Genomic DNA, 112709 nt, shown 5'->3' on the forward strand with positions numbered 1-112709 from the left:
AACTTAGAAACACCAGTAATACAAGAAACACCAGGAAAGCCATCCCTCACGGGGTGGCTTTCCTGCGTTAACGGCCACCCGAGGGTGGCCTTTTCGCGTTAACCCGCTGTCACGATGCCTGCCACGCGCGGAGCCCACCACAACACCCCGACACGGTCACACCCCCACACACAACCCACCACCCACTACGTGACGGAAGTCACGGGCTGGCGTGTGTGAAGCCGAGGGTCGGCGTACGTGGCGGAGCCAGGATCCCGCCCACGCGTCTGTCGCGGCGGGCGCAGCATCCGCTTGCGTACGTGTGGTCGCCTGTATCCGGGCATCTGTTCGCACTGCACCGCTTGGGGTATCCGGTCTGCGCGCCGGCAAGCTGTTAGGCCACGCACTCACTGCAGGGCCTTGCTGTTTGATCAGCGGTCGGGGAAACCGTGGGGAAGCCCGGTCAGGACCGGAGCGAGGCGAGCAAGGCGCTCACGCTCGAGCAGGAGAGCGGTGCACTCACGTTCGCGGCGCACGGCCGCGACTCCGACCAGAAAGAACTCGGCCGGAACGTCGGGCAGCGGGGAGACGAAGGGGGAGACCTCTGCGGCCAGGGTCTGAGCCAGCCGTTCGCGGGTGAACGGCGTCAGGTGCGCGGACTGCCGCAGGAACTGGGCGACGCGACGCGCCAGCCGGTCGGGCAGCCGAGCGATATCAACGGTCTGCGACCACGGCAGTAATGCCTCGGGCAGTGGCCGCGCAACTTCGCGGTTGCGCTGCACGCGTTCGTGCTGGCTGTAGGTGCCGGCAAGCAGATCGCCCAGACGTTTGGAGCGGTTGTTGAGCAGGGCCGTGGTTGCGGCCAAGCCGCCGAGGGTCATGATGACCTCGAGCACGCCGGTCAGGGCGCGAATGAAGGCGTGGCGCAGCGAAATTGCTCCACCGTCGTCACGCACAATGCGCGCGCCGATGGCCAACTTGCCGAGAGACCGGCCGTGCGTGAGCGTCTCGACCAGCACCGGCACGATCAGCAGGGAGAAGACGAAACCGGTAATCGACACCGCCTGGGTGAGCGCCGAATCGATGTCGCCCGCCAGGGTCGAAAAGAACGCCAGAAGAATGAGCAGATACAAGATGAAATAGGAGACCGTGTCGATGATCGAACCGGCAGCGCGCAGAATGATGCTGGTCGGCCGCACGTCGAGCGCGACCGCCTCGCCGGTGATGAGCTCGTCGCCCGGGCGCAGTTCGTCGTCGTTCGTGGCGGCGCGATCGGTGGGACGCGCGGTCTCCTTCATGTCTACTATTGAACCAGATGGATCTAGACGCATATACGGCCGCGCATCGCGCCGACTGGGACCGCCTGACCGAGCTCGGCGCCCGGCGGCGTCTGAGTGGTGCCCAGTCCGATGAACTCATCGAGCGCTATCAGGCCGGAGCCACCCAGCTCTCGGCGATCAAATCCACTGCCGGATCGACGCTGGAGGGTGACCGCCTGTCGGTCGGCCTGTCCCGCGCCCGGCTTCGGTTCACCGGGGTGAGCGCGAATGTGTTCGTGCAGATTCCGAGGTTTTTCGTCGCCCAGCTGCCGGCCGCCCTCTACCGGCTGCGCTGGCTCACCCTCGCGGTAGCCGTGGTCACCTTCGTCGTCGCCGGGCTCTACGCTGTGTGGGCATACAACGATCCGCGCGTGCTGGCCAATCTTGGAACGGATGCCCAACTCGCCCAGTTGGCCAACGAGGACTTCGTCGGCTACTACTCTGCGAACCCGGCGGCCTCCTTCACTGGTTTCGTCTGGACCAACAACGCCTGGATCGCGGCGCAGTGCATCGCCTTCGGCATCGTCGGCGTCTATGTGCCCTTCATCATTCTGCAAAATGCCATGAGTCTCGGTACCACCGCTGCGATCATGTTCGCCTACGACAAGGGCGACGTGTTCTTTCTCTACATCGCTCCGCACGGGTTGCTGGAGCTCACCGCGATCTTCGTCGCTGCGGCCGGCGGGCTGCTCATCTTCTGGGCCTGGATCGCCCCCGGCGCACGCACGCGCGGGCAGGCACTGGCTGAAGACGGCCGGGCGCTGTTCACGGTGGCCATCGGCCTCGTCTTCGTGCTGCTGGTATCGGGCATCATCGAAGGCTTTGTCACGTCGCAACCCTGGCCGTGGCCAATCAAGATCGGCATTGGAGCCATCGCGCTCGGCGCATTCCTGACCTACATGATCGGGCTCGGCGGCCGCGCGAGCCGGGCCGGTGAAACCGGCGACCTCGGCGAGTTCGAGGCCGGCAGCACGCGCATCTACGCCGCCTGACACGCCGCCTCGTTCAGAGCCGGCCGGCGGCCTTCAACGCGATGTACCGGTCGGCCAGGCCCGGCGGAAGCAGCGCGGGGGAGGCGGTGACCACATCCGCTCCCAGCTGACGGATGGCGGCCGACACTCGGGCCACGTCCAGCAGGGCCCGTTCCGCGGCGGCGGCCCGGTAGATCTCGTCACGTCCGCCGCGGGTAGCGGCCGCCTCGACGGTGGCCGGGTCGAGCACGGACGCCACGACGACCGTGTGCCGTTTCGTGAGCTGGGGCAGAACCGACAGCAGCCCCGTCGATGCCCCGGCAGCGTCGATCGAGGTGAGCAGCACGATCAGGGCGTGCTGGCTCGTGACAGAACGCACCTGGCCGGGAACTGCCGCCCAGTCCATCTCGATGAGTTCCGGGTCGATCATGGCCATGGAATCGACGAGCTGCGCAAGCAACGCCGCGCCAGTGGCGCCCTGCACGCGGCCGCGCACGCGGCGGTCAAAGGCGAGAAAGTCCACCCGGTCGCCGGCGACCGAGGTGAGGGCCGCGAGCAACAGGGCGGCCTCGAATGCTGTGTCCAGCCGAGGCTCGTTGTTCACCCGTGCCGCCGACGTGCGCCCGGTGTCGAGCACGATGACGACGCGGCGATCGCGCTCCGGCCGCCAGGTGCGCACCGTCACGTCGTTGCGCTTGGCCGTGGCCCGCCAATCGATCGAGCGCACATCGTCACCGCGCACATACTCGCGCAGCGAGTCGAACTCGGTGCCCTGGCCGCGCACCATCACGCTCGTGCGCCCGTCCAATTCCTTGAGCCGAGCAATTCTCGACGGCAAGTGCTTCCGAGCGTGAAACGGCGGCAAGACCCGAATGCGCCCCGGCGCATTGAGCGTGGCCTGACGGTTCCACAGACCCAGCGGTCCACGCGTGCGCACCGTCACGTGTTCGACCCGGCGTTCCCCACGACGAAACGGCGTGAGGGTGAGGGAGACGAGCCGTCGTTCCCCGCGCGGGATCACGACCCGGCTGCGACCCAGGCCGGCACCCGCAGACGGCTGCCAGGCATCCCGGACCACGGCAACCAGACGCCGGTGCCCGGTGTTGGTCAGGAATAACTCGCTCGTGACCGATTCGCCGAGTCGAACGCGGGTCGGCAGCATCCGCTCCACCGTGACGGCGCGTGGCGATGCCGCGAGCGCAAGGTCGATGCCGCCGAGCAGAAGCACGAACAGCAGCCAGAGCGCGAGCACGCCGGCGGCCGCTGTGAGGTCGGGTCCGAACAGCACGATGGGCACGACGCCGAGAGCGACGAGAAGAACGAACCGTCCGCTGAGCGTCATCGTTAGATCGGAACCTGAACCTGCTGCAAAACGCCGCGCAGAATGGCATCGACCGAGACACCCTCGAGTTCGGCTTCGGGGCGCAGCTGCACGCGGTGTCGCCAGACCGGCAGTGCCATCGCTTGCACGTGATCGGGCGTGATCGAGTTGTAGCCGTTCAGCCAGGCCCATGCCTTCGTGGCGGCGAGCAGCGCGGTCGTTCCGCGGGGGCTGACGCCGAGCTTGACCGAGGGGCTCGTGCGCGTGGCGCGCGCCAGGTCGACGATGTAGGCGAGCACATCCGCGCTGGACCCGACCCGCGAGACGGCCGTCTGGGCCGCGGCGAGTTCGGCAGCGCCGAGCACCGCGTTCACGCCGGCTCCGGCCAGGTCGCGTGGGTTGAATCCCGCCGCGTGGCGACGCAGCACCTCGATCTCATCGGTACGGGCGGGCACATCGAGTACGAGCTTGAGCAGGAACCGGTCGAGCTGCGCCTCCGGCAGGGTGTACGTGCCTTCGTATTCGATCGGGTTCATGGTCGCGGCCACGATGAACGGCTCCGGCAGTTTCAACGACTCGCCGTCGACGCTGACCTGCCGCTCCTCCATGGCCTCGAGCAACGCCGACTGCGTCTTTGGCGGTGTGCGGTTGATCTCGTCGGCGAGCATGATGTTGGTGAACACCGGACCCTGCCGAAACTCAAACTCACCCGCTCGAGCGTCGTAGATGAGCGAGCCGGTCACATCGCCCGGCATCAGGTCGGGCGTGAACTGAATACGCTTGGTGTCGAGGCTCAGCGCGTGGCTGAGAGTGCGCACGAGCAGCGTCTTGGCGACGCCCGGCACGCCCTCGAGCAGCACGTGACCGCGGGCGAGCAGTGCGATGATCAATCCGGTCACCGCGCCGTCCTGACCGACGACGGCCTTGCCGACCTCGGTGCGCACCCGGTTGAGCGCCGCGCGCAGCTCGGCGGCATCCTCTGCGCTAAAGAATTCGGCGTCCCCAAGAACGGCATCGATGGGAGTGCTGGGAGTGGTGGGAGTCGTCATGGGTCCATTCTTTCGGCCGGTGGAGATACAAATTCATGAGTAGCGGATGCCGGCACAGCCCCGGCCCGCACGGCCTGACTGGTCGCCTGTTCGAGGGCTTGTAGGTCCTCAGAGAACGCCATCAGCTGCGCGTCGGAGCGGGGGAACGCATCGACCAGCACCCGCCGTACCTCATCCGGCGCACGGCCGGTGATCAGGGCGACCGAACCGATGACGTCTTCCAAATGCGCGAGACGCCCCAGACCGACGGTACGGGCGAGGCGTTGCACGGCACCGACGCGCAGGGCATCGAGTGCCCGCAGCCGGGCGTTGCTCCGCGCATAGAGTCGGGCGCGACCCTCCATGGTCTCGCTCGCCTTCACCGTGACCGGCAGGTTCTCGGCTACGAGCGGCCCAAATCGCCGTCCGCGCCAGAAGGCGGCGGCGGCGGCGGCGAATACGAGCAACACGAGTGCGGGGCTGACCCAGCCCGGTGTCAGCTCGGCGAGCGAGGGAGGTCCTGTGCGGGGAAGATCGGCCAGGGTTGGCAAATACCAGACCAGCGAGTCGCTCGGCCCGAGCAGCCCGAGGGCGAGCGCCGCATTGCCGTAGCCGGCCACGTTCTCGTTGTTGAATACGCGGGCGTCGGGCACGAGGGTGACGATGCCGCCGGTCGTGTCGTTCGATACCTGAACCAGCGAGTAGGTGTCGGCGCCGCTGGCAAAACACCCAGTGATCAGCGGATGCCCATCCCGGTTCGGAAGTGACAGGGTATCCCCGCCCGGCAGTAGCTCTTCGGCTCGGATCGCGGCTGGCACCGAGCAGCCGGCTGTCAGTGACTCCATTTTTGACACGCCGCCGAAGCCCACGGTCGCCGCCACCGCCTGAAGGGTCAGAAAATCGGGTGCGACGACGACGGTGCGCGCGGCGAGCGCGGTCAGCTCGGTCAGCTGATCACCGTCGAGGTAGCCGTTCTCGTCATAGAGCAGCACGGTCGAATCGCTCCCGATCGCGTCGCGCACCTCGGCAAGAGAGTCGGCCAACGTCACCGCGACGCCCTGCTGACGCAGCACCTCCACGAGTGCCATCGAGCCGGCCGGAGCCGCGTTGTCCCCGGCCAGCGCCCGACCAGCCGCGTTATTGGCGCCGGACAGGAACACGGCGACACTCGCGACCGCCACGATGCTGATAGCGGCAACCACCCAGAACGAAAAGCGGCGCAGCAGGGCGCGCAGGGTCGGCGTCGCCACGGTCGTCACGATCGGATCGCGCGCTGCGGCAACGCCGCCTACCTCGCCGCTAGTGCGGCCGTTGCGGGCAGCGATGACCGTCTGCGACTCGAGTCGTGGCCTGCTCATGACCGGCCCGCCTCGGCCAACGGGGTGAGCGCGACCGGCGCCGCCGCACGCATCTCAGCTTCAAGCGTGGCGAGGGCGCGGTACTCGAGCTCGGTTCCGTCTTGTTCGAGGTAGCGCACCCGGTCGAAGATGTCTGCCGCCAGGGCCAGGGCCGGGCCATTCGACGGAAACGCGAGCCGGGCCCGCGCGGCGAAATCGTGTGCGGTTGTGCCCGGAGTGACCGAGAGCACCGTGCGCTCGGCGAGCCCGCGGGCCAGGGCGCGAAAAATTTCCTGGCAGGCCAGACTCCAGTCGCCGCCGTTGGCCGCTGCGTTGGCCGCTGAGCGCATCGCCGCGCTGCTGCGCTGGTCGATCGTGCCGAACAGGCCGTCGGTAAACCGGCGTCGCCTGGCCAGTTTGGGAGCGCCGAACAGCAGCCAGCCCGTCACGAGCCCTGCAATCACCAGAATGATCGCGACAACCGGCAGCCAGCCCTGCAAACCGCCGTCGCCGCCGATGGTCAGCGCGTTCAACCAATCGAGAAAGCCCTGTGACGCCCGGTCGAACCAGGTCGGCCTGGCCGCTTCGTAGGGAGCCTTGGCGAGTTCTTCGCGCAGCCACTGCCGAGCGTCAGGAGCGTCGGGAATCACCGGCACATCGCCCGGCGCGCCGGCGGCGATCCGGTCAACCACAGACCCAACCGACGATCCAAGCTGCGCTAGGCCCATTGTTGTCATGCCGCTTGGCGCCCGGTACCGGAAACGGCCGGCAGCAGATACGGGTCGGGCACGTCGCCGCCCTGCGCGGCCGATTCGACGAAGCGGGCCAGTTCAAGATCAAGGCCCTCCTTGCGCATGCGCAGGTCGAGGTAGACGAGCGCGACGGCTGCCGACTGCACGACGGCTGCGACCGCCGCCACCGGAATGGCGATGATGAGGCTGAGGATCACGCTGAGAATCGACGATTGCTCGGCCAATGCGCCGGTCGGGTCGACCAGCATCGTACCCACTCCGAACAGCAACGAGACGGGTAGGGTGACGATCTGGCTGATCACCTGCACGATCAGGCCGACCAGCAGCAGCACTCCCAGGGTGCGCCAGAAATAGCCGCGGGTCAGCGACCACGACCGAATAACGGATGCCCGCACGCCCAGTTTCTCCAGCACGATCAGGCTCGGCACCGCGCTGGTTTTGGTATACAGGAATGCGCTCGCTGCCGCGAGCAGCAGACCGCCGAAGACGCCGACCAGCACACCGGCGACGATACCGGCGACATCGCCGACGCTCACCAGCAGTACGACGACACCGGCGATCACGGCCACGCCGAGCAGCAGGGCGACGGTCAGCAGCAGGGTCCACAGGGTCAGTGGCCAGAGGCGGGTCGCCGCCCGGCGCCACAGGGTGCCGAGGCGCAGTTTCTCGCCCAGGGTGGCGCGGGCCACCTCGACCACAATGACGGCCTGCAGCAGCGCGGACGCGATGACGGACAGCGCGATCGGAACGATCGCCGACAGAGCGCCCGCCAGCACTGATCCGGCGGTGACGGCATCGCGCTGGTCGAACGGGGCGCTATCGATGCGGTCGAGAGCCCAGAGAGTCACGAGTCCCATAATGACGACGGTGACGAGCATGATCACCGCCTGCACGATGAGGCCGCTGCCGAAGGTGGCCTTCGGATTGCGGCGCAACACCTGGAACGACGCACCGAGCAGCGTGCCGAACCCGATCGGTCGCAGTGGAATCAGCCCCGGTTTGGGCGGAGGTGCCCACCCCCGGCCGGCGTCACCGCTGTGGTGCGGTGCATTCTGGTACGGCGAGACGGGCGCCGAAAACTCCCCGCCGGGTAGTGGAACGGAAGCATCGGGGGCTTGCCAGGGGTCGGTCACCATTCCATGCTGGCACAGGTCGATCAAGAAATGCGCTCGCAGGCACTCTGTCAGCGCGCTCGGCTACGCTTATGCCAGACTTTGCCCTACTCATCGGGCAATCTGTCCCGCGCACAATCGGAACACACGACGACTGTGTTTTGGAAAGAGAACTATGACCGCACGCATTTTGGTTATCGATGACGATACCGCCCTGTCCGAGATGATCGGCATCGTTTTGCAAGGGGAGGGCTTCAACCCGGGGTTCTGCGCCGACGGATCGCTCGCCCTCGAGACGTTTCGCGACGAGAAGCCCGACCTGGTCCTGCTCGACCTCATGTTGCCCGGCCTCGACGGCATCGAGGTATGCCGACTGATCCGCGCCGAATCCGGCGTACCGATCATCATGCTGACTGCGCGGTCTGACACCACCGACGTGGTCAAGGGCCTCGAGTCTGGTGCCGACGACTACATGGTGAAGCCGTTCAATCCCAAGGAACTCGTCGCTCGCATTCGCACCCGTCTGCGCCCGCCTGCCGCGGACGGCGCGCTCACCCTCCACGTCGGTGACCTCGTGGTGAACGCGGTCGGCCACGAAGTCACCCGCGGAACGGCCGCGATCAACCTCACCCCGCTCGAGTTCGACCTGCTGTTGGCCCTCGCCTCGAAACCCCAGCAGGTCTTCACCCGTGAAATGTTGCTGGAACAGGTCTGGGGTTACCACTACAAGGCCGACACCCGACTCGTGAATGTACACGTGCAGCGGCTGCGCGCCAAGGTTGAGCACGATCCCGACAATCCCAAGATCGTCATGACGGTGCGCGGCGTCGGCTACCGTGCCGGCACGGTCAGCTAGAGACCCAGGACCAGCATGAGGGCATGGCGAGACCCGCAGGAACGGTTCAGGGCACCGTGCCGCAGCTGACATATTGGAGCAGGCCGCGCACTTGGCCGAGGCTGGTGCGCGCCTCCTGGCGTTCTTCCCTGCAATTTCGCACGATAACCGTTTCGGTCGCCCTCTCCGGACTGGCGATTCTCGTCGTCGGCGTGTACATGTCGGTCAGCATCGGCAACGACTTGTTTCAATCTCGGCTGAGCCAGGTGCTGTTCGAATCGGACCGTGCGACCAGTGCCGCGCAGAGCCTGCTTGACTCCTCCGATGCCACCGACCGGGTGCAGGTGCAAAACCTACTCAGCTCGGCGCGCACCTCGATCTCCGCAACCTCATCGAGCCGGCTGGTCGCCGTGCTGCGGGTGCCAGGCCAGGATCCGTCGACCGTCGCGCCGCTCGATTCGTCGACGTTCGGGCAATCCACCGGGGTGATCGGCGCCGACCTGCGCACCGAGGTGCAGGCCAACGACGGCGACCAGTTTTGGCAGTCGGTTACCCTGACCGGCAACGAGGCCGAGAGCATGCCGGGAATAGTTGTCGGGTCGCAGATCGCGGTTCCGGTGGCCGGCCGTTACGAGCTGTACATCGCCTACAGCCTGCAGGATGCCGAAGCGACACTGCTCTTCGTGCAGCAGACACTCGGGGTGGCCGGTGTCACCCTCGTTCTGCTGATCGGGGTTGTGTCGTGGATTGTCGTGCGTTTCGTCGTCACACCGCTGCGGGTAGCCGCCGAAACGAGCCAGAAACTCGCCTCCGGTGACCTCGCTGTGCGCATCCCCGAGAAGGGCGAAGACGTCATCGCCACCCTCGCCCGCTCCTTCAACGGTATGGCCGACAGCCTGCAGAGCCAGATTCGTGAACTCGCCGACCTCTCTGAGGTGCAGCAACGCTTCGTGTCGGATGTCTCGCACGAACTGCGCACGCCGCTGACGACCATCCGCCTGGCCGGGGATGTGCTCTACGACCAGCGGGCGAGTTTCCCCCCGGCTACCGGCCGCACCGCCGAGCTGCTGCACACCCAGGTCGAGCGGTTTGAGCTGCTGCTGAGCGACCTGCTCGAAATCAGCCGCTACGACGCCGGGTCGGTGGAACTGGAAAGCGAGCCGACCAACCTGGTCCATCTCGCCGAAGATGCCATCGACAGTCTGCGCTCCCTCGCCGAATCCAAGGGCAGCGACCTGCGACTGGTGGCGCCGGGAGGGTATCTGAACGCCGACGTCGATCCGCGGCGTATCCGCCGGGTGCTGCACAACCTCATCGGCAACGCGATCGAGCACGGTGAGGGCAAACCCGTCGTGGTGTCGGTCGACAGCGACGCGAGTGCGGTTGCGCTCGCCGTGCGCGACTACGGGCTGGGCATGAGCCAGGGCGAGGTCGCGCATGTCTTCGACCGGTTCTGGCGGGCGGATCCGTCTCGTCAGCGCACGATTGGCGGCACCGGGCTCGGGCTGGCCATCGCCCGCGAAGACGCGAGCGCGCACAACGGCTGGCTGCAGGTCTGGTCGAGTCCGGGCGCGGGTTCCTGTTTTCGGTTGACCCTGCCGCGCACGACGCGGGGCCGGCTCGAATCGTCGCCGATCCCGCTGCCGCCCGACGACGCCGCGGCCATCGGCGAGGCCGGGCATGTGCCGGGAATGAGCGGAGGACCGCATGACTAGTCCAGCACGTTTCCACACGTTACGAGGCCACGGCTCGGCGCGCGTCCTTCCGGCGCTGCTGGTGGCCATCAGTCTCGCCGTCGGTCTGGGCGCCTGCACCGGAATTCCGCGCGACGGTGTGGTGCACGCCGGCAACGATATTGCGCCCGACGACAATCCAGCCCCGGTTTTTCTGCCGGCGCTGCCGCAAAAGGACGCGTCGACGGAATCCATCCTGCGCGGTTTCATCGATGCTTCCTCGAGTCCCGAGAACAATTACGACATCGCCCGCCAATTCCTGACCCCGGCCTTTCGCAGCAGTTGGGATCCCACCGTGGGGGTCACCGTCGACAACGGCTCCGGGCGCACCCTGACCGTCATCGAGGACAGCGCCACGCTCGTGGCCGTCACACCGCTCGCCGAGGTGGACCAGTCCGGGGAATATCGTGAGGTCGACGCTAGCCCGGTGCCGCTGCGCTACGAATTTCAGCAGATCGGCGGCCAGTGGCGCATCAGCGCGGCCCCGAACGGCACTGTCATCGACGAGAACACGTTCAATGACGTGTTCAGCGCCCAGCCGGTCTACTTCTACGACCCAGGCTTTCGGTTTCTGGTTCCAGACCTGCGTTGGTTTCCGCGCGGTGCATCCGCTCCCACCAAACTCGTCAACGCCGTTTTGAACGGACCGAGTGCCTGGTTGGACGGCGCGGTGGCCACCGCATTCCCGGAAGGCTCCGCACTCACGGCCGATGCCGTGCAGGTGGTTCGGCGTCGGGCCATGGTCGACCTGAACAGCGAAGCGCTCAACGCCGACCGGCAGGCCCTCCAACGCATGAAAGCGCAGCTGGCAGCGAGCCTGCCGGCCGGCCTGTCGGTGGAGATCACCATCGACCAAAACTCTCAGGCCATCGATGATCTGGAGGCTGGGGCCCCGCTCGTCCATCCGCGCGTCGACGCCCGGGCGCTCGTGCTGCGCGGTGCGGAGTTCGGTTTCCTTGCCGCGACCGGGCAGAATATCACCGTGCTCGACGGTTTGTCCGACACGATTGCCCAGCTCGACCCGAGCGCAGTGACGCTCGCGTCGGGTCAGGGTGTGGCTGCCGTGCTCGCGAACGACGGCGTCTACGTCGTACGAGCCGGTGACGAACCGAAACTGCTTGATTCGCGCGCGGGCTTGCTCGCGCCGTCCATCGACAACGACCGCTTCGTGTGGTCGGTGCCGGCAAACGATCCGAGCGCACTGGTCGTCTATAGCCCAGCAGGGGAGGCTACCGTGCTGACGACGCCGTGGCCAGAAGCCACCTCGATCACGGCCCTGAAAATCTCCCGCGACGGGGCTCGAATAATCGCACTGCTTGGCACCGGCACCGAAACTCGATTCGTCGTCGCCTCAATTACTCGCATGGGCGCAGCGCCGACCGGAATCGGCGCGCCGGTGCTGTTGGCGTCCGGCGGCGGCGGAACCGGCCTCGACGCGACCTGGATCGATGAATTGACCGTCGCGTCGCTGAGCGCCCTGCCCAGTGGCGAGACACGCATCGTCGCGCAACAGATCGGCGGCGTCAGCTCCGTTCTGGAATCACCCGCGAGCAGCCGATTCATCGTCGGCAGTAACTCGGTGCGCGACCTGCGCGCCCTCACCGACACCGGCAACCTCGAGGTGCAACGCGGAGCGGGCTGGCAGGCCCGCATCGACGGCGTGACCCTGCTTGCCACCCAGCAGGGCATCGGCGGCTAAACCGGCTCGCACGAGCACCGGCCGGTGCCCGCCCAGCGGTCGGCAGCGCGCCGGCCAACCCGACATCTTCTCCCCAGAAGTAGTCGCGTCCCGGTTCTCCACCGCCAGCCAAGCCGGGCAGCACCGACCGGCAGTCGGCGGCACACTGACGCCATGAGCCGACGGCTGCGTGACTGTTTGACCCGCGCGGCCCGGGATGCCTGGGATGCCTGGGCTACCGTACTGCCCACCGAGTGCAGCGGCTGCGGAGTCGTCGACCGCGCGCTGTGCGCGAGCTGCCGACGGGCGCTGCTGCCCGCCGTGCACCCGGTCACCCGCGACGACGCGCGTATTTGGGCTGCGCTCACCTACGAGGGGGTAGCCCGCCACGTGATCGCCGCCTACAAGGACGGTGGGCGAACAGATGCCGCCGCCACGCTCGCCGCACCGCTGCGAGCGGCCATCGTGGCCGCGCTCGCTGCCGTTCCCGGCGCTACCCGATGGAGTGAGGCCGCGCCCCGCCGCGCCAGCAGCACCGGAATTCAGCTGGTAACCATCCCCTCGTCCACCCGGGCCTGGCGGGTGCGCGGCTACCACCCGGTCGATGCCCTGCTGCACCGTGCCGGCCTGCATCCGTTCCCGGTATTGGCACAGCGCCAGGAGACCCTCGACCAGGTCGGCCTGGGCCGGGCGGCGCGGGCCGCGAACAAAGATCACAGCCTCGTAGCGACACGGTCGCTCGATGGAAGGCGGCTGATCCTCGTCGACGACATTGTGACCACCGGAGCGACCCTGCTCGAGGCGCGGCGCGCCGTGTTCGCAGCGGGCGGCACCGTCGTCGGCCTGGCGGTACTGGCGGAAACGCGGCGGCGGCAGCCCCAGCCGTGGCCCCCTGGGCAAACTGATCGACAAATACTGTGACATATCTGACTCCCACGGCTACGGTGGAGACAAAGGCGCGAAATGACCGCCCGGTTTTGGGGCGGTCCGCCAAATTGGAGGTCGTCATGGAAACTAACATCGTCGGACGCAACCTTGGGATCACGGATCGCTTCCGGGATTACGCGACGGAGAAGGCTGAGAAAATCGCCCTCCTCGCCGAGAAGGCCCTTGCGCTCGAGATCAAGGTCAGCCGCCACCACGAGAAAAACGGTGCTGCCGCTGGCAACGATCGGGTCGAACTCACCCTGATCGGCAAGGGCCCGCTGGTGAGGGCCGAAGCAGACGGTTCCGACAAATACGCCGCCTTCGATGTGGCCCTCGGTCGTCTGCTCGAGCGGGTTCGCCGTGCCAAAGACCGCAAGAAGGTGCATCGCGGCGGCGCCCACCGTCCTACCTCGCTGCACGAGGCGTCCGCTGTCGGCTTCAGCGTCATCGACATCACACCGGCCGACGCCGAAACTCTCGAACGGGTGCGCACCGGCGCGATCCCCATTGTGCAAGCGGATGCCCCCGAAGCCTCCGCCGAGGAAGACTACTGCCCCGTCGTCATCCGTCGCAAAGTATTCGCGGCGGCCCCCATGTCCGTTGACGATGCCCTCTATTTCATGGAGCTCGTCGGTCACGACTTCTACCTATTCCAGGACATCGAAACCAAGCGTCCAAGTGTGGTCTACCGCCGCAAGGGGTGGGATTACGGAGTCATCGAACTCGATGGTTCGGTCTCTGAGCTGCAGGAGGCTGTGCCCGTTGCCAGCGGGCGTGCCAACTGACCAACTAGCATTGCCTTAGCCGCCGACCAGGTCGGTGCTCTGGCATCTGCCAGACGAGAGGCGCAAGCGTGCGCTGCGGTGGTCCGATTGGATAGCCGCAGCGCAGGCATGCACCGTTTGACTAGTGGAGTACATTCGTGGCGTCAATTCTTGAAAAGGTTCTTCGTGTTGGTGAAGGCCGCGTCCTGCGCCGCCTGGAAAACTACGCGAAAGCCATCAACGCGCTGGAAGAAGACTTCCGCGAGCTCACCGACGACGAGTTGAAGAACGAGACGGTCACCCTGCGGGAACGGTACTCCAACGGCGAATCGCTCGATGATCTGCTGCCCGAGGCCTTCGCGGCCGTGCGCGAGGCCAGCACCCGCACCCTCGGCCTGCGTCACTTCGACGTGCAGCTCATGGGTGGCGCAGCCCTGCACCTCGGCAACATCGCCGAGATGAAGACCGGCGAGGGCAAGACTCTCGTCGCCACCACTGCCGCTTACCTCAACGCGATCAGCAGCCGAGGCGTGCACGTCATCACCGTCAACGACTACCTCGCGAGCTACCAGAGTGAGCTCATGGGTCGTGTCTTCCGCGCCCTCGGAATGACGACCGGATGCATCGTCTCCGGTCAGACTCCGGCGCAGCGTCGCGAAATGTATGCGGCCGACATTACCTACGGCACCAACAACGAGTTCGGTTTCGACTACCTGCGTGACAACATGGCCTGGCAGTCCAGCGACATGGTGCAGCGCGGCCACTACTTCGCTATCGTCGACGAGGTCGACTCGATCCTCATCGACGAGGCCCGCACGCCGCTGATCATCTCCGGACCGGCCTCGGGGGAAGCGAACCGCTGGTTCAACGAGTTCGCGAGTTTGGCCAAGCGCCTCGTCGCCGACGAAGACTTCGAAGTCGACGAGAAGAAGCGCACCATCGGTGTCCTCGAACCCGGCATCGAAAAGGTCGAGGACTATCTCGGCATCGACAACCTCTACGAATCGGCCAACACGCCGCTCATCTCCTTTCTGAACAACGCCATCAAGGCCAACGCCCTGTTCAAGAAGGACAAGGACTACGTCGTCATGAACGGCGAGGTGCTCATCGTCGACGAGCACACCGGCCGTATCCTGATGGGACGCCGCTACAACGAGGGTATCCACCAGGCGATCGAGGCCAAGGAAGGTGTCGCCGTCAAAGCCGAAAACCAGACCCTGGCCACCGTCACCCTGCAGAACTACTTCCGCCTGTACTCGAAGATCTCCGGTATGACCGGAACGGCCGAGACCGAGGCTGCCGAGTTCATGAGCACCTACAAGCTCGGTGTGGTGCCGATTCCCACCAACAAGCCGATGCAGCGCATCGACCAGTCCGACCTGATCTACAAGAACGAAGAGTCCAAGTTCCGCCAGGTCGTCGAAGACATTGCCCTGCGACACGAGGCCGGCCAGCCCGTTCTGGTGGGCACGACGAGCGTCGAGAAAAGCGAATACCTGTCACGTCTGCTCGCCAAGAAGGGCGTGCGTCACGAGGTGCTCAACGCCAAGAACCACGCCAGAGAGGCCGCAATCGTCGCGCAGGCCGGCCGACTCGGTTCGGTGACCGTCGCCACCAACATGGCCGGTCGTGGTACCGACGTGATGCTCGGCGGCAACGCCGAATTCCTCGCCGTTGCGCAGATGAACGCGAAGGGCCTCAGCCCGATCGAAACCCCCGACGAATACGAAATCGCCTGGGACGACGTGTTCACGGCGGTGAAGGCCGACGTCTCCGAAGAGGCCGAGAAGGTCATCGCCGCTGGAGGACTCTACGTGCTCGGCACCGAACGGCACGAGTCACGCCGCATCGACAACCAGCTGCGCGGACGCAGCGGACGACAGGGCGACCCGGGCGAGAGCCGGTTCTACCTCTCACTCACCGACGACCTCATGCGCCTGTTCAACGCCGGCGCCGCGGAGGCCCTCATGGGCCGCCAGGGCGTGCCCGACGATATGGCGATCGAATCCAAGGTCGTCAGCCGCGCCATTCGCAGCGCCCAGTCGCAGGTCGAGGGCCGAAACGCCGAGATCCGCAAGAACGTGCTCAAGTACGATGACGTTCTCAACCGTCAGCGCGAAGCCATCTACGGCGACCGCCGCCACATCCTCGAGGGCGACGACCTGCACGAGCGCACCCAAACCTTCCTCACCAACGTCATCGACGAGGTGCTCGGCGTGCACGCCGGCGATGGCAACGGCGACGACTGGGACTTCGACGCGATGTGGACCGAGCTCAAGACCCTCTATCCGGTGGGACTGACCATCGACGAGGTCGTGTCGGAGGCCGGCGACAAGGGCAGGATCAACCGCGACTTTATGCGCCGAGAGATCCTCTCCGACGCCAAGCTCGCCTACTCCCGTCGGGAAGAGTCTCTCGGGGCGCCGGCAATGCGCGAACTGGAACGCCGCGTGGTGCTTTCGGTGATCGACCGCCGCTGGCGCGACCACCTCTATGAGATGGACTATCTGAAAGACGGCATCGGGCTGCGCGCCATGGCCCAGCGTGACCCGTTGGTGGAGTACCAGCGCGAGGGTTTCGCGATGTTCCAGCAAATGATGGGTCAGATTCGCGAGGAGACCGTTGGATTCCTGTTCAACCTCGACGTCGAGGTGACGGCCGGTACCGGTGCCGTCGCCGGACCGGTCGTCGCGGCCAAGGGGCTCACCCCGGCCGACGCCGCCGAGGAGAAGCGGAGCTACACTGCCCCGAGCGATTCCGGCGGAGTCGAGGTGCGCAACCAGCGCGGCCAGATTCAGCAGGCTGCCACCGACCGGGCACGACGCTCGACCACGGTCACAGCGAGCGACGACGAGTCAGCCGACGCAGGCGGCCCGGCCGGGCGCGGAGCGTTCGGGCAGAAAACCGCAGGTGACGCTCCGGTGAACCGGGCCGAGCGTCGTTCCCAGGGTAAGAAGACCACCTAGCGTCGGGCATCCGTTGGCTGGTCGGGCTCTGCGGCGCTTCGCGAGGCGTCCCGGCGTTTCAGGGCCTGAACCTCACATGACGACGATGACGGTGGCCTGCCAGCGCTGATCCAAACCCTCCAGCTGCAACGAGACGACGTGCGCCCGTCGTTTGTCGTAGACCAGGATGACGGCGTTGAATCCACCGGTATCGGTCGGCCAGGTCGTCACGTGGTCGATCCAGAGTCTCGGACGTTCGGCGGCCACGCCCGTGATGGCTCGCGCCCGGGCCGCGATGGATGCGCGAAAACGCAGGTGGGCATAGACGTCGTCGGTGACCCAGCGCGCGAGCTGCTCCAGGTCTCGTGCCCCGGCGATGACCTCGACGGCCCGGATGGCGAGGGCCCGCAGCACCGGCTCCGCCTCGGGCCGGTGCGAGATGCGCGTCGGTTGCGAACTTATCTGCTGCCCGTCGTGGCGACCCTGGTGGGCGGGGGATTGGCCGGTACCGGATGGCGTCATCGTTCCTCCATAGCTCGAACGTGCATCTTCTGTGGCGCAATACCTAAGCAGCTTTGTCTCTAAGCTGTCGAGCGCTTATAGAGCCTGTGCACAATGCGAGCGGGAATGCTCTGCGTCGGCTACTTTCGACGTGTGCGCTGGGACGATCTGTTTGATGACCTCGAAGGGCAACTCGAACGCGAGCTGCATTCGGAGGCCGCTGACCTGCGCCTGCACGAGGAGCGCCAGCGCCTGGAAAAGCTCTCCCTGCGCACGCGCTTGAGCAACGTGGCGCGCTCGGCCGCGCTCGGCGACTCGCTGCGACTGCGCGTTGTGCTGGTGTCCGGAGAGACCCTCGCGTTACGCCCGACGACGCTCGGCCGCGACTGGCTCGCGGCCGATCTGCTCGATACGCAGAACGGTCGGGTGCAGTGCGTGATTCCGCTGTCGGCCATCGCCGGCGTGTTGCTCACCGAGGAGCAGAGTCTGATTTCCCTCGCCGTCGAGTCCGACGCCACCGGGAAGCTGATCGAACGCGTCGGCTTTCCCTTTGTACTGCGCGACCTATGCCGCCGACGGCGCACCGTGGATCTCGACACCCGTGGCGGTGTCCTGGTCGGCACCATCGACCGGGTAGCGCGTGACCACCTGGATCTGGCGGTGCATCCCCTTGGAACGCTGCGCCGCGCATCGGAAGTTCTGCACTACCGTCTCGTACCGCTCTGGCAGATCCATGCCATTCGGCTCAGATAACTGTGGATAACTTTTCCGCGATGAGCCGCAGTCGGCCACGATAGAGGCCACCAATTCAGACAAGCGAGGTAAGGCATGAAAAAAGCCGGTCCCACCCGCACAACACGCCGCCGATTCTGGGTTGACCCCCGCTTCGTCATCGGCTTGGTGCTTGTCGTCGCGTCGATAGCGGGAGTCGGGGCGATTGTCGTCGGGAGCGATCAAACCACGGCGGTCTACACTGCGCGGCACACGCTCACCGTCGGCGACCAACTGCGCTCAACCGACCTCATCGAGACCCGCGTGCAACTCGGCGTTACCGCTGAGCTGTACCTCGTGCCGGCTTCCAACCTGAAGCGTGGCCTGCTGGTCACCCAGACGATTCTGGCCGGCGAACTCGTCGCTCGGTCGGCGGTCGCGGCGTCCTCGGGAAGCGATGCGACGAGTGTCGTCGTCGACGTTCCCGGTCGACTGGCTGCGTCCATCGTGGCCGGGTCCGTCGTCGACATCTGGTCGGCGCGGGCGACCGGGCCGAGCGAATACGCGCCGCCGACGGTCCTGGTGGGGCAGGCATCCGTCGTACGCATCGTCGAACCGACCGGCATCATCGCCGCCGACAACGGTCAATCCGTCGAGGTGCTCGTGCCGAAGACCAAAGTGGGTGCGGTTCTCGAAGCGATCATGAACGGTGATGCCCTCGCGATCGTGCCCGTGAACACTCCGGTGGGGCCGTAATGGCCAAACTCGCCCTCGTGCTGGACCGGGCGACCGAGCAACGCATGCTGGCGGACATCATCGATTGTGGGCACAGTCTGGTCACGCGCGTCGATACCGCGCGGGAATTTCTCGAGACGCTGTCGCACGGGCAGCCCCACGTCGTCGTGGTCAGTGGCCGGAGGGAATCCCTGACCGGTCAGCTGATCGCAGCGTGCGACGAACGCGGCATCCGGGTGGTCGCCCTCACCGCGACGGAACAGGAACGCCGGCACGCCGGCACGCTCGGCCTCTACGAAACAGTCGCTATCCCCTGCGACTGGTCGGAGATCGAAGACCTGCTCGTGTCGGGCGTCGTCGTTCCCTTGCGCGTAGGGGAGCGGCACTTCACTGGCGGCGCGCTCAACACCGGTTCGGTGATCGCGGTATGGGGGCCGTCCGGCGCTCCGGGGCGCACCACGCTGGCCATCAACATCGCGGCGGAAATCGCCGCCGCTGGCCACACCGTGGTGTTGGCCGACGTCGACACCTACAGCGCGTCGATCGCCCCGAGTCTCGGCATGCTCGATGAGGCTCCCGGGTTTGCCGCGGCGTGCCGGCTGGCCGGCAGCGACAGTTTGAACCAGTCGGAGCTCGAGCGCATCGCGCAACGCTACAACTCGCCCAAGGGTGCCTTCTGGGTGCTCACCGGCCTTGGCCGGCCGTCGCGCTGGCCGGAATTATCGACCGAGCGCGTCACCCGCACCATCGATGCGTTGCGGCACTGGGTGGATTATGTGGTGATTGACACCGGGTTCAGTCTGGAAAGCGACGAAGAACTGACCAGTGACATACTGGCGCCGCGCCGCAATGCTGCCACCATCACGGCCTTGCGGGCGGCCGACCATGTCGTCGCCTGCGGGCTCGCCGACCCGGTCGGCATGGCCCGGTTTTTGCGCGCGTGGAGCGACCTCGCCGACGTTATCGCGGGTAGTGCGGTCAGCGTCGTCATGAATCAGGTGCGGGCGAGCGCTGTCGGTTTGAATCCACGCGGGCAGGTAGCGGCCATGCTGTTACGCTTCGGCGGCATCGAGTCGCCTATTCTGGTGCCGTGCGACCAGGGCGCACTCGATGCGGCGGTGTTGACCGGTCGCACGCTGCGGGACGCGAGCCCGAAGTCTCCGGCTCGTCTGAGTATCCGTCGTTTTGTGCTCGACGACCTTATCGTCGCTGCAGCCGAAGAATCCAAGCGGATGCCGCGGCGCGGCCGCAAGGCAGCTCCGGCGGCATAAGGCCGGAGATACACCTAGGCTATGGAGAGTGTCGACGCTCAGTGATCTCGTACTTGCCCAGGGCCGCAGCAGCGCGGAAGACGTGGACTGGCTGCACATGCTTGTCGCGGATGGTCAGCTGCTCGCCGACCTCGCCTTCGCCGACATTGTGGTGTGGGTTCCGACGAACTCTGGTAGCTTCGTCGCCGTCGCGCACTCGCGCCCGTCCAGTGCCGCCACCCTGTTCTACCGCGACTTCGTCGGCCAGCACATCAAAGTGGAGTGGCGCAACCAGGTCACCGAAGCCTTCGAGACCGCCAAGATCGTCGACACCACCGCGCCCGACTGGTACGAGGAGACTCCCACCCGGGTGCGCGCGATCCCGGTGCTGCGGAGACTGAGTACAACCGGTTCCGCGGTGACGGATGCCCCGGTGGCGGTGCTCACCCGCCACACCAACCTGAGTGAGACGCGCACACCCAGCCGCCAGGAACTGACCTTCGGCGACTGCGCCAATGACCTGTTCGCCATGATCGCGTCTGGCGATTTTCCCGACCTCGGAGCCCCGACCGGGCCGCGTCGCGGCGCACCGCGCGCGTCGGACGGGCTGTTGAGACTCGACGTCGACGGTCTGACCACCTTCGCCAGCCCGAACGCGCTCTCCGCGTTCAATCGCATGGGCTTCGCCGAGGAGCTCGAGGGGGAGTCCCTCGCCGAGGTCACCACGGGCCTGCTCACCGGAGCTGCCGTCGTCGACGAGTCGCTGCCGCTCGTGGTCACCGGGCGGGCGCCGTGGCGTACCGACATCGAGGCGCGCGGCGTGACGGTGTCGTTGCGCGCGATTCCCATTCGCAATCGCGGCGAACGGGTTGGTGCGATCATCCTGTCGCGGGACGTCACCGAACTGCGCCACCAAGAACGTGAGCTGATCACCAAGGATGCCACCATCCGGGAAATTCACCACCGGGTGAAAAATAATCTACAGACCGTCGCGTCGCTGCTGCGCATCCAGGCGCGGCGGACCCAGTCCGACCGAGCGCGGGAGGCACTGACCCAGGCGATGCGTCGGGTCGCGGCCATCGCCGTCGTGCACGACACCCTGTCGGAGGGGCTCAGCCAGATCGTCGACTTCGACGCCGTGTTCGAACGCGTGCTCCTGCTCACGGTGGAGGTCGCATCCTCGCACAACACGATTGTGCACCCCAAATCACGCGGAAGTTTTGGAACCCTGCCGAGCGCCTACGCCACGCCGCTCGCGCTCGTGCTGACCGAGCTCGTCACCAACGCGGTGGAACACGGCCTCGCCGGACGAGAGGGTGAGGTATCGATCGATGCCCAGCGCAGCGACGAGACCCTCACCGTCGTGGTGCGCGACACCGGGGCCGGACTGCCGGAGGGCAAGGTCGGGTCGGGCCTCGGAACGCAGATTGTGCGCACGCTCATTCAGGGTGAGCTCGGTGGCACGATCGACTGGCACACCATGATGGGCAGCGGCACCGAGGTGACGATCGAGATTCCCCTGCGCTTCGTGGAGGAAGGCTGAACTCGCCGCTCGTACGTTTTGAGCCCGCACGGTAGGTAGCTGCCGGGGTCAGTGCGTCACACCCGGACCGGGAGCGGATGGTGCGCTGTGCGCCCGCGCACTGCGGCTGGCGGGCATAAAAAAACAAGCCCACGGCCTCCCGGATTACCGGATGGCCATAGGCTCGCGTTTTATGTTGTGCGGCTCGCTAGGAGGCGCGTCGGGCGCGTGCGGCGCGACGTTTGAGCGCGCGGCGCTCGTCTTCGCTCAGACCGCCCCAGACTCCCGAGTCCTGACCGGTCTCGAGTGCGTATTGCAGGCACACCTCGGTGACGTTGCATCGGGCGCACACCGACTTTGCCTTTTCGATCTGGTCCACGGCGGGTCCAGTGTTGCCGACCGGAAAGAAAAGTTCCGGGTCGGCGGTGAGGCAGGCAGCTTTATCGCGCCAGTCCATAGGGATGCTCCTTTTGTTACATGGGTGCACGGCCGATTGGCCAGAGTTGCAGGGGTGACGGCCGGTTGCAGGAAGGTGGAATCTGCGCGATAACCGCGTTGAAACAGCTCACGTCCCTGTGAGCGTCAACCGGGCCTCAAATATCGTCCCATAATAGAGGTATCAAATCAATAGTTTTGTATGGCTTTTCGCTGTGAACAGCGGCTCTGGAGCGGGGCGCCCAGCCTGGATTGATCTCCGGGCGCTTCGCCGCGCCCCCCTGTTGGGGGTGTTGATTGCTTTCCTCGGCCTGGAAGCGCTCGCCCTGTGGGCCTTCAGTGCCTGGTGGGTGCTCGAACTGCTCATCGCCACCCCGAACTCGGTCGGTGCATCGCTGGCCCTGTTAGCCCTCCTCGTGGTCGCTGCCGTCTGGGTCAGCGCGATCACTGTCGGTGCGTTACGCAGGCGTCCGTGGATCCGCGGCGCCGCGGTCACCTGGCAGCTCGTGCAGGTCATGATCGCCATCGGCAGTTTTCAGGGCATTGACGCCCGGCCTGATGTCGGTTGGGCCCTGCTGCTGCCGTCGATCATCGTGCTCGTGCTGGTCTTCAACCCACGCGTGATCGCCGCGACCAGCCACGAACCCGAACCCGAACCCGACGGCGACTGACCGGTCCCGTACGGGCGCGGGTCACCGCAGCAGGGACAGGCGGAGCTCAGGAATCGAGGCCGAGCTTCTTGCGCAGACTCGCGACGTGACCGGTGGCCTTGACGTTGTACAGGGCGTGGGTGATGATTCCCGCTTCGTCGAGGACAAACGTCGACCGGAGCACGCCGGTCACGATCTTTCCATACAGGTTCTTCTCGCCGTAGGCACCGTAGGCGCGGTGCACGTCAAGGTCGGTGTCGCTGAGCAGCGGAAAGTTGACAGCGTCGTTCTCCTGGAACTTCTTGAGCTTGGCCGGAGTATCTTTCGACAAGCCAAGCACCTGGTAACCGGCCGATTTGAGCGAGCCGAGGTTGTCCCGGAAGTCACAGGCCTGGGTCGTGCAACCGGGGCTCATCGCGGCCGGGTAGAAATACACGACGACCTTGCTGCCGGCAAAATCGGCCAACGAAACGGATGCCCCATCCTGGTCGGTCAGGGTGAACTGGGGGGCCGTGTCGCCGACTGCAAGGCGCGCTGAAGCTGTCATGCTTCCATCGTATCCGCGCCGCGCGATCAGGGTTCCTTCTCAGCGGGCAGGCGCGAAGGTCGCGAGCAGGCGTTGCAGGGAGTCCAGACGGACCCGGCCGGTGTCGCCGAGTTCACCGGCCCCGACCGCCTCGACGATCGCGCAGTCCGGCGAACCGGGCAGGTGCGTGCAGCCGCGTGGGCAACGTTCCGCGATCGTGGCGAGATCGGTGAAAGCCTTGAGAATGTTATCGGTGTTGATGTGACCCAGGCCGAAGGATCGCACGCCGGGAGTGTCGATGACCCAGCCGCGGCCGGCCTCCGTTTCGAGGCGCAGCGACACCGTCGACGACGAGGTGTGGCGCCCGCGGCCGGTGACCGTGTTGACGACACCGATGGCCCGGTTCGTGCCCGGCACCAGCGCGTTCACGAGGGTGGACTTGCCGACGCCGGAATGTCCGACAAAGACCGTATCGTGACCGATGAGCGCCGCCGAGATAGCCTCGATCGGCATGCCGCCCTCGCCGCTTTGAAACACGGGCAGGTCGAGGCCGGCAAAGTTGGCCAGAAACGCTGCCGGGTCGGCGAGGTCGGTCTTGGTGATGCACAGTATGGGCTTCACGCCGGCGTCATAGGCCGCCACCAGGTAGCGATCTACCAGACGGATGCGCGGCTCAGGGTTGGCCGCAGCGACCACGATCAGCATCTGGTCGGCATTGGCGACGATGACGCGCTCGACGGCGTCGGTGTCGTCGGCGCTGCGTCGCAGCAGGGTGTCGCGCGGAACGAGGCGTACGATGCGCGCCAGGCTGCCCTCGGCGCCGGTTGTATCGCCGACGATGTCGACGCGGTCGCCGTTGACGACGGCTTTCTTGCGCAGTTCGCTCGCTCGGGCGGTCGTGATGCGGCGTTCGGTGGGCAGGTTCTCGTCGAGCATGACCGTATACCGTCCGCGGTCAACCGAGAGGATACGTCCGGTCAGGGCGTTCTCATGGCCTGGCCTGGTCTTCGTGCGGGGTTTACTGCCCTTGCGTCCGGCACGCACACGCACGCTCGACTCGTCGAACTCCGGTTCGTCGTCGTCGGGGGAGGCCCACCAGATATCGCCGGGATCGCCGACCAGGTCGTCAGTATGGTCAGGACCGGCGGAATGGTCAGGACCGGCGGAATGGTCAGGACCATTCGCGGCCGGCGCGACGGGCATCTACAGCGCCGTTCCGGTGATCAGAGTGTGCCACAGCTCGGGAAACTGGGGGAGGGTCTTGGCGGTCGTGCCGATGTTTTCGACCTCGACACCGGCCACTCGCAGGCCGATGAGCGCACCGGCCGTTGCCATGCGGTGGTCGGCGTAGCTGAGCCACTTGCCGCCGTGCAGGGGGGCCGGCTCGACGTGCAGGCCATCGGGCAGCTCGGTGACCTGGCCACCGAGTCGGTTGATCTCGGTGGCCAGTGCGGCGAGACGGTCGGTCTCGTGATTGCGAATGTGCCCGATGCCGGTGATGGTGCTCGGCGTCTCGGCGAGGGCGGCCAGGGCTACGAGGGTGCAGGCGAGTTCGCCGCCGGTGGAGAGATCAAGGTCGACGCCGAGAATGTGCTCGCCGCCCGTGACGGTGAGCCGGTCGCCAGCCCGGGTGACCGTAGCGCCGAACAGCGGGAGCAGCTGCTCCAGGTCGGCGCCGACCTGTGTGGTCGTCTCCGGCCAGCCGGTGATCGTGACACTGCCGCCGGATACGAGCGCGGCGCAGAGGAACGGCGCGGCGTTCGAGAGATCGGGTTCGATGTCGACGGTGCGACCGGCGATCTCACCCGGCTCGACAATCCATTCGCCGACCTTCGGCGTCGCCACGACGACTCCGCGCGAGCGCAGCACCTCGATGGTCATCTCGATGTGCGGCAGGCTCGGCAGCCGCTCGCCGGAGTGGGTGAGGTGCAACCCCTGCTCGAAGCGTGCGCCGGCCAGCAGTAGCCCCGAGACAAACTGACTGGACGTGCCGGCGTCGATCGTCACGGCGCCGCCAGCGACCGCTCCGCGGCCATGTACGGTGAAGGGCAGCGCGCGCTTGCCATCGTCGTTGATATCGCCGCCGAGGTCCCGCAGCGCACCGATGATGGGTCCCATGGGGCGGCGGCGCGCACCGGCATCACCGTCGAAGGTCGTCGGGCCGAGGGCGAGGGCGGCCAACGCTGGCAGAAAGCGCATGACGGTGCCAGCCAGGCCGCAGTCGATCGTGGTGGAGCCGAGCAATTCGACTGGCGGAGTCACGCGCAGGTCGGTGCCGAACGCGCCGGCGCCGGCAACGGCCTCGATCGTGGCGCCGAGCTGGCGCAGTGCGTCGACCATGAGATCGCTGTCGCGCGAGTGCAGTGGCGCCCGCAACAGGGATGGCTCGCTGGCAAGAGCGGATGCCACCAGCTCCCGGTTGGTCAGCGATTTCGAGCCCGGTAGGGCCAGCACAGCCTGCAACGGAACGTCCGTGGTCGGCGCGGGCCACCAGACATCCTCTTCGGTCGGTGAATTGTCGCCGTACGGATCAAACTCCGGCTTGGAATATCTCGAGATCAACATCGGTTATCAGAATAGTCGGTCATAACAATCTGAGGGAGATCTAGAACGGTGTCAATGCTGCTGGAACGACCCTTCGCTGTGGGTAAGAGCCTAGAATTGCCCGTGATGACTTCAGACACGCCCGTGAACTCGGAAGACCTTTCGAGCAGCGACATAGAACTCACACCACTCGCACCGACAAAAGCTGAACTGCGCGAGCAGACCCGCGGATTGTTCGAGGAGCAGGCGCTGCCGTTCCTCGACCAGCTGTATGCGGCAGCCATGCGCATGACGCGCAACCCGTCGGACGCGCAAGATCTCGTGCAGGAAACCTTCGTGAAGGCCTTTGCCGCGTTCGCGCAGTACGAGCAGGGCACCAATCTCAAGGCGTGGTTGTACCGAATTCTCACCAACACCTTCATCAATGCGTATCGCAAGAAGCAGCGCGAGCCCTATCAGGGCACCATTGATGAACTGGAAGACTGGCAGCTTGGCGGCGCCGAGTCGACCACCGCCATGTCGGGACGTTCGGCCGAGGCCGAGGCAATCGACCACCTGCCCGACAGTGCCGTCAAAGACGCACTGCAGTCCATTCCCGAAGACTTCCGACTCGCCGTGTACTTCGCCGACGTCGAAGGGTTCTCCTACCAGGAGATCGCCGAAATTATGAAAACCCCCATTGGCACAGTGATGAGCCGCCTGCACCGTGGCCGGCGGCTCCTGCGCGAGCTGTTGGCCGGCTACGCGGCTGAGCGCGGGCTGGGCACGGGCGAAGGCCAGAAAACATCCAGGAGCACACAAAAATGACCGACTGTGGTTGCGAGAAGGCCAAGGCTGAACTCGAAGAATACCTGCACAACGAACTGCGCAAGAACGATGCGGCCGACATCCAGGAGCACCTCGCCCATTGTTCTGACTGCAGCAGCGAACATCTCGTCGGGCGCACCCTGACCGAGGTCATGCAGCGTGCCTGCAAGGAGACCGCGCCCGAAGACCTGCGCGACCAAGTCTTGCTCAGGCTGCGCGCTCTGCAGGCGTCGCACTAAGCGCCGCCCCTGCGCCTGCAAGGCCCGAGATGGGTCGTCCCGAAATCTTTGTTTCCGCGACGGGTCCTGCGCGGACGGGCGATGGCGGCGTCGCCGCGGAAGAACATCGGGTAGCGACCAGATCCTGACCCGGTAGCGACGGCTCGTACGCGAGCTCCTCGGTGTTGAACGCGATCGACCGGTTGTTCGATGGACGGGCCGCGCCGGTTGTCATCGGGTTGATCCAACAGTGCTCTGCGAGTCGGTTGTCCGTGCGAACGGGCCCCTGTTCCGATGGCCCGGGCCGAGAACCCTCGGCGGACTCGGGAAACGCCCGTCCCGGCCGGGCGCATTCACGCCGGGCGGGCTGCGTCGCTGCGCCAGCGTCGAGTCCGCCGGGGATACAGCAAGGGAGGGTGACGGTGTCGCCCTCCCTTGCATCACGTTGCCGCTACCGGGCTAGAGCGTCAGAGCCTCGCGTTGCAGCTTGGCCTGCTCGATCGCGTGGCGCTTGGCCGAACCCGCGGCCGGCGAGGCCGAAGCCGGACGGGAGAACAGACGCATGGCGCGCGGGCCGAGCTTGCTGGTCTCCAGGTAGAAGAAGGGCCAGGCACCCTGGTTCTCCGGTTCGTCCTGCACCCAGGCCAGTTCGGCGTTCGGGTACTGGGCGGCCACGTTCTTCAAATCGACGGCGGGCAGCGGGTAGAACTGCTCGACGCGCACGAGGGCGATCTCGGGGTTCGGGTTCTTCTCGAGTTCGTTCAGCAGGTCGTAGTAAATCTTGCCAGCCATGAACAAGACGCGCTTGACGGCGTTCTTGTCAGCGATACGGGCATCGTCGATGACCGTCTCGAACTTGCCGCTGGTGAGTTCGGCCACGGAACTCGTCGCGCCGCGCAAGCGCAGCATCGACTTGGGCGTGAACACGATCAACGGGCGGCGCGGGCGCATGTACGCCTGGCGGCGCAGAAGGTGAAAGTACGACGCGGGCGTCGACGGGCGCGCCACGGTCATGTTCTCCTCGGCACACAGCTGCAGGAACCGCTCGATGCGGGCCGACGAGTGGTCGGGGCCCTGGCCCTCGTAGCCGTGCGGCAGCAACAGCACCACGGATGACCGCTGGCCCCATTTCTGCTCGGCGGACGAGACGAACTGGTCGATGATGGTCTGCGCCCCATTGGCGAAGTCGCCGAACTGCGCCTCCCAGAGCACGAGGGCGTCGGCGCGTTCCACCGAGTAACCGTACTCGAAGCCCATGGCGGCGTATTCGCTCAGCAGCGAGTCGTAGATCCAGAATCGGGCCTGGTTGTCCTTCAGGTTGGCCAGTGGCAGCCATTCCTGGCCGTTCACCCGGTCGTGCAGCACCGCGTGACGCTGAACGAATGTGCCGCGGCGGGCATCCTGTCCGGCGAAACGCACCGGGGTGCCCTCGACCAGCAGCGATCCGAGTGCGAGCAGTTCGCCGAAGCTCCAGTCGATGTTGCCGTTGCGGCTCATGTCGAGGCGCTTCTGCAGCAGCTGCTGCAGCTTGTTGTGCACGGTGAACCCGGCCGGCTTGTTGTTGAACGCGTCGCCGATGAGCTGAATGACACTCTCGGGAACACCGGTCGTCTCGGGCTCGCCAGCGGCGTCCTCCCGGGCCTGCGCCTCCGCGTCGGCCCTGGCCTCGGCGGCCATTTCCGGGGTGATGATCGGAATCGACGCGGTCTGCGCGGCGTGGGTTTCGAGGAAAGCGCGCTCGAGGCGGTCCTGGAAGTCGCGGTGGGCGGCTTCGTATTCTTCCTCGGTGATGTCGCCACGGCCGACGAGCGCCTCGGTGTACAGCTTGCGCACACTGCGCTTGGCCTCGACCAGGTTGTACATCAGCGGTTGGGTCATCGAGGGGTCGTCACCCTCGTTGTGGCCACGACGGCGGTAGCAGATGAGGTCGACGACGACATCTTTCTTGAACTCCTGGCGGTAGGCGAACGCGAGTTCTCCCGCGCGCACGACGGCCTCGGGGTCATCCCCATTGACGTGGAAGATCGGCGCCTGGATGGTCTTGGCGACGTCGGTCGCGTAGACGCTGGTGCGGGCATCCTGCGGCAGGGTCGTGAATCCGAGCTGGTTGTTGACGACGATGTGCACGGTACCGCCGGTGCGGTAGCCGCGCAGCTGGGACATCTGCAGGGTTTCGAGCACGACGCCCTGGCCGGCCATCGCGGCGTCGCCGTGGATGAGGATCGGCAGGGTGGAGAAGGTGCCGATCGGCTTGCGGTCCTGCTTGGCCCGCACGATGCCCTCGAGCACGCCGTCGCCGGCCTCGAGGTGGGATGGGTTCGCGGCCAGCGATACCGGAATCTCGGCACCGTCTTCACCGCGGAACATGCCCGTCGTGCCGAGGTGGTACTTCACGTCGCCGGAACCGTGCACGGTGCGCGGGTCCTGCGTTCCCTCGAACTCGCGGAAGATCTCACCGTAGGTCTTGCCGGCGATATTGGTGAGCACGTTCAGGCGGCCGCGGTGGGCCATGCCGATCGCGACCTCGTCGAGGCCCTGCTCGGCAGCGCCCTGCAGAATGGTGTCGAGCAGCGGAATGGTGCACTCGCCGCCTTCGAGGCTGAAGCGCTTCTGCCCCACGTACTTGGTCTGCAGGAACGTCTCGAAGGCTTCGGCCTCGTTGAGCTTGGCCAGAATGCGCATCTGCTCGTGGTGGGTGGGCTTGACGTACGACTTCTCGATCTTCTCCTGCACCCACTTGCGCTGCGCCGGGTCCTGAATATGCATGTACTCGATGCCGGTGGTGCGGCAGTACGAGTCGCGCAGCACACCCAGGATGTCGCGCAGCAGCATCTGGCGCTTCGCTCCGAAACCGCCGGTCACGAAGGACCGGTCGAGGTCCCAGAAGGTGAGCCCGTGCGTGGCGATATCGAGGTCGGGGTGGCTGCGCTGTGAGTACTCGAGCGGGTCGATGTCGGCCATCAGGTGGCCGCGCACGCGGAACGAGTTGATCAGTTCCTGTACGCGAGCGGTCTTGTCGACGGCGCTCGCGAGGTCGACGCTGATATCCGGTGCCCAGTGGATCGGGTCGTACGGGATGCGCAGCGCCGAGAAGATCTCTTCGTAGAAGTTGTGCTGGCCGATCAAAAGCTCGTGCACGATCTTGAGGAACTCGCCCGAACCGGCTCCCTGGATGACGCGGTGGTCGTAGGTGCTCGTGAGGGTGATGGTCTTCGAGATGGCCAGGCCGGTGAGGGTCTTGACGCTCGATCCCTGGAACTCGGCGGGGTAGTCGAGGGCGCCGGCACCGATGATGCAGCCCTGGCCCTTCATGAGGCGCGGCACCGAATGCACGGTGCCGATACCGCCCGGGTTGGTCAAAGACAGGGTTGCGCCGGCGAAGTCGTCCGCGGTGAGTTTGTTCTGCCGTGCCCGGGTGACGAGGTCTTCGTAGGCGGCGAGGTACTCGCCGAACGTCATCGTGTCAGCGCGCTTGATTGCCGGAACCAGCAGGGCGCGGGTGCCGTCGGGCTTGGGCATGTCGATGGCCAGTCCCATGCCGACGTGGGCGGGGGCGACGACCGAGGGCTTGCCCTCGACCTCGTCGTAGTAGACATTCTGGCTGGGGAACATCTTGAGTGCACGAATCAGCGCCCACCCGATCAAGTGCGTGAAGGAGACCTTGCCGCCACGAGCTCGCTTCATGTGATTGTTCATGACGATGCGGTTGTCGATGAGCAGCTTGGCCGGAATCGTGCGCACGCTCGTGGCGGTTGGTACGGTCAGGCTCGTCACCATGTTGGTCGCGAGTGACTTTGCCATTCCGCGCAGCGGCGCGACCTTGTCTTGCCTGACCGGCGCGGACGTGTCGACGACGACAGCCTGCGGGCTCGTGACGGGGGCATCGGCTGGAACAGGGGTCGGCTTCGGCGCACTCGAGGTGGTGCGGGCCGTCGGCTGGTTCTCGGTGACGGGAACCGGAGCGGCGCCGCCGGGAGCGGCCTGTGCCAGCGGTGCTGCCGGCGCTGCTGCTGCAAGGGGAGCGGATGGTGCCGGGGGAGCGGATGGTGCCGATACGGCCGCCGGGGCGACCGTCGGGGTGTGCGCGGTCTGGTGGTAGCTCTCGAGCACCGGCCACCACGATTCATCAACCAACGTCTTGTCGATCAAATATCGTTCATACAATTCGTCAACGAGCCACTCGTTTGCTCCGAATTCGCCCGACGTTGTTTCGTCAGAAGCTCCACCGGTTACCTGGCCTGACACCGTGGGATCGCCCACTCTCTGCTTTGAATTTGGATGCCCTCGGCGAGGTCGGTCGCCGGGTCAATCTGCGCTTTCATGAGCCTGTCGCTGACGATGTCGACCGCCAGGTCAGTCTGCATAACCAGCCTAATCCCATCAGACGCGACCATGGACACCCATCTGAACGGCTAGCGTTCTTGGTATGCAGTTCTATGGAACAACGCCCAGCCACGATTTGACCTACTCCGACGTGTTCCTGGTGCCCGGCCAGTCGGCCGTCACCAGCCGCCTGGATGTCTCGCTGGCTCCGAACGACGGGACCGGCGCCACAATACCGATCGTGTCGGCGAATATGAACTCGGTCACCGGGCCGCGCCTGGCGGCCTCGCTGGCCCGACGCGGCGGACTCGGGGTGCTGCCGCAGGACATGCACTTGCAAGACCTCGATGCGGCCATCCGCTGGGTGAAAAACCAGTCGGTTCGTTTCGACACGCCGTTCGTGTTTGCCCCCGACGCCACCGTCGAGACGGCACTGCGGCAAGTTCCGGCCGTTCCCGGGCAGGGAATTGTTATCCATTCCGCTGATGGTGGCTACCTCGGCTGCATCGTCGCCAGTCGTCTGGCGACCGCCCTGCCCGATGCTCGCCTCGGTGATCTGCTGCACGGTGAACTGACCGCGCTCGACGCCGATGACGTCGAGGGGCCGCGCCGTGCGTTCGACCTGATGATCGAGGCCGACATCGACTTCGCCCCGGTGCTGCACCACGGCGTCGTCGTCGGAACGCTCAGTCGCAAGAGCGCTTTGCGCTCCACCCTCTACCAGCCCACGCTCGACGCGCATGGACGGCTCAAGGTCGCGGCGGCGATCGGCATCAATGGCGACGTCGCCGCGAAGGCTCGCGCGCTTGCCGCGGCCGGTGTCGACATTCTCGTGATCGATACCGCGCACGGCCATCAGGAGGGCATGCTGCGCGCGCTCGGCATTATCGCCGGACTGAACCTCGGACTGCCTATCGTGGCGGGCAACGTGGTGACCAAGGACGCCGTGCGCGACCTGGTCGGTGCCGGCGCGACGATCGTCAAGGTCGGAGTCGGTCCGGGCGCCATGTGCACCACCCGCATGATGACCGCAGTGGGTCGGCCGCAATTCTCGGCCGTGCTCGAAACGGCGACCGCCGCACGTGAACTCGGCGCGCACGTCTGGGCAGACGGCGGGGTGCGCTACCCGCGGGACGTGGCCCTCGCGCTCGCCGCTGGTGCGGCATCCGTCATGATCGGTTCCTGGTTCGCTGGAACCACCGAAGCTCCCGGCACGCTGAATGTGGATGCCCGCGGCGGGGTCTACAAGGAAAGCTGGGGAATGGCGTCGACCAAAGCCGTTCAGGCCCGTTTCGAGCGCCTCGATGCGTACGACCTCGCCCGCAAGACCCTCTTCGCCGAGGGAATCTCCAGCTCGAAGATCTACCTCGACCCGCTGCGGCCGTCGATCGAGGACCTGCTCGACATGATCACCTCGGGCGTGCGCTCCTCGTTCACCTACGCCGGAGCCACCACCGTCGCCGACTTTCACGCAAAGGCTCTCGTCGGCATTCAGTCTGCCGCGGGCTATGAAGAGGGCAAGGCACTGCCGGTCTCCTGGTAGTCGGGCGGTTCGAGGGCCGGGCGCGCAGACGGGGCGCCCGGTATACTCGATGAGATAATGGATGACCCTCCCACCGCTGAACCCTCTCCCCATAAACCCTCGCCCGTAGTCGCCGGCGGTGAACTCCTTGTCTGAGCTAATCATGCTTGGGCTTGGCCTCATCCTGACCGTCGGCACGGGCCTTTTCGTCGCCAGTGAGTTCGCCCTGGTGAATCTCGACCGCGCCGACCTCGAAGCGCGGCAGGAGCGCGGGGCGACCCGCCTCGCCCTCACCATTGCGGCGCTGAAAATCACCTCGACGCACCTGTCGAGCGCGCAGCTGGGTATCACCTTGACCACCCTGCTCACCGGGTACACGATCGAACCGGCACTGTCGTCGCTGCTGTATGGCCCGCTCACGGCGGCCGGACTGCCCGTCGACCTGGTCCCGGTGTTCGGCACCACGATCGCCATCGTGGCGGCGACCCTCGTGTCGATGGTCATCGGTGAGCTGGTTCCGAAGAATTTCGCGCTCGCCCTGCCCATTCAGACTGCCCGCCTGGTGATTCCGTTCCAGACCGTGTTCACGACTGTGTTCAAACCGGCCGTGCTGGTGCTCAATAACAGCGCCAACGGTCTGCTGCGCCTGGTCGGCATCGAACCGAAGGAAGAACTGTCGGGCGCCCGCACAGCCGAGGAACTCTCGTCGCTCGTGCGCCGTTCGGCCAGCGCCGGACTGCTCGAAAAAGACACCGCCACGTTGCTGCACCGCACGCTGTTGTTCTCCGGACACACGGCCTCGGATGTGATGACGCCGCGTCCACGCGTCGCGAGCATCCACCGCACCGATTCGGCGCAGGCCGTCATCGACCTCACCCGCTCCACCGGCTACTCGCGTTTTCCCGTCGTCGACGAAAGCGTCGACGACGTCGTGGGCATCGTGCACGTCAAGCAGGCGGTAGCCGTACCCCGCGCACGCCGAGCGGATGTTCCGGTGTCAGCCCTGCAGACCGACCCGGTCCGTGTGCCCGAAACCATGAAGCTCGACGACCTGCTCGGTGAACTGCGCGGCCGCGGCTATCAGATGGCGATCGTCGTCGACGAGTACGGCGGCACGGGCGGCGTCGTCACGCTGGAAGACCTGGTCGAGGAACTGGTCGGCGAGGTGGCCGACGAGCACGACCGGGCGCGGGCCGGCGTCGTGCGCTCACCCGACTCGCTGACCTTTCCCGGCATGCTCCGCCCCGACGAACTACTCGAACGCACGAGCGTTGTCGTACCGGAGCAGGGCCCGTACGAGACCGTGGCCGGTTTTGTCATGAGCGAGCTGGGCCGGCTGCCGGTGATCGGCGATCGAGTGCCGGTTCGAGGCGGTTCCCTCACCGTGGAACGCCTCGAGGGGCGCCGCATCGACCGTCTGCGCTTCACCCCCGCGGCCGTGCCGCAACCCGCACTGGCAGTTGAAACGAAGACCGATCGAAAAAAGGTGAGCGACAAATGAGCGACTGGGCCGGAATTGCCTGGTTGGTCGTGCTTCTGGCCGCCAACGCTTTCTTCGTCGGAGCGGAATTCGCCGTTATCTCGGCCCGCCGCTCGCAGATCGAACCGCTCGCCGAGGCCGGAAAACGCAGCGCCAAGACCGCGCTGTGGGCGATGGAACATGCCACGCTCATGCTCGCGACCTCCCAGCTGGGCATCACGGTGTGCTCGCTGCTCATTCTGAACGTCTCCGAGCCGGCGATCCACCACCTGCTGGAGGTGCCGCTGGCCCTGACCGGTCTGCCCGACGCCTACATCGCCACCATCGCCTTCATCGTCGCGCTGCTGCTGGTCTCCTACCTCCACGTCGTATTCGGCGAGATGGTTCCGAAGAACCTGTCGTTCTCGGTGCCGGACCGGGCCGTGCTGCTGCTCGCGCCGCCGCTCGTGTTTGTCGCCCGGGTTTTCAAGCCGCTGATCGTGACCCTCAACGCCTGCGCTAACGGTGTGTTGCGCTTGTTCGGAGTGCAGCCCAAAAGCGAGGCGACGAGTGCGTATACCCTCGACGAGGTCGCCACGATCATCACGCAGTCCACCCGGGAGGGTGTGCTGAGCGACGGTACCGGCGCCCTCACCGCGGCGTTCGAGTTCACCAACCTCAAGGTGCGCGACGTGGCCGTCGGCCTCGGCAAACTGGTCAGCCTGCCGGAGTCGGCCACGCCGGCCGACGTGGAGAGGGCCGTGACACGCCATGGCTTCTCGCGCTATGTGCTCGCCGACTCTGAGGGTTACCTCACCGGCTATGTGCACCTGAAGGACGTGCTCGACCTCGATGCTGGGTCGGCCTCGGCCTCGGCCTCTGCTGCGACGCTGGCCGCACCGGACAGCTACGCGGGGCAGATCCCGGCCAAGCGCATCCGGGCCCTGATCTCTATTTTCGAAGACACCGACCTCGAAGACGCCCTCGCCACCATGCGTCGTTCGGGCGCGCACCTCGCGCGCTCGTTCACGGCCGAGGGCGAGACCACCGGGGTGCTCTTTCTCGAGGACATCATCGAGGAACTCGTCGGCGAAGTGCAAGACGCCACCCGCCGCGAGTAGCCGGTGCAACCGCGCGCAGCCCGCGCGTGATGTGGCCCGTGCCCGGCGTTTCCAGCGGGACGTGCTCGGGATGGGACCCGGGGAGGAACGCGTGGAAGGGGTGCTCTGCCGCACCCCGAATGGTGCCGCCGTCATGATCCAGGAAACCGACAATGCCGACACCGCGGCGAACACCGCGATCGGTTACGACACCGACGGCAAGATCCTCTGCCTGTCGGAGACCAACCCGGTGGAGGACCTGCCGCGGCGCGAGCGGGACGGGTTGCAGTCCGCCAACTGCTACCCGTCAGGGTGGCTGCCGACCCGGCGGGGCGGGTGGCGGCATCCGTCTGCGCAAATCTGAGAAACGACCTATCGTGGAGGCATGGTGAATCCCGGCGGTTGGCTTGAATGGGAGGCTGAACAGGCCCGCGACTGGATCTACCGGCCCCAGGCCGGCGACGACAAGTATTCGCGCGGCGTCCTCGGAGTGCGCACCGGTTCCAAGGACTACCCGGGGGCCGCGGTGCTCGGCGTTGACGCGGCCGTGCGCACCGGAGTCGGCATGGTGCGCTACCTCGGTCCGCGCCGCGCGGCCAACCTCGTGCTGCAGCGCCGGCCCGAAATAGTCACCGGGCCCGGCCGGGTGCAGGCCTGGCTGCTCGGCTCCGGCATCAACGCGACAACGAGAACGGATGCCGTCACCACCGCCCTGGCGGCAGCCCTCACCGATGGCCTGCCCACGGTCGTCGACGCGGGCGCCCTCGACCTGGTGTCGCGTGCGATCGGGCCGACCGTGATCACCCCGCACGCCGGCGAACTGGCCGCAATGCTCGAGGATGAGGCCGAGTCGGGCTCCGCCTCGCAGATCGCGGCCAATCCGGGCGAGTGGGCCATTCGCGCCGCCCGCCTGTTTGATGTGACGGTGCTGCTCAAGGGCGCCGTCACCCACGTGGCATCGCCGTCGGGCGCCCGACTGACCGTGTCGACCGGGCCGGCCTGGCTGGCCACCGCCGGGTCGGGCGACGTACTCGGCGGAATTCTGGGGGCGCTCCTCGCCACCCACGTCGACCAGCTCGAAGCGGACGCCTCCTCCCTTGCCCCGCTCGCCGCGACCGCCGCGCTCCTGCACGCCCACGCTGCGAATCTCGCTTCCGCCGGCGGTCCGATCGCGGCCCTCGACGTGGCCGACGCCGTGCCGCGAGCCGTCGCCGCGTTGCTCGACCACGGTGTCGATGCAGGGCCGCACGTGACGCGCTAGAGCGGGATCGGACCCGGCAAGGCGGTTGGCTGTGCCAAGGTAAAGCGTGCGAATTCACGATAAGACCCGCAGTGCGCCCGGAACGCGGCTGGCGCTGCGGTATCCGCTCGCCGCGCTGTGGTCGGCCTTTGTGCTCGTGCACCTGCTGCTGATCGTTTTAGCCCAGTACGGGCCGGGGTATCCGCTCGGCGACGTCGAAGTCGTGTACCGCCGCTGGGCCGAGAACGCGACGGCTGGCAGCATCGCGGGGATCACCGAGGATTTCGTGTACCCGGTGCTCGCCCTCGTGCCGATTGTCAGCGCGCTCGTCCTCGGCGGCCCGGCCTACCTCGGAACCTGGTTTGTGCTGGTGACTTGGTTGAACGCGGGGGCGTTCTTCGTGCTCCTGCGCCGGCCTTCGCAGTGGCTCGCAGCCGGGTGGTGGTTGGTCTTTCTGGCCATGCTCGGCCCGATCGCGCTCGTGCGCATCGACTCCGTGACGGTGCCGCTCTGCATTGTCGCCCTGCTCTGGCTGCGCCGGCGCCCGCTTTGGGGCACGGTGCTGCTCACGATCGCGACCTGGATCAAGATCTGGCCGGTGGCCGCGCTCGCCGCCCTGTTCGTGGCGTCGAGACTGCGCTGGCGGATGCTCGGAGTCGCTTCGGCAGTCACCGCGGCGGTCGTCGCTGCGGCCGCGATGCTCAGCCTGAGCCAAGGCAGCGGAATTCACGTGCTGAGCTTTGTGGCAGAGCAGGCCGGGCGGGGGATCCAGATCGAGTCGCCCGTCGCCGTGCCCTGGCTGTGGCAGGCCGCGCTCGGCGTGCCGGGCAGTCTCATCTATTACGATCATCAGATTCTCACGTTCCAGGTCGCCGGTGCGGGTGCCACTGCAATGAGTGCCCTGATGACGCCACTGCTCGCGCTGGCCGCCATCGCCGTATTACTGCTCGGCCTGCGAGCCCAGCGCCGGGGAGTGGGCTGGCTGACTCTGCTGCCGCCGTTGACGCTCGCGTTGACGGTGTCCCTGATCGCGTTCAACAAGGTCGGATCGCCGCAGTTCATCAGCTGGCTGGCCGCACCGATCATTCTGGGGCTGGTCCTGAACGGCCGCGCGTGGCGTACGCCAGCACGCATCACTCTCGTGCTCGCCGTACTCACCCAGCTTGTCTACCCATACCTGTACGACTGGGTGCTCGTGGCGAACCCGCTCTTAGTGCTCGTGCTGAGCCTGCGCAACCTGCTCGAATTCGTGCTGCTCGGCTGGGCGCTCCGGGCGCTCTATCGGCCGAGTCCCGCGCGAATCCGGGCTACCTGACCACCCCACTCCAGGTGCACCCCTCGAAGCCGGAGCAGGCGTCGATCAGGCGGAGAGCCTCAGAGACCTCTGACGAGACGCTCGTATACTCGGTGTGAGATTCCACGGTCGTGGTGTGGCTTGCGGGGCTGCTGATCTCAATGGCCCACCCGCGGTACTGCTATCGACCTCCACCGGTATTCAGGAGCATTCTTGTGAGTTCTCGATCCCGCCCGTCGCCGTCCGTCGGTGCCGGTGCTGAGCCCGCAGTGAAGCCCGTGGCGTGGCACACCCTCTCTGCCACGGTCGTCGCCACGATGTTGGACGTTGATCCCGGTGCCGGTCTGCACGACGGTTCGGTTGAGGCGCGACAGGGAGAGTACGGACCCAATCTCCTGGCCGAGCCCAGAAGGATACCGGCCTGGCGCAAGATCATCCGTCTGTTGGCGGAGAAAATGACGCTCGTGCTGGTGATCGCCGCGGTGGTGAGCGCCGTCGTCTCACGGGAATGGGAGACGCCCGTCGTTATCCTGGCGGTGATCATCCTGAACACGGCATTGAATTATCTGCAGGAACGACGGGCCGAAAACAGCCTCCAGGCGTTGCGAACCATGTCTGCGGGAACGGCGGTGGTTCGCCGTAACGGCATCGAGCTGGAGGTTCCTCGGTCCGCGCTGGTGCCCGGAGATATTGTTCTGCTGGATGCAGGGGACTCCATTCCGGCCGACGGCCGCATCGTTGAAGAATCGCGGTTGCAGGTGGCCGAGGCCACACTGACCGGAGAATCCGAACCCGTCGGAAAGACGACGCATGCACTCACGGTTGCGAGCCTGCCGCCCGGCGACCGCGACAATATGGTCTTCATGAACACCGAGGTCACCCGTGGCCGGGCCACCATGATCGTCACCGCTACCGGTATGCGCACGGAGGTCGGTGCAATTGCGGCTTTGATCAGCGAGGTGAAGGGCGAACGTACCCCGCTGCAAAAGAGGATCGACCAGTTGGCGCAGATGCTGACCCTGGTGGCCCTGCTCGTGGTGGCCGTTGTCTTCGTGCTGGGTCTCATGCGTGGGCAGTCGTGGTCCGACCTGCTGATCACCGCGGTGTCGCTGGCCGTGGCGACAATTCCAGAGGGACTCACGGCGGTCGTCGCATTCACTCTGGCGATGGGGGCCGCGCGGCTAGCGGGCCGTGGGGCCATTCTCAAGCAGCTCTCGGCGGTGGAAACCCTGGGCAGCGTCACTCATATCGCCACGGACAAGACCGGCACGCTGACCATGAACGAGATGACGGCACATCGCCTACACATTCATGGACGCGATTTTCTGGTCACCGGCGAGGGCTATGCGACAAACGGGAAAATCCTGACCCCGGAGGACCTGCCGGTGCCCGACCTGACCGAGGCGTTACTGACGATGGCGCTGTGCAACGATGCCGTCATCCGTGACGGCAGGCTGGTGGGAGATCCGACGGAAGGTGCGTTGGTCGTGTTGGCCGAAAAGGGCGGTCTCGACGTTGCGGCGGCCCGGCAAGATCACCCGCGCGTGGCGGAGGTCCCGTTCGATTCTGAGTATAAATACATGGCCACCTTCCACCGGCTGGCGTCGACAACGTCCAATTCGAATCCGTCCGCGCCGCTGACCGTCGACCAGTGTCTGGCAAAGGGTGCCCCGGTCGCACTGATGCAGCTGGCCGATTCGGTACTCACCGCGCAAGGAATCCGGCCGATCACCGAGGAACATCGCCGACGGATCCACGATGCCATCCAGAAACTAGCCGGAGAGGGCCTGCGCACACTCATGATCGCCGGGCGGCGGCTGGACACCGTTCTCCCCGATGACGAGAAATCGTTGCAAGCCATGGTCACCGCATTGACGATCTACGCAATCGTGGGAATTGTCGATCCTGCCCGTGCGGAGGCTGCCGAGGCCATCGCCGTGGCGCGGAGAGCTGGCATCCAAGTGCACATGATCACGGGCGATCACCTGATCACGGCTTCCGCCATCGCCAAGAATTTGGGTATCCCCGGCGACGCCGCGTCCGGTCTGGACCTGGACGAACTGGACGACGGCGAGCTTGGCCGACGTGCTGCCGGCTACGGCGTGTTGGCGCGGGTCACCCCGGCACACAAGATTCGAATGGTCAAGGCTCTGCAGAAGGGGGGCAATATCGTGGCGATGACCGGGGACGGTGTCAACGACGCCCCTGCCCTGAAGCAGGCCGACATCGGCATCGCAATGGGCATCACCGGGACGGATGTGTCCAAAGGCGCAGCGAATATGATCCTCACCGACGACAACTTCGCCACCATCGTGGCCGCGGTCAGAGAAGGCCGCGGCATCTACGCCAACATCCTGAAGTTCGTGAGATTCCAGCTCACCACAGCGTGGGGGTTCGTGCTCATCTTTTTGATCGCGGGCGTCACCGGGCTGGCCGGCGGTGCGCCGTTCACCGCCCTGCAGATCCTCTGGGTCAACATCATCATGGACGGCCCGCCCGCGCTCGCCCTCGGCGTGGATGCGGCGGAGCCGGGCACGATGCTGGAACAGCCTCGCCCGGCACAGGAACGGCTGCTGACCCGAGGTCGGCTCCTCCGAATCCTCGGGTTGGGGATCGTCATGGCCGCTGGCACCATCGCCGTCCTGACCCTTGCGCCGGTCGTGTTCCCGGACAGGGCCGATGATGCGGCATTCGCCAGCACCCTGGCGTTTACCACGTTCGTGTTCTACCAGGTGTTCAATCTGCTCAACGTGCGTTCGGACACGCACTCCGTATTCTCGATCCAGACCTTGACGAACCGGAGCATCTGGGTCGCCCTGGCGGGCGTGATCATCCTGCAGATCTGTGTGGTGCAGCTCCATGTTCTGCAGGGGCTCTTCGACACCACAGAACTCACTGCATCCCACTGGGGCCTGGCCGTCTTGGTGGGGTCTTCCGTGCTCTGGGTCGAGGAAATCGGTAAGTTCCTGGTGCGGTCGCGGGGCCGCCATCGGCGGGGCCCGGCCCAGAGTCGCAGTGCGCGCAATCCCAGCTCAGACCATCACATCTAAGGAGTCACAATGCTTGTAGCTTTTTCCGTTGCACCGTCCGTCGCCGCCGACTCGCAGGGGTCGGTGCACGATGCGGTCGCCGCCGCCGTGCGCATCGTGCGCGATTCCGGGCTGCCCAACCACACCGATTCCATGTTCACCACCATCGAGGGCGACTGGGACGAAGTCTTTGCCGTGATTAAGGCGGCGACCGAGGCGGTGGGAGCCTTCGGGCCGCGTGTTTCCCTCGTGCTGAAGGCCGACATCCGCCCAGGTCACTCTGAGGAGCTGATCGGCAAGCTCGAGCGCCTGGAGAAGGCACTGAAGCACGGGGAATCCGACTGAGCCAAATGCCACACGGGCTGCACGTCCCGACCGGGCGGTTAGCTTGTCCGTTCGGAGTCGGGCGGATCCTCGGCAGACAGTGAGCCGGCGTGGGCGCGTATGGTCGGGTCCAGATGAACCTTGATCAGGCTGGCGATCGTGGTCACCGTCAAGACGACAGCGATCACGACAAGGCTCAGGTTGGTGCTGATCTCCGGCACGCGGTCGTCGATGCCGTGTCCCCAGTGCAGAACGAGTTTCACGCCGATGAAAGCGAGGATGAGTGCCAGACCGGTGGAGAGGTACACCAACCGGTCCAGGAGTCCCTTGACGAGAAAGAAAAGCGCACGCAGCCCGAGCAGGGCGAAGGCGTTGGCGGTGAAGACGATGTACGGTTCCTCGGTGATACCGAAGATCGCCGGGATCGAGTCGAGCGCGAACAAGAGATCGGTACTGCCGATTGCCAGCAGCACGATAAAAAGTGGCGTCACTGCGCGGCGGCCGGCGCTGCGGGTGAACAGTCGACCGCCGTCATATTCCGTCGTAACGGTCAGGCCGCGACGGGCCACACGGACCAGTACGTTGTCGTGCACGTCAGGGTCGACGTTGCGGTGCCGGTAGAGCTGCACGGCCGTCACGACCAACACCAGGCCGAAGATCAGGAACATGAAAGAGAACAGCGAGAGAAGTGCTGCCCCCAGGGCGATGAAGATCGCTCGCAGGAGCAGGGCCAGTGCTATTCCGAAGATCAGAACCTTCTGCTGATACTGTGCCGGAACGGCGAAGGTTGACATGATGATCACAAAAACGAAGAGGTTATCAATGGACAGACTCTTCTCGACGATGTAGCCGGCGAAGTATTCCGAACCGAAGGCCCAACCCACCTGGGCGGCGAAAACCAGGCCGAAGACGATCGCCACAGCGATGTAGAGGACCGAAGAGAGTGCAGCTTCGCGGAACTTGACCACGTGCGGTCGAGCGGCGGCCAGGCCCAGGTCCAGCGCGAGCAACCCGAGAATGAGTCCGATGGTCAACGTCCAGCGGAGCGCAGTAACTTCGAGCATCGGTGACCTTCCTGTCGTCGTGAGCGAGTGCATCCGCGGTTCGTCCATTAATGATAGACGTATGAAACATAATTCAGTAATCTGAAGGCGTGCTTTTACCGATAAGGAGGACTACCCATGAGCGTTGACGGCGCGATGGACATCGTTGAATTTCTGCCCGCTGCGAGCAACAGCATCGTGGTCGGACATGATGGCTCGGACTGTGCCGATCACGCATTGGCCATGGCCCTTGAACTCGCCGACCAGTTGCACGTCCCCGTCGTTGTCGTGCGCGCGTGGTCCATTGCGACAGCTCCACGGCCATCAAGCTGGCAGTTCGGATACGTTTCTTCGTTCGATGAGTATTTCTCAGCGGTGCACGATGAACTGGTGCAGGACGCGCGGACCAGCGTCGAGAACCATCCCGCCGTCTCGGTGAGTTACCGGGCGGTTCATGCCAGCCCCGCAAAGAGCCTCATCGCCGTCTCCCGGAACGCGCGTATTCTCGTTGTTGGATCCCGCGGTCGAGGCGGCCTCGCGGGGATGCTGCTCGGTTCCGTGAGTGAGCAGTGCGTGCGGCACGCGACATCCCCCGTCCTGGTCGTGCGGCAGCGGGCGCTCAAGCTGGAACACGAATAAACCTGACCGATGCAGGAGTTTTAGTGGCCCACCCTGCATCGGTGCAGACTTACGGACGGGCGCCGATGCCGCAGGCAGATCGCCGGAGGACCCTGGGTGGGTCTCAGAACTTTTCAGGCCGGAGTACCTCGATATCGCTCACGAACAGGATCATGGCGTAGTCGTCGTAGTACTTCTCCTGAAAGTAGGTGCTGATATTTTCAGCCGTCGCTGTGTCGCACACCACCTCGATGCGGATGTTCCCACTCGCTTCCCAGCCGGCGTTGCGCGTACCACGGCTCCCCTTGCCACGCGCGTCGGTAATGGTGTACCCGTGGGCGTGAAGCCGATCGATATCCCGGACGAGAGTGCTCTCCAGGGCGGCTTCGGTGATGACGGTCAAGAGCTTGCGTGTATGGCGGAGCATCGGGTTCAACCTTTCGCGAACGTATGAGCCCACACGGCGAGCGCGTGGTAGAGCGGGATCCCGATCAGGACGTTGAACGGGAATGTTATCCCGAGCGCACCGGCCAGGGACAGGGTGGGGTTGGCCTCGGGTACAGAGATGCGCATGGCCGCTGGTACCGCGATGTAGGACGCACTGGCCGCCAGAGTCGCCAGGATGGTCGTCCCTCCGATGGAGAGGCCCAGAGACCACCCCAGCCACGTTCCTACCAGCGCCGAAAAAAGCGGCATTGCGATTGCAAAGACCACCAGAAATGGGCCGTGTCGGCGCAGGCTTCCCATCTGTGTCGCCATAATCAAGCCCATCTCCAGCAGAAAAAGAGCGAGAATTCCCTTGAAGAGATCCACGAACAGCGGTTCGATGGATGACAACCCGTCCGGGCCAGCTACCCAGCCGATGAGCAGTCCGCCCAGGAGCAGCACGATGCCTTTCCCCAGGAACACCTCATGGGCGATCGACTTCCACCGCGTCTCGCGCGAGATGCCTCGCGCGAGCACAATTCCCACCAGAATTGCCGGCACTTCCAGCAGTACCAGAAGCAGCGGCATGTGTTCTTCGAACGAGATCTGCTGGCTGCCGAGGTAGGCGACGGCCACGGCGTAGGTGCCCACGCTCACGGAACCGTAGTGGGCGGCGATAGAGGCCGCATCCGCTCGCTTGAATCGGCCCAGATAGCGCAGCACGGGGAACGCGAGCAGGGTGAGGCCAAAACCCATGGCCACCACGGCCAGCATCTGCGGCAACAGGTCGGTGAAGGGTTGCCTGGAGAGTTCCACGCCGCCTTTGAGGCCAATGGCCAGTAACAGCACGATACTGACGAACTCGTAAATCGCCGCCGGAAGACGCAACTCTGAACGCAGGAGGCCGGCCACTGCTCCGAGCAGGAAGAAGAGAATGATGGGATCGATCACATTGTGGCTCTCTGATTTACTCTGCTTGAAGTTCGAAGAAGCGGCGCGACTCCATGGTGACCAACCCGTCAATACGCGCTGACCAATACGCGCTAACACTAGCGTGCATTGCGGAGCGTGTGTCGTCTATGATGAGACGATGGCCGCATGGACCTTTCTCACTAATCACGCACACGTTCTGCTCTGCGTTTCTCAAGACCCCGGGATGCGATTGCGCGATATCGCTGTCGAGGTGGGGATCACCGAACGCGCCGCCCAGCGCATCATCGCCGAACTCGTCGCAGATGGCTATCTCACGCGTCAACGCGACGGACGGCGCAACAGCTATCAGCTCTACCCCGAGCTTCCTCTCCGGCATCCCCTGGAACGACACCACAAAATTGGTGAGCTTCTCGGAGCGCTTGGATCCATAGACCGTGAGTAGCCACCGCGGTCGAAGCTGCCATCCGCCGCTGCCCGCATTGCTGCCCGTATCGCTGCACTGGCGAATTCACCGACTGAAGCCACGCTGACCCACAATTTTGTGACAACTCGACCAGTGACGCTTCCCTACCCGCGACACGCTGGTCGCTCAGTTGATGGGCGGTGGGCAGGCAGGTCACGAGAGCGCCATGGGGATTAGGCTTTATGCATGCCCCTCACAGCTGACGGGTCGACGCAGCTGTCGTCGACCCGCATTCGTCTTGCCCTGCTCGCCCTCGCCCTGGGCGGGTTCGGCATCGGTGCGACCGAATTCGTCGCCATGGGCTTGCTGCCCAACCTCGCCGCCGACCTGCTGCCGGGCCTCTACGCCAGCGCACCGGATGCCGCCAACGCGCAGGCCGGCTGGCTCATCTCGGCCTACGCCCTCGGCGTGGTCGCCGGCGCGCCGACCATCGCCGCGGCCGCCGCCCGCTGGCCGCGCAAACAGTTGCTGCTCGGGTTGCTCACCGCGTTCACCCTCGGCACGATCGCGTCGGCCTTGCTGCCCACCTTCGAGACCGTGCTCGCCGCCCGGTTTGTCGCCGGGCTGCCGCACGGCGCCTATTTCGGCATCGCCTCGCTCGTCGCCGCACACCTGATGGGCCCGGGTAAGCGGGCTCGTGGCATCGCGATCGTGTTGAGCGGCCTGACCATCTCCAACGTGATCGGAGTGCCGACGATCACGTGGATCGGCCAGATGAGCGGATGGCGCGTGGCCTACCTCGTCGTCGCCGCCATTTTCGCGTTCACCTTCGTGGCCGTGGCCGTGTTCGTGCCCTTCCAGGCCGGCAACCCGAAAGCCACCATGCGCGCTGAGTTGCGAGCGTTTCGCCAGCTGCAGGTCTGGATCACCCTCTCGATCGGCGCGATCGGCTTCGGTGGGCTCTTTGCCGTTTACACCTATGTTGCCCCGCTGGTGATCGAGATTACCGGGCTGGCCGCCACCGCGGTACCGCTCATCCTGGTGGTCGTCGGCCTCGGCATGACGGCCGGGAACTTCGCCGGGGGAGCATTGGCCGACTGGAGCGTTCGCCGCACGATGTACATCGCCTTCGCGGTGCTCATCATCGCCCTGGTCGCTCTCAGCCTGTCGGCGCAGTACCTGGCCGGGCTGCTGGTGGGCGTGTTCCTGATCGGCGCGGCGGCATCCGCTCTCTCGCCGACCATTCAAGCCCGGCTGATGGACGTCGCCCACGAAAGCCAGTCGCTGGCCGCGGCGCTGAACCATTCCGCGCTCAACGTCGGAAACGCCCTGGGCGCGGCCCTCGGTGGGGTCGCCATCGCGGCGGGGCTCGGCTATCTCGCCCCGGTCTGGATCGGTGTCGGCCTGAGCGCGCTCGGTGTGCTGCTGACCCTGCTCACCTTCAGTATCGACCGTCGACGCCGCCAGCACGGCCAGCACGTGCCCTATGGGACCCAGCTCATCCCGGTCGTCCACCCGCGTTAGCGCAGCTGGCCGGCCAGCTGCGCGAATGCATTGTCCTAGTCTGTCTGGAGTAGGATGCCGTCGCGGATGGCACGCTTGCGCAGCGCGACCTTGGTTCCCACGTCGTACCCGGCGAGACGGTACTTCTCGCGAATGCGCTTGAGGTAACTCTTGGCGGTCTCCTCGGAAATGCCGAGCTGGTAGGCGACGGCCTTCACCGGCTCGCCGGCACCGTACAGCGCCATGACCCGGCGTTCCTGGGCGCTGAGGCGCGGGCCTTCAGCGTTCTCGGTCGAGTTGAGCGCGTAGTCGAGTTCAGCGGAAATGTACGACTGGCCGTTGTAGGCAGCGCGAATGGCGTCGACGATCATGTTCGCCTCTTCGCTCTTCACGAGGTAACCGAGCGCGCCCGCCGCGAGTGCTTCGCGCACGAGGGCCGGCTCGGAATAAGTGCTCATGAGCACGGTCTTCACGCCGGTCGTTTTGAGCGTCGAAATCTTCAGGGACACGGGAATGTTGTCCTTGAGATCGAGGTCGAGCAGCACGACGTCGACCGGAAATTCGGGATGGGTTAGGAGTTCGGGCCACGTGGTCACGGCCGCCACCATCTCGATGTCGTCGGCAGCGCTTCGGATCCACTCGGTGAGTGCCCCCAGGAGCATCCTGTGGTCGTCAACAAGGGCCAAGCGGATGGGACGGTCTGTCGTCGTCATGTTAGGTCTCCTACTGTGTGCACCATATCGTCAAACTACTCCATATTAGGCATCCGCAGGATTGTCGACGCTGCACTCGATGTCTACCCTGAGACTACCGGTGGGATTTGAATCCACATGGGGCCCAATGGCCCTGATTGCCTGCCAGGTTTCCGGATCGACACGCCGCCTGGATACCCCAGTAGTGGTCAGTTCGATGGGAAAAAGCACCTTTCGCTGCACACCCACCCCGTGTGGGGGGGAAATTGGGCCCAGGCGCAAACACACGGATGCCCCTGACCGTGCGGTATCCCCGATCAGCAGCCAAATCGTTAGCAGCAATCCATCGCGCTGCGGCGGCGACAGTAGACCGGCCAGACCGGCTGGATCGTTGAGGGTGACGACGGGACCGAGAAATTCGCTCTCGGTGATGGCATGGTGCAGCCAGGTTTCGGTGCGGCCCTTGATCAGATGCAGTCGCAGTTGGGTGGCCAGGGAGGCGGCCGTCGTCGCTGTCGAGGGCACCAGCGGCAGTGCGGTGCGGCCCTGGGCGACATCGTCGAGCAGAGTTTCCGCATCGAAATCGAGGCGAGCCAACTGTTCGGAGGCGAGCATGCCGACCGCGAACCGCGGCTGCGACACGGTGCTCTGCACCAGCACCAGGTCGAGTTCCCGCTGCACCATGCGCCGAAACGCCTGCACGACACTCGCCCCGACCAGGGGCGGCGCCACCGCCAGGGCGGTGGAGAGGATGTCCGGGCCGAGGGTGAGTAGGTCCTCGCGTGCTTCGAACAGGGTCACTGCGCTCATCGTCAGACCGAGAGCGACGGTAGCCAGGGTGATTTCGCCGGTCTCCCGCAACGTCACGATCGACAGCAGAAAAGCGCCGACGGCCGGGGCTGCGGTGGGAAAGGCCGCCGCGCCCGCCACTCCCCAGGAGCCGGGCAGATCCAGCGCCACCACGACCGCGCACGCACCGAGGGCTGCCAAAAACAGCCAGAGCGGCAGGCGGGAAGCCAATTTACGCACCGCGCAGTGCACGGTTACCGCGGTCGCGAGCAGAATCACCCAGGCCAGAACGCTCAGCATCGGAATGCGCGTCGGGTCGCACTGAATGATCAGCCGCGCGAGCAGAAACAGCGCGATGAACGCCCCGCTGATGCTCATGCCGATACCCAGATGACGGGCACCCAAACCGTTCTGGTCTGACCGGAACACGGCGACGCGGCCGTGACCACGCAGAATCGTGCGCGGAAACCGTAACGGCAGAAGGTCGGCTCGTGTTCTCCGGTCAGCGGCTGCCGGCGGCCAGCTGCGTTCCGCGGAACCGCCGAGCAGGCGCGAACCGACACCGCGCGCCCGCGGGTGGGTGGCAATGGGCGCGGTATCGCTGAATGGGGTCATTTGGGAACCTCCAGGACGACCGTCGTTCCGGCACCGATCGAGGAGAACAGGCGTGCGTTGCCACCGACGTCCCGCAACCGGGCGATGACCGATTCGGCGACGCCGAGCCGTTCAGACCCCACCTGGCCGAGATCGAAGCCGACCCCGGTATCGGTGACCATCGCGCGAACGGTCGTGTCGTCATCCGTGATGGTCACGTCTGCGTGATCGACTCCGGAGTGACGGCGCACGTTTTCGAGGCATTCTGACAGGGCCAACAGGAAGGAATCCAGCACGTTGCTGTGCAGCTGCACCTGGCCGCTGCCGTGCCAGTTGACCGTCAGGCCCAGGCGTTCAAACCGCTGGCGAACAGTGTCGAGGGTGTCGCCGAGGGTGAGCACGGTCGCCGATTCCAGACTGTAGACCCCGGAACTCCGCGGGGTCGGCAGGCCGCCGAGGCGTAATTGGCGCAGTAGTCGGGCATCGTCGCCTGCCTGTTTTTGCAGGGCGATCGGGCTGACCCCAACACCGGAGTGGGCGAGTAGGGTCAGGGTGGCTAGCACCGTGTCGTGCAGCAATCGGGCGTCCTGGCGGCGCCGCGCTTCCAGCTCGCTCGCGTGCCGCTCGGCACGGTGCGCCCGCCCGATGGCGGCGATGCGGTGCATCACCCGAGGCACGCTCTGCGCGATCCACCAGGAAGCGAGGGTGAATGACAGCCACATGGCCGCGGTCAGGGCCAGCAACACCGTTCGGTCGGGCGCGCCAACCGTCGCCACGGCCACGCTCGTGACGGTCAGCGCGAAGAACGACAGCAGCAGCAGCAGCCGGCGCACACTGGTGAGCAGCATGGCCGCGACGACGCACACCGGCGCGGTGGAGACCATGCCAATGACGCTCTCCTCGATCAGGTTCAAGGGATGGCCGGGGTGGCTGGTGAAGCCGACGAGCAGGATGATGGAGATGCCGCTGAGAACGGTCACGAAGGCCCAGCGCAGCGCCCCGGTATTGCCGAGCAAGAATTGACCGGCGGCCAGAATGAGCAGGAGCAGGCCGGCACCGATGCGGGTTTCGGTGTTGATTCCGGCGGGTACCAGCAGGCAGGCCAGCGTCGTAGCCGTACCGCTCAGCCCGGCCGCCTGCACCGCTCTTCGCAGGAGACGGTCGCGCTCCTTGAGAATGCGTTGCATGGATGCCTGTCCGGTTGGTGATAAACGTGTTCTATCAGCACCATACCGGGCGGGACACACGCGGATACGCTCTAGTGCAACACCCGCCGGATCTGGGCGCCGATTGCTTCGTTCTCAATGAGGAAGCCATCGTGACCATACCCGGATTCCAGTACCACCGCGGTGGAGCCATCGACATTGTTCGGCAGGTGCGCAGCGATGGCGCGCTGGCCATCGACGGGAAACAATCGATCGCTGTCGATTCCTACGACGATCGAGCGGGCCGTGACCCGGCCGAGGGCGGCCGCGATGCCGCCGCGACCGCGACCGACATCGTGGGAGTTCATGGCTTCGACCAGCACGATGTAGCTGTTGGCGTCGAAGCGGCGGGTGAATTTGTTGCCATGAAAGTCGAGGTACGATTCCACGGCGAAGCGGCCGTTGGCGCCGAGCGGGCTGATGCCGCTTTGCCAGCCACGGTCGAAGCGGGCGTTGAGCTCGGCCGGGCTTCGGTAGTTCAACAGGGCCATGCGACGAGCCAGGGCAAGCCCGCGCGTGGGGCCGTCGCCATCCGCTTCGTCGTAGTAGTCGCCGGCTCGATAAGCCGGGTCGGTGCGAATGGCCGCGATCTGCACCGAGTTGAGGGCGATCTGGTCGGCGGTGGTGCGGGGCGGTGCAGCCAGGATGATCAGGCGTTCTACCCGGTCGGGGTCGTCGATAGCCCATTCGAGAGCGTGCATGCCGCCCATGGAACCGCCGATGACGGCCGCCCAGCGGTCAATGCCGAGTTGGTCGGTGAACACCCGCTGGGCGCCCACCTGGTCGCGAATGGTCAGATAGGGAAAGCGGATGCCCCACTCCAGCCCGTCGGGCGCCAGCGAGGCCGGTCCGGTGCTGCCCTGACAACCGCCGAGCATGTTCGGCGCCACCACGAACCACCGCTCGGTGTCGATGGCAAGGCCGGGACCGACGATGCCGTCCCACCATCCTCCGGTCTCCTGCCCGGGACCGGGCGTTCCGGCCACGTGGCTATCACCGGTGAGGGCATGCAGCACGAGCACGGCGTTGTCGCCGGCCGGGCTGAGGGTGCCCCAGGTCTCGTAGGCGAGGCGGGCCATCGGCAAGCTGCCCCCGGCCTCGAAGGTGATCGGGCCCAGGTTGGCGAACTGTCGGTGGCCAACCGGGTCACCGTCGCGCCAGGCACCGGTCGCCGGAGGCTTGCCGAGTACCGAGCGCGCCTGGGCTTCGGTGATGAAGCTCGACGGGACCGTGTCTGCTGAAGATTGCCATTCCATACACGTCTATTCTGGCCGCCGAAGGACCTGCCCGGGCGTATGTTACGTTGTGCGCCCGGACAGGCCCGTTCCGGTGGTGCCTGACGGGTGGGCGTGGTTGTCTCCGGCGTGTCAGGCGTCAGCGCGGTCGCGCTCGACGACGGCGCGCGCGGCAGCCAGGCCGGCCGCAAGGTCGGTCTTCAAATCCGCGACGTTCTCGATGCCCACGGAGAGCCGCACCAGGCCGGGAGTGACGCCGGCCGTGAGCTGCTCCTCCGGGGTGAGCTGGGCGTGCGTGGTCGAGGCGGGATGAATGACCAGGGAGCGCACATCACCGATGTTGGCGAGGTGGCTGAACAGGCTCAGGTTGTCGACGAGGGCGCGGCCGGCCGCGACACCGCCCTTGAGCTCAAACGAGAGTACCGCTCCGACGCCGAGCGGAGCGTACTTGTTGGCGGCGGCATACCAGGGGCTCGACGGCAGCCCGGCATAGTTCACCGAGGCGATGTCTTCGTGGTCGTCGAGCCACTCGGCGATGCTCTGAGCGTTCTGCACGTGGCGCTCGATGCGCAGGCTGAGCGTCTCGATGCCCTGGATGAGCTGCCAGGCGCTCGCCGGGGCGATGGCGCTTCCGAGGTCGCGCAGCAGCTGCACACGGGCCTTGATGACGTAGGCGATGCCGTCACCGACCGCGGTGGTGTAGCTGGCCCCGTGGTAGGACGGGTCGGGTTCGGTCAGGCCGGGGAATTTCTCGACATTCTTCGACCATTCGAACGTGCCGCCGTCCACGAGCACCCCACCGATGATGGTGCCGTGACCGCCGAGAAATTTGGTGGCGGAGTGCACGATGATGTCGGCACCGTGCTCGAACGGGCGAATGAGGTAGGGGGTGGCGATCGTGTTGTCGACGATCAGCGGGATGCCGGCCGCGTGGGCGACATCCGCTACCAAACTGATGTCGAGCACGTTGATGCGCGGGTTGCCGATGGTCTCCGCGAAGAAGAGCTTGGTGTTCGGGCGCACCGCGCGCTGCCACTCGGCCGCGTCATCCTGGTCTGCGACGAAGGTGACCTCGATGCCGAGCTTGGCCAGGGTGTACTTGAACAGGTTGTAGGTGCCGCCGTAGATCGAACTCGACGACACGATGTGGTCGCCGGCCTGGGCAATGTTCAGCACCGCGAATGTGGATGCCGACTGGCCACTGGACAGCAGCAGCGCGGCGGTGCCGCCCTCGAGCGCGGCAACGCGCTCTTCGACGACGGCCTGGGTGGGGTTCTGGATGCGGGTGTAAATGTTGCCGAACTCGGCCAGCGCGAACAGGTTCTGCGCGTGCTCGGCACTGTTGAAGACATACGAGGTGGTCTGGTAGATCGGGGTGGCGCGCGCGTTCGTGACCGGGTCGGGCCGGGCGCCGGAGTGAACCTGCTTGGTCTCAAACTTCCACGATGAAGAATTGTCGGTCACAGTAGCCTCCGGATCACTCAGCGCGGACTGTCCGGCTTCGCCCCGAGCATATGAAACGGCGCATGGCCGTGCAAGAGCGGGCGAAACACAACGTCACGTTGTCGCGACGGCTAGGTGCGCTCGCGATGTGGGAACACGGTCGTGCCGGTCGGCGTCGCCGCGGTCGGGCGAAACAGCCACCGGGCTTTCGGTTCGACGAGGGGCCGAACCAGCCGTCGAACGATGGGCAGCGACAGCAGGAAGGAGGTAGCCACGCTCAGCACGATCATGCCCGGCAATACCCACGCGGGCTGCGGCCCGTCGAGCACACCCGTTTCGCGCAGCGGGTACAGCACGAAGGTGTGCAGCAGGTAGATGTACATTGTCGCCGTGCCCAGGTCGGTCACCCAGGTCTTGCGGCGCGGAATCAGCATGAGGAACGCCACGATGAGCGCAAATGCGAGCAGCATGACGGCCAAACGGATGCCGCCGGCCCAGAAGTCGGAATACCCGAATATCGCGTACGCCTCGTCGTAGAGCAGGAATCGGCGAACCTGGAGGGTGCGCAGGGTCCCGATGTTGAGCCCGATCAGCAGATACAGCAGGGCGAACAGCCCCATCGCCGCGGTTCGCCAACGCCAGATCAGGCCGTCACGCAGTTCGAGCCAGGTATCGGTGAGCTGCCACTGGCGCAGCTTCCAGCCGAAGACGAAGAACGGCAGCAGCCCGAGGGTGCGGGACAGGGTGAACGTGCCGTCGATATTGGGCAGGTAGCCGGCCCCGATCGAGATGATAATGCTGATGATGAGGGGGTAGCGCAGAAGCACGAGGTAGGGCAGGACAATCCGCCAGAGCAGCAGGGCGAGCAGAAACCACAGCGTCCAGCTCGCGGTGGAGTAGTCCAGAACGAACTTGCCGCCGAGGATCCAGCGCAGCACCGTCCAGATTGTCTCGAAGATGACGTACGGAAAAATGATGTCGGTGAGCAGCCGGTGCATCTGCCGCGCGTCTGGTGGTCCTGACTTGGCGAAGTAGCCGCTCACGGCCACGAAGACCGGTACGTGGAAGGCGTAAATGAACAGATACAGCGTGTAGGCGACATCCGCTTCGCCGATGAGTTTGAGAATCGCGTGGCCGATCAGCACGAGGGTGACGGCCACCCAGCGCGCGTTGTCCCAGAGGGGTACGCGACGCTTCTGCGGTGGAGTGGTGGTGTCCAGTTGGCTCATTGACACCATTCTCCCGCCACAATGGATAAATGAGTATTCGACGAGTGGTTGTGACCGGAGCAAGTTCAGGAATTGGAGCAGCGACGGCACGCCTGTTCCGGGAGCATGGCTGGGACGTGGTGGGGGTCGCGCGGCGCGCCGACCGTCTCAAAACCCTGCAAGCCGAAACCGGAGCGGATGTCTTCACCGCCGATCTCACGGTGCAGGCGGATGTCGACGCCTTGCGCGACTACCTCGCCGCCAGCGGTCCGGTGCACGCCCTCGTCAACAATGCCGGCGGCGCCAAGGGTCTCGACACGGTCGAGGCGGGCAGCATCGAAGACTGGGCCTGGATGTTCGAGATCAACGTGCTCGCCGTCAAGCGGGTCACCACGGCCATCCTGCCGCTGCTGCGCGCCGGCATCGACTCCGGGGCGGGGTCGGCCGATATCGTGACCGTCACGTCGATTGCGGGCCATGTCGCCTATCTGGGCGGTGGCGGCTACAACGCGGCGAAGTTCGCCGCGCACGCCATGACCGAGGTGCTGCGCCTCGAACTGTCGGGGGAGCCGATTCGGGTGATCGAGATCGCGCCGGGCATGGTCAAAACGGATGAGTTCGGTCTGGTTCGCTTCGACGGTGACGCCGACAAGGCTGTCGCGGCCTACGACAACGTGCCCGACCCGCTCTCGGCCGAGGACATCGCCGAGACCATCGTCGCGAGCGTGGAACGGCCCGCGCACGTGAACCTCGACCTGATCGTGATCAAGCCGGTCGCCCAGGCCGCTACGACCCGGATCGCTCGCGGCGAGCTCAAGGTTCGCGAGCCCTGAGCGCCCGCGGCCTTTCTCCGCAGTCCGCGGCGGCAGCGGGTCATCCGCTCCGCGCTCACAACTCGCCACCCCGCGGACAACCCGCCGTCGCTACTGCCAAGTCGTCGCCGCTTCTGGGGTCGCGGGGGACAGGAAACGGGCCGGACGGGATCGTGAGATCCCGGCCGGCCCGTTCGGTGTTGCGCGCGGTTAGTGCTCGACAGCCTTCTCGGCGCCGTGTCCGGTGAGTGAGCGCACGGCCATCTCGGCGGCAAGCTTCGGGCTCTCCTTCGTGGTGCTGGTGACCGATCCGAGCCAGCCCAGGAAGAATCCGAGCGGGATCGAGACGATACCCGGGTTGCTGAGCGGGAAGATCGCGAAGTTCACGTCGGCACCGAACATCGAGGTGTCGGTGCCCGAGAACACCGGCGAGAAGATGATCAGCAGTACGGCCGACGACAGTCCGCCGTACATGCTCCACACCGCGCCCCGGGTGGTGAAACGACGCCAGAACAGGGAGTACAGAATGGTGGGCAGGTTGGCGCTCGCCGCGACGGCGAAGGCCAGTGCCACCAGGAAGGCGATGTTCTGCCCCTGCACGCCGATACCACCGGCAATGGCGAGAATACCAATCACGACAACCGTGCGACGGGCGATCTTGACCTCGTCGTCGGGGTTTCCCTTGCCCTTCTTGATGACAGATCCGTAGATGTCGTGCGCGAAGCTCGTTGCCGCCGTGATGGTGATTCCGGCCACCACCGCCAGGATCGTTGCGAACGCGATGGCCGAGATGAAGCCGAGCAACAGCGGGCCACCGAGAGCGAGCGCGAGCAGCGGGGCTGCCGAGTTGACTCCACCGGGAGCGGCGAGCACGGTGTCAGCACCGACGAGCGACGCGGCACCGAAGCCGAGCACCAGGGTGAAGATGTAGAACGCGCCGATGAGCCAGATAGCCCAGACGACCGAACGACGAGCTTCTTTCGCGGTCGGAACCGTGTAGAAACGCATGAGCACGTGCGGCAGGCCGGCGGTTCCGAGAACCAGGGCGAGGGCGAGCGAGATGAAGTCGAGCGGGTTGGCGCCGTACTTCAGGCCCGGAGCGAGGATCGCGTCGCCCGCGGTGGAGAGGGCGACCGCGCTGTCGAGCAGTGTCGACAGATTGAAGCCGTTGATGGCCATCACCCAGACGCTCATGGCGAGCGCACCGATGATGAGCAGGAACGCCTTGACGATCTGCACCCAGGTGGTGCCCTTCATGCCGCCGACCAGTACGTAGACGATCATCAGCCCGCCGACGATGGTAACGACGATGGACTGCCCGAGCTTGTCGTTGATGCCCAGGAGCAGCGAGACGAGTCCGCCGGCTCCGGCCATCTGGGCCAGCAGGTAGAAGAAGCAGACCGCCAGGGTGGTGGTGGCCGCTGCCACCCGCACGGGACCCTGTTTGAGCCGGAAGGACAGCACATCGGCCATGGTGAACTTGGCCGTGTTGCGCATGAGCTCGGCGACCAGGAGCAGGGCGACCAGCCACGCAACGAGGAATCCGATCGAGTACATGAAGCCGTCGTAGCCGGTGACGGCGATCGCGCCGACAATGCCCAGGAACGACGCGGCCGAGAGATAATCGCCGGCGATGGCGAACCCGTTCTGCGGCCCGGTGAACGAGCGGCCGCCGGCGTAGTAGTCCGCGGCCGTCTTGTTGTTGCGGCCCGAGCGGATCACGATGATCAGGGTCACCGCGACAAAGGCGAGAAAGATCGAGATGTTGAGCACCGGGTTGTTTTCGACCGGTTTGACCGCGGTGGCCAGAAAGTGCAGTGTGTTCATCGTTGTTCCATCCGCTCGAGTTCGCCGCGAAGTTCTTCGGTCAGGGGGTCGATCTTGCGGTTGGCGAAGGTTACATAACCCATGGTGATCGCAAAGGTGGTGACGAATTGGCCGAGGCCGAGTACCAGGCCGATATTGATGCGACCCAATACCGGGGTCGCCATGAATTCAGGCAGGTAGGCCGCCGCGAGTACGTAGGCGAAGTACCAGACCAGAAAGAAGATGGCCAGCGGGACCACGAACTTGTTGCGCGTTTTCTTCAAATGTAAAAACTGGGGCGTTTTCTCATACGCCTCGTAATCGATGCGGGACTTCGGTGGGGCGTCTTTCACTGATTCACTCATGGGGCTTCCTTGCCTTGAGAACGGAAAATACGTGGTGCGGGAAAAGTGGGGGGTGCGCGGTGGGAATGGAAGGTGGTCGTAGCCGATCGTTTACGAAACGGATGCTGACAGCGCGCGTTTCAGATCGTCAAGAACGGTGGGGTCTTCGATGGTGGGAGGGACCAGATATTCTTCACCGTCGACGATCTGCCGAATGGTTTTACGAAGAATCTTCCCCGACCGCGTTTTGGGCAGTCTGTCGAGTATAGTCACGTCGCGAAACGCTGCGACCGGGCCGACATGCTCGCGCACCAGGGCGACGAGTTCCGCGGTGAGAACGGTGTGATCGACCCGACTGCCGGCCTTGAGCGTGACGAAACCAGCGGCACGCTGACCCTTAACCGGGTCGTGCACGCCGAGCACCGCGCACTCGGCGACGGCCGGATGCAGGGTGAGAACCTCTTCGAGCGAACCGGTCGACAGACGGTGCCCGGCCACGTTGATGACGTCGTCGGTGCGGCCCATCACGAACAGGTATCCGTCGGCATCAAAGTGACCGGAGTCTCCGGTGGCGTAGTAGCCGGGAAAAGCGGTCAGGTAGGAACTGGCGAACCGTTCCTCACTGCCCCAGACCCCGAGGAGGGTTCCGGGCGGCAATGGAAGCCGAATGGCGATGTTGCCGTCTGTGCCGATCTTCTCGATCGGCCTGCCCGCCGAATCCAGAATGGCGACGTCATACCCGGGCACCGGAACGGTGGCCGAGCCCGGTTTGGTCGGCAACTCTTCGATGCCGAGCAGGTTGGCGCAGATCGCCCAGCCGGTCTCGGTCTGCCACCAATGATCGATGACCGGGCAGTGCAGCCCGTTGTTAGCCCAGTGGAAGGTCTCGGGGTCGAGGCGTTCGCCGGCCAAAAACAGGCTGGTCAGGCTCGACACGTCGTGCTGTTCCAGCTCCAGCAGATCCGGATCAACGCGGCGAATCGCCCGGATGGCGGTCGGCGCGGTGAACAGAACCTTCACCTTGTAGTCGTCGACGACACGCCAGAAGGCGCCAGCATCCGGGGTTCCGATCGGTTTGCCCTCGTAGAGGACCGTGGTCGCCCCGGCCAGCAGCGGGGCATAGACGATATAGGAGTGACCGACCACCCAGCCGACGTCGGAGGCAGCCCAGTAGACATCGCCCGGCCCCACGTTGTAGACGTTGCGCATCGACCAGTTGAGGGCGACGGCGTGGCCGCCGTTGTCGCGAATGATGCCCTTGGGCTTGCCGGTCGTGCCGGAGGTGTACAGGATGTAGAGCGGGTCGTCGGAGTGCAGGGCGACCGGGGCGGCCGGTGTTGCCTTCGCTTCTTCGTCTGCCCAGTCCAGCCAGACCGCATCCGTGTCAGGACGGTCCTGATAGTTTGCCGCCGACCCCGGGATGCTGTCCCGGTTGCGCACGATCACCGTGTGTACCGAGCCCTGGCTGAGCGTCAGTGCTTTCTCGACCAGCGGCAGGTATTCCACGGTGCGGCCCGGTTCCAGACCCCCGGATGCCGTGACAATGACACTCGGTCGAGCGTCATCAATGCGCACGGCCAGTTCTGTCGCGGCGAAACCGCCGAAGACGACCGAGTGCACCGCACCGATGCGCGCACAGGCCAGCATGGCGACAACGGCCTCGGGAATCATGGGCAGGTAGATGATGACCCGGTCCCCGGTTCCGACACCGGTGGCGCGCAGGGCGCCGGCGAATTTGGCGACCCGACCGAGCAGATCGAGGTAGCTCAGCTGAACCCGGGTGCCCGTCATGGCCGAGTCGTAGATCAATGCCGTGTGGGCACCCCGACCGGCCAGAACGTGACGATCGAGGGCGTTGAAGCTCGTGTTGAGCGTTCCCCCTGGAAACCAGCTGCCGGTCGCTTTTCCGTCGACGGCGAGGGCGCTCGTCGGCGGCACGACCCAGTCGATGCCAGCGGCGGCCTCCAACCAGAAGTCCTCCGGCGATGAAATGCTGCGTCGCCAGGCCTCCTGGTAGCCCCCGCCGGATATGCCGCTCATGGTTTCCTTCCCCATCGAAGTGCCTCTGTATACAAAGAGTGGTTGAAGTATTGCATACAACCCAGCTCTGTGGAATAGGATCACTGTTGTGTATACAGAAACCGCAGCGGTGGGGTCAGAGGCACCGCTTCGAGCCAGTGAGCGGGCATACCGTCAGCTGCGTGAGGAGATTTTGAACGGACTCCTCGCCCCCGGTGCCGGCCTGCTCGAAGTCGAACAGGCCGACCGTATCGGTGTCTCCCGAACCCCGCTGAGAGAAGCAGTGGCTCGACTGATCGCCGACGGGCTCGTCGTCGGGCGTCGCGGTCGCGGCTTCGAAGTGACCGACATCTCTGTCGACAGCATCTCCGAGCTGTACGAATTACGTCAGGCCCTCGAAGTGCAGGCCAGTCGACTGGCCGCACTTCGCCGCGATCCCACGCTGTTCGTCGAACTGCGCGAAGCCTTCGTCACCGCCCCAGACCTCCTGGACCTGGGCGATGTCGGGGTCCACCAGTACTACGCACTGATCGATCAACTCGATGACGCCGTCGACGCTGCTGTCGAAAATCCCTTTCTGGTCGGTGCCCTGCGCGCCGTTCGCACCCACCTGGCCCGCATCCGTCGGCTCGCTCGTCGAAATCCGTCCCGGCTTCGTGCCGCAGCGGCCGAGCACCTGCTGATTCTCGACGCCATCATCGCCGGTGATCCGTCGCTAGCGGCCCACGCCACCCATATTCATCTTCACCAAAGCCTTGTGAGTGTCCTCGCGGCGATCGATGAGGACTCGGCACGGTAGTCGATAAACGACTGCGGCCGACTAACGAAGGGATCAACCGTGCAGCTCCACCACGTTCGAGTTCACCGAAGCGACGAGAATCTGGCCCGCCAGGACCAGCTGGCCTGGAAGATAGCCGAGGTCGCCGCGGATCCCGCCGCAGTCTCTGAGGAAGTGACCGAGATGGTCATCAACCGGGTGATCGACAACGCCGCAGTGGCCGCGGCCAGCCTGACCCGTCGCCCGGTGATCGCCGCCCGCTCGCAGGCACTCGCGCACCCGCGTTCCACCGGTGGCGACGGTGCGAGCGTGTTCGGCCTGGCGCCGGCTCGTCGGGTTTCCCCGGAATGGGCGGCGTGGGCGAATGGTGTCGCCGTGCGTGAACTCGACTACCACGACACCTTCCTGGCCGCCGAATACTCGCACCCGGGCGACAACATCCCACCGATCACGGCGGTCGCCCAGCACCTCGCAGCGTCGCGTGGCCTGACCGGCCGTGACCTGATTCGCGGCATCGCCACCGGCTACGAGATCCAGATCGACCTGGTGAAATCGATCAGCCTGCACGCGCACAAGATCGACCACGTGGCCCACCTCGGCCCGTCGGTTGCTGCCGGCATCGGAACCCTGCTCGGTCTCGACAAGGAGATCATCTTTCACGCCATCGGACAGGCGCTACACACCACGACCGCGACTCGCCAGTCGAGAAAGGGGGAAATCTCCTCCTGGAAGGCCCACGCCCCGGCATTCGCCGGCAAGATGGCCGTCGAAGCCGTCGACCGGGCGCTGCGCGGTGAGACCAGCCCGACCCCGATCTACGAGGGCGAAGACGGCGTCATCGCCTGGCTGCTCGACGGACCAGACGGTTCCTACGACGTCTCGCTGCCGGCTGCCGGCAGCATCAAGCGTGCGATCCTCGACAGCTATACCAAGGAGCATTCGGCCGAATACCAGGCGCAGGCCTGGATCGACCTCGCCCGCCGACTGCACAACGAGCACCCCGAACTGCTCGTGGCCGGCGCGATCACGAGCATCGTCATCCACACCAGTCATCACACGCACTATGTGATCGGCTCCGGCGCCAACGACCCGCAGAAATACGACCCCGCGGCGAGCCGCGAAACCCTCGACCACTCCATCCCCTATATCTTCACGGTGGCCCTGCAGGACGGAACCTGGAACCACGTCGATTCCTACCGCCCCGAGCGCGCTGGCCGCCCCGACACGATCGCCCTGTGGAACACCGTCACCACGACCGAGGACGAGGAGTGGACGCGCCGCTACCACTCCCTGGACCCGGCCGAGAAGGCCTTCGGGGGTCGCGTCGAAATCGAGCTCAGCAACGGAACCCGCCTGGTCGACGAGATCGCCGTGGCCGATGCGCATCCGCTCGGCGCTCGACCCTTCGCCCGCGCGGAATACATCAACAAGTTCCGCACGCTGGCCGTGCCGGTGATGGAGGAATCCGAGATTGAACGCTTCCTCGCCCTGGCGCAGCGCCTGCCGGAGCTGAGGCCCGCCGACCTCGGCGGCCTGACCATTGTGGCCAAGCCGGGCCTGCTGGCCTCGTTTGCCACCCCGAACGGAATCTTCTAATGCTCTACGCCAGCGTGACGGCAGCCGACAAGCGCATCGCGCTTAGGGCTGGCCTGTCGAGCGCAAAGATTCTGCGCTATCCCGGCGCGTTCAACCCGCTCTCAGCCAAGCTCATCCAGCAGAAGGGATTCGAGGGCGTCTATATTTCGGGCGCGGTGCTCTCGGCCGACCTCGGCCTGCCCGACATCGGCCTGACTACCCTCACCGAGGTGGCCGGCCGGTCGCAGCAGATCGCCCGCATGACCGATCTGCCGGCGATCGTCGACGCCGATACCGGTTTCGGCGAGCCGATGAACGTGGCGCGCACGATTCAGACCCTGGAAGACGCCGGACTTGCCGGCATGCACATCGAGGACCAGGTCAACCCGAAACGTTGCGGCCATCTCGACGGCAAGCAGGTCGTGGATGCCGACACCGCGATCAAACGCATCCGCGCTGCGGCCGATGCGCGCCGGGACGCGAACTTTCTCGTGATGGCGCGCACCGATATCCGTGCCGTTGACGGGTTGGACGCGGCCGTGACCCGCGCGAAGCAATTGCAGGATGCCGGAGCCGACGCGATCTTCCCCGAGGCGATGGGGAGCCTGGCCGAATTCGAAACGATTCGGGCAGCCGTGTCGGTGCCGATCCTGGCCAACATGACCGAGTTCGGCAAGGGCGAGCTGTACACCGTGCAGCAGCTCGAAGACGTGGGCATGAATCTGGTGATTTTTCCGGTGTCGCTGCTGCGCCTCGCAATGGGCTCGGCCGCGCGCGGACTCGACGCGATCGAGCAGCACGGCTCGCTCAGCACGATGCTGCCCGAGATGCAGCATCGGGCCGACCTGTACGATTTGCTCGATTATGCGTCGTATAGCCGGTTCGATTCGGGTATCTTCGATTTCACCCTGAACCCGCATATTTCGACGCCCAGTTCGGCGCAAGGTCTAAAGGAGCACAATGTCTGACACCGAAACACTGCCACACGTCACTCCGCACATTTACAAGGGCCTGACCGGCGTCGTCGTCGACACGACCGCGGTCTCCAAGGTCAACCCGGAGACCAATTCGCTGCTCTACCGGGGCTATCCGGTGCAGGAGCTCGCGGCCAGGAAGAGCTTTGAAGAGGTCGCCTACCTGCTCTGGCACGGCGAACTACCCGATGAACAGCAGCTCGCCGACTTCGAGGCGCTCGAGCGGTCGGTGCGGCACCTCAGCCCGATGATCAAGCGCATCATCGACGAGCTGCCGCTCACCGCGCACCCGATGGATGTCGTGCGCACCGCGGTGAGCGTCATCGGCGCCAGTGATCCGGACGCCGAGAACCCTTCGGCGGAATCCGACCTCGCCAAGTCGATTCGCCTGTTCGCCCAGCTGCCCGCAATCGTCTCCTACGACCAGCGTCGCCGCCACGGCCTCGATCTGGTCGAACCGCGCGACGACCTCGGCTACTCGGCGAACTTTCTGCACATGACCTTCGGCGAGGTGCCGGAACTCGTCGTCGTCAACGCCTTCGACGTGTCGATGATTCTCTACGCTGAGCACTCGTTCAACGCGTCCACGTTCACCGCGCGGGTCATCACCTCGACCCTGTCCGATTTGTATTCGGCCGTGACCGGTGCGGTCGGGGCGCTCAAGGGAGCCCTGCACGGCGGCGCCAACGAGGCCGTCATGCACACCTTCACCGAGATCGGTCTCGGTGAAGGTGCGGCCGCGCGGGCCGAACCGTGGCTGGCCCAGGCACTGGCCGATAAGCGCAAGATCATGGGTTTCGGGCACCGCGTCTACAAGAGCGGCGACTCGCGCGTCCCGACGATGCGTACCGCGCTTGTCACCCTGGTCGACCACTACCAGAAGCCGGAACTGCTCGAACTGTACGAAGCCCTCGAAACGGCGATGACGACGCGCAAGGCGATTCTGCCCAACCTCGACTACCCGTCGGGCCCCGCCTATCACCTGATGGGCTTCGATACCCTCACCTTCACGCCGATCTTCGTCGCGGCGCGGATCACCGGTTGGACCGCACACATCATGGAGCAGAAGAAGAGCAACGCCCTCATTCGCCCGTTGTCGGCCTACAACGGCGTCGACCAGCGTCAGGTTCCGTAGCATTTTCTTGAAGCGGATGCCCCGCTGCCCGTTGGCAGCGCGGCATCCGCTTCGTGCGCGCTCAGACATAGCTAGCATTGACGGATGACACTAGATGCCCAGGATGCGCCCACTCCGCTCGTGATTGACCGCGAAATTCTGCAGTGGACCGACTTCGCCGCGGCGTCGCGCGAGCTGGCGACTCACGTGCGGGGCAGTGGCTTTCACCCCGATGTGGTGATCGCCATCGCCCGTGGCGGCCTGCTGCTGGCCGGCGCCGTGTCGTATGCGCTCGGCACCAAGAACTGCGGCAGCATCAACGTGGAGTTCTACACCGGCATCGACGAACGTCTGCCCGAGCCCGTGCTGTCGGCCCCGATGCTCGACGCTCCGGCCCTCGCCGGTAAGCGGGTGCTGCTCGTCGATGACGTTTCCGACTCTGGCCACACGCTTGCGCTCGTGCTGCGTCTGCTCGGCGAGACCGCGCTGGAGGTACGCACCGCGACGCTCTACACCAAGCCGCGCACCGTACTCGTGCCCGATTTCACCTGGCGCGAAACCGACAAGTGGATCGTGTTTCCGTGGTCGGTGCTGCCGCCGGTTGCGGGCGCCCCCGCAAGCAGCGCGCCGCAAGCGCTCGCCGCAGCGACGGCCGAGGTCGCCGCGTGAGCGTGCACCTGGTCGGCGGTGGGGGAGACCCCGCGCACGACGCCGCGGTGTTCACAACGTTCCTGTCCGAGGTGACGTCGCGGGCCTCCCTGGCCGGCCGCGATGAACCAATTGTCGCGATCGTCACCGTGGGCCCCGGCAGCGCACACGCCGAGGAACTGGCCCAGTCGCTCGGCGATAACGTGCAGACCCGCCGCAGCACGCTCGCTCCGGGTGATACCGCCGCCCTCACGGCGATTTCCACCGTCGACGGCATCATCATCGGCGGCGGGGTGACGCCCGACTACCTCGCCGCTCTGCTGCCGATTGCCGACGAGATCCGCCGCCAGGTGTCGAGTGGTGTGCCCTACCTCGGCTTCTCGGCCGGCGCCATGATCGCGGCCGAACGTGCCCTCATTGGCGGCTGGCGCATCGGCGGCGTCGAGGTCACGCCGGAACACGTCTCGGAGGGCCTCGATGAAATCACCCTGGCCCAGGGGATCGGCCTGCTCGACGTCACGGTCGATGTGCACGCTGCCCAGTCCGGCAGCCTGTCGCGACTGATCGCAGCGACCGAGGCGGGCCTGATCGACGGCGGCCTGGCCATCGACGAGAATACCGTGCTCGTGATCGGCGAGGGCGCGCTCGGTGTGCTCGGAGCCGGCAGCGTCTGGCGGGTCAGTCAGGCCGACGGTGGCGTTCTCGTGAGTACCATCGGCGCCTGACCCGCTCGTGAACCTCGATGCGCTCGCGGCGACCGGGCAGATCGACCCGGGCTGGGCGCGAGCGCTCGCCCCCGTGGCCGATGACCTGGCCCGAGTGGCCGATTTTCTGGCGGGCGAACGGGCGGCCGGCCACGTCGTGTTGCCCGCGCCGGAGCACCTGCTGCGCGCGTTTCGGCAACCGTTCGATGCCGTGCGGGTGCTCATCGTCGGACAGGACCCGTACCCGACGCCGGGGCATCCGATCGGTTTGGCCTTTGCCGTAAACGCCGACGTGCGGCCGGTGCCGCGGAGCCTGGGCAACATCTACACCGAGCTCGGGGCCGACCTGGGCCTGCCGCGCCCCGAGCACGGCGACCTCTCGGCGTGGTCCGACCAGGGGGTATTGCTGCTCAACCGGGTGCTCAGCGTGCGGGCCGGCGCGGCCGGATCGCATCGCCGCCACGGCTGGGAAAGCGTGACCGATCAGGCGATCCGTGCTCTCGTGCGGCGGCGGCATCCGCTCGTCGCGATTTTGTGGGGCAAGGATGCCGGCGCGCTTCGGCCCCTGCTCGGCGACACGCCCGTCATCGAATCGGCGCACCCGAGCCCCCTCTCAGCCCGCCGCGGCTTTTTCGGCTCCCGGCCGTTCAGCAGCGCCAACCGGCTGCTCACCGTGCAGGGGGCGGCATCGGTGCAGTGGGCTCTTCCGGTAATCTGGAACCAACCAGAAAGGGGAGTGCCCGGTGCTTGAGGAAGAATACGAGACTCGTCGTCGGCTGCCCCGCCATCTGCGGCCGGAAGTCGCGGTCGAGGCACCGTTCGAATACACGTTGCGCGAGGTTCGCGCCACGGACCTGCCGCACATTCGCGAGATCTACAACTACTACGTCGCCAACAGCACCGTCACCTTTGACGAAGATGCAATGACGCTCACCGAGTGGCGCGACAAGTTCTACTACCTGAACAAGCAGGGCATGCCGTTCATCGTCGCCGTCTCGCCGGCCGGTCAGATTCTCGGGTATGCCCTGGTCAGCCCGTGGAAGCAGAAGAAGGCCTACCGATTCACGGTCGAGAATTCGATCTACCTCGGCGCAGCGTCGACTGGTAAAGGTCTTGGCCGCGAGCTGCTCGGCGAGCTGATCAAACGGTCCAAGGCCGCTGGTCTGAAAGAGATCATCGCCGTCATCGCCGACCAGGGAGCGGATGCCTCGATCAAGCTGCACCGCGACTTCGGCTTCGACGAGATCGGCCGCATGGGCAAGGTCGGGTTCAAGTTCGAGCGCTGGCTCGGCACGATTCTGCTGCAAAAAAGCCTGAAGTAGCGCCGCCGCGCCGGCGTGCGTGCCCAGCAATCTGTGCACCCCGACCCACGCTGCACAAGAACGCCCGTGGGCGCCACAGGAGCACGTGAGCACGTTCCGCCGTCGATTACCGTTCGACGTCGACCCATTCGTGGCCGAGGGCCTCCAGTTCTGCGGTTCCGGCTGTTACCCGGGCGACGATCGCGGCGAGCCGCGTCGCGTCGTCATCAGCAATCTTCAGCACCGCGTCGAGCCCATAATGCGTACCCAGGATGAGCACTCCGCGCTGGCGCAACTCGGCCTCGATGCGACCGGCATCCGCGTGGGGCAGGGCAAGCGTGAACAGTTCACGGCGTGCGCGCTCCACCACCAGTCCCAGGGACTGGGCCGCGTCGATCGCGGTGAGAACAGCCTCGGAGTAGGCGCGCACCAGGCCGCCAGCACCGAGAAGCGTGCCACCGAAGTAGCGGGTGACGACGGCCACGCAGTCGACGAAACCGCGCCCGGACAGCGCTTCGAGCATGGGTCGCCCCGCAGTTCCTGACGGTTCACCGTCGTCATTCGCCCGACGAACCTGATCGGGAGCGCCGGATGACCCGAGCACGAATGCCGAGCAGTGGTGGCGAGCGCCCCAGTGCGCCTTACGTGCGTCGTCGATCGCAGCGCGCGCGGCATCCTCTGTCTCGGTCCTGACCAGGCGGCACAGAAATCTGGATCGCTTCACTTCGATCTCGGCATCAACACGGCTGCCGACGCCGCCATGCAAAGTGAGATCGGGCATGCGTCCAGTCTCGCGCATCCGCGTGATCGGTGCCCCGTGCAGCAGAAGACCGGCCGGGGCCGGGGTAGCGATCGGTACCTTCGCCAGGGATGGAGTCCGTTACCTGGTGGCGTGTGGCGTGTTCATTCGCCCGACCGCGTTGAGCACGGCGCTCCGGGGGGAGATGCTGGCCATCCGGGCGAGCAGCGCGTTGCGCGCGCCGACCAGCACGACCGACGGCGTCACCGACCGGTCGAGGGCGGCGAAGGAGGCACGCATGACCTCGTCGACGGTCAGCGGCGTGCCCTTCTTGCCGCCGCTGGTCTGGGCGATCTCGAAGAACTCGGTGTCGGCGGGGCCCGGGCAGATCGCGGTGACCTTGAGGCCGCTCGCGCGGGTCTCGTAGCTGACCGCTTCGGTGTAGCTGAGCACGTAGGCCTTGGTCGCCCCGTAGACCGCCATGCGCGGCACCGGCTGGAACGCTGCCGTGCTCGCCAGATTCACGAGCGCCGCGGTGTGCGGATGCAGCGAGGCCGTCTCGACCAGATCGGGCAGGAAGGCATGGGTCAGCGCGGTCAGGGCGTGCACGTTGAGGGCGATCTGCTCCGTCTCCCGTGCCTGGTCGGAGTCGAGAACCGTGCCGAAGGTAGCAAAGCCGGCGTTGTTGACGAGGGTGCCGATGGTGATCGCCCGCTCGCGCAGGTCGGAGACCAGCTCAGGGACGGCATCCGCTCTGCTGAGATCAAGCGGAATCACGGTGGAGACCGTGCCGTATTGCTCGGCCAGGTCGACCGCGAGCGCCTCCAGCCGCGCCTGCCGGCGGGCGACGAGCACGAGGTCCGCGCCGCGCTGGGCAAGCTCGTGGGCATATCCGACGCCGAGTCCGCTCGACGCTCCGGTGATGAGCGCGGTGGTACCGATGGGATTGTACAGAGCGCTCTTCATGGCTCGAGGCTAGCGTTCATGAGTGCGCATGACCTAGTCGGCTCGCCGCCCGGTCTCGTCGAACTAGGCTCGGGACATGGCTGACCCACACGAACTGACCGCCCTGGAACAATGGCAGGCCCTGCAGCGCAGCGACATCAGCCCGAGCGAGCTCGTAGAGCACTACCTCGCCCGCATCGAAAAGTTCAACCCAGCCCTCGGTGCCTTCGTCACCGTGACCGCGGATGCCGCCCGGGCGCGGGCTCGACACGTTGAGGAGCGGATGCCGCGTACCGCGCCGATCTGGGGACTTCCGTTCGCCGACAAAGACCTGCACCTGCGCGCCGGGGTGCGGGCCGGGTTCGGGTCGCGTCTGTTTGCCGGCTATGTGCCCGACGAATCCGATGACCTCGTACAGGCGCTCGATGACGCGGGAGGCGTCAGCCTCGGCAAGACCAACACACCCGAATTCGGGCTCGCCTCGTACACCGAAAGCCGCGCCGCCCCGCCAGCCCGCACCCCGTGGAACCTCGCGCTCGGAGCCGGCGGATCCAGCGGCGGCGCCGCCGTCGCCGTCGCCGCCCGGCTCCTGCCGTTCGCGCCCGGCTCCGACGGCGGCGGGTCGATTCGTATTCCCGCTGCCGCCTGCGGGCTGGTGGGCCTCAAGCCGAGCCGCGGGCGCGTTCCGGCCGCCTCCGGAATCGACAAGCTGGGCGGCCTCCCGGTTGGCGGTCCGCTGGCCCGCACGGTAGCGGATGCGGCCCTGCTGCTCGACGCCATGATCGCGCCCAGGGACGGTCACCCCGACCACCACTACGCCCTGCGGGCCCCGGGCGAGCAGACGCCGCTGCTGGCGGCGGCGGTGCGTGGCGAAGGGCGTTTTCAGCTCGGGGTTATGACCACCTCGGCCTGGGACAACGACTACGAGATTGCGCTCGCACCCGAAGCTGAGGACGCCCTCTCCCGTGCCGTCGCCGAATTCGCCGCGCTGAACCACGGTCTCGAAGAGACGGCGCTCGTGCCCGACCCGAGTTACGTGCCGGCTTTCCGCACGATCTGGCAGGCCGGAGCGGCGAGCATCCCCGCCGAGACCGAGGCCGAGATCGACCTGCTCGAGCCGTTGACCCAGTGGCTGCTCGCCCGAGGCCGTGCCCTCAGCGCGCGCGACCTCGCCGAGGCGCTCGCCGCGCTGACCGCGTTCGAGCGCTCATTCATCCACCAGCTGTCGAGGTTCGATGCCGTACTCACCCCGGCCATGGCCCTGACGCCGCGCCCGGTCGGTTGGTACGACGCGCACGACGCCGAGGTGAACTTTGCGCAGCAGGTGCAGTACACGCCGTTCACCTCGATGATCAATGTGAGCGGCCTGCCGGCCATCGTGCTGCCGGTGCATCAGACCGACGACGGCCTGCCGATGGGCGTGCAGCTCATCGGCCGCCCGGGCGGCGAAGCCACCCTGCTCTCGCTCGGCGCGCAGCTGGAACGCCGCATCCGCTGGCAGGACCGGGTGCCGCCCGAGGCGGCGTAGTTCCGGCGGGCGCGAGTGGTCAGAAAGATGTGGTGGTCCACACCGAGTGCCACGAGGAAGAGAAAGGCGAACAACACGACGTTGGTATCGAACGCGGCAAAGCCGAGCAGATTTTGAAAGATCAGGTTGGGGGCGCCGCGGCTGGCGAAGAAGGTGCCGAGCACGGTGACAATGAGCAGATCCTTGGTGTCCGCTACCCAAACCAGCCAGATAATCCGTGCCAGAGCGCAATTTGTTTTGAGTTAGTCAAAACAAATGTTAGGGTCGAAGCATGACCTTGACCAATGCGAGCGACGACGACGGAGGAATCCGCCTGGCCGCGGCCGACGCTGGTCTGCTCGAAGTCAGCATCCGCTCGGCCGGTCTCAAAGTGACCGCGCCGCGTCTGGCCGTGCTGCGGGCCCTCACCGATCGGCCGCACTCCAACGCCGACGCCCTGTTCGGCGCGGTGCGCACCGACCTGCCGGGCACCTCGCTGCAGGCGGTCTACGGCGTACTCGCCTCGTTCACCGCCGCTGGGCTCGTACGCAAGATCGAACCGGCCGGCTCGCCCGCCCTGTTCGAGCGCCGGGTCGGCGACAACCACCACCACATCGTCTGCACCCGCTGCAGCGTGGTGCACGACGTGGACTGCGCCGTCGGCCACGCCCCCTGCCTCACCCCAGCGGATGTGCTCGGCTTCGACGTGCGGGCCGCCGAGGTCATCTACTGGGGCCTCTGCGCACAGTGCCAGCTCGATACCACGAGCCGCCCCGCCGAGCACACCGATACCATCCATCCCTAATTTTCTCTCCGACCACTTCGCGTTGCTGATGCACTATCAAGGAGCACCATGACTAGCAAGCCCACTACCGACCAGACGGGAACTCCCGTCGCCAGCGACGCGCACTCCCTCACCGTTGGCGCCGACGGCGTCACCGCGCTGCACGACCGCTACCTGGTCGAGAAACTCGCCCAGTTCAACCGCGAGCGCATTCCGGAGCGCATCGTGCACGCCAAGGGCGGCGGAGCGCACGGCGAGTTCGTCGTCACCGGCGACGTCTCGAAGTACACCCGCGCCGCCGTGTTCCAGCCGGGCACGGTCACACCGACCCTGCAGCGTTTCTCCAGCGTTGCCGGCGAGCAGGGCAGTCCGGACACCTGGCGCGACGTGCGCGGTTTCTCGGTCAAGTTCTACACGACCGAGGGCAACTACGACATCGTCGGTAACAACACCCCGGTCTTCTTCATCCGCGACGGCATGAAGTTCCCCGACTTCATCCACTCGCAGAAGCGTCTGCCGGGTACCGGTCTGCGCGACGCGACCATGCAGTGGGACTTCTGGACTCTGTCCCCGGAGTCAGCCCACCAGGTCACGTACCTCATGGGCGACCGCGGCCTGCCGCGCTCGTGGCGTGAGATGCCCGGCTTCGGTTCGCACACCTACCAGTGGATCAACGCCGCGGGCGAGCGCTTCTGGGTGAAGTACCACTTCGAATCCAACCAGGGCAACGTCGAGATGGAAGGTTCAGAGGCCGAACTCCTCGCCGGAGCGGATGCCGACTACTACCGTCGCGACCTGTCCGACGCCATCGCCGCCGGCAACTTCCCGTCGTGGAACGTGTCCGTGCAGGTCATGCCGTACGAGCAGGGCAACACCTACCGGTTCAACCCGTTCGACGTGACCAAGGTCTGGCCGCACGCCGACTTCCCGTTGATTCCGGTTGGCACCCACACTCTCAACCGCAACCCGGAGAACTTCTTCGCGGAGATCGAGCAGTCGGCGTTCTCGCCGGCCAACTTCGTTCCCGGCATCGCGGCGAGCCCCGACAAGATGCTCATGGCGCGTATCTTCTCCTACCCCGACGCGCAGCGCTACCGCGTGGGTACCAACTTCGCCCAGTTGCCGGTGAACGCGCCGAAGAGCCCGGTGAACAACTATTCGCAGGATGGCGCGCAGCGCCACCACTACAACGCACCGAGTGAACCGAACTACGCGCCGAACTCCCTCGGCGGCCCCGTCGCCGACCCGGCCGCTGCCGGCGAGGGCGCGTGGGAGGGCGACGGAACGCTGCTGCGTGCCGCCGCAACCCTGCGCAGCGAAGACAGCGATTTCGGCCAGGCCGGAACGTTGTACCGCGAGGTCTACGACGATGCCGCCAAGGCGCGCCTGCTTGACACCATCACCGGTGCCATCAGCGGCGTGACCCGCGCCGAGGTAACCGAGCGGGCAATCTGGTACTGGACCAGCGTTGACGCCGACCTCGGTGCGAAGCTGCGCGCGAACCTGGCCGTGTTCGCCGAGGCCGCCGCGGTCGACGCCGAGTACGTCGCCGCGCAGTAGCACCAGCGCACCACGGAACACAGACACCGCCCGGCCTGCACGCAGGCCGGGCGGTGTCTGTTCCGGGTCATGTGCACCCCACGGAGATTGGCGCGGGTCGCCGAGATGGGAGACGAATCGGCGTGATCTGGCGAAAATCACCGCAGTTTCGCGCGTACCGAGCTACCGGAGGTAGCCGCCCTTTTTCAGGCCAGCCTCGATCTCGAAGCGATTTTTGAGCGGATTACGCCCGGCGACCGCGTACAGCAGCGGAAAGACCACGCCGAACCGCTTCCACTGGCGTTTGTGCACGGCCTCGTGCTCGAGCACATCCGTCGTGACGTTGGCATTGGTGAGATAGCAGCCGCCCACGCACGAGCCGCCGCGACCGAATGTCCAGGACGGCATGCCGCGAAATACGAACAGGCCGGCCCGTTTCTCGACGCGACCGGTGCTCCAGATTGAGCCCCAGACCAATCCGACCGCGGTCGCGTAGAGGTACCCGGTCCGGCTCACGAATGAATCAAAGAGCAAGCGACGCATGCCCTATCGTGCCTCGTCGGTGAACCCGGGGCGACCGTAGGCTTCGAGCAGTCGCAGCCAGACTTCGCTCAGGGTCGGGTAGCTCGGCACCGCGTGCCACAGCCGGTTGATCGGCACTTCGCCGACGATGGCGACCGTGGCCGAGTGCAGCAGCTCGGCTACGTCCTGCCCGACGAAGGTGGCGCCCAGAATGACCTCGCGGTCCAGGTCGATCACCGCTCGCGCCTTGCCAACGTAGCCGACCGCCAGCACGGCGGCGCCGCCCAGGTTTCCCAGGTCGTAATCCAGAATGCGAATACGAAACCCCGCTTTCACAGCGGCCGCGGCGGTCAGCCCCACCGAGGCAACCTCCGGGTCGGTGAAGGTCACCTGCGGCACCGCGGCGTGGTCGGCGGTCGCCACGTGCGCGCCCCACGGTGCATCGTCGACGGGCGATCCGGCCGCGCGGGCCACGATCGCGTCGCCGGCCGCCCGAGCCTGATACTTGCCCTGGTGGGTGAGCAGAGCCCGGTGGTTGACGTCGCCGGTGGCATAGAGCCAGTCGCCGGCCAGCGCGGGGGAGTCGCCCTGCACGAGGAGCGTGTCATCGACGGCGAGCCAGTCGTCTGCATCGAGGCCGACCGTGTCGAGGCCGAGGTCGTGCGTGCGCGGCAGGCGTCCAATGGCCACGAGCACCGTGTCGGATGCGACCGTGGTGCCGTCATCGAGGGAGAGAATGACCGTGCCGTCGGTGTCACGGTGTGCCTTGGTCGTGGACGGGCCGACGAGCACGGTCACACCGTTCTCCCGCAGGGCGGCGGTGACGAGTTCACCGGCGAATGGTTCCTGCCCGCCGAGCAGGGCGCTGCGGGCGATCACGGTCACCGACGACCCGAGTGACGCGTAGGCCGCGGCCATTTCCGCGGCGACGACCCCGCCACCGATCACGGCCAGGCGTGGCGGAATCTGCTTGGCGCTCGTTGCGTCACGGCTGGTCCACGGTTCGACATCTTTCAGGCCGTCAATGTCGGGCAGTACCGCCGCCGAGCCAGTGCTGACGACGACAGCGTGCGTGGCGGTCAGTACGGTCACGGTGCCATCGTCGCCGGTCACGGTGACTTCGCGCACAGCGGTGAGGCGGGCATGGCCACGTACTAGAGCAATGCCGGCTGACTCGAGCCATTTCGCCTGGCCATCATCTTTCCAGTGGCTGGTAATGGAGTCGCGTTGGTTGAGGGCGGCGCGCACGTCAATGGTTCCGGTGACGGCCTCGGCGGCGCCCGGTACCCGACGGGCCGCGGCGAGGGCGGCGCCGCTTCGCAGCAGAGCCTTCGACGGCATGCAGGCCCAGTAGGAGCACTCACCGCCGACGAGGTCGTTTTCAACGACGACCGTGCGCAGGCCACCCTGGGCGGTGCGGTCCGCGACGTTCTCTCCGACAGCGCCGCCGCCGATCACGATGACGTCGTAGCTCTGACTCGACATTGAATCTCCTGACTGAGGGTGTATTTGCTGGTCCACGCTGTGCCGGCCATTGCTGCCCGGCCGCGTGGTCACTGCGGTCGGGATGCCGAGATGTTGAATCTGAGCAGCCTACCCCGTCGTTCTCACGCAGTATATGAACGTTTGCTTGGCAGCTCGAACCTACGGCATATTCTCCCCCTGCGGTTTAAAGCCGGTTAGGGTGCCTGCATGCTAGCTCAGGTGATAGTTCCCGCCCTGTATCCGATGCCCGAGGCGCTCCATTTCAGCATTCGACCGGATGGCTTCTCGGTCGAACAGTCTTTGAGCTCATCATGAGAGACGCAACGTCCACAGCAAAACGACAGCGCGCTGCGGTTATTTACAATCCGATCAAGGTTGATCTGGATGCGATTGCCTCCGTCGTCGCGCAGGAGGAGGAAGCGAATAAGTGGGATGAAACCGTGTGGCTTCCCACGAGCGAGGATGACCCGGGGCAGGGTCGCGCGAAGGAGGTCCTCGAGTCGGGCGCTTCGGTCGTCATCGTTGCCGGTGGAGACGGCACCGTTCGCGCCGTCGCCGAGGGCCTTCAAGGCGGATCCATTCCCATGGCGCTGCTGCCGTCTGGAACGGGCAACCTGTTGGCGCGCAATCTCGACCTCAGCCTGGACGATATCGAACTCGCCGTGCACACCGCCTTTACCGGTGTCGACCGAAAAATCGATCTGGGGCTGATCGAGATCACTCGTGCAGACAGGGCCACGTCGCATCACGTGTTCCTGGTCATGGCCGGACTGGGTCTGGACGCGAAAATGCTGGCGAACACCGACGACGACCTGAAGAAAAAGGCCGGCTGGCTGGCCTATGTGACAGCACTCGCCCTGACCTTGCGCGACAAGAACGAGTTGCGGTTTCACTACGCCCTTGACCGCGGTCCTTCCCGCGCAACTCGGGCGCACACCATCATTGTCGCCAATTGTGGTTTCCTGCCATCGAACATCGTTCTGCTGCCCGACGCTGCCGTCGACGATGGGGAGTTCGATATCGCGCTGCTGCGCCCGGAGGGAATCGTGGGCTGGGTGCAAATTTTTGTCAAGGTGATCTGGGAGAACGGAGTCCTTCGACGAACGAAGGCCGGTCGCGCCCTGATGACCAGGGAGGTCAGCGCGCTGCGCTACGTGAGGGCCACCGAACTCGGTGTCCGGCTGCAACACGCGGAGCAGATCGAACTCGATGGCGACGGTTTCGGGGCAGCTCTGGAATTTCACGTCCGGGTGGACCCGGGCGGCCTGACCATCAAGCTTCCGCCGAGCTCGTGACGACTCCCACGCCCACGCCCGTGTGCGTGATCGTGCATGTGCAGTGGTGGGTTCGGGACTACGTATATGCCGCCAGACGACGGATGGGCGCGCTCACCTCGCGCTCCCGCTCCGGTGGGTTTGAGGCCGGCGACCGGTGGTCATTTTCGGCTCCTGGCTGAGCGTCACGTTGTCGATACTGTCATGACGGTGTTGGCCGATCTCGGGCAATCCCCTCGATATCGTCAGCGCTCAGTGACGGCCAATCCCGGGAGCGCGATCAGGTACTTGTCGGCCGGGGCGGGCTAGCGGCCGACGAAGACGGCGGGGGTGCGGGTCACGAAGGCCTGCATACCGATGCGGGAGTCCTCGGTCGCGGCGAGGCGGGCCAGCGCGGGCTGCAGCGCTGCCTCAGCGGATGCCGCTCCGTCGCGCTCGGCCAGGCGCGCGTTGGCGAGGGTGGCCGCGACAGCGAGCGGAGCTTGCGCGGCGATCTTCTCGGCGAGTTCGAGGGCTCGGTGGAACTGGGCGCCGTCTGGCACGATTTCTTGCACGAGGCCCAGGCGGCGCGCCTCGGCGGCATCGAACAGCTCGCCGGTGAGCAGCCACCGCATGGCGTTACCCCAGCCAGCCGCGCGCGGAAAACGAATGGTCGCGCCGCCGAACGGCAAAATGCCCCGGGTGACTTCGATCTGGCCGAACCGGGTCGATTCGGCGGCGACGACGATGTCGCTCGCAAGCATCAGCTCGATGCCGAGGGTGAGGCACGTGCCCTGCACGGCGACGACGACGGGCTTGGTGAGGGATTCGCCATCCACTTGCCACGGGTTGATGCCGCCCTCCGGCACCATCTCGAGCCCGTTCGGGCCAAGCCGGGGGCCGATATCGGCGAGGTCGAGTCCAGCCGTGAAGTGCTCGCCGACCGCGTAGACCAAACCGACGCGCAGCCCGGGGTCACGGTCGAGCTCACCGTAGGCGAGCGCCAGTTGCTGCAGCAGGGAGAAATCGGCGGCATTGCGTTTATCGGGCCGGTTGAACCCGATCAGCAGAACATGGCCGCGGCGTTCGGTGAGAATGCGGGGCTGGTCGGTCATGGGGTCTCCATTGGCTCGAGATGCGCAGACAGGGAGCGGTTAGCGCGTGAGGGCGCCGATGATGCGCAGGATGCTCGGCAGGTCGTCGGTCGCCGCTTCGGGCGAGGCGGGTGCGAACCCGGTGATGGTCGCGCCGGCGAGGGTGAACTCGGCGCGTAGCGCAGTAATCGCGCCGCCGAGATCGGCCACGCTCAGGCCGAAGGGAATGAGATTGTTGAGACCGGTGAGCGCCGACGGGTCGAGCACATCAAGGTCGATGTGTACGAAAACGTGCTTGGCCCCGGTTTGCGCGACCGCCGCGACGAGCGCGGCCGGGTCGGTCAGCTCGGAGCACGACACACTCACCAGACTGAGCTCTTGGAGCAGCAGGTCTTCGGCGTCGTCGACGTCGCGAATGCCGGCCAGCACGACGTTGTGCAGGGGCACGCTGCTCGCTGGTGCCAGCTCGAGTTCGGTTGGCCCCTCACCGCTGATCGCGCGCAGGGCCATGCCGCAGAACCCGCCCGACGGCGACGATTCGGGCGTGTGCAGGTCGGGGTGGGCGTCGAACCAGACGACGGCCAGGTCGCCCGGATGTGTGCGTGCCGCGTGTTCGACCGCGGCCAGCGCGATCCCGCAGTCACCGCCGATGGACAGGGCCCAGTCGGTGGTGTCGTTCAGGACCCTGGTGTGGCGCTCGCGCACCTGTTGAATCGCCGAGAACCGGTGTACGCCGGTATCGAGTGCATCACCGGCCTCGACCGGCACATCGACCAGGCGCGTGGCCGAGAAGGGCAGGTCGCCCTGAATAGCCGCGGCTCCGTCGACCAGGCGCATCGCACGCGGAGAAATCGAACCCTGCCATTGCGGTACTACAACGAAGATGGGAGCCATACCCCAGTATGGCGCAGCGACCGAGGCCGGCAGTATCCGCTTCGCCAGAAGCGAATTCTGCCGCCGCGGACACTGCCGGTCACCTGCCCCGGTTAGCGCTCCAGCGCGGCGGTCGAGCCTGCCTTGAGGGCTGCGAGGCGGGCATCCACTTCGGTGAGCTCGCCGAGGTCATCGAGGCTTTCAAACTGCGCGTCGAGGCTCGACGCGGCAAGTTCCTGGGCACCGCGTACGCGGGCTTCTTCGCGACGGATCTTGTCTTCGAAGCGGTTGACCTCGCTGGTCGGGTCCATCATGTCGATGCTCTTGACGGCGTCCAGCACCTGCGCCTGCGCCTTGGCGGTCTTGGAGCGCGCGATCAGTTCGGCGCGCTTGTTCGTGAGCTGTACCAGCTTCTCTTTCATGGCGTTCAGGCCGGTCTTGAGCTGGTTGACGACGGCGGTCTGCGCCTGAATCTGTGGTTCCGCGGTCTTGACCTCCTTCTCGGAGGTGAGCTGACGGCCGAGCGCGACCTTCGCGAGGTTGTCGAACTTGTCGGCGTCGGCGGCATTGCCGACCGTCCGCAACTCATCGGCCTTGCGACTTGCGGCGAGGGCCTTGTCGCCCCACTCCACGGCGGCTTCCTGGTCCTCGCGGTAGTCGTCTTCGAGCAGACGCAGGTTGCCGATGGTCTCGGCGATCGCGCTTTCGGCGTCGGCGATGCTGCTCGAGAAGTCGCGCACCATCTGGTCGAGCATTTTCGCGGGATCTTCCGCCGAGTCGAGGATTGCGTTGATGTTCGCTTTCGCGAGCTGGGAAATACGGCCGAAGATGGACTGCTTGGTCATTCGGATGTCCCTTCCAGGAGAGTCGACCTGGCCCAGGAAATTCGCCAGGAAAGTGTGTGCATGCCCAAAGCTTAGGGTGACCGGCAGTCCCGAGTCTGGGAACCTCATAAAATCCGCGACGAGGTGACATTGCCCAGTGTTACAGGGCGGTTCGCGTGCCGCACCCGCGCCGCCCACAATGGAAACAGCGCAGCAGGATCGATACCGACGGGAGCCCGGCATGAACGAAGAATTCACGAACCGCATGCTCGCCGTCGTCGAGGTCACCGGGGCGCGTCCCGACCGTCCCGCCTATCACGCCAAGGTACAGGTGCTCAATTCCCGCGTCGTCGCCGACGCCGAAACGGCCGGATGGGTCGTCACACGGGTCGCCGCTGCCGACGTCACGGCCGACGAATTACTGCGCATCACCGCGGATGCCGATGCCGTCGTCATCGTCGGCGGCGAAGACGTCACACCCCACTTCTACGGCGGCAGCTCAGGCTATGAGGGAGAGACGGCGCACTTCTCCACCGCGGACGAGGGCCAGATCGCCCTCGTGCAGCGAGCCTTCGCGCTCGGCACCCCGCTGCTGGGCATCTGCCGTGGCCTGCAGATTATCAATGTCGCCCTGGGCGGCACCCTCATCCAGCACATCGACGACGGCATCCACAAGAACATCGGCGTGCCGATCGATGAAATCCTGTCCACCCACGACGTCTCCCTGAGCATCGACAGCACCCTCGCGGCCAGCCTTGGCCGGGTCGAGATCTCGGTGCAGAGCGCCCACCATCAGGTCGTCGACCGCCTCGGCGCCGGACTGGTTGCCGCCGCGCACGCTTCCGACGGCCTGATCGAAGCCCTCGAACACGCGACCGCACCGATCACCGGTGTGCAGTGGCACCCCGAAGCGCCCGATTCCCCGGCCGATCAGCTGGCTCGGCTCCTGGCCGGCCTGGCCGCGCAGCATGCGGCCCGCGCGCTGGCCGAGCGCCCGGGCGCCGCGGCCCTCGCCGCGTAGGGTCCGAAGCTCCGAGGCTCGCCCGGCGTCACGCGGGCGCGAGTAATCGTGGCGTCCGGCTGCCGCGCAGCCATGTCGAACGTCGTCCGTGATCGTGATCGTGATCGTGATCGTGATCGCGGGTGCGAGCGTCACCAGCCGCACTTTGCCAGCACTGACCAAGAACGAAAAAGCCCCGACACTTCTCGCCTGGGGGGAGGTGAGAAATATGTCGGGGCCAATCGTTGGAGTGGGGGAACTCCGTCTGCAACGGTACGGGGTGCGGCCTGAGAAGAGGCTGAAAAAAGTAGAAAAATATAGCCTACTCCCGCTGCGCGCGGATCGTATCCCGGTCGGTCGGTTTGTTATAAATTTGTTGCAATGCAATGTCATCGATCGCTCCGGCGTCCCGGTCCTCGCTGCACCCGCCGATCCGGTCGCCGGGCTGCTGGTGGAGATCAGTCACATCGGCCGCGACCCGCAGCGCGGCGGTTACGAGCGACCGGTTTTCTCCGCCGCTGAATTCGCCCTCCGCGACTGGTTTCTCGCCCATGCGACCAAACGCGGCCGACGAACGTGATCGCCTCGCGGGTGGACCTGTGGCTCGACGCACGGCATCCCGACGACGCCGAGGCCGGCGCACGCTCCCTGGCCCTGGTGCTGGCCGACTTTTTGATCCATGCGCGGGAGGAGACCCGCGAGCTGTGTGACCGCACCCGGCGTTGAACACCAGGACGCGGTGCCGCCCCGAGCATCGGGCCGGCGCCGTTTCATGGGTCGATCGGAGCGGTCAGGCGGCCCGGTGTTTTGCAGTGCCCACCGCGTTCGCGGAGTGCGCCCACTCGAGCAGCTCGGCCTGCGCACGTCGGCGGCTCGCAGCAGTCTGTTTGGGGGGCACCGGAACGGTCATCCGGGAGCCGGGGCAATCCTTGGTGGAGTCGACCTGAAAGTGATATGTCACGAACCGGGTATCCGACGTGATCCATACCATTTGCTGGCATTCTGGGCACTCTGTCTGCAACATTTTCACGATTGTCCGTTCCATCGCCGACCCTGGTAACCGGTTCGATAGCTCCAATGTACTGGGGATAGACAGGTCGATGTCCTCCCCCTTCGTGGGGACAGCAAAAAACGCGAAACGGTGCTATTTTCCCCCAGAGCTAGCGACCGGCTGCGTACCCCTGGGCTCCACGCGGATTGGCCGCTGACTGCAGCAATCCGGTCTGCGGGTCGCGGGTGACGGCCGAGATGCGGCCGAGTGCCCAGCCTCCGGCTCGGGTGACGCGGTGGCCGCGCTGCTCCAGCTGTTCGATGACCGCCTCGCCCAGTCGGTCTTCGACCACCGCGCCGCCAGGTTCCCAGGTGCGGGGCCAGAACGAGCCCGGGAATGCGGTGCTGTGAAAGGCGGGCGCATCGATGGCCTGCTGCGGAGTGTAACCGCCGACGATCGTGCGCAGCAGGTAGAGCAGCTGCCATTGGTCCTGCTGGTCGCCGCCGGGGGAGCCCAGCGCCGTTACCGCCTGGCCGTCCTTCAGCACGAGGGTCGGGGTCAGGGTGGTGCGTGGGCGCTTGCCGCCGGTCAGGGCCGAGGGCGCACCGGGCTCGAGCCAGGTCATCTGCAGGCGCGAGCCGAGGCAGAAGCCCAGCTCGGGAATGGTCGGCGACGACTGCAACCAGCCGCCAGACGGCGTCGCTGCGACCATGTTGCCCCAGCGGTCGACGACGTCGATGTGGCAGGTGTCGCCGCGCATCTCACCGGTTGAGAGCACCTCGGGTTCTGCTGCGGCCCGAGTCGGTGCGGCGACCGTCGGCTCACCGACACCGACGGATGCCCCGGCACCCTGCTCCGAAAGCGCCGCCGTGCTGTACTCGGTGCGCAGCACCGGATAGTAGGGCGCATGGTCGGGAACGATGCCTGGGCGAAACTCCTGTGAGGCCTGATCCGTGATGAGCGCCCGACGGGTAGCCGCGTAGTCGGCCGAGAGCAAGTAGTCCAGCGGCACGCTGGCGTCGCCGTAGTATGCCTCGCGGTCGGCGATCGCAAGCTTCTGGGCCTCGAGAATGGTGTGCGCGCCGAGAGCGGTCGACGGGTCGAGCCGCTCGTCATCGAAGCCATCGAGAATCATCAGGGTTTGCAACAGGGCAGGTCCCTGGCCCCAGGCACCGGTCTTGGCGATCGTGTGGCCACGAAACTCAACGCTCGTGGCCTCCTCGATGCTCGCTTCGAAACCGGCCAGGTCGACCAGGGTCATCACGCCGGCGTGGTCGGTACCGGAGGAGTGCCGGTGCGCCGAGCGCCCGAAGCGGACGATGGCGCGGGCCACGAACCCCTCCCGCCATTCCCACCGGGCCGCGTCGATGCGGCCCTCGCGGGTGACGACGGCCGAGTCCGCGCTCGCCGCGAGCAGGCGCTCAAGGCTGCTCGCCCAGGCCTTATTGGTGACGAGGTCGCCGGCGTGGGGGAGGTGACCGTTCGGCATCCACTGCGCCGCGGAGGTCGGCCAGTGCTCGGTGAACAGTGCTGCGACCGAGCCGATCGTGGCGACGACCCGGCCGAGTATCGGATGTCCCTCGCGCGCGTACCCGAGGGCGAAGGCGAGCACCTCGGGCAGTTCCCAGGTGCCGTAGTCGCGGAGCAGCAGGAGCCAGGCGTCGATGGCGCCGGGAACGGCCGCGGCGAGTGCACCGGATCCTGGAACGAGGTCGAGTCCCTCTGATCGGTAGTGGTCGATGGTGGCGGCCTGCGGGGCTGGACCCTGCCCCATCAACACGCGCGGGGTATCCGGTTCACTCGCCGTGACGAACACGCCGGTCATATCGCCGCCCGGCCCGTTCAGGTGCGGTTCAACGACGTGCAAGACGAAGGCACCGGCGACGGCCGCGTCGAAGGCGTTGCCGTCTCGCTCGAGCACGGCCTGGGCGCACGCGGTGGCCAGCCAGTGCGTTGAGGCGGTCATGCCGAACGTCCCCTGCAGGGTTGGACGGGTGGTGAAGACGTTCGGAGCGGTATAGGTCACCCGTCTACCCTCGCACGAGTGCTGGAGGGGAAATGTTACGGCCTGACCCGGTACCGGGTCAGCATCCCCGCCGTGATGTGGTCGTTCACGTGGCAGTGGAACAGCCAGGTGCCCACGTCGTCAAAAACCATGTCGGCGACCATCATACTGGCCGGCAGCAGGCTGACCACGTCGGTGCGCATACCGAGGACAGCGGCTGGTTGCCGAAGACATACCCATTGACGGTGTGCATGAGGTTGCTCTCACCGAACTCTTCGTTGGCCGGATCGACGCTCGCCGGGTCGGTCGTGAACCGGTCGATGTTTCGAGCCAGATACGGGCTCGCGTTCTCGTCGCTGACCGTGAACTGAACGAAGAGCTCGCGGTCGACGTGGATCGGCGTTCCGTCGGGCCGGGCGCAACCGGCGCGGGTGATCACCATCGGTCCGACCAGTCCGGCGTAGTCATCGGCCACCTCGTCGGTATGGGCGTGGTAGCCGAGTAGGCCCGACATCGCCAGAAAGAAGGCGATGGTCAGGACCGCCGCAACCACGACGACGCCGAGTGGCCAGTTGCGCAGACGGCGCACAGGCGCACGATGACGTGGCCGGACGGATACTTCGATCTCAACCATCATGACTTCTCGTGCGGGCAGGGCGAGCACCGGCGGGCTGCGCTCAAGTACAGGTTCGGCATTACCAATACCTTGGAAAAATGCTGACGCGATGAGCGCATTCCGACGGCCGGAAACTCCGGATCAATAGCGTCGAGCGGGATCGAATCGTGCAATGATCAGGCGTACCAGTTCGCGCGCGACCCGTCACAGACCCCGCACGGTCTGACAGCGAGGCGCCGGTCCGACGACGTGGAGACGCACGATGAACTTTGATTGGGAATTCAACGGGCTGCCGCTGCACGTACTGATCGTGCATGCCGTCGTGATCGTGGTGCCGCTAGCCGCTCTGTGCGCGGTGCTCACCGCGTTCTGGCCGGCTGGTCGGCGCCGACTGGGCATTGTGACGCCGCTCGTGGCCTTCGCCGCACTGGTGCTGGTTCCACTGGCGGTGCAAGCGGGAGAGTGGCTGCAATCACGTCTGGTTAATGTCACCCCGCTGCTCGGTGCGCACACGTCGCTCGGTCGTACACTGCTGCCGTGGGCGATCGCGCTCTTTATCGTGGCCGCACTGCAGTGGGCCTGGTATCGCTACATCGCGGCCCCGGGGGCCCGTTTCGCATTCGCTCTGCCGAGCCGCACGGGGCGCCTCACGATCAACATCGTTCTGGACCTGGTCGTTCTGGTGACTGCCATCGGCTCGGTCATAACCGTCGCCCTCATCGGAGAATCGGGCTCGCGGGCGGTCTGGACCGGCCTCTTCACCTCGTAAAATTCGGTACCACGAGTACCGCCGGTGCCGCTCTGTGCATGCGGCACCGGCAGGATTCAGGCGCGGGGCCGGGGCGGCTGCGGCTTCTGGTAAGCAAATTCGCCGCCTACCCGGCCACCGAACGGGCGGCCATGGTCGGCGAACTCCTCCCGAAAGTAGCCCATCCGCCACGGACCCATTTCGAGGCGAGAGCCGGTGCGCAGAATCTGGCCGTTTCCGACAGCGCGTCCGTCATCAGCCGGCACGGAGCTGGACCCCACGTCACCGATCGGAAACAAACAGTACTCGTCGTTGTCATCGTGACGAATCTTGGCGTGCAGGGGCTTGAGCCCGGGTAGTTGCAGGTCGGCATCTGCGGAAGAGCCGATCGTCGTGGTGCCCGGTAACAGGTCGAATTCGCGGGGCATCTGCCCATTCCAATACTTTGACCCCACCACGAAGATGAGGCGCGGGCGCCCGCTTCCCGGCGTGTAGTGCGTCGTCGTCACCCGCCGGCGGTTGCGCCGGATGAAGGTCGGTGCCAGCGGAAAAACCGTCGACGGGGGGAGTGGAATAGCCACCGGCATCCGGGCGTGCCCGCGCAGGCGAGCCTGCACGAGCGGGCCCAGGGCCGAGGGTGAACCAAGCACGATGTGGGGAGACCTGGTCACCAGGCGTTGCGGTACGGATGCATGCACATCGCCGAAGCGGGCGATCAGACCAATCGGTCCCGTGACAGAGACGGTCAGTTTTCGAGCCGCGAGCTCCGCCGCGATCGCTCGCAGCGGCTCCGTGTTGAGCGCTCGTCCCTGAACGAAGATTTCCGGGTTGCTCGTGTAGATGGTGACGTTGGATCCATCAGCGGTGATCGTGCCCTGCATGGTGTCCGTTGCTCCCGCAGCATCCCCGGTTGAACCGGCTGAAGAGTCATCGGCTCCACCCAGCGGTTCCACCAGTGAGAACGCCAGATCGATGTGCAGGCGAACGGAAGACCCCGTGGTCGAGCTCACGACTAGCCGCGGGCGGGATCGGAGTCGAGTGCTTTTTCTTCGCTCGTGGTCACCCGCAGGGTGCCGTTGAGCTTCCACACGGCCCGCGGTGCATCGGGGCCGATATCGCGCGGGACCTCGACGACCATGTCAATGAAGCTGTAGTTGATGGCTGCACCCTTGCCGGTGAGATACGACCACATTTCCTGACCGAGATCGGCCCAGTCCTTGATGGTGTGCTCTTCGTCTCCGGCGGTCTTTTCGACGTTTCCCAGGTAAGTCTGTCGTTCGGTCACAGTAGAGTCCTTCTCCGTCGCACGCAGGGTGAAAGCGGGGGTTTCAGGAAGATTCCCCCGATCGCATCGGCACCGAACTGGATGCCGATCGATTTGCCCAGCATAGTTAGGTGGTTGTGCGGGGTAAAGGCTTTTACCGAACTGCACGTTCCTATTCGGCGTCGAGGTCGGTCTCGAGAATTTTGACCAGGGACTCCAGAGCCTCGTCGGCACCCTCCCCTTCAGCTCGCAACACGACGGTGTCACCGTTGGAGGCGCCGAGGCTCATGATCGAGAGAATACTCGAGGCGTCCATGGCGTCGTCGGCCGGCTCGCCGGCCATGGCGATGGTGACCTCGAGGGGCAGCTCGCCGACGGCGGCGACAAAAATACCCGCCGGCCTGGCGTGCAGGCCGACGCGGCTGGCGATAACGGCGGTTCGTTCAGACATGGGATCCTCCAGGATCGGCGAGTGCAAAGTAGGGCGACAGGTGTGGGCGGTGAAGCGGGGAGTGACTGAGTTAGAGACCCAACTCAGTAAGTATGGGCAGTTTCTCGCGAACGATGCGACGGGCGTCCGTGGCCGAGTGCGCCGTCAGAGCCAGTGCGGCCAATCCCTGCGTCTCAATGAGCGTCACGCTCGCGAGCACGGCGGCCACGGCGGAGAGGGCCCGCGCGGTCATCGACAGGGTCGAGACACCGAGTCCGACCAGCACGACCGCCAGGGCGGGGTCGGCCGCAGCCTCGCCACAGACCCCGACAGGCTTGTCGTGTCCCTCGTCACGGGACCCGGCCACGGTCAACCGAATCAACTGCAGCACGGCGGGCTGCCATGGCGTGTTGAGGGAGGCGAGCGGGCCGAGCTGGCGGTCAGCCGCCATAGCGTACTGGGTGAGATCGTTGGTGCCGAGACTCACGAAGTCGACGTGCCCAAGAATACTCGCCGCGGTCAACGCGGCCGAAGGAACTTCGACCATGACACCGGGCGTCTGCAGCCCGGCGGCCTGGCAGAGGCCAGCGAAGTGCTCGGCCTCCTCGGCGGTGGAGATCATCGGGGCCATCACCCAGACCTCGGCTTCAGTTCCCTCAGCCGCCAGCGCGATGGCTGCAAGCTGACGCTCGAGCACCCCGGGAGACGATAAATCGGTGCGGTAACCGCGCACACCGAGCGCCGGGTTCGGCTCGGAGGCATCGGTCAGAAACGGCAATGGCTTGTCGGCGCCGGCGTCGAGGGTGCGCACGACAACTTTCTTGCCGGGAAAAGCATCGAACACGCCACGGTAGGCCTCGACCTGTTCCGCCAGCGACGGTTCGGTGTCGCGTTCCAAAAAACAGAATTCGGTACGCAGCAGGCCAACGCCCTGTGCGCCGGCCGCCGCGGCCTTGACCGCGTCCTTCGCACCGCCCACGTTCGAGAGCAGCGGAACTAGATGGCCGTCCTTGAGCCGCCCGGTCCCGTCGAACACGGCGAGGGCGGCGGTCGTCGTCGCCCACCCATTCGCGAGGGCCACCTCGTCAGCGCCCGGGTCGACCATAATGGTGCCGGCGGCCCCGTCGACGAAGACCAGGATGCCAGCGGCGAGGGCGTCGACCCCCACGGCGGCGACCACGGCCGGCAGCCCGAGGGCCCGCGCGATGATGGCCGTGTGCGATTGCGGTCCACCGCTCGAGGTGACCAGCGCGAGCACCTTCGCCGGGTCGAGGGTGGCGGTGTCGGCCGGCGCAAGGTCCTCGCCGACCAGAATGAATGGGGTGTCCGAATACGGAATTCCAGGGGCCGGAACGCCGCGCAGCTCGGCGACGATGCGCCCGCGCACATCAAGAACGTCGGTTGCTCGCTCGGCCATATAGCCGCCGAGGTTGTGCAGCATCTCGGCGACCGAGGCGGCGGCGTCCCAGATTGCGCGTTCCGCCGAGGTGCCGGTGGTGATGAGCTTGACGGCCGCTTTGATCAGCATGGGGTCGTTCGCCATCAGAGCCGTGGCCTCGAGTACCTCCCGGCCGGCGCCGGAGGCGCCGACCGAGCGAGTGGTGAGGTTGGTCTGCACGGCTTTCGCAGCGGCACGCAAGGCAGTGGATGCTTCCTCCGGCGACGTTCCCTCGGCCAGACGATCGCCCACGGCGGGCTCGCGCACGGCCTGGGGCATCAACAAAATGGAGCCGATGATGCGTCCGGGGCTGACTCCGACTCCAGCGAAGGTGCGGCCGGTTTCGGACTTGTCTGTACTGGCACTGCCTGGGAGCGTCTGCACGATCGTCCTCATTCCTTTGATCCCCAGCGGGCGGCTGGCGTCACTGTACTGCGTGTCGTTCCGCGCGGGTATCTAGTGCTTGTCGGGTCACGCGTTCACGAGAACGGCTTCCGGGGCATCAACCGGGCGCTTCCGCACCGCGTAACGCTTGAGCCCGACGACCGCGAACGCCGATACAACAGTACCGATCACGATCGCGAGCAGGAACAGCAGGAAGTTGTCGATGGCGAAGAACACGAATACTCCACCGTGCGGCGCCTTGCTCGTGATATTCCATGCCATCGACAGCCCGCCCGTGACGGCGGCGCCGAGCATGGCAGCCGGGATCACCCGGAAGACGTCGGCGGCGGCGAACGGAATGGCGCCTTCGGAGATGAACGAGGCACCAAGCAGCCAGGCCGCCTTGCCGTTTTCACGCTCGACCAGGCTGAACAGCTTCTTGTCGAGCACGGTGGCGAGGGCCATTGCGAGCGGCGGCACCATGCCGGCGGCCATGACCGCGGCCATGATCTGCCACGGCGCCTGGTTGGCCAGGCTTGCCGCGCCGAGGCCGGCGACGGCGAACGCGTAGGCGACCTTGTTCACCGGGCCACCGAGGTCGAAGGCCATCATGAGGCCCAGGATGACACCGAGAATCACAGCGGATGCCCCGGTCATGCCGTTCAGCCAGTCACCGAGACCGGCGGTCAGCAGCGCGATGGGCCCGCCGAGAACGATGAACATCAAACCGGAGGCGACGATCGACGCGATGAGGGGAATGATTACGACGGGCATCAGGCTGCGCAGCCAACGCGGAACGTTGAGCTTGGCGAATCTCGCGGCCACGACACCGGCGAGCAGACCGCCGACGATACCGCCGAGGAATCCAGCACCCATGAAACCGGCGACGGAGCCGGCGACGAAGCCCGGTGCTATACCGGGACGGTCGGCGATGGCGAAGGAGATGTAGCCGGCCAGCGCAGGAACCAGGAAGCCCATCGACAGGGCGCCGATCTTGAAGAAGACCGCCCCGAGATAGACACCCAACCCGCCGAGAACGTTCGCCCCGCCGTCCGGCAGATCGAAGAGGCTGTTGTTCAGCACGACCTTGTCGGCTACATCCGTGATCGCGTAGCCGCCGAGCAAAAAGCCGAGGGCGATGAGCAGGCCTCCGCCGGCGACGAAGGGGATCATGTAGCTGACACCGGTGAGCAGCGCGCGCTTGAGCTTCTGGCCCAGGTGCTCGCTCTTCTCCGTCGCGTCATTCTGGTCAACGGTTCCGCTGACCCGACGGGCATTCGGGTTGAGGGCAGCCGCGAGGGCCTCCTCGATCAACCGGCCGGGTTCGTCGATGCCGCGCTTGACCGGGGCGTTGATGACGGGCTTGCCAGCGAAGCGTTCCCGGCCGCGCACGTCAACATCGACGGCGAAGATCACAGCGTCGGCCGCAGCGATGACCGCGGGGTCGAGCGGGGTGAGGCCGGCCGACCCCTGCGTCTCCACCTGGAGGTCGACTCCAACCGCTTTAGCCGCGGCAACCAGGGAGTCGGCGGCCATGTAGGTGTGCGCGATGCCGGTCGGGCAGGCGGTGACGGCGACGATTCGCTTCATGCCGGTCCGTGCTGGACCGGTACCGGTATTGGCACTGTTACCGGCAGCGTGGGCGCCAGCGGCAACCGGTACGGGGGCAACCACGTTGTTGACGAGTTCGACGATCTGCTGCGTGTTCGATGCATCGCGCAGCGCAGCGGTGAAGTCCTTCTTCATGAGCGACCGGGCCAGCTTGGACAAAATCTTCAGGTGCTCCTGATCGGCACCGTCCGGTGCTGCAATGAGAAAGACGAGGTCGGCCGGGCCGTCTTTCGAGCCGAAATCGACCGGGGTCGACAGGCGCGCGAGCGCGAGCGTGGGCTCCAGCACGGCGGTGGAGCGGCAATGCGGGATAGCGAGGCCCCCCGGGATGCCGGTGGCGGTCTTCGCCTCGCGGGCGAGGGCATCCGCGTAGAGAGCCTCGATTTCCGTGGCTCGACCCGACGCGACGACGAGCTCGGCCAGGTGCCGAATGACGTCTTTCGGTTCGGAACCGAGATAGGTGTCCAGAGCGACAAGCTCCGGGATAATCAGTGCACTCACTGGTCATCCTCCTTTGGATGTGTGGCCAGTACCGGCCTGGGGGCCGGTACTGGGGCAAGGTCCGTCACGGTGACGGCGCCGGGGTTGGTTTGGTGCAGGGCGGGAACAGTGGAACCGGGTAGGGATGCTGCGGCGGCGCCGTGGGCGGTGGCTTGGCGCAGGCAGGCGGGGGCACTCGCGCCGAGATTGCTTTGCAGCAGGTAGCCGGCCAGGGCGGAGTCGCCGGCGCCGACGGTGCTGACGGCACGCATCGGGGGAGTGGTAGCGAGCCAGCTGCCCTCGGCGGTGACGAGTACGGCACCCTTCGCTCCGAGGGTCGCGAGCACGGCACCGACACCGCCGGCGATGAGAACGCGAGCCGCGTCGACCACGAGGTCGGGGTTCGCTTCAAGCGTGTCGCCGTCGAAGAGTCCACTGAGCTCGGCGAGTTCTTCGCCGTTGGGCTTGAGCAGATCGGGATGGGCCAGCGCCGCGGCGGCGAGGGGACCGCCCGAGGAATCCACGGCGACCTTCGGTGCGTCGCTGCCGAGTCGGGAGCGCAGCTCACGAATGATTCGGGCATAGAAATCGTCGGGCACGCCGGGTGGAACCGACCCGGCCAGCACGAGCCAGCTCGCGCCGACCGACTGCTGAAGCACGAGGTCGACGAGGGCGTCCTGCTGGGTGAGGCTCAGCACCGGGCCGGGTTCGTTGAGCTTTGTCGTGGTGCCGTCGGGTTCGGTGATCGCGACATTGCTGCGCAGCGGCTGGCCGATCGGCAGGCCGAGGTGCGGGATCTGGTGGCTGGTCAGGGCGAGCAGCACCGGATCGTCGGCGTCGCCCGGCAGAATGGCGAGGCTTCCGATGCCGCTCGCTTCGAGGGCGCGGCAGATGTTGACGCCTTTGCCGCCGGGTTCGCCGTGGGCAGCGACCGCCCGCTGCACCTCGCCGCGCGCGAGCGGGCCGGCCAGCTCGATGGTGCGGTCGAGGCTCGGGTTGGGGGTCAGGGTGACGATCATGCGATCACCACGTCGACCTCGGCCGCGGCGAGGGCGGCAGCAAGATCAGCGGATGGCGCAGCATCCGTTATCAGGGTATCGATCGCCGAGAGGGTGGCAAAGCACACCAGTGTTTCCTGGTCGAGCTTGCTGGCGTCGGCGAGCACGACGACCCGCCGGGCCGAGGTGACGATCGCCGACTTGACGGCCGCTTCGACCGAGTCCGGCGTACTGAGCCCGAACGCGGCGCTGATGCCGTTGGCGCCGATGAAGGCGATGTCGGGTCGGAGCGCACCGAGCTGCGCGACGGTGCCGGCGCCGACGATGGCGCTGGTCAGTCCACGCACGCGACCGCCGAGAATGTGCAGCTGGATCGTCTCGTTGCGGGAGAGCATGCCGGCGATCGGCACCGCGTTGGTGATCACGAGCAGCTGGTCACCGGTGACGGTGGGGATCCAGCCGGCCAGGCGGTCGGCGAGGCGCTCGGTGGTGCTTCCGGCGTCGAGCAGGATCGAACCGGTGCGGCTCGAGGGAATCATGCGCATGGCCGCGTCGGCAATGCGTGATTTTTCGTCGAGACGCTGCGTCTGGCGTTCGTCGAGGCTCGGTTCCGACAGGCTCAGGCGGTCGATGGCGACGGCTCCGCCGTGCACTCGGCGCAACTGGCGGGCGGCTTCGAGGGTGTCGAGGTCGCGGCGTACGGTCTCGGCGGTGACGGCGAATCGCGTGGCCAGGTCGGCCACGGTGACTCGGCCCTGGGTTACCACGAGTGCGGCGATCAAGAGTTGACGTTCTTCGGCGAACACGAATGCCTCCTCGACGGTGAGTGACATTGTCACAAAAAGTTGGATTCATTGACTTTAGCTGTGTTTATTTTTGTTTGTCAAGAAAAAAGAAGATAAACAAAGAATAAAGCTGAGCGGCCGGGCGCGAGCAGCGTTGCGCGGATGCGCGGTCGGCCCGGTCGGTGGGTCCTGTCAGTGGGCCCCGGTAGCGTGAATGGCATGAAGATTCTGCACACCTCGGACTGGCACATCGGGCGCACCTTCCACACCCATTCCACGCTCGAGCACCTCGGTGTCGTGCTGGATGCGCTCGTGCTGGTGGTGCAAGAGCGTGGTGTCGACGTCGTGGCTGTGGCGGGCGACGTATTCGATTCCGCCATGCCCTCAAAAGAGAGTTACGCGCTGCTGACCCGCGTGTTGCGGCGGATCAAAGCGGCCGGGGCATCCGTCGTGATGACGAGCGGCAACCACGATTCGGCCACCCGGCTCGGCTTTCAGTCGGAGTGGGCTGCCCTGGCCGGAATTCACATCGTGACCCGGCCCGAGCAGTATCTCGACCCGATCACCATCACCGACGAACACGGTCCGGTGCATTTCTACGGCATTCCGTACCTGGAGCCCGTGCTCATTCGCCACCGGCACCCCGGCGTGCTGTTGAAAACCCACGAGCAGGTTCTCAACTTCGCCATGACCCGCATTCGCGACGATTTGGCCGCCCGCGGGGGCCGCAGCCTCGTGCTCTCCCACTGTTTTGCGGCCGGCGTCGCCCCGGCCACCGAGTCGAGCGATGTGGAGCGCGATATCACCGCCGGCGGGCTCGACGTCGTGCCGCTGAGCGTGTTCGACGGCTGCGACTACGTCGCGCTCGGCCATATCCACGGGCGGGCCACTCTCACCGAGCGAGTGCGTTACTCCGGAGCGCCTCTGCACTACTCCTTCTCCGAGGTCGGCAAGCCGCGCGGAGCCTGGCTCGTCGAACTGGACGCCGCGGGCCTGGGCGCGGTCGAGTGGGTCGACCTGCCCGTGCCACGCCGGCTCGCGGTGCTCACCGGCGAACTCGTCGACCTGCTCGCTGGCGCGGCGTGCGCCGAGAACGAGAGTGACTGGGTGAAAGCCGTTCTCACCGACCAGGTGCGACCGCTCGAAGCCATGCGCTCGCTGCAAACCCGTTTTGCGCACGCGGTCGCGCTCGAACACCGCCCGGCGATTCGGGTTGATCCGGGCGACACCAGCTACTCCGAGCGCATCGGCGCGGCCACGAGTGACCCCGAGATCATCGCCGGATTTCTCGCGTTCGTGCGAAACGGGGTCGGGCCGACCGATTTTGAGAGTGCACTTGTGGCCGAACTGTTGACCGAACAGTCCGCGCAGGCGGTCAACTCATGAAAATTCTGCGCCTACGACTCGCCGGGTTCGGCCCCTTCAAGAACGAGCAGATCGTCGACTTCGAACGATTCGACGCCGACGGCATCTTCCTCATCTCGGGCAAGACCGGTGCCGGCAAGTCGAGTCTTCTCGACGCAATCTGCTTCGCCCTGTACAACTCGGTGCCGCGCTTTGACAGCGGTGAGCTCAAGTTGCGCAGCGACCATTGCGAGCCTGGCGACCCCACCTTCGTCGAACTGGACTTCAGCGTCGACGAGGCCCGGTATCGGCTGCGACGCAGCCCCGCCTATGAGCGACCGAAAAAGAGCGGAACCGGCGTCACCACGGCCGCTCCCACCGCGGTCTTGCAGGTGTGGGATGACGGCGACTGGCGTGGAATCGCGGCCAAGCTCGTAACCGTCGGGCACGAGCTCGATGCCATTCTGCCGCTCAAGGTCGATCAGTTTCTGCAGGTGATCCTGCTCGCGCAGAACCGGTTCCAACGGTTTCTGCTGGCAAAGACCGAGGAGCGCCGTGCGGTTCTGCGCAGCCTGTTCAACACGAGTCGGTTTGACCAGCTCGAGGCCGCGCTGATCCTGCGCCGCAAGGGTCTCGGGGAACGGCTCGCGATGGGCCAGCGCGACCTCGACGAGAACCAGGCGGCGGCTGCGCTGCTGTTGCAGAGCGAGGGTTCACTCGGCGCCCCCACCGCGCAGTGGTTCACCACCGCCCAACACGACCTCGTGACCCAGCGCGACGCGGCGACCGTGCTGGTCACACGCAGCAACGACCACCTGGCTGCGGCCACGGGCCGGCACGAGTCTCTCGTGCACACCCATGAGCGTCAGCTGCGGCGATCCAGCGCGATGACCGAGCTGACCGCGCTGCAAGCCAGACACGTCGACACCACCCGAGATCGCGCCGACCTGCAGTCCGCAGAGCGCGCGGCCCGGGTGTGGCCGCAGATTCGTGCGCGCCGCGATGCTGCGCTCGCCTGTGAGGTGGCAGAGGCGGCACTGGCGACGGCGCGGGCCGAGCGCCGGAAGAATCGAACGGCAGCGCCTCTGGCCGAAGATGCCGGTACTGCCGGTACTGCCGGTACTGCCGGCCTGCATCCGTCCGGTAGCGGTAATGACCACCCGCAAGCTCTGCCGCCCGAATCGCTCGAGCAGATCCAATCGGTGATTGACGTGCTGCTCGGCCGCCTCGGCGCTCTCGACAACGCCGTGGCCGATGAGCGCGCCATCCCCGGGCTCGACGTCGAGATCGCTGACCTGCTCGCGACACAGCAGGAGCATTCTCGTGCGCTCGATGCGGCGCGGGCGGAGTTGGAGGCCCTGCCCGAGCAGATTGCCACGCTCACGGCCGAGCACTCGGCGACTCTGCTGCTGGCCGCGCGCCGTCATGACACGACGATCGCGCTGGAGAGCGCACTGCTGACCCTTGAGGCCGCGCAGGCCGTCGACCAGCTCAGCGCCACCCTGCTCACCGCGCAGCAGGAGGAATTGACCGCGAGCGGCGACAACGCTGCTGCGGCCGCGCACTACGAGGGCGTGCTCGCACGTCGTTTCTCGGGTTTTGCCGCCGAGCTGGCCACCCGGCTGGTCACCGGCGACGCCTGCGCGGTCTGTGGGTCGACCGCGCACCCGCAACCAGCACGTCTCGAGCAAGAGTCGGTCGGGCCGCACGATTTGGAGGCTGCCCGCACCGCCGTTGCTGACCGGCAAGGTCAACTCGTGATCGCCCAGAGCGTCGTGCAATCGGTCGACCTTCGCCTCGCCGAAGCCCGCGCCCTGACCCGTGGCGGCGAGGTCCGTGCCCTCAAGGCCGAGCACGACGCGGCAACCACAGCGCACGAGCTGGCTGGCCGGGCCGCCACGCGGCTGCCCGCGATGCACGCCCAACTCTCTGATTTGCATGCCGCCATGACCCGGGCGGCCTCGAGCCTTGAGTCGATTCGGGAAGGCCGCGACCGCGCCGTCACGGCGCATGCCGCCCGGGTCAGTCAGCGAACGACCGTCGTCGACCGACTCACCGAGCAGCGCGGCGAGTTCGAGAGTGTTCAGGGGCAGGTCGGGTACCTGCGCGCTCACCTGGTCATCGCACGAACCTTGGCGGCAGCGTTGATGCTGGTCGACCAGCGCCGTGCGCACCGGGATGCCGCCGAGACACACCTGTTTGCGCAACTCGTTGACGAAGGCTTCCTCACTGCCGAAGCAGCGCAGGCCGCCAAGCTCGACCAGACCGAGATTGAGCGGCGTACGAATGCCCTGCGCGTGCACGATGACGCTCTGGCGGCGGCCCGCGCGACCCTCGCCCATCCCGACCTAGCCGACCTGCCCGACGAAACGGTCCTCCTCGAACCGTCCAGGCTCGCTGTCGTCGCCTCGAGCACGGCCCGCGACGCCGCGTTGACGACGCACGGTTCCCTGCTCGATCGCACGCGCGCCCTCGCGGCCATCGTGGGCCGAGCCGCCGCTGCGCTTGCGGTGTCTGGTGCGCTGCAATCCGATTACCAGCAGGTGCGCGAGTTGGCCGATGCTGTGCACGGTGACGAACCCAATACCAAGCGGATGCGACTGGAGAACTATGTACTGGCGGCCCAGCTCGAAGAAATAGTGGCGGCCGCCAACACGCGCCTACGCACCATGACCAGTGACCGCTACTCCCTCGAGCACGACGATTCGCTCGCCTTCGGCGGGGCACGGTCAGGGCTGGGACTCGCCATTCGCGATGAATACACCGGTCGCGCCCGCGCGACCCACTCCCTCTCGGGCGGCGAAACGTTCCTCGCATCCCTCGCCCTCGCTCTCGGACTGGCCGAGGTCGTGACCGGGCAAGCCGGCGGCATCACGCTCGATACGCTGTTCGTCGACGAGGGCTTCGGCTCGCTCGACAGTGAAACCCTCGAGACGGCCATGAGTACACTCGATACCCTACGCGCCGGCGGACGTACGATCGGCCTGATCAGCCACGTCGATTCCATGAAGGAACAGATTCCGGCGGCGCTGCGTATCACGGTCACCGACGCGGGCTACAGCCGAATCGAGGCTGACCAGCCGCCGAGTGACCCCGGTGGCGGCGGCCAGTCGTGACGGGGTTGGCCGCAGGTCTTGCCGTTCCGCTGCGACCCTGTCACGATCGATGCGTTGCTGCAACGAAGCGCGCCGCGCCAGGGAGCCCGAATGAAGAAGATCCTCTACATCGACCTCGACAACACCCTCGTCAACGTGCAGTCGGGAATCGACCGACTCACCAACGCCGAGTACATCCGTTATGAGAAGCGGCTCGACGAAGTGCCTGGCATTTTCGCCCGGATGGAACCGATCAGCGGTGCCATCGACGCCTTTCACACGCTCGCCCAGTCCTTCGACACCTATATTCTCTCCATGGCTCCCTGGGGTAATGCGAGCGCCTGGCAGCACAAGCTCGAGTGGGTGCAGGAACATCTCGGAGCTGATACCGGCGGACCGGCCTACAAACGGCTGATCATCTCGCACCACAAGCATCTCAACCGGGGTGATTTTCTCGTCGACGATGGGTCAGCCATTGGTGCTGACCGGTTCGAGGGCGAGTTGATCAAGTTCATGACCCCGATGTTTCCCGACTGGAATACGGTGACCCGCTACCTGCTGGAACGAGCCGACAGCGCACCGTGCCCAGCGCGTGCACCTCGGTCGCTGCACCGATCTGCTCGGCAGGACTCGGCGGCGCTGCCTTGCTGACTCGGACGGCCGATAAGACATCGTTTAAATGTCCTGAGTAGGGGTTTACCCACCTGTAAATCTGGGGTAATCTCACTTTCAGGCAGGCGCTCGTCGGACGCGGTGATTTACCTCGACCGCTCCGCGCCACCAGACGATTGGGTGAAGACGATGGTGGAACTGAAGAAGATGACAGAACTGAAATCGGACTTCGTTCCGATGGGTGAAGTCAGTGCGGATGAGCGCTCCAGAATGGCTTTTGGTAAAGCTGGCGTGCACCGCGACGATCGTTACGCCGTCGCCGTGAACGCTGAGGGTGAAATTCTTCTGACTCCACTGGTATCCATTCCCCGTCGCGAGCTCTTGGTGTGGGACGACGAAGTTATCCGCGCCGCCCTGGTGCGTGGCCTCGAGCAGAGTAGCAACGACGAGACGAGCGAGGGCGGCGACTTCACCCGGTACGCCGACGAGGAGCCGGAGGAGACAGCAGCGTTCGACGCGCCGAAGCCATGAGCTTCACCCTGCTCCTCACGCGGGAAGCGACGTCGGGGCTGTCACTTCTCGAAAAGAAACCACAGTTGATCGGTCGCCTCCAACGGGTTCGCACTGCGCTCGGTCGCCTGCAGCTGAATCCTGACGACCCCGCATTACGCTCGCACAAGTACGTGTCCCTGGCTGGCAAGAAGGGCGAGACCGTCTGGGACTCCTATATCGAGAACCAGACGCCCACGGCCGGGCGCATCTACTGGCACTACGGCCCTGGTCTCGACCGCATCACTGTTGTCAGTATCACGCCGCACGGGTAACGATTTTGGTGCCAGCTGCCAAATCCTAGAACGGATTGAGCAGCCGGTGCAGAAACTGACGGGTACGTTCCTGCTGCGGATGCCGCAGAAGCTGTTTCGCGTTGCCGTGCTCGACGATGGTACCGCCATCGACAAAGGCGATTTCATGCGCGACCTCGCGAGCGAATTCGAGTTCGTGGGTGACGATCACCATGCTCCAGCCCTCATCGGCGAGTTCCTTGATCAGGCGCAGTACGTCGCCGACCAGCTCGGGATCGAGAGCGGATGTCGGCTCGTCGAACAGGAGCAGTTGCGGCCGCAGGGCGAGCGCCCGCACGATGCCGACCCGCTGCTGTTGGCCGCCGGACAGTTCAAACGGATAGCTGTCGCGCTTGTCGGTGAGGCCGACCCGCTCGAGCAGGGCAAGCGCCTCGGTCATGACCTCGGCCACCGGGCGGCGCTGCACGACCACAGGCCCCTCGATCACGTTCTGCAGCACGGTTTTGTGTGGAAACAGGTTGTAGTGCTGAAACACCATTGCCGATCGGTCGCGCAGGGCACCGAGCTCTTTCGGTGAGGGGCTCGCGGCAAAATCTATGGCCATCGATACGGCGGAGGTGGCCCCCCGGCGGCCGCCAGTGCCGGTACCAACACTGTCGGCATTGGTGGGGGCCGCCGCGACCTCAATCGTGCCGCCCTCGGGCAGTTCCAAGCCATTCAGGCAGCGCAAGATGGTCGTCTTGCCCGAGCCGGACGGTCCGATCAGCGCGAGCACCCGACCTCGGCCGACCGTCAAATCCACCGAGTCCAGCACCCGGTCGCTGCCAAAACTCTTCTGCAGTCCGCGCACGCGGAGCAGGGAGGGTGCCCCAGCGTCCGCCCTGGAAACCGGCTCGGCCGGCAGATCAGCGGGCGACATAGCGGTCCAATCTCTTTTCGAGAAACCCCTGGCCGGTGGAGAGCACCAGGCAGATGACCCAGTAGATGAGGGCTGCTTCAAGGTAGAGCAGCATGAATTTCTGGCTGAAGGCCGTGATCTGTTGCGCCTCACGGAATAGTTCGGTGACCAGAATCAGGGAGGCGAGTGAGGTGTCCTTGACTAGGCTGATGAACGTATTCGACAGGGGCGGCACCGAAACCCGGGCAGCCTGCGGCAGGATGATGCGGGCGAGGGCGCGGCTGTGGGACATGCCGATCATGTAGGCGGCTTCCCACTGGCCCTTCGGCACGGAAAGAATCGCTGCGCGGATGACTTCGGCGGCATAACCGCCGACGTTGATGGAGAAGGCGATTACAGCGCTTGGCCACGGTTCGATCGTGACGCCGATCGACGGCAGCCCGTAGAAGATCACGAACAGTTGCACGAGCAGCGGCGTGCCGCGCACGATTGAGATGTAGCCGCGGGCGATGACGGAGAGGACACGTTTCGCCGACAACCTCATGAGCGCAAGCACAAGCGCGAGCACGAGACCGATCGCGAACGACGTGAGGGCAAGCGGGATCGTGCCGCGCACCGCGCCGTCCAGCAGTGGCCAGAGCGAGCTGACGAACAACTCCCAATCAGGCTGAATCATCGAATAGTCGAGCTATTGGCTGACGTCGGCGCCGAAGTACTTGTCGGAGAGCTCGGCGAGCGTTCCGTCGGCGGTGAGGGTCGCGAGCGCCTCGTTCACGGCCTCGGCCAGCGCGGTGCCGTCTTTCGCGAAGGCGAATGCACTCTCCGAACGTTCCGTCGTCTCGGCGGCGATTTTCAGGTTGTCGGCGCCGGTGGACTTCTGGTAGTCGAGGAAGGTCAGTTTGTCGTTGACCGTGGCATCCACTCGACCCTGCTCGACCAGGGTGACCGACTGGGCCCAGCCCTCGACGGCTTCGACGGTTGCACCGCTCTCGGTGGCCAGCGCGTTCCAGTTGCTGGTCAGCGACTGCGCCGTGGTGAGGCCCTTGAGGCTGGCGAACGACGTGATCGACGTATTGTCGGCGGGAACGACGATGACGCCGGTGGAGTAGGTATAGGGCGTGGAGAACTCGTACGAGCCCACGCGTTCCGGGGTGATCGACACTTGGTTGGCGATCATGTCCCAGCGGCCGGCGGTGAGGCCGGCGAAGATGGCGTCCCACTGGGTTTCTTCGAACGCGGCGTCGACGCCGAGCTCGGCGGCGACAGCTCGCGCCACCTCGACATCGTAGCCAGTGAGCTCGCCCGAACCGCCTTCGTGGAACGAGAACGGCCGATAGGTGCCCTCGGTGCCGATCACGAGCGTGCCGGAGTCGAGTACGCTGCTGAGGGAATCGTCGGTGCCGGTTGCGCTGTCGCCGTTCGACGCGGAGCAGCCGGTGAGGGTGAGGGCGACGACGGACAGCACAGCGGCCGGAATAAATCTGAGCTTCATCAAAGAAACGCCTAACGAACTAGTTGGGGCGAGCGCGGGTTGTGCGGGTGCCGCTCCAGAATGTGCGGAGGCCGCGGTTATCGACGTCCTTAGCGTAACAAGTCGCTACCGGCCGCGAATATTCCGGTTACGTCCGATGGCGCAGCGACATGATTTCTGCCGCTATGAACGCAGGGCCAGAGTGAACGGCAGCACCGCAGAGGCACCGTGCTGGCGCAGCACCCGGGCCGCCACCGTCACGGTCCATCGGCTGTCAGCCAGGTCGTCAATGAGTAAGACGGGGCGACCGGCGAACGGGGCGAGCGCAGCGGCGAGTGCGGGGCCGACCGCAAAGCGGTCCCACACGCCCTGCAGGCGGTAGGCGCTGTTGCCGCCGGGTTCCCCGGTGGGACCGCCGTTGGCCCAGTCCAGGGCGCCGAGCCAGGGCAGCCGGCCCACGTCGGCCAGCGATCGGGCCGCCGAATCAATGAGCAGCGGATGCCGCCGCGATGGCATCGAGACGATGGCCGCCGGTCTCTCGGCCCACCCCCACTCGGCGAGCACGCGCACACAGGCGGCCAGCATGGCCGGCGAGGCCGGGGCATCCGCGGCCTGGGTGCCGAACAGATCACGCAGGGGGCCGCCCCAGCCGAGGTCGGTCAGCCGGGCCAGGGCGCGTCCGGGCTCGGCGCGTTCGGCGAGCGGGATCTTTCCGCTGGCCGCGACGCCGAGGCTGCTCATGCCGGTGGGCCACTGGGCACGCACATCGATGGTGACGCCGACCCGGTCGAGCGATTGCGCAGCCTTGGCGTCGGATCCCGCGGCCAGATCGACCGGATACCAGACGCCGCGGCAGTTGTCGCAGCGGCCGCAGGCCACGGCGGTATCGTCATCGAGGGCGCGCTGCAGAAACTCCATACGGCAGCCAGCGGTGCTTTCAAATTCGAGCATCGCCTGTTGCTCGCCCAGCCGCGCCGCGGCGATGCGTTCGTAGCGCTCAGCGTCGTAGACCCAGGGCTGCCCGGTGGACTGCCAGCCCCCCTTCACCCGGTGCACCGCGCCGTCGACGTCGAGCACCTTGAGCAGCAGCTCGAGCGGGGTACGCCTGAGGTCGACCCTGGCCTCGAGGGCCGGCGTCGACAGGGGCGTGCCGGCGGCGTCGAGCGCGCCGATCACGGCCAGGGCCTTCGCTTGATTGGGCATCGAGGCGGTTGCGAAATAGTGCCAGATCGCTTCGTCTTCGGCCCCGGGTAGCAGCAGCACGTCGGCCGAGGCAGTGGCCCGGCCGGCACGGCCGACCTGCTGGTAGTACGCAACGGGGGAGGACGGTGCTCCCAGGTGCAGGACAAAGCCGAGGTCGGGTTTGTCGAATCCCATGCCAAGGGCACTCGTGGCGATCAACGCCTTGACCTGGTTGGTCTTGAGCAGCCCCTCTGACTCTTCGCGTTCGGCCGTGTCGGTCTGCCCGGTGTAGGCGCGCACCGCGTGTCCGGCCTCTCGCAGCAGCCGGGCGGTGTCCTCGGCGGCCGCCACGGTCAGGGTGTAGATGATGCCGCTGCCCGGCAGGTCGCCAAGGTGACTGAGCAGCCAGGCCAGACGGGCGCGCGAATCGGGCAGGCGCAGAACGCCGAGCCGCAGCGAGGATCGGGCGAGCGGGCCGCGGATTGTGACGACCTCGGCGGCACTGTCGGTGGTGCCAGCGCTTGCGAAACCGGCGGCGACCATGCCCACCTGTTCCGCGACATCCTGTACGACGCGGCTGTTGGCGGTCGCCGTCGTGGCGAGCACGGGCACGCCCGCCGGCATCTGAGCGATCAGGTCGCGCAGGCGGCGGTAGTCCGGGCGAAAATCGTGGCCCCAGTCGGAGATGCAGTGCGCTTCGTCGACCACGAGCAGGCCGACCCTGGCGATCAGGGCGGGCAGCTGCTCATCGCGAAAAGACGGATTGTTCAGTCGTTCGGGCGAGACCAGCAGCACATCGACCTCGTCGGCGTCGAGCTGGCGCAACACCGTGGTCCACTCGTGTGCGTTCGACGAGTTGATCGACACCGCCCGGACGCCGGCGCGGGCCGCGGCGGCGACCTGGTCCCGCATCAGGGCCAGGAGCGGCGACACCAGAATAGTCGGGCCGGCGCCCTGGCGCCGCAGCAACAGGGTCGCGACGAAGTACACGGCCGATTTGCCCCACCCGGTGCGCTGCACGACGAGGGCGCGCTTGCGCTGGTCGACGAGGGTGTCGATCGCCTCGTATTGTCCGTCGTGAAAGGCGGCGTCCTCATGCCCTACGAGGGTGCGCAGAATGGCCAGAGCGGATGCGCGGGTGTCGGTCATCCTTCAAGGGTGCCAGATAGCGCCGACACTGCCCGCCTCGCCGCATCGCATGCCGGTCTGGGGATCACGAGGGTGGTGCTGGGGCGTGGTGCACCACGCGTGTCGCGGGACATTCATTGTCTCCGAACGGGATCGCTCAGTAGGCTCGGTGGGTGAACGTGATTCAGGAGATCGAAACGCGACTGCCGGAACAGGCCGTCGGCGGTTTCCGTCGACTTATCGGGCAGGCCAGGGTGGGCGACCCAATCCTGCTGCAGCAGCGGGCCATGGCGCGCATGATCGCTCCGGCGCAATGGATTTTGAACCGGGTCGGGGCCGACGGCATCCGGTTGACCAAGGCGGGACACCTGCCGCCGGCGGTCATCGTCGAAGCGTCCGCCGAGCTCGACTGGGGCTGGCCGATCAGCGTCAACCGCGAGGTGCACCTGCGTCCGTTGCAGGAGCTGCGTGGGCACCTGCGCGCTGTCGGACTGCTGCGGGTCAGCAAGGGGACGCTCGTGCTCACCGTCAAGGGGCGCGCCCTCGCGCAAGATCCCCGTGAACTCTGGTGGCATCTCGCCCGCACCATTCACCACAGTCGTACGCCTGCTGTGAGCGACGCCACCCGCCTGCTGCTGTTGTTCGTCGCGACCCGCGACCTGGCTCGCCGCGAGGACTACCTCACGACCCTGTCGCGCTCGCTTGGCTCGCTCGGCTGGGTGCAGTCCGACGGCCAGGAACCGACGACGCAGTCGGTCTGGCACCTCGTCGACACGAAATGGAACCTGCTCGACCGCCTCGGGGTATTCGAACAGACCGAGGCTTGGCACGGCGACCGCGGCACGGTCACCGTCGGTGGTGCTGCCTTCGCGCGCGCAGCGCTGCAGTCCGACGCACCGAACGACGTGTCGTCCGATTAGGCAGCGTCTCGGAGCCAACGGGAAGTTGACCGGCGGCTGACCGCGGCATCCGCTGCCCTGCACGGGTGGTTGGATGGACGAATGGACGCAACGCCCGACTACATCGCCGATTTCTCCGCCTTTCTCGCAGCGTCACCATCGTCGTACCACGCTGCGGCCGAAGTCGCCCGGCGCCTCGACGTTGCCGGCTTCACCCGGCTGATCGAGTCTGAGAACTGGATCGACGCTGCCGCCGGCCACTACGTCGTGCGCGACGGCGCCGTCATCGCCTGGTCACAGCCGGTCGGCGCCGGGCCAACCACACCGTTTCGCATTCTCGGTGCCCACACCGACTCCCCGGGTTTCAAACTCAAACCCAAGCCCACGATCGGCGCGCACGGCTGGCTGCAGGCCGGCGTCGAGGTGTACGGCGGGCCGCTACAGAACTCGTGGCTGGACCGCGAACTCGAACTCGCCGGCCGTCTGGTCACCCGGGACGGCACCGAGCGCCTCGTGCGCACCGGGCCGTTCCTGCGCATCCCGCAGCTCGCCGTGCACCTCGATCGCGAGGTGAACAACGGTCTAACCCTAGACCGGCAACGCCACCTCACGCCCGTCTTCGGTGTCGGTGATCCGTTCGAGGCTGACCTGGTTGCGCACCTGGCCGGTCTGGCGGGAATTTTGGCAGCGGATGTCGCCGGGTACGACATCCTCACCGCCGACACCCAGGCGCCCGCCACCTTCGGTCTCGGCCACGAGCTGTTCGCCGCCGGCCGCCTCGACAACCTCTCCTCGGTATACGCCGGGCTGCGCGCCCTGATCGAACGCAGCAGGCACGACGCGCACACCGGCCCGATCAGCGTCCTCGCGGCCTTCGACCACGAGGAGCTCGGCTCGCAGTCCCGCTCCGGCGCGAGCGGCCCCTTCCTGGACGACATTCTCACCCGCATCGGCCACGGCCTCGGCGCGACCGGGTCGGACCGGCTGCAGTCCTACGCCGAGTCGTGGTGCCTCTCCGCTGACGCCGGGCATGCCGTGCACCCGAACTATCGCGAGCGCCACGATCTTGCCAACACCCCCATTCTCGGCGGTGGTCCGTTACTGAAAATCAATGCCAACCAGCGCTATGCGACGGATGCCCACGGAGCCGCCCTCTGGGCCCGCACCTGCGCGCAGGCGAACGTCCAATATCAGGAATTCGTCTCGAACAACACGGTTCCCTGCGGATCAACCATCGGGCCACTGACCGCGACGCGGCTCGGCATCCGCGTCGTAGACGTGGGTGTGCCGCTGCTGTCCATGCATTCCGCGCGGGAACTGTGCCACGTCAATGATCCGCCGGCGCTCGCGGCGGCGACCGCGGCCTTCTTCGCACCCGAGGTCTAATCCGTGCACTTATAGACACCGTAACTATCAGATAGTTATACTATCTATATGAAGATGGCCGAGTTGAGCGCGGTGAGCGGGGTGAGCGTCGCCACCGTCAAGTTCTATCTACGCGAAAACCTGCTCGCGGCGGGGGAGCGCACCGCGCCCAACCAGGCGGATTACGGCCCTGCGCACGTGGCCAGACTGCGTCTGATCCGCAGCCTGATCGAGGTTGGCGGCCTGGCGGTCGCCGACACCCGCGAGGTGCTCGCCGCCATCGACTCCGACCTGCCACTGCAAGACACTTTCGCGATCGCACAGCGCACGGTGTCGGAACGTATCGACCCTGCCGGCATCGACCGCCACGCGCTCGATCGAGTTGACGCGGTTCTCAACGGATGGCTCGTTTCCGCCCACAATCCGGGTCGCCTCGCCGCCGCGCGGGTCATCGAGTCGCTCGATGAGGTCGGTCAGCAGGATGCCCGCGGCTGGCTCACCCGCTACGCACACGCCGCTCTCTTGGTCGCCGAAGCCGATATCGACGAGATCGCAGCCCTCCCCGACCGAGCCGCCCAGGCCCAGACCGTTGTCGTGGGAACCGTGCTCGGCGACGCTCTGTTCTCAGCATTGCGCCGTGCCGCCCAGGAGCACGTCTCCGCACTGCGCTATTCCGCCGTTCCCGCGCGCGACCACCAGACCCCGTAACACCGCCCCGTCCCGAGACCGAGGCGCTCCACAACCCGGACCGACCGCACCATAACCCCTCTGACCGAAGGAGCTACCATGTTCCGCGCCAGCACTTCTACCGCCGCCGCAACCTCGCAGTCCGGCGAACTCCCCGCCCGCATCGCCTGGCATCGCCCGCTGCTCGCGGTCGCCGCCGCCATGACGGTTCTCGCGATCGTGAGCAGCATCGGCCTGATCGTCGATCACCGTGAGGTGACCGGGCTTCCGCTCTGGGCCAAGCCGCTCAAATTCGCGCTGTCCATCGTGATCTACAGCGTCACCCTCGCGTGGCTGATCGGCCTGCTCCGGCGCGGCCGCCGCTTCGCCTGGTGGGCCGGCACGATCAGCGCCGTGCTACTCCTGGTTGAAATGGTCGCGATCGTCGGCGCCGCCGTGGGCGCGACGACGAGCCATTTCAATGTCTCCACTGCATTTCATGCCGCGATCTGGGGCATCATGGCGGTCTCGATCGTCATCGTCTGGTTCGCGGCGATGGTCGTCACCGCTCTGCTCGTGTTCGGCGGGCGACGCGGCGGCGCTGCCCTCGGCGACGGCGCGCGCACCGTCGCCATCCGCTCCGGGATTGTGATTGCCGTCATCGGAATGGGCCTCGCCTTTCTCATGACCAGCCCAACCGCGGCCCAGCTCGACAATTTCCAGGGCATCGCCGGCGCCCATACCGTCGGCCTGGCCGACGGCGGCCAGGGTATCCCCATTCTTGGCTGGAGCACGGTGGCCGGCGACCTGCGCATTCCCCACTTCGTCGGCATGCACGCCCTGCAGCTGATTCCGCTCGCCGCCCTGATAGTCGAACTGCTCATGAAACGGATGCCTGCCCTCCGGCCCGAACGCTTCCGCGTCGCGATCGTGGTCACTGTCACCGCCCTCTACAGCGGCATTCTTCTCCTGCTCACCCTGCAAGCGCTGGCCGGTGAATCCATCGTGCGCCCGAGCACGCTCACGACCATCGTCGCCGCCCTGCTGTACCTGAGCGCCGCGTGTGCCATCACGGTGATTCTGGTGCTGGGCGCGCGGCGTCGGGCCCAGCGCGGGCAGACCGCGCTGTCAACGCGTGACCGGTGGAGTCACGGCTCGCTGGGGTGACCCAGCTGTTGCGCCCGTTCGATGCGCGCAATCCGATCGAGGGCGGCATCCTCTGAAGTCGACGTGGGGCCGAGCAGGGCGCGCACGACGCCGAGAACGAGCCGGGTACCCCAGATGACGGGCAGGCGGGATCGTTTCAGACCGAGCATGTCGCGATACTCGCGCGGGATCGACGCCACGGCACCGGCGAACATGATGTTATAAAAGGGCAGCATGCCACGGCTGAGCGGCGGGTAGCGGATGAAGCGCACCGCGTCGGCCACGCGGGCGTCGCTTTTGAGGGTTCCGGCGCTGCGAAACGCCTCAAGTTGGGCGGCGAGCTCATCGGCCGAATGCGGGGCATCCTGCACGCCGATGAGTTCTCCGGCGATCGCCCATTCCCGCACGTAGCCGTCGGCGCCGCCGGGAATGGCGTCGTCCCAGAGCAGGTGCGATTGCAGAAAAGCATCGGTGAACACCACGTGCACCCAGGACAACAGCTCGGGATCACCCGCAGCATAGGAGCGTTCCTCCCCACGGGCATCGATATAGCTGCCGGCCACCCGATCGTGAAAATGGGCTACCCGACCAGACTCGCGTTCCGCGACGACGGTGTCGGCGAAGGTCACCGTGACGAGCCACTGAATCGTTCCGGAGAGGCGGCCGAGCGGATCTTCGTGGTACCGCGACCAGTCGTGCACGCCGGCCATGGCGCCGGGGTGCAGGGTCTGCATCAGCAGGGCGCGAATGCCCGCGACCATGGTCGCCATTCCGCCGTGCACGGCCCACGCGGCGCTTCCCGGGCCGAAAAATCCCGGGTCGTCTCCCGTGGCGATCTGTTCAACCCATTTCGGCCGCCCGTCGCTGTTGCCCGAAAGTGTCACCAGAAGGTGCGAGCGCCAGCTGTCAATGAATCTGCCCATCCTCGGATCGTAGCGCCGCCTCGCTGGGCGCCGGCCGCGAACGGCGACGGCGCGCCGACACCGGACGTAGGCTGGTCACGTTGAACAATCGACACAGGAGGCGGCAATTGACCGACACAGCACGATGACCGCGTCCGCGAAGCCGAAGAATGTCGGCACGCCGAGCACCAACAGAAAAGTTATCGCTCTGGCCGTCGCCGGGGCCCTCGGTGGTTTCCTGTTCGGCTTTGATTCCTCGGTCATCAACGGAGCCGTCAACGCGGTGCAGCAGGAATTCGGCCTGAACGCCGCCCTCACCGGGTTCGCCGTTGCCTGTGCACTGCTCGGCGCTGCGGCCGGCGCTTTCTTCGGTGGGCGCTTCGCCGATCGCTACGGACGCATCCCCATGATGATTCTCGGCGGAGTGGTGTTTCTGGTCAGCTCGATCGGCTCGGGGTTGGCGTTCGGTGTCGTCGACCTGATCATCTGGCGGATCGTCGGCGGACTCGGCATCGGCCTCGCATCCGTTGTGGCGCCGGCCTATATCGCCGAAATTTCACCGCGGCAGATGCGCGGACGTCTCGGCTCGCTGCAGCAGCTCGCGATCACCCTCGGCATCTTCACCGCATTGCTCTCCGACGCCGTGTTCGCCGGGAGCGCGGGAGGGGCCGGCGGTGAGTTCTGGTTCGGCTTGGCGGCCTGGCGCTGGATGTTCCTCGCCGGCGCCGTGCCGGCCATCGTCTACGGCGGCATCGCGTTCCTTCTTCCGGAATCCCCTCGTTTTCTCATTTTGAAAGACAAAGAAGCGGACGCCCGCGCCGTGTTCACCCGGCTCTGGCCGAGCGGCGACGTCGACCGCGAGATTCGCGACATGCGTCGCTCGATCGAGGTCGACGCCCGGTCGAAGAAATCGGGGTCGCTGCGCGGTAGCTCGTTCGGGCTCAAGCCGATCGTCTGGGTCGGCATCATCCTGTCGGTGTTCCAACAATTCGTCGGCATCAACGTGATCTTCTACTACTCGACCACCCTCTGGAGCGCGGTCGGCTTCGAAGAATCCAACTCGCTGACCATCTCCGTGATCACGTCGGTTACCAACATTCTGGTCACCCTCGTCGCGATCGCCCTGGTCGACCGGATCGGCCGACGGCCGATACTGTTGGCCGGCTCCATCGGTATGACGGTCTCACTCGCCACGATGGCGCTCGCCTTCAGCCAGTCGGTCACAGTGGGCGGCGCCCTGAACCTGCCCGGCGCGTGGGCGCCGATCGCACTCGTCGCCGCAAATCTGTTCGTGATCTCGTTCGGTGCCTCCTGGGGACCGGTGGTGTGGGTGCTCCTCGGGGAGATGTTCCCCAACTCGATTCGCGCCAAGGCTCTCGGACTGGCGGCAGCCGCCCAGTGGATCGCGAATTTTCTCATCACGGTCAGTTTTCCGCCGATGGCCGGCGCGTCCCTGCCGATCACCTACGGCCTCTACGCGCTGTTCGCCGGGCTCTCGTTCTGGTTCGTGCTGCGCAAAGTCCCCGAAACGAACGGCATGTCGCTTGAAGAAGCCGACACCCTGCTGCCGCCGAAGAACTCGGCCAAGAAGGCAGCCGCAGACAAGTAGGAATGTCAGACAGTATGCGGCGTTACCTACAAGCCCCCGAACGGGCCGTCGCATCGCGTCGGGTTTGCAGATAACTTCACACCACAATGATTGTGGAGTGTGACCATGCCCGAACGTGGATACGCCGTTATTTGCCTGAAAACCACAGGACTGTTCCCGTATCAGCGGGATCGGATCGTCGAGGTCGCCGTGGTGCACCTCGACGAGGGTGGCCATATTTCAGCGCACTGGCAGACCGTCGTCAACCCCGGAAGTAATGCGGCTGACGTGACGAATCACGGCGTCAGTACAGCCGAACTGCTGCGTGCGCCGACGTTTGAGCAGATCGCCCCGAGACTGGTCGACCTGCTGCGCGGCCGGGTGTTGGTGGCCCACAACGCCCAGTTCGTCACCGGATTTCTGATGCGCGAGTTCGAGCTGATCGGCTATGCCCCGGGGCGGGGACTCGAGGCGGTCTGTACCATGCAGCTGGCTCGCAGCTACCTGCCGGGCGCCGGTCGGCTGCTCATCGATTGCTGCGCGGCGTACGACATTGAGATCGAGCCCGGCCCCGGCGCCCTGATGCAGGGCGTTGCGTGCGCCAGTTTGCTGGCGGCATACGTGCAGGGGGCTCCCAGCGAGCTACCGTGGATCGACGCCCTGGATCGCGCCGAACGGTCCACCTGGCCAACCATCGCCAGCGACGCCGAAGCACAATGGGTGCAGCGCGACCCGTCGACGACGACAGACGCGGTGCCGACACCGAGCTTTCTGGCCCGGGCGGTCGTGAAACTTCCCGACTACACCGGCCCCGAGGAGCACCTGGACTATCTCGCCCTGCTCGATCTGTGCCTGCTCGATCGCGGGCTGTCGCCTCGGGAAACACACGAACTTCGGATTTTGGCCGAATTGAACGGCATCAGCGCGACGGACTGTACGGCCCTGCATCGGCGGTACTTCGAGGATCTCGTGCGCGCATCCGGAACCAACGACGCCCTGAGCATCGCGGACTCCGCGGACCTGATCAGGGTCGCCCGCACACTCGACGTCGCTCCCGAGGTCGTCGCCGCCGCGCTGACAGCACCGTCAGCGGTGACGCTCCCACCGATCACCTCGACCGACACGGTACTTCTGGAACAGGGCGACATCGTCGTGCTGACCGGTGACATGGCCCGCGCCCGCTCCGACTGGGGCCGGGAATTGGTCGCGCGAGGGCTCTCCCTGGGAACGGCGGTCACCCTGCGCACGCGCCTGCTGGTGGCCGCAAACCCGGCATCGGTCACCGGTAAAACCGTTAAAGCTCGCGACTACGGCATTCCAATCGTCTCCGAATTCGGCCTGCGGTCCCTCATCGGAGTGCGCTGACCCGGTCGGACCCGGCAGCCGCTCATTCGAGCGAGTCTCGCAGCACCGGCTAGATCAGGCTGCGCAGGTGCTCCTCGACGGTCACGCCGCGGGCCGTGGCCTGCTGTACCAAACGCTGGTGTTCTTCGTCACTGAGCGACAGCGTCACCCGGTGCAGCTCGCCGGTACTGCGCATGACAACGGGACCGTTCGGATCGGTGAGGTCGCGATAGTCTTCGCCGATGTCGCCGATGTCGCCGATGTCGCCGATGTCGCCGATGTCGCCGATGTCATCGAACGAGAACAGTTCGTCGTGCGTGTAGGCGGCGGCCCGCTCGGCCACGCGGTCCGTGGTCCGGGTCGGTGCGGTCGGCAAGCGCGCAATTCCCGGCCCACCGGATGCCACAGTGCGCGCCCGCACCACCGGTTCAGCTGCTGGCTGACTCCCGAAAAAACCAGGCCCGCCCGCCGCTGGCCGCCCACGCTGGAAGGCTTCGGCGGCGCCGCGCGCGCGCGCGTCGGCGGCCTCGTTGAGCGGATGCCCGGCGTGCCCCTTCACCCATTCAAATCGGTACCGACGCCCGGCAATAGCCTCGTCGATCTCCTTGAGCAGGTCGAGGTTCATGACCGGCTTGCCGTCGCCCTTGCGCCAGCCCTTGGCCTTCCAGCCCTTCATCCACTTGGTGACCGAGTTGATCACGTACTGGCTGTCGCACAGCACGAGCAGATCGTCGTCGATGTGTGCGGTCGCGCGAAACAGCTCGAGCACGGCCTTCAACTCGCCCTGGTTGTTGGTCGCGTGCTTCCAGCCGCCGGCCGCCCAGCAGGAGTCGTCCACGTACCAGGCCCAGCCGGCTGGTCCGGGATTTCCGAGGGCAGAACCGTCGGCGGCGGCGGTGATAGTCATGTGCGGGCCTTTCAAACAGCGGATACGCGGGCGCAGGTCGTACCAGTCTGTCACCCCGGCATCCGCTGCCCGTAGCGCTGGCGACCCAGCGCGGATTGTGTCCGTCAGGTAACAGCGCCCCAACAACCCACCGAAGGGCCTGTGATTATCTGGTGATCGAAAGGTAACGGGTGCCATCGTTGCCGGAAACACGCGCTGGCTAACGTCGGAGCAGGGAGGCCGCCGTGGCTGCCTGCAGATCGCTGCCCGCCGCTTCACTCCACAACTCAAGGGAGTTTTCAATGACATTCAGCGCCGTTGAATCAGCACCCGGCAGCACCACGTCCTTGATCGAAGACGCGGTGCTGGTGCACCGTCCCGGTCGATGGATCGACAATTGGAACCCCGAGAACAGACAGCAGTGGGAACAGGGCGGCAAACTCATCGCCGCCCGCAACCTGAAATGGTCGATCGTCGCCGAGTTTCTCAGCTTCGTGGTTTGGCAGCTGTGGAGCATCGTCGTCGTGTCGCTACCGGGCGCCGCAACCCTGCATTTTCCGTATACCTTCCTGGTGCCCAAGTTCGGCGGTCGCAACTGGACCATCATCTCGGCCGGCCTGCTGCTGATCCCCTCGATCGCCCTCGGCGTCTGCGTCGGCAACCCGGACACCCCGTTCGGCATCATGCTGTTCGTCTCGGCCCTCGCTGGCTTCGGCGGTGGCAACTTCGCCAGTTCGATGTCAAACATCACCTATTTCTACCCGCAGAGCCAGAAGGGCTACGCGCTCGGCCTCAATGCCGCCGGCGGCAACCTCGGCGCCGCGATGGCCCAGCTCGTCGTACCGATCGTGATCACGCTCGGCGCCGTGGGGACCCTCAACATCAGATTCGCCGGCTGGTTCTGGGTGCCGCTGATCCTGATCGCCATGTGGGGTGCCTGGAAGTACATGGACAACCTCGCCAACGCCAAGGCCGACTTCGCCGGCTCGCTCGCCGCCGTCAAAGAACCACACTTCTGGATCCTCGCTATGCTCTACATCGGCACGTTCGGTTCCTTCATCGGTTTCGCCAGCGTGTTCCCCAAGCTCATCGCCGACCAGTTTCCGGCCTACTCCACCATCCAGGTCGCTTCCGCATCGCTGTCGCTCGCCATCATCGGAGCTTTCGTCGGTTCGCTGGCCCGACCGGCCGGCGGACGCCTGGCCGACCGTTTCGGCGGGGCATCCGTCACCGTTGCCGCCTGCGGCAGCATGGCCGTGGGGGCGCTCGTGGTGGTCGCCGTGCTGCCACTGGGCAGCTTCTGGGCGTTCCTCGGCAGCTTTCTGCTGATCTTCGTCGCGACCGGAATTGGCAACGGTTCGACCTACCGCATGATTCCGAGTGTGTTTTCGGCGCGCAGCGGGGTGGAAGACGCCTATCACAACTCGGGTGACGTCAACACGCAGCGCAAAACGGCCGCTGCCCTCGGCCTCATCTTTGCCGTCGGCGCCTACGGCGGATTCATCATTCCGCAGGTACTCGGCTACTCCAAGACCACCACCGGCGACTACTCCAGTGCGATCTACGCCTTCGCCATCGCCTACGTCTTCATGATGTGCGTGACCGCCTTCGTCTACCTGCGCCGCGGTTCGTCCGTCGCCGGCCAGAAGATCTAGGCGACCAGTGCCTGCCGCTGCCACGCACTGCCCGTACTGTGCCCTGCAGTGCGCCATGACCTTGACCCCGGCGAAGCGGATGCCGCCGCATCCGCTTCGCCGGCAGCCCCGGCCGCTTCACTGCTGGTGGCCGGCCAAGCATTCCCGACCAATCGTGGCGGCCTGTGCAAGAAAGGCTGGACCGCGGCCGAGCTGCTCGTGTCGCCCGACCGCATCCTCCAACCGCTGCTGCGGCAGGCGGATGGCACCTTTGAACCGGCCTCCTGGAGTGACACACTCGACCTGGTCGCGGCCAAGCTGCGCGAGACCCGTGCCGAGTTCGGAGCCGACGCGGTCGGCGTCTTCGGCGGAGGCGGCCTCACCAACGAGAAGGCCTACCAGCTCGGAAAATTCACCCGGGTGGCGCTTCGCTCCAGCCGCATCGACTACAACGGCAGATTCTGCATGTCGAGCGCCGCGGCGGCCGGCAATCGGGCCTTCGGCCTCGACCTGGGGCTGCCGTTCCCGGTCGAGGAGCTCGACGAGGCCGACACTATTTTGATTCTCGGATCCAACGTGGCGCAGACCATGCCGCCGTTCATCGGGCACCTGGAGGGAACCCGAGCCGCCGGCGGCCTCGTGGTCGTCGACCCCCGGCGCACCGCCACCGCGCGGCTCACCGATGATGGCGCGGGACTGCACGTGCAGCCCACTCCTGGCAGCGACCTCGTGCTTCTGCTCGGCCTCACCCACATCGTCGTCGCCGAGAATCTCGTCGATCTCGACTACCTCGCCAAACGCACCACCGGGTTCGACGATGTGCGTCGTAGCGTCAGTCAATGGTGGCCGACTCGGGTGCAGGAACAGACCGGCGTTCCGGTCTGGCAGCTGCGGGAGCTGGCTCGCCGCCTCGCCGCCGGCGCTGCACGGGGAGCGGCGACCGGCAGCGGCACCTACATTCTCACCGGGCGCGGCGTGGAACAGCACGCCGACGGCACCGACACGGCCACCGCCGCGATCAACCTCAGCCTCGTGCTCGGCCTCGTCGGCACCACTCACTCCGGCTACGGCACCCTCACCGGCCAGGGCAACGGACAGGGCGGTCGCGAGCACGGGCAATAATTCGACCAGCTGCCCGGCTACCGCAGGATCAATGATCCCGTTGCTCGCGCACACGTCGCCGGGGTCTGGGGCGTCGACCCCGACAGCCTCCCCGGCGTCGGACTGCCCGCGGTCGAGGTGCTGAGCGCGCTGGGCGAACCGGGCGGGATCCGCTGCCTGCTCGTGCACGGCTCCAACATCGTCGTCTCCGCGCCGAACGCCGACCGGGTGCACGGCTCCAACATCGTCGTCTCCGCGCCGAACGCCGACCGGGTGCGCGCCGCCCTGACCACCCTCGACTTTCTGGTCGTGGCCGACTTCTTCTTCTCCGAAACCGCGGTGCTTGCCGACGTCGTGCTGCCGGTGACCCAGTGGGCCGAGGAGGAAGGCACCATGACCTCGCTCGAGGGGCGCGTCATCCGGCGCCGCCACGCCGTCGACGCACCGGAAGGCGTACGCAGCGAACTGTGGATCTGGCAGGAGATCGCGCGGCGACTGGAATCACCCGGCACCTTCGGTGCCGAACCGTCGGACGTGTTCGACGAACTATGCCGGGCGTCGGAGGGCGGACTGGCCGACTATTCCGGCCTGAGCTATGCCCTGCTCGACTCGGAGGAACCGGCCTTCTGGCCGTACCCGGTCGGGTCGACCGGAACGCCGCGCCTGTTTCTGGAGCGGTTCGCGCACCCCGACGGCCTGGCGCGCCTGATCGCCGTCAAGGCGCGGCGCCTCAGCGCACCGGCCCAGGTTAGCGGTGCGCTGACCCTGATCACCGGGCATCTGCGCGAGCACTACCAGAGCGGAACCCAGACGCGGCGGGTGCGGGAACTTTCCGAAGCCGAGCCCGACGCCCGCCTGCAGCTGCACCCGGCCACTGCGGAGCGGCTCGGCATCATCGACGAGGCCTGGGTCGAGGTCAGCAACGACCGGGGCATCGTGCGGTGCCGGGCCCAGGTGAGCACCGACATCCGCTTCGACACGGTCTTCCTGCCGTTTCACTTCGCTGGCGACCAACGCGCCAACCTGCTGACCGACGACGAGACCGACCCGATCAGCGGCATGCCCGAATTCAAGAAGACAACCGTTCGAGTGCGTGCACTCGTGGAAGCAGGCGCCCATGTCTGAACAGCGCAGCCCGGAGCGAATCGTGCTGGTCGGCTACGGCCCGGTCGGAGCCCGTTTCGTCGAGGAGTTGCTGCCCCTCGTGCGGCAGGGCGCAGCCACGCTGACCGTGGTCGGGGCCGAGAACGCCGACGCCTACAACCGGGTGCT

106 protein-coding genes and 1 pseudogene (1 of these 107 running past the window's edge) are annotated in these 112709 nt (G+C 66.1%); 57 read left to right on the top strand and 50 right to left on the bottom strand.

Going from position 1 to position 112709, the window contains the following annotated elements; translation table 11 throughout:
• Positions 1–410: 410 nt before the first annotated feature.
• Positions 411–1277, bottom strand: a complete 867-nt coding sequence (locus tag E3T50_RS04195; RefSeq protein WP_134550738.1) for an RDD family protein — start codon at positions 1275–1277, stop codon at positions 411–413.
• A 17-nt stretch (positions 1278–1294) separates the two neighbouring features.
• On the opposite strand from E3T50_RS04195, the gene E3T50_RS04200 reads away from it, so the two are divergent.
• Positions 1295–2290, top strand: a complete 996-nt coding sequence (locus tag E3T50_RS04200) for a stage II sporulation protein M (protein ID WP_134550739.1) — start codon at positions 1295–1297, stop codon at positions 2288–2290.
• A 13-nt stretch (positions 2291–2303) separates the two neighbouring features.
• Here the strand turns inward: E3T50_RS04200 and E3T50_RS04205 are convergent, their stop codons facing one another.
• The 5 genes from E3T50_RS04205 to E3T50_RS04225 are packed head-to-tail and all read right to left on the bottom strand — an operon-like array spanning position 2304 to position 7843.
• Entirely contained in the window at positions 2304–3611 is a 1308-nt protein-coding gene (locus tag E3T50_RS04205; protein WP_134550740.1) for a DUF58 domain-containing protein, read from the bottom strand.
• A 2-nt stretch (positions 3612–3613) separates the two neighbouring features.
• Positions 3614–4639 carry an AAA family ATPase gene (locus E3T50_RS04210; protein ID WP_134464478.1) on the bottom strand — a complete coding sequence of 342 codons (1026 nt, stop codon included), beginning with the start codon at positions 4637–4639 and terminating at the stop codon, positions 3614–3616.
• Positions 4636–5976 (bottom strand): DUF4350 domain-containing protein, encoded by a 1341-nt coding sequence (locus E3T50_RS04215; protein ID WP_134550741.1) that lies wholly within the window; start codon positions 5974–5976, stop codon positions 4636–4638. Before E3T50_RS04215 ends, E3T50_RS04210 begins: the two co-directional genes overlap by 4 nt.
• Positions 5973–6647 carry a DUF4129 domain-containing protein gene (locus tag E3T50_RS04220; protein WP_166784200.1) on the bottom strand — a complete coding sequence of 225 codons (675 nt, stop codon included), beginning with the start codon at positions 6645–6647 and terminating at the stop codon, positions 5973–5975. The genes E3T50_RS04215 and E3T50_RS04220 overlap by 4 nt, the downstream gene beginning before the upstream one ends.
• A gap of 41 nt (positions 6648–6688) precedes the next feature.
• The gene (locus E3T50_RS04225) at positions 6689–7843 is read right to left on the bottom strand and encodes a hypothetical protein (protein ID WP_206751309.1); all 1155 of its coding nucleotides are present in this window, start codon (positions 7841–7843) and stop codon (positions 6689–6691) included.
• A 151-nt stretch (positions 7844–7994) separates the two neighbouring features.
• Between E3T50_RS04225 and mtrA the strand changes: the two genes are divergently transcribed.
• The 6 genes from mtrA (at position 7995) to secA (ending at position 16722) form a co-directional block, all read left to right on the top strand.
• Positions 7995–8675, top strand: a complete 681-nt coding sequence (mtrA, locus tag E3T50_RS04230) for an MtrAB system response regulator MtrA (RefSeq protein WP_134464472.1) — start codon at positions 7995–7997, stop codon at positions 8673–8675.
• Between the two features lie 23 nt (positions 8676–8698).
• Positions 8699–10369: an MtrAB system histidine kinase MtrB gene (gene mtrB / locus E3T50_RS04235; RefSeq protein ID WP_134550744.1), complete on the top strand. Its 1671-nt coding sequence runs from the start codon at positions 8699–8701 to the stop codon at positions 10367–10369.
• On the top strand, positions 10362–12086 hold the full coding sequence (locus E3T50_RS04240) for an LpqB family beta-propeller domain-containing protein (protein ID WP_134550745.1): 1725 nt from the start codon (positions 10362–10364) through the stop codon (positions 12084–12086). Before mtrB ends, E3T50_RS04240 begins: the two co-directional genes overlap by 8 nt.
• Positions 12087–12239: 153 nt before the next feature.
• A complete protein-coding gene (locus E3T50_RS04245; protein WP_134550746.1) occupies positions 12240–12986 on the top strand; it encodes a ComF family protein in 747 nt (248 codons plus the stop codon).
• Positions 12987–13072: 86 nt separating this feature from the next.
• Complete coding sequence (gene hpf, locus E3T50_RS04250; protein WP_134550747.1) at positions 13073–13777, top strand: ribosome hibernation-promoting factor, HPF/YfiA family; 705 nt, start codon at positions 13073–13075, stop codon at positions 13775–13777.
• A gap of 137 nt (positions 13778–13914) precedes the next feature.
• Positions 13915–16722 carry a preprotein translocase subunit SecA gene (gene secA, locus E3T50_RS04255; RefSeq protein WP_134550748.1) on the top strand — a complete coding sequence of 936 codons (2808 nt, stop codon included), beginning with the start codon at positions 13915–13917 and terminating at the stop codon, positions 16720–16722.
• A gap of 72 nt (positions 16723–16794) precedes the next feature.
• Here the strand turns inward: secA and E3T50_RS04260 are convergent, their stop codons facing one another.
• A complete protein-coding gene (locus tag E3T50_RS04260; protein ID WP_134550749.1) occupies positions 16795–17223 on the bottom strand; it encodes an Rv3235 family protein in 429 nt (142 codons plus the stop codon).
• A 93-nt stretch (positions 17224–17316) separates the two neighbouring features.
• On the opposite strand from E3T50_RS04260, the gene E3T50_RS04265 reads away from it, so the two are divergent.
• The 4 genes from E3T50_RS04265 (at position 17317) to E3T50_RS04280 (ending at position 21441) form a co-directional block, all read left to right on the top strand.
• Entirely contained in the window at positions 17317–17955 is a 639-nt protein-coding gene (locus E3T50_RS04265) for a hypothetical protein (protein WP_206751310.1), read from the top strand.
• A gap of 75 nt (positions 17956–18030) precedes the next feature.
• Positions 18031–18669 carry a hypothetical protein gene (locus E3T50_RS04270; protein WP_134550751.1) on the top strand — a complete coding sequence of 213 codons (639 nt, stop codon included), beginning with the start codon at positions 18031–18033 and terminating at the stop codon, positions 18667–18669.
• Positions 18669–19919, top strand: coding sequence for a CpaE/TadZ family protein (locus E3T50_RS04275; RefSeq protein WP_134550752.1), 1251 nt, complete (start codon positions 18669–18671; stop codon positions 19917–19919). The genes E3T50_RS04270 and E3T50_RS04275 overlap by 1 nt, the downstream gene beginning before the upstream one ends.
• Positions 19920–19947: 28 nt before the next feature.
• The gene (locus tag E3T50_RS04280) at positions 19948–21441 is read left to right on the top strand and encodes a sensor histidine kinase (RefSeq protein WP_134464452.1); all 1494 of its coding nucleotides are present in this window, start codon (positions 19948–19950) and stop codon (positions 21439–21441) included.
• A 187-nt stretch (positions 21442–21628) separates the two neighbouring features.
• Here the strand turns inward: E3T50_RS04280 and E3T50_RS04285 are convergent, their stop codons facing one another.
• Positions 21629–21877 carry a WhiB family transcriptional regulator gene (locus tag E3T50_RS04285; protein ID WP_035837005.1) on the bottom strand — a complete coding sequence of 83 codons (249 nt, stop codon included), beginning with the start codon at positions 21875–21877 and terminating at the stop codon, positions 21629–21631.
• A 193-nt stretch (positions 21878–22070) separates the two neighbouring features.
• Between E3T50_RS04285 and E3T50_RS04290 the strand changes: the two genes are divergently transcribed.
• Positions 22071–22526: a hypothetical protein gene (locus E3T50_RS04290; protein WP_134550753.1), complete on the top strand. Its 456-nt coding sequence runs from the start codon at positions 22071–22073 to the stop codon at positions 22524–22526.
• Between the two features lie 46 nt (positions 22527–22572).
• Here the strand turns inward: E3T50_RS04290 and bcp are convergent, their stop codons facing one another.
• The 3 genes from bcp to aroA are packed head-to-tail and all read right to left on the bottom strand — an operon-like array spanning position 22573 to position 25596.
• A complete protein-coding gene (gene bcp, locus E3T50_RS04295; RefSeq protein WP_134550754.1) occupies positions 22573–23052 on the bottom strand; it encodes a thioredoxin-dependent thiol peroxidase in 480 nt (159 codons plus the stop codon).
• Positions 23053–23091: 39 nt separating this feature from the next.
• Positions 23092–24234, bottom strand: a complete 1143-nt coding sequence (gene rsgA, locus E3T50_RS04300) for a ribosome small subunit-dependent GTPase A (protein ID WP_134550755.1) — start codon at positions 24232–24234, stop codon at positions 23092–23094.
• Complete coding sequence (gene aroA / locus E3T50_RS04305; protein WP_134550756.1) at positions 24235–25596, bottom strand: 3-phosphoshikimate 1-carboxyvinyltransferase; 1362 nt, start codon at positions 25594–25596, stop codon at positions 24235–24237.
• A gap of 54 nt (positions 25597–25650) precedes the next feature.
• Here aroA and E3T50_RS04310 point away from each other — a divergent pair, with 54 nt between their 5' ends.
• Positions 25651–26382 carry a sigma-70 family RNA polymerase sigma factor gene (locus tag E3T50_RS04310; RefSeq protein ID WP_241978533.1) on the top strand — a complete coding sequence of 244 codons (732 nt, stop codon included), beginning with the start codon at positions 25651–25653 and terminating at the stop codon, positions 26380–26382.
• Positions 26379–26621, top strand: a complete 243-nt coding sequence (locus tag E3T50_RS04315) for a zf-HC2 domain-containing protein (RefSeq protein ID WP_134464442.1) — start codon at positions 26379–26381, stop codon at positions 26619–26621. The genes E3T50_RS04310 and E3T50_RS04315 overlap by 4 nt, the downstream gene beginning before the upstream one ends.
• A 438-nt stretch (positions 26622–27059) precedes the next feature.
• Here E3T50_RS04315 and E3T50_RS04320 read toward each other — a convergent pair whose 3' ends face one another.
• Both E3T50_RS04320 and E3T50_RS16725 read right to left on the bottom strand, forming a co-directional pair.
• On the bottom strand, positions 27060–30845 hold the full coding sequence (locus E3T50_RS04320) for a multifunctional oxoglutarate decarboxylase/oxoglutarate dehydrogenase thiamine pyrophosphate-binding subunit/dihydrolipoyllysine-residue succinyltransferase subunit (protein WP_134550910.1): 3786 nt from the start codon (positions 30843–30845) through the stop codon (positions 27060–27062).
• Positions 30830–30964 carry a hypothetical protein gene (locus E3T50_RS16725; RefSeq protein WP_255454262.1) on the bottom strand — a complete coding sequence of 45 codons (135 nt, stop codon included), beginning with the start codon at positions 30962–30964 and terminating at the stop codon, positions 30830–30832. Before E3T50_RS16725 ends, E3T50_RS04320 begins: the two co-directional genes overlap by 16 nt.
• Before the next feature lie 62 nt (positions 30965–31026).
• Between E3T50_RS16725 and guaB1 the strand changes: the two genes are divergently transcribed.
• From guaB1 to E3T50_RS04360, 8 genes are all read left to right on the top strand, one after another.
• Entirely contained in the window at positions 31027–32466 is a 1440-nt protein-coding gene (gene guaB1, locus E3T50_RS04325; RefSeq protein WP_134550757.1) for a GMP reductase, read from the top strand.
• A gap of 142 nt (positions 32467–32608) precedes the next feature.
• The gene (locus E3T50_RS04330) at positions 32609–33946 is read left to right on the top strand and encodes a hemolysin family protein (protein WP_134550911.1); all 1338 of its coding nucleotides are present in this window, start codon (positions 32609–32611) and stop codon (positions 33944–33946) included.
• Positions 33943–35025, top strand: coding sequence for a hemolysin family protein (locus tag E3T50_RS04335; protein WP_134550758.1), 1083 nt, complete (start codon positions 33943–33945; stop codon positions 35023–35025). The genes E3T50_RS04330 and E3T50_RS04335 overlap by 4 nt, the downstream gene beginning before the upstream one ends.
• A gap of 91 nt (positions 35026–35116) precedes the next feature.
• Entirely contained in the window at positions 35117–35368 is a 252-nt protein-coding gene (locus tag E3T50_RS04340; RefSeq protein ID WP_134550759.1) for a hypothetical protein, read from the top strand.
• 21 nt (positions 35369–35389) lie between these two features.
• Positions 35390–36265, top strand: coding sequence for an ADP-dependent NAD(P)H-hydrate dehydratase (locus tag E3T50_RS04345; RefSeq protein WP_134550760.1), 876 nt, complete (start codon positions 35390–35392; stop codon positions 36263–36265).
• 46 nt (positions 36266–36311) lie between these two features.
• A complete protein-coding gene (locus E3T50_RS04350) occupies positions 36312–37559 on the top strand; it encodes a glycosyltransferase 87 family protein (protein WP_134550761.1) in 1248 nt (415 codons plus the stop codon).
• 194 nt (positions 37560–37753) lie between these two features.
• Positions 37754–40588 carry a cation-translocating P-type ATPase gene (locus tag E3T50_RS04355; RefSeq protein ID WP_241990755.1) on the top strand — a complete coding sequence of 945 codons (2835 nt, stop codon included), beginning with the start codon at positions 37754–37756 and terminating at the stop codon, positions 40586–40588.
• 9 nt (positions 40589–40597) lie between these two features.
• A complete protein-coding gene (locus E3T50_RS04360; RefSeq protein ID WP_134550762.1) occupies positions 40598–40912 on the top strand; it encodes a thiamine-binding protein in 315 nt (104 codons plus the stop codon).
• Between the two features lie 38 nt (positions 40913–40950).
• Here E3T50_RS04360 and E3T50_RS04365 read toward each other — a convergent pair whose 3' ends face one another.
• Positions 40951–41955, bottom strand: a complete 1005-nt coding sequence (locus tag E3T50_RS04365) for a TerC/Alx family metal homeostasis membrane protein (RefSeq protein WP_134464426.1) — start codon at positions 41953–41955, stop codon at positions 40951–40953.
• 117 nt (positions 41956–42072) lie between these two features.
• Here E3T50_RS04365 and E3T50_RS04370 point away from each other — a divergent pair, with 117 nt between their 5' ends.
• Positions 42073–42573, top strand: coding sequence for a universal stress protein (locus tag E3T50_RS04370; RefSeq protein WP_198417949.1), 501 nt, complete (start codon positions 42073–42075; stop codon positions 42571–42573).
• A 103-nt stretch (positions 42574–42676) separates the two neighbouring features.
• Here E3T50_RS04370 and E3T50_RS04375 read toward each other — a convergent pair whose 3' ends face one another.
• Together E3T50_RS04375 and E3T50_RS04380 are read right to left on the bottom strand one after the other, a co-directional pair.
• A complete protein-coding gene (locus tag E3T50_RS04375; RefSeq protein WP_134550763.1) occupies positions 42677–42979 on the bottom strand; it encodes a P-II family nitrogen regulator in 303 nt (100 codons plus the stop codon).
• A gap of 5 nt (positions 42980–42984) precedes the next feature.
• Positions 42985–43929: a sodium-dependent bicarbonate transport family permease gene (locus E3T50_RS04380; protein WP_134550764.1), complete on the bottom strand. Its 945-nt coding sequence runs from the start codon at positions 43927–43929 to the stop codon at positions 42985–42987.
• Positions 43930–44068: 139 nt separating this feature from the next.
• On the opposite strand from E3T50_RS04380, the gene E3T50_RS04385 reads away from it, so the two are divergent.
• A complete protein-coding gene (locus E3T50_RS04385) occupies positions 44069–44353 on the top strand; it encodes a helix-turn-helix transcriptional regulator (RefSeq protein ID WP_134464420.1) in 285 nt (94 codons plus the stop codon).
• A 207-nt stretch (positions 44354–44560) separates the two neighbouring features.
• Positions 44561–45838, top strand: a complete 1278-nt coding sequence (locus E3T50_RS04390) for an MFS transporter (protein ID WP_134550765.1) — start codon at positions 44561–44563, stop codon at positions 45836–45838.
• Positions 45839–45873: 35 nt separating this feature from the next.
• Here the strand turns inward: E3T50_RS04390 and E3T50_RS04395 are convergent, their stop codons facing one another.
• The 6 genes from E3T50_RS04395 to E3T50_RS04420 form a co-directional block, all read right to left on the bottom strand.
• Positions 45874–46530 (bottom strand): response regulator transcription factor, encoded by a 657-nt coding sequence (locus E3T50_RS04395; RefSeq protein ID WP_134550766.1) that lies wholly within the window; start codon positions 46528–46530, stop codon positions 45874–45876.
• Positions 46531–46575: 45 nt separating this feature from the next.
• On the bottom strand, positions 46576–47913 hold the full coding sequence (locus E3T50_RS04400) for a hypothetical protein (protein WP_134550767.1): 1338 nt from the start codon (positions 47911–47913) through the stop codon (positions 46576–46578).
• Complete coding sequence (locus E3T50_RS04405) at positions 47910–49079, bottom strand: sensor histidine kinase (RefSeq protein ID WP_134550768.1); 1170 nt, start codon at positions 49077–49079, stop codon at positions 47910–47912. Before E3T50_RS04405 ends, E3T50_RS04400 begins: the two co-directional genes overlap by 4 nt.
• A 71-nt stretch (positions 49080–49150) precedes the next feature.
• Positions 49151–50353 (bottom strand): homoserine O-acetyltransferase MetX, encoded by a 1203-nt coding sequence (gene metX / locus E3T50_RS04410; protein WP_134550769.1) that lies wholly within the window; start codon positions 50351–50353, stop codon positions 49151–49153.
• 111 nt (positions 50354–50464) lie between these two features.
• Entirely contained in the window at positions 50465–51796 is a 1332-nt protein-coding gene (locus E3T50_RS04415) for a bifunctional o-acetylhomoserine/o-acetylserine sulfhydrylase (protein WP_134550770.1), read from the bottom strand.
• A 110-nt stretch (positions 51797–51906) separates the two neighbouring features.
• Complete coding sequence (locus E3T50_RS04420) at positions 51907–53004, bottom strand: acyltransferase family protein (RefSeq protein WP_241990756.1); 1098 nt, start codon at positions 53002–53004, stop codon at positions 51907–51909.
• A gap of 29 nt (positions 53005–53033) precedes the next feature.
• Between E3T50_RS04420 and E3T50_RS04425 the strand changes: the two genes are divergently transcribed.
• Positions 53034–53816 carry an SDR family NAD(P)-dependent oxidoreductase gene (locus E3T50_RS04425; RefSeq protein WP_174844729.1) on the top strand — a complete coding sequence of 261 codons (783 nt, stop codon included), beginning with the start codon at positions 53034–53036 and terminating at the stop codon, positions 53814–53816.
• 189 nt (positions 53817–54005) lie between these two features.
• On the opposite strand, the gene E3T50_RS04430 is transcribed toward E3T50_RS04425, so the two are convergent.
• The 3 genes from E3T50_RS04430 to E3T50_RS04440 form a co-directional block, all read right to left on the bottom strand.
• The gene (locus tag E3T50_RS04430; protein WP_134464404.1) at positions 54006–55622 is read right to left on the bottom strand and encodes a solute symporter family protein; all 1617 of its coding nucleotides are present in this window, start codon (positions 55620–55622) and stop codon (positions 54006–54008) included.
• A complete protein-coding gene (locus tag E3T50_RS04435) occupies positions 55619–55966 on the bottom strand; it encodes a DUF485 domain-containing protein (RefSeq protein WP_134464402.1) in 348 nt (115 codons plus the stop codon). The genes E3T50_RS04430 and E3T50_RS04435 overlap by 4 nt, the downstream gene beginning before the upstream one ends.
• 90 nt (positions 55967–56056) lie before the next feature.
• Positions 56057–57985, bottom strand: a complete 1929-nt coding sequence (locus tag E3T50_RS04440) for an AMP-binding protein (RefSeq protein ID WP_134550772.1) — start codon at positions 57983–57985, stop codon at positions 56057–56059.
• Positions 57986–58073: 88 nt separating this feature from the next.
• Between E3T50_RS04440 and E3T50_RS04445 the strand changes: the two genes are divergently transcribed.
• The 8 genes from E3T50_RS04445 to E3T50_RS04480 all read left to right on the top strand — a co-directional run bounded on the left by E3T50_RS04445 (position 58074) and on the right by E3T50_RS04480 (position 65079).
• Entirely contained in the window at positions 58074–58763 is a 690-nt protein-coding gene (locus tag E3T50_RS04445) for a GntR family transcriptional regulator (RefSeq protein ID WP_241990757.1), read from the top strand.
• A 39-nt stretch (positions 58764–58802) separates the two neighbouring features.
• Positions 58803–60338, top strand: coding sequence for an MmgE/PrpD family protein (locus E3T50_RS04450; RefSeq protein ID WP_134550773.1), 1536 nt, complete (start codon positions 58803–58805; stop codon positions 60336–60338).
• Positions 60338–61285 (top strand): methylisocitrate lyase, encoded by a 948-nt coding sequence (prpB, locus tag E3T50_RS04455; RefSeq protein WP_134550774.1) that lies wholly within the window; start codon positions 60338–60340, stop codon positions 61283–61285. Before E3T50_RS04450 ends, prpB begins: the two co-directional genes overlap by 1 nt.
• Positions 61278–62426 (top strand): bifunctional 2-methylcitrate synthase/citrate synthase, encoded by a 1149-nt coding sequence (locus E3T50_RS04460; protein WP_134550775.1) that lies wholly within the window; start codon positions 61278–61280, stop codon positions 62424–62426. Before prpB ends, E3T50_RS04460 begins: the two co-directional genes overlap by 8 nt.
• An 84-nt stretch (positions 62427–62510) precedes the next feature.
• Positions 62511–63074, top strand: a complete 564-nt coding sequence (locus tag E3T50_RS04465; protein WP_134550776.1) for a phosphoribosyltransferase — start codon at positions 62511–62513, stop codon at positions 63072–63074.
• Positions 63071–63778: a Type 1 glutamine amidotransferase-like domain-containing protein gene (locus tag E3T50_RS04470; RefSeq protein WP_134550777.1), complete on the top strand. Its 708-nt coding sequence runs from the start codon at positions 63071–63073 to the stop codon at positions 63776–63778. Before E3T50_RS04465 ends, E3T50_RS04470 begins: the two co-directional genes overlap by 4 nt.
• Before the next feature lie 7 nt (positions 63779–63785).
• Positions 63786–64508, top strand: a complete 723-nt coding sequence (locus E3T50_RS04475) for a uracil-DNA glycosylase (RefSeq protein WP_134550778.1) — start codon at positions 63786–63788, stop codon at positions 64506–64508.
• A complete protein-coding gene (locus E3T50_RS04480; protein WP_134550779.1) occupies positions 64501–65079 on the top strand; it encodes a GNAT family N-acetyltransferase in 579 nt (192 codons plus the stop codon). The genes E3T50_RS04475 and E3T50_RS04480 overlap by 8 nt, the downstream gene beginning before the upstream one ends.
• 106 nt (positions 65080–65185) lie before the next feature.
• Here the strand turns inward: E3T50_RS04480 and E3T50_RS04485 are convergent, their stop codons facing one another.
• On the bottom strand, positions 65186–65839 hold the full coding sequence (locus tag E3T50_RS04485; RefSeq protein WP_134550780.1) for an IMPACT family protein: 654 nt from the start codon (positions 65837–65839) through the stop codon (positions 65186–65188).
• 99 nt (positions 65840–65938) lie between these two features.
• Positions 65939–66763, bottom strand: coding sequence for an SDR family NAD(P)-dependent oxidoreductase (locus E3T50_RS04490; RefSeq protein ID WP_134550781.1), 825 nt, complete (start codon positions 66761–66763; stop codon positions 65939–65941).
• A 76-nt stretch (positions 66764–66839) separates the two neighbouring features.
• Here E3T50_RS04490 and E3T50_RS04495 point away from each other — a divergent pair, with 76 nt between their 5' ends.
• Positions 66840–68270 carry an amidase gene (locus tag E3T50_RS04495; protein WP_134550782.1) on the top strand — a complete coding sequence of 477 codons (1431 nt, stop codon included), beginning with the start codon at positions 66840–66842 and terminating at the stop codon, positions 68268–68270.
• An 11-nt stretch (positions 68271–68281) separates the two neighbouring features.
• Here E3T50_RS04495 and E3T50_RS16550 read toward each other — a convergent pair.
• Positions 68282–68434, bottom strand: a pseudogene (locus E3T50_RS16550) (hypothetical protein); the annotation flags it as partial.
• 107 nt (positions 68435–68541) lie between these two features.
• Between E3T50_RS16550 and E3T50_RS04505 the strand changes: the two are divergent.
• Together E3T50_RS04505 and E3T50_RS04510 are read left to right on the top strand one after the other, a co-directional pair.
• Complete coding sequence (locus E3T50_RS04505; RefSeq protein ID WP_134550783.1) at positions 68542–69054, top strand: Fur family transcriptional regulator; 513 nt, start codon at positions 68542–68544, stop codon at positions 69052–69054.
• 48 nt (positions 69055–69102) lie between these two features.
• Positions 69103–70593 (top strand): catalase, encoded by a 1491-nt coding sequence (locus E3T50_RS04510; protein ID WP_134464376.1) that lies wholly within the window; start codon positions 69103–69105, stop codon positions 70591–70593.
• 162 nt (positions 70594–70755) lie between these two features.
• On the opposite strand, the gene E3T50_RS04515 is transcribed toward E3T50_RS04510, so the two are convergent.
• Both E3T50_RS04515 and E3T50_RS04520 read right to left on the bottom strand, forming a co-directional pair.
• Positions 70756–71115: a Fe-S oxidoreductase gene (locus E3T50_RS04515; protein WP_134550784.1), complete on the bottom strand. Its 360-nt coding sequence runs from the start codon at positions 71113–71115 to the stop codon at positions 70756–70758.
• Positions 71116–71118: 3 nt separating this feature from the next.
• Positions 71119–72579 carry a dihydrolipoyl dehydrogenase family protein gene (locus E3T50_RS04520; protein ID WP_134550785.1) on the bottom strand — a complete coding sequence of 487 codons (1461 nt, stop codon included), beginning with the start codon at positions 72577–72579 and terminating at the stop codon, positions 71119–71121.
• Between the two features lie 311 nt (positions 72580–72890).
• Between E3T50_RS04520 and E3T50_RS04525 the strand changes: the two genes are divergently transcribed.
• On the top strand, positions 72891–73874 hold the full coding sequence (locus tag E3T50_RS04525) for a diacylglycerol/lipid kinase family protein (RefSeq protein WP_134550786.1): 984 nt from the start codon (positions 72891–72893) through the stop codon (positions 73872–73874).
• A gap of 284 nt (positions 73875–74158) precedes the next feature.
• Here E3T50_RS04525 and E3T50_RS04530 read toward each other — a convergent pair whose 3' ends face one another.
• From E3T50_RS04530 to E3T50_RS04540, 3 genes are all read right to left on the bottom strand, one after another.
• Positions 74159–74947, bottom strand: coding sequence for a crotonase/enoyl-CoA hydratase family protein (locus E3T50_RS04530; protein WP_134550787.1), 789 nt, complete (start codon positions 74945–74947; stop codon positions 74159–74161).
• A gap of 39 nt (positions 74948–74986) precedes the next feature.
• Positions 74987–75820: an arginase family protein gene (locus E3T50_RS04535; RefSeq protein WP_134550788.1), complete on the bottom strand. Its 834-nt coding sequence runs from the start codon at positions 75818–75820 to the stop codon at positions 74987–74989.
• A 92-nt stretch (positions 75821–75912) separates the two neighbouring features.
• A complete protein-coding gene (locus E3T50_RS04540; protein ID WP_134550789.1) occupies positions 75913–76644 on the bottom strand; it encodes a PspA/IM30 family protein in 732 nt (243 codons plus the stop codon).
• Positions 76645–76864: 220 nt separating this feature from the next.
• Between E3T50_RS04540 and E3T50_RS04545 the strand changes: the two genes are divergently transcribed.
• The 3 genes from E3T50_RS04545 to E3T50_RS16135 all read left to right on the top strand — a co-directional run bounded on the left by E3T50_RS04545 (position 76865) and on the right by E3T50_RS16135 (position 78349).
• Positions 76865–77644 (top strand): gamma-glutamyl-gamma-aminobutyrate hydrolase family protein, encoded by a 780-nt coding sequence (locus tag E3T50_RS04545; protein WP_134464364.1) that lies wholly within the window; start codon positions 76865–76867, stop codon positions 77642–77644.
• Positions 77645–77732: 88 nt separating this feature from the next.
• On the top strand, positions 77733–78203 hold the full coding sequence (locus E3T50_RS16365; RefSeq protein WP_174844730.1) for a hypothetical protein: 471 nt from the start codon (positions 77733–77735) through the stop codon (positions 78201–78203).
• Positions 78200–78349: a hypothetical protein gene (locus E3T50_RS16135; protein WP_166784201.1), complete on the top strand. Its 150-nt coding sequence runs from the start codon at positions 78200–78202 to the stop codon at positions 78347–78349. Before E3T50_RS16365 ends, E3T50_RS16135 begins: the two co-directional genes overlap by 4 nt.
• A gap of 64 nt (positions 78350–78413) precedes the next feature.
• Here the strand turns inward: E3T50_RS16135 and E3T50_RS16140 are convergent, their stop codons facing one another.
• The 4 genes from E3T50_RS16140 to E3T50_RS04560 form a co-directional block, all read right to left on the bottom strand.
• Positions 78414–78584, bottom strand: a complete 171-nt coding sequence (locus tag E3T50_RS16140) for a hypothetical protein (protein ID WP_166784202.1) — start codon at positions 78582–78584, stop codon at positions 78414–78416.
• A gap of 199 nt (positions 78585–78783) precedes the next feature.
• The gene (locus tag E3T50_RS04555; RefSeq protein WP_134550790.1) at positions 78784–80640 is read right to left on the bottom strand and encodes a gamma-glutamyltransferase family protein; all 1857 of its coding nucleotides are present in this window, start codon (positions 80638–80640) and stop codon (positions 78784–78786) included.
• Positions 80641–80675: 35 nt separating this feature from the next.
• Positions 80676–80822, bottom strand: coding sequence for a multicopper oxidase domain-containing protein (locus E3T50_RS16430; protein WP_338145335.1), 147 nt, complete (start codon positions 80820–80822; stop codon positions 80676–80678).
• A complete protein-coding gene (locus E3T50_RS04560) occupies positions 80783–81208 on the bottom strand; it encodes a cupredoxin domain-containing protein (RefSeq protein WP_198417951.1) in 426 nt (141 codons plus the stop codon). Before E3T50_RS04560 ends, E3T50_RS16430 begins: the two co-directional genes overlap by 40 nt.
• Before the next feature lie 289 nt (positions 81209–81497).
• On the opposite strand from E3T50_RS04560, the gene E3T50_RS04565 reads away from it, so the two are divergent.
• On the top strand, positions 81498–82004 hold the full coding sequence (locus tag E3T50_RS04565; protein ID WP_134550791.1) for a hypothetical protein: 507 nt from the start codon (positions 81498–81500) through the stop codon (positions 82002–82004).
• 56 nt (positions 82005–82060) lie between these two features.
• On the opposite strand, the gene E3T50_RS04570 is transcribed toward E3T50_RS04565, so the two are convergent.
• From E3T50_RS04570 to E3T50_RS04600, 7 genes are all read right to left on the bottom strand, one after another.
• The gene (locus E3T50_RS04570; RefSeq protein ID WP_134550792.1) at positions 82061–82993 is read right to left on the bottom strand and encodes an FHA domain-containing protein; all 933 of its coding nucleotides are present in this window, start codon (positions 82991–82993) and stop codon (positions 82061–82063) included.
• A 2-nt stretch (positions 82994–82995) separates the two neighbouring features.
• Positions 82996–83247 carry a hypothetical protein gene (locus tag E3T50_RS04575; protein WP_134550916.1) on the bottom strand — a complete coding sequence of 84 codons (252 nt, stop codon included), beginning with the start codon at positions 83245–83247 and terminating at the stop codon, positions 82996–82998.
• A gap of 172 nt (positions 83248–83419) precedes the next feature.
• Positions 83420–83698 carry an HPr family phosphocarrier protein gene (locus E3T50_RS04580; protein WP_105035781.1) on the bottom strand — a complete coding sequence of 93 codons (279 nt, stop codon included), beginning with the start codon at positions 83696–83698 and terminating at the stop codon, positions 83420–83422.
• A gap of 70 nt (positions 83699–83768) precedes the next feature.
• On the bottom strand, positions 83769–85511 hold the full coding sequence (gene ptsP, locus E3T50_RS04585) for a phosphoenolpyruvate--protein phosphotransferase (protein WP_134550793.1): 1743 nt from the start codon (positions 85509–85511) through the stop codon (positions 83769–83771).
• Positions 85512–85586: 75 nt separating this feature from the next.
• Positions 85587–87611: a PTS fructose transporter subunit IIABC gene (locus tag E3T50_RS04590; protein WP_134550794.1), complete on the bottom strand. Its 2025-nt coding sequence runs from the start codon at positions 87609–87611 to the stop codon at positions 85587–85589.
• On the bottom strand, positions 87608–88609 hold the full coding sequence (locus E3T50_RS04595; protein WP_134550795.1) for a 1-phosphofructokinase family hexose kinase: 1002 nt from the start codon (positions 88607–88609) through the stop codon (positions 87608–87610). The genes E3T50_RS04590 and E3T50_RS04595 overlap by 4 nt, the downstream gene beginning before the upstream one ends.
• On the bottom strand, positions 88606–89394 hold the full coding sequence (locus E3T50_RS04600) for a DeoR/GlpR family DNA-binding transcription regulator (RefSeq protein WP_134550917.1): 789 nt from the start codon (positions 89392–89394) through the stop codon (positions 88606–88608). Before E3T50_RS04600 ends, E3T50_RS04595 begins: the two co-directional genes overlap by 4 nt.
• A 198-nt stretch (positions 89395–89592) precedes the next feature.
• Between E3T50_RS04600 and E3T50_RS04605 the strand changes: the two genes are divergently transcribed.
• From E3T50_RS04605 to E3T50_RS04625, 5 genes are all read left to right on the top strand, one after another.
• A complete protein-coding gene (locus E3T50_RS04605) occupies positions 89593–90759 on the top strand; it encodes an exonuclease SbcCD subunit D (protein ID WP_134550796.1) in 1167 nt (388 codons plus the stop codon).
• Complete coding sequence (locus E3T50_RS04610; RefSeq protein WP_134550797.1) at positions 90756–93833, top strand: AAA family ATPase; 3078 nt, start codon at positions 90756–90758, stop codon at positions 93831–93833. The genes E3T50_RS04605 and E3T50_RS04610 overlap by 4 nt, the downstream gene beginning before the upstream one ends.
• Before the next feature lie 90 nt (positions 93834–93923).
• The gene (locus tag E3T50_RS04615; RefSeq protein ID WP_134550798.1) at positions 93924–94463 is read left to right on the top strand and encodes a 5' nucleotidase, NT5C type; all 540 of its coding nucleotides are present in this window, start codon (positions 93924–93926) and stop codon (positions 94461–94463) included.
• Positions 94464–94631: 168 nt separating this feature from the next.
• Positions 94632–94955 carry a hypothetical protein gene (locus tag E3T50_RS04620; protein WP_134550799.1) on the top strand — a complete coding sequence of 108 codons (324 nt, stop codon included), beginning with the start codon at positions 94632–94634 and terminating at the stop codon, positions 94953–94955.
• The gene (locus E3T50_RS04625) at positions 94952–95248 is read left to right on the top strand and encodes a hypothetical protein (RefSeq protein WP_134550800.1); all 297 of its coding nucleotides are present in this window, start codon (positions 94952–94954) and stop codon (positions 95246–95248) included. The genes E3T50_RS04620 and E3T50_RS04625 overlap by 4 nt, the downstream gene beginning before the upstream one ends.
• A gap of 25 nt (positions 95249–95273) precedes the next feature.
• Here E3T50_RS04625 and E3T50_RS04630 read toward each other — a convergent pair whose 3' ends face one another.
• From E3T50_RS04630 to E3T50_RS04645, 4 genes are all read right to left on the bottom strand, one after another.
• On the bottom strand, positions 95274–96146 hold the full coding sequence (locus tag E3T50_RS04630; protein ID WP_134550801.1) for an amino acid ABC transporter ATP-binding protein: 873 nt from the start codon (positions 96144–96146) through the stop codon (positions 95274–95276).
• On the bottom strand, positions 96133–96801 hold the full coding sequence (locus tag E3T50_RS04635) for an amino acid ABC transporter permease (protein WP_134464338.1): 669 nt from the start codon (positions 96799–96801) through the stop codon (positions 96133–96135). The genes E3T50_RS04630 and E3T50_RS04635 overlap by 14 nt, the downstream gene beginning before the upstream one ends.
• A gap of 12 nt (positions 96802–96813) precedes the next feature.
• On the bottom strand, positions 96814–97617 hold the full coding sequence (locus E3T50_RS04640) for an amino acid ABC transporter substrate-binding protein (protein ID WP_134464336.1): 804 nt from the start codon (positions 97615–97617) through the stop codon (positions 96814–96816).
• Between the two features lie 162 nt (positions 97618–97779).
• Positions 97780–99927 (bottom strand): RecQ family ATP-dependent DNA helicase, encoded by a 2148-nt coding sequence (locus E3T50_RS04645; protein ID WP_134550802.1) that lies wholly within the window; start codon positions 99925–99927, stop codon positions 97780–97782.
• A 152-nt stretch (positions 99928–100079) separates the two neighbouring features.
• On the opposite strand from E3T50_RS04645, the gene E3T50_RS04650 reads away from it, so the two are divergent.
• The 4 genes from E3T50_RS04650 (at position 100080) to E3T50_RS04665 (ending at position 104003) form a co-directional block, all read left to right on the top strand.
• Positions 100080–100826 carry a hypothetical protein gene (locus E3T50_RS04650; RefSeq protein ID WP_134550803.1) on the top strand — a complete coding sequence of 249 codons (747 nt, stop codon included), beginning with the start codon at positions 100080–100082 and terminating at the stop codon, positions 100824–100826.
• Between the two features lie 81 nt (positions 100827–100907).
• Positions 100908–102191 (top strand): M18 family aminopeptidase, encoded by a 1284-nt coding sequence (locus E3T50_RS04655; protein WP_134550804.1) that lies wholly within the window; start codon positions 100908–100910, stop codon positions 102189–102191.
• A 48-nt stretch (positions 102192–102239) separates the two neighbouring features.
• The gene (locus E3T50_RS04660; protein WP_134550805.1) at positions 102240–102878 is read left to right on the top strand and encodes a MerR family transcriptional regulator; all 639 of its coding nucleotides are present in this window, start codon (positions 102240–102242) and stop codon (positions 102876–102878) included.
• Positions 102879–102956: 78 nt separating this feature from the next.
• Positions 102957–104003: a hypothetical protein gene (locus E3T50_RS04665; RefSeq protein WP_134550806.1), complete on the top strand. Its 1047-nt coding sequence runs from the start codon at positions 102957–102959 to the stop codon at positions 104001–104003.
• Here the strand turns inward: E3T50_RS04665 and E3T50_RS04670 are convergent.
• The gene (locus E3T50_RS04670; RefSeq protein WP_134550807.1) at positions 103985–104905 is read right to left on the bottom strand and encodes an oxygenase MpaB family protein; all 921 of its coding nucleotides are present in this window, start codon (positions 104903–104905) and stop codon (positions 103985–103987) included. The genes E3T50_RS04665 and E3T50_RS04670 overlap by 19 nt on opposite strands.
• A gap of 124 nt (positions 104906–105029) precedes the next feature.
• On the opposite strand from E3T50_RS04670, the gene E3T50_RS04675 reads away from it, so the two are divergent.
• Positions 105030–106493, top strand: coding sequence for a sugar porter family MFS transporter (locus E3T50_RS04675; protein ID WP_134550808.1), 1464 nt, complete (start codon positions 105030–105032; stop codon positions 106491–106493).
• A 105-nt stretch (positions 106494–106598) separates the two neighbouring features.
• Positions 106599–107837, top strand: a complete 1239-nt coding sequence (locus tag E3T50_RS04680) for an exonuclease domain-containing protein (protein ID WP_134550809.1) — start codon at positions 106599–106601, stop codon at positions 107835–107837.
• A gap of 49 nt (positions 107838–107886) precedes the next feature.
• On the opposite strand, the gene E3T50_RS04685 is transcribed toward E3T50_RS04680, so the two are convergent.
• Positions 107887–108723 carry an RNase H family protein gene (locus E3T50_RS04685; protein WP_134550810.1) on the bottom strand — a complete coding sequence of 279 codons (837 nt, stop codon included), beginning with the start codon at positions 108721–108723 and terminating at the stop codon, positions 107887–107889.
• A gap of 281 nt (positions 108724–109004) precedes the next feature.
• Here E3T50_RS04685 and E3T50_RS04690 point away from each other — a divergent pair, with 281 nt between their 5' ends.
• The 4 genes from E3T50_RS04690 to E3T50_RS04700 form a co-directional block, all read left to right on the top strand.
• Positions 109005–110357: an MFS transporter gene (locus E3T50_RS04690; protein ID WP_134550811.1), complete on the top strand. Its 1353-nt coding sequence runs from the start codon at positions 109005–109007 to the stop codon at positions 110355–110357.
• A gap of 48 nt (positions 110358–110405) precedes the next feature.
• Positions 110406–111458 (top strand): molybdopterin oxidoreductase family protein, encoded by a 1053-nt coding sequence (locus tag E3T50_RS16930; protein ID WP_420898712.1) that lies wholly within the window; start codon positions 110406–110408, stop codon positions 111456–111458.
• 117 nt (positions 111459–111575) lie between these two features.
• The gene (locus E3T50_RS16935) at positions 111576–112562 is read left to right on the top strand and encodes a molybdopterin oxidoreductase family protein (RefSeq protein WP_420898713.1); all 987 of its coding nucleotides are present in this window, start codon (positions 111576–111578) and stop codon (positions 112560–112562) included.
• Positions 112555–112709, top strand: the 5' end (the start) of a protein-coding gene (locus E3T50_RS04700; protein WP_134550812.1) for an FAD-dependent oxidoreductase. 1882 nt of this gene lie beyond the right edge of the window; 155 of the gene's 2037 nt are visible here — the first part of the coding sequence; it begins with the start codon at positions 112555–112557; its stop codon lies beyond the right edge, outside the window. The genes E3T50_RS16935 and E3T50_RS04700 overlap by 8 nt, the downstream gene beginning before the upstream one ends.

Source organism: Cryobacterium gelidum, from assembly GCF_004403985.1.
Taxonomy (GTDB): Bacteria; Actinomycetota; Actinomycetes; order Actinomycetales; family Microbacteriaceae; genus Cryobacterium; species Cryobacterium gelidum.

What these genes read in the sequence shown, in the direction of transcription:
- E3T50_RS04505 (WP_134550783.1), top strand. Translation starts at nt 68,542, where the DNA reads ATGACCTTGACCAATGCGAGCGACGACGACGGAGGAATCCGCCTGGCC.
- E3T50_RS04195 (WP_134550738.1), bottom strand. Translation starts at nt 1,277, where the DNA reads ATGAAGGAGACCGCGCGTCCCACCGATCGCGCCGCCACGAACGACGAC.
- E3T50_RS04525 (WP_134550786.1), top strand. Translation starts at nt 72,891, where the DNA reads ATGAGAGACGCAACGTCCACAGCAAAACGACAGCGCGCTGCGGTTATT.
- E3T50_RS04285 (WP_035837005.1), bottom strand. Translation starts at nt 21,877, where the DNA reads ATGGACTGGCGCGATAAAGCTGCCTGCCTCACCGCCGACCCGGAACTT.
- E3T50_RS04420 (WP_241990756.1), bottom strand. Translation starts at nt 53,004, where the DNA reads ATGAGCCAACTGGACACCACCACTCCACCGCAGAAGCGTCGCGTACCC.
- E3T50_RS04245 (WP_134550746.1), top strand. Translation starts at nt 12,240, where the DNA reads ATGAGCCGACGGCTGCGTGACTGTTTGACCCGCGCGGCCCGGGATGCC.
- E3T50_RS04635 (WP_134464338.1), bottom strand. Translation starts at nt 96,801, where the DNA reads ATGATTCAGCCTGATTGGGAGTTGTTCGTCAGCTCGCTCTGGCCACTG.
- E3T50_RS04335 (WP_134550758.1), top strand. Translation starts at nt 33,943, where the DNA reads ATGAGCGACTGGGCCGGAATTGCCTGGTTGGTCGTGCTTCTGGCCGCC.
- E3T50_RS04535 (WP_134550788.1), bottom strand. Translation starts at nt 75,820, where the DNA reads ATGGCTCCCATCTTCGTTGTAGTACCGCAATGGCAGGGTTCGATTTCT.
- E3T50_RS04370 (WP_198417949.1), top strand. Translation starts at nt 42,073, where the DNA reads ATGAGCGTTGACGGCGCGATGGACATCGTTGAATTTCTGCCCGCTGCG.
- E3T50_RS04670 (WP_134550807.1), bottom strand. Translation starts at nt 104,905, where the DNA reads ATGGGCAGATTCATTGACAGCTGGCGCTCGCACCTTCTGGTGACACTT.
- E3T50_RS04330 (WP_134550911.1), top strand. Translation starts at nt 32,609, where the DNA reads ATGCTTGGGCTTGGCCTCATCCTGACCGTCGGCACGGGCCTTTTCGTC.
- hpf (WP_134550747.1), top strand. Translation starts at nt 13,073, where the DNA reads ATGGAAACTAACATCGTCGGACGCAACCTTGGGATCACGGATCGCTTC.
- E3T50_RS04595 (WP_134550795.1), bottom strand. Translation starts at nt 88,609, where the DNA reads ATGATCGTCACCCTGACCCCCAACCCGAGCCTCGACCGCACCATCGAG.
- aroA (WP_134550756.1), bottom strand. Translation starts at nt 25,596, where the DNA reads ATGTTGATCTCGAGATATTCCAAGCCGGAGTTTGATCCGTACGGCGAC.
- mtrB (WP_134550744.1), top strand. Translation starts at nt 8,699, where the DNA reads ATGGCGAGACCCGCAGGAACGGTTCAGGGCACCGTGCCGCAGCTGACA.
- E3T50_RS04530 (WP_134550787.1), bottom strand. Translation starts at nt 74,947, where the DNA reads ATGACCGACCAGCCCCGCATTCTCACCGAACGCCGCGGCCATGTTCTG.
- E3T50_RS04645 (WP_134550802.1), bottom strand. Translation starts at nt 99,927, where the DNA reads ATGACCGACACCCGCGCATCCGCTCTGGCCATTCTGCGCACCCTCGTA.
- E3T50_RS04520 (WP_134550785.1), bottom strand. Translation starts at nt 72,579, where the DNA reads ATGTCGAGTCAGAGCTACGACGTCATCGTGATCGGCGGCGGCGCTGTC.
- E3T50_RS04275 (WP_134550752.1), top strand. Translation starts at nt 18,669, where the DNA reads ATGGCCAAACTCGCCCTCGTGCTGGACCGGGCGACCGAGCAACGCATG.
- E3T50_RS04435 (WP_134464402.1), bottom strand. Translation starts at nt 55,966, where the DNA reads ATGAGTGAATCAGTGAAAGACGCCCCACCGAAGTCCCGCATCGATTAC.
- E3T50_RS04345 (WP_134550760.1), top strand. Translation starts at nt 35,390, where the DNA reads ATGGTGAATCCCGGCGGTTGGCTTGAATGGGAGGCTGAACAGGCCCGC.
- E3T50_RS04400 (WP_134550767.1), bottom strand. Translation starts at nt 47,913, where the DNA reads ATGACCCCATTCAGCGATACCGCGCCCATTGCCACCCACCCGCGGGCG.
- mtrA (WP_134464472.1), top strand. Translation starts at nt 7,995, where the DNA reads ATGACCGCACGCATTTTGGTTATCGATGACGATACCGCCCTGTCCGAG.
- E3T50_RS04425 (WP_174844729.1), top strand. Translation starts at nt 53,034, where the DNA reads ATGAGTATTCGACGAGTGGTTGTGACCGGAGCAAGTTCAGGAATTGGA.
- E3T50_RS04430 (WP_134464404.1), bottom strand. Translation starts at nt 55,622, where the DNA reads ATGAACACACTGCACTTTCTGGCCACCGCGGTCAAACCGGTCGAAAAC.
- E3T50_RS04540 (WP_134550789.1), bottom strand. Translation starts at nt 76,644, where the DNA reads ATGACCAAGCAGTCCATCTTCGGCCGTATTTCCCAGCTCGCGAAAGCG.
- E3T50_RS04565 (WP_134550791.1), top strand. Translation starts at nt 81,498, where the DNA reads ATGAACTTTGATTGGGAATTCAACGGGCTGCCGCTGCACGTACTGATC.
- guaB1 (WP_134550757.1), top strand. Translation starts at nt 31,027, where the DNA reads ATGCAGTTCTATGGAACAACGCCCAGCCACGATTTGACCTACTCCGAC.
- E3T50_RS04615 (WP_134550798.1), top strand. Translation starts at nt 93,924, where the DNA reads ATGAAGAAGATCCTCTACATCGACCTCGACAACACCCTCGTCAACGTG.
- E3T50_RS04205 (WP_134550740.1), bottom strand. Translation starts at nt 3,611, where the DNA reads ATGACGCTCAGCGGACGGTTCGTTCTTCTCGTCGCTCTCGGCGTCGTG.
- E3T50_RS04630 (WP_134550801.1), bottom strand. Translation starts at nt 96,146, where the DNA reads ATGTCGCCCGCTGATCTGCCGGCCGAGCCGGTTTCCAGGGCGGACGCT.
- E3T50_RS04310 (WP_241978533.1), top strand. Translation starts at nt 25,651, where the DNA reads ATGCTGCTGGAACGACCCTTCGCTGTGGGTAAGAGCCTAGAATTGCCC.
- E3T50_RS04580 (WP_105035781.1), bottom strand. Translation starts at nt 83,698, where the DNA reads ATGTCTGAACGAACCGCCGTTATCGCCAGCCGCGTCGGCCTGCACGCC.
- E3T50_RS04260 (WP_134550749.1), bottom strand. Translation starts at nt 17,223, where the DNA reads ATGACGCCATCCGGTACCGGCCAATCCCCCGCCCACCAGGGTCGCCAC.
- prpB (WP_134550774.1), top strand. Translation starts at nt 60,338, where the DNA reads ATGCTCTACGCCAGCGTGACGGCAGCCGACAAGCGCATCGCGCTTAGG.
- ptsP (WP_134550793.1), bottom strand. Translation starts at nt 85,511, where the DNA reads ATGAGGACGATCGTGCAGACGCTCCCAGGCAGTGCCAGTACAGACAAG.
- E3T50_RS04365 (WP_134464426.1), bottom strand. Translation starts at nt 41,955, where the DNA reads ATGCTCGAAGTTACTGCGCTCCGCTGGACGTTGACCATCGGACTCATT.
- E3T50_RS04605 (WP_134550796.1), top strand. Translation starts at nt 89,593, where the DNA reads ATGAAGATTCTGCACACCTCGGACTGGCACATCGGGCGCACCTTCCAC.
- E3T50_RS16430 (WP_338145335.1), bottom strand. Translation starts at nt 80,822, where the DNA reads ATGCGCACCGACGTGGTCAGCCTGCTGCCGGCCAGTATGATGGTCGCC.
- E3T50_RS04675 (WP_134550808.1), top strand. Translation starts at nt 105,030, where the DNA reads ATGACCGCGTCCGCGAAGCCGAAGAATGTCGGCACGCCGAGCACCAAC.
- E3T50_RS04225 (WP_206751309.1), bottom strand. Translation starts at nt 7,843, where the DNA reads ATGGTGACCGACCCCTGGCAAGCCCCCGATGCTTCCGTTCCACTACCC.
- E3T50_RS04495 (WP_134550782.1), top strand. Translation starts at nt 66,840, where the DNA reads ATGGCTGACCCACACGAACTGACCGCCCTGGAACAATGGCAGGCCCTG.
- E3T50_RS04510 (WP_134464376.1), top strand. Translation starts at nt 69,103, where the DNA reads ATGACTAGCAAGCCCACTACCGACCAGACGGGAACTCCCGTCGCCAGC.
- E3T50_RS04625 (WP_134550800.1), top strand. Translation starts at nt 94,952, where the DNA reads ATGAGCTTCACCCTGCTCCTCACGCGGGAAGCGACGTCGGGGCTGTCA.
- E3T50_RS04515 (WP_134550784.1), bottom strand. Translation starts at nt 71,115, where the DNA reads ATGCGTCGCTTGCTCTTTGATTCATTCGTGAGCCGGACCGGGTACCTC.
- E3T50_RS04200 (WP_134550739.1), top strand. Translation starts at nt 1,295, where the DNA reads ATGGATCTAGACGCATATACGGCCGCGCATCGCGCCGACTGGGACCGC.
- E3T50_RS04545 (WP_134464364.1), top strand. Translation starts at nt 76,865, where the DNA reads ATGAACGAAGAATTCACGAACCGCATGCTCGCCGTCGTCGAGGTCACC.
- E3T50_RS04610 (WP_134550797.1), top strand. Translation starts at nt 90,756, where the DNA reads ATGAAAATTCTGCGCCTACGACTCGCCGGGTTCGGCCCCTTCAAGAAC.
- E3T50_RS04655 (WP_134550804.1), top strand. Translation starts at nt 100,908, where the DNA reads ATGGACGCAACGCCCGACTACATCGCCGATTTCTCCGCCTTTCTCGCA.
- E3T50_RS04665 (WP_134550806.1), top strand. Translation starts at nt 102,957, where the DNA reads ATGTTCCGCGCCAGCACTTCTACCGCCGCCGCAACCTCGCAGTCCGGC.
- E3T50_RS04215 (WP_134550741.1), bottom strand. Translation starts at nt 5,976, where the DNA reads ATGAGCAGGCCACGACTCGAGTCGCAGACGGTCATCGCTGCCCGCAAC.
- rsgA (WP_134550755.1), bottom strand. Translation starts at nt 24,234, where the DNA reads ATGCCCGTCGCGCCGGCCGCGAATGGTCCTGACCATTCCGCCGGTCCT.
- E3T50_RS04360 (WP_134550762.1), top strand. Translation starts at nt 40,598, where the DNA reads ATGCTTGTAGCTTTTTCCGTTGCACCGTCCGTCGCCGCCGACTCGCAG.
- E3T50_RS04485 (WP_134550780.1), bottom strand. Translation starts at nt 65,839, where the DNA reads ATGCCCGATCTCACTTTGCATGGCGGCGTCGGCAGCCGTGTTGATGCC.
- E3T50_RS04375 (WP_134550763.1), bottom strand. Translation starts at nt 42,979, where the DNA reads ATGCTCCGCCATACACGCAAGCTCTTGACCGTCATCACCGAAGCCGCC.
- E3T50_RS04465 (WP_134550776.1), top strand. Translation starts at nt 62,511, where the DNA reads ATGACACTAGATGCCCAGGATGCGCCCACTCCGCTCGTGATTGACCGC.
- E3T50_RS04210 (WP_134464478.1), bottom strand. Translation starts at nt 4,639, where the DNA reads ATGACGACTCCCACCACTCCCAGCACTCCCATCGATGCCGTTCTTGGG.
- E3T50_RS04660 (WP_134550805.1), top strand. Translation starts at nt 102,240, where the DNA reads ATGAAGATGGCCGAGTTGAGCGCGGTGAGCGGGGTGAGCGTCGCCACC.
- E3T50_RS04685 (WP_134550810.1), bottom strand. Translation starts at nt 108,723, where the DNA reads ATGACTATCACCGCCGCCGCCGACGGTTCTGCCCTCGGAAATCCCGGA.
- E3T50_RS04385 (WP_134464420.1), top strand. Translation starts at nt 44,069, where the DNA reads ATGGCCGCATGGACCTTTCTCACTAATCACGCACACGTTCTGCTCTGC.
- E3T50_RS04680 (WP_134550809.1), top strand. Translation starts at nt 106,599, where the DNA reads ATGCCCGAACGTGGATACGCCGTTATTTGCCTGAAAACCACAGGACTG.
- E3T50_RS04390 (WP_134550765.1), top strand. Translation starts at nt 44,561, where the DNA reads ATGCCCCTCACAGCTGACGGGTCGACGCAGCTGTCGTCGACCCGCATT.
- E3T50_RS04460 (WP_134550775.1), top strand. Translation starts at nt 61,278, where the DNA reads ATGTCTGACACCGAAACACTGCCACACGTCACTCCGCACATTTACAAG.
- E3T50_RS04315 (WP_134464442.1), top strand. Translation starts at nt 26,379, where the DNA reads ATGACCGACTGTGGTTGCGAGAAGGCCAAGGCTGAACTCGAAGAATAC.
- E3T50_RS16725 (WP_255454262.1), bottom strand. Translation starts at nt 30,964, where the DNA reads ATGCAGACTGACCTGGCGGTCGACATCGTCAGCGACAGGCTCATGAAA.
- bcp (WP_134550754.1), bottom strand. Translation starts at nt 23,052, where the DNA reads ATGACAGCTTCAGCGCGCCTTGCAGTCGGCGACACGGCCCCCCAGTTC.
- E3T50_RS04405 (WP_134550768.1), bottom strand. Translation starts at nt 49,079, where the DNA reads ATGCAACGCATTCTCAAGGAGCGCGACCGTCTCCTGCGAAGAGCGGTG.
- E3T50_RS04265 (WP_206751310.1), top strand. Translation starts at nt 17,317, where the DNA reads ATGCGAGCGGGAATGCTCTGCGTCGGCTACTTTCGACGTGTGCGCTGG.
- E3T50_RS04440 (WP_134550772.1), bottom strand. Translation starts at nt 57,985, where the DNA reads ATGAGCGGCATATCCGGCGGGGGCTACCAGGAGGCCTGGCGACGCAGC.
- E3T50_RS04620 (WP_134550799.1), top strand. Translation starts at nt 94,632, where the DNA reads ATGACAGAACTGAAATCGGACTTCGTTCCGATGGGTGAAGTCAGTGCG.
- E3T50_RS04240 (WP_134550745.1), top strand. Translation starts at nt 10,362, where the DNA reads ATGACTAGTCCAGCACGTTTCCACACGTTACGAGGCCACGGCTCGGCG.
- E3T50_RS04690 (WP_134550811.1), top strand. Translation starts at nt 109,005, where the DNA reads ATGACATTCAGCGCCGTTGAATCAGCACCCGGCAGCACCACGTCCTTG.
- metX (WP_134550769.1), bottom strand. Translation starts at nt 50,353, where the DNA reads ATGGAATGGCAATCTTCAGCAGACACGGTCCCGTCGAGCTTCATCACC.
- E3T50_RS04490 (WP_134550781.1), bottom strand. Translation starts at nt 66,763, where the DNA reads ATGAAGAGCGCTCTGTACAATCCCATCGGTACCACCGCGCTCATCACC.
- E3T50_RS04640 (WP_134464336.1), bottom strand. Translation starts at nt 97,617, where the DNA reads ATGAAGCTCAGATTTATTCCGGCCGCTGTGCTGTCCGTCGTCGCCCTC.
- E3T50_RS04395 (WP_134550766.1), bottom strand. Translation starts at nt 46,530, where the DNA reads ATGACGACGACAGACCGTCCCATCCGCTTGGCCCTTGTTGACGACCAC.
- E3T50_RS04270 (WP_134550751.1), top strand. Translation starts at nt 18,031, where the DNA reads ATGAAAAAAGCCGGTCCCACCCGCACAACACGCCGCCGATTCTGGGTT.